The sequence below is a fragment of the Streptomyces lasiicapitis genome (assembly GCF_014646335.1).
GTDB lineage: Bacteria > Actinomycetota > Actinomycetes > Streptomycetales > Streptomycetaceae > Streptomyces > Streptomyces lasiicapitis.
Genome location: NZ_BMNG01000007.1, coordinates 366,894 through 465,300, shown reverse-complemented (window position 1 = coordinate 465,300; position 98,407 = coordinate 366,894). Strand labels below are relative to the sequence as shown.

Here is a 98,407-nt window from a genome sequence, read left to right as displayed (position 1 = left end):
CACAACCACCAGAGAACCCGCTCTGACCTGCCTGAACGCAGCCTTCTGCAACAGGCTTTAGCGTCACGGCTTGAGCGCGAGGCCCCCGTGCTCACCGATGGCCACCGGGGCGGGGGACTTGGGGTCCGGGCGCCAGAAGGGGACGGAGACGACGCCGGGGTCGAGGAGTTCCAGGCCGTCGAAGAAGGCCTCGATCTGGTCGACGGGACGCAGGAAGTAGGGGACGGCGCCGGTTTCGTTGTACGCGTCCTGGGCCTGTTCGTAGTCGGCGTCGACGCCCCGTGAACCGTCGTTGATGGAGAGGTAGCTGCCGGAGGGCAGTCCGTCGAGGAGGCGGGCGACGATGGTGCGCGCCTGCTCGTAGTCGGCGACGTGGCCCAGGATGTTGCTGAGGATCAGGGCGGTGGGGCGCGTGAAGTCGAGCGTGTCGGCCGCGGCCGCCAGGATGCGGTCGGGGTCGGCGAGATCGGCGTCCACGTAGGCCGTCGCACCCTGAGCGGTGGAGGTGAGCAGGGCGCGGGCGTGCGCGAGGACCATCGGGTCGTGGTCGACGTAGACGATCCTGGTCTCGGGGGCGAGCCGCTGGGCGACCTCGTGGGTGTTGTCCACGGTCGGCAGGCCGGTGCCGATGTCGAGGAACTGCCGGATGCCCGCCTCCTCGACCAGGTACGTGATGTTGCGGCGCAGGAAGGCGCGGCTGCTGCGGGCGATGGTGACGATGCCGGGGTAGACGGCGCTGTAGGCGTTGCCGGCCGCCTCGTCGACGGGGTAGTTGTCCTTCCCGCCCAGCCAGTAGTTCCAGATCCGGGCCGAGTGCGGCACCGACGTGTCGATGTGCTGCCGCGCCGCTGATCCGGGCGTCGTCGCGGGGTCGGTCATGGGCACCGTCCGTCTTCTACCGAGGCGTGAACTGTTTCACCGCACAAGGTACGTCCCAACGATCCGCACGGGGACACCGGTTCACGTGGACAAGCGAGCCGCCGGGCCTCAGCTCACCGCAACAGCGGTGCTCGCGCCTTCCAGGCCCCGCTCGCCGGCCCCGGGTGCGCTCGATTCGCGTACCACCAGCTCCGGTGCGAGCCGTATCGCCCGCTGCGGGCCCTCGGAGCCCGGGGAGGCCAGGCGCCGGTTCAGCAACTGCGTGGCCTCCGCGGCCAGTTCGGCCACCGGCTGGCGGACGGTCGTGATGCCCGGCGCGGAGAGCGCCGCCATCGGGATGTCGTCGAAGCCGGTGACGGCCACGTCGCCGGGCACGTCCGCGCCGAGCTGCTGCAGGCGCTGCAGCGCGCCGACCGCGATGAGGTCGTTGGCGCACACCAGCGCGTCGGGCCGGGCGTCCCACACCAGGTCGACGGCCGCGCGGCCCCACTCCACGGAGAAGTCGCCGAGCGCGATCCGCCCCGGAGCGGCCGCGTCCAGAGCGCCCGAACCGGCCGCGTACGCCGCGCGCCGCTCGGCCGCCGCCGACGCCGTTCCGTCGGCGCCGAGGAAGCAGACACGGCGCCGGCCCGTGGCGGCCAGATGATCGAGTACGAGGGCCATGCCCGCGGAGTTGTCGACGGCCACGGAGTCCGCGATGCCCGGTCCGCAGCCCCGGTCCATCAGGACCAGCGGCACCCGGGCGGCGGCCGCGGCCACCGCGTCGCGGCTGCGGCGCTCGTCGGCCGGGATGACGAGGAGGGCGTCCACGCGCCGGCTCAGCAGATCGTCGATGTACTCGGCCTCGGCCACCGGGTCGTCGTCGCAGTCGGCGAGCAGCACGGCGCGGCCCTCGGCGTGCAGGGCGTGGGTCAGCTCGCGCACGAGCGCCGGGTAGAAGGGGTTGGTGATCTGCGGCAGGACCAGGCCGACGGTGCCGGTGGCGCGGCTGCGCAGGGCGCGGGCCGCGTGATTGGGCCGATAGCCGAGTCTCTCGGCGGCCTCGCGGACGCGGCGGGCGGTCTCGGCGCCGACGGGGCGGGTCCCGGCGAGGACCCGGGAGACGGTGGCGACGGAGCAGCCGGAGGCCCGGGCCACGTCCCGCAGTGTCACGTCAGCCACGCCTGTGCCCACCCCTCCGGTGAATTTCGGCAAACGTTATCAACGGCCGTCCGTCACGACCAGAGTCCCTTTCGCGGCGAAGATCACAGCTTTGCCGCCCGGGGCGTGGCGCAGGTCATTGACAGAATTCCTCCTCCTGCACAAAGTCTTCGGAGAACGTTTTCCCGAGCGCCGCCCCGCCGCGGCAGCTCAGCCGAACAAAGAGGTTCCGCCGATGGCCAGAAAGATCATCCTCGACTGCGACCCGGGACATGACGACGCGATCGCCATGCTCCTCGCGCACGGCAATCCCGACGTCGAGCTGGTCGCGGTCACCACGGTCGTCGGCAACCAGACCCTGGAGAAGGTCACCCGCAACGCGCTCTCCGTGGCCCGCATCGCGGACATCACCGGCGTCCCCTTCGCCGCAGGCTGCCCCCGCCCCCTGGTGCGCACCGTCGAGACGGCCCCCGAGATCCACGGCGAGAGCGGCATCGACGGCCCCGTCATGCCCGAGCCCACCCTGGAGCTCGACCCCCGCCACGCCGTCGACCTCATCATCGACACCGTGATGGCGCACGAGCCCGGCGAGATCACCCTCGTGCCCACCGCGGGCCTGACGAACATCGCCCTCGCCGTCCGCAAGGAGCCCCGCATCGCCGAGCGCGTCCGCGAGGTCGTCCTCATGGGCGGCGGCTACCACACGGGCAACTGGAGCGCGGTCGCCGAGTTCAACATCAAGATCGACCCCGAGGCCGCACACATCGTCTTCAACGCGGGCTGGCCCGTCACCATGGTCGGCCTCGACCTGACGCACCAGGCCCTCGCGACCCCCGAGGTCGTCGAGCGCATCGCGAAGGTCGGCACCAAGCCCGCCGTCTTCGTCAACGAGCTCCTGGACTTCTTCGGCGCCATGTACCTGAAGAACCAGGGCTTCGAGGCCCCGCCCGTGCACGACCCGTGCGCGGTCGCGTACGTCATCGACCCGAGCGTCATGACCGTACGCAAGGCCCCCGTGGACATCGAGCTCACCGGCACCCTCACCCTCGGCATGACCGTCGCGGACTTCCGCGCGCCCGCCCCCGCCGACTGCCGCACCCAGGTCGCCGTCGACCTGGACCACGAGCGGTTCTGGGATCTGGTCGTGGACGCCCTCGAGCGGATCGGCGACGTACGCGCGTGAACACCTCCGTCACCGAAACCGCAACCCCGGCCGCCACCCCAGGCGGCCGCCCCGTGCGCGTATGGGTCCTGGTCACCGCGCTGCTCGCGGCCTGTTTCGCCTTCCAGCTCAACGCGAGCATGCTCAGCCCCGCCCTGAAGAGCGTCGAGGACTCCCTCGGGGCCACCTCCTCCGAGATCGGCCTGACCCAGACGGCCTTCTTCACCTCCGCCGCCCTCTTCTCGCTGTTCCTGCCGCGCCTCGGCGACCTCATCGGCCGCCGCCGTGTGCTCGCCGCGATGATGGCGATGATGGCCGTCGGCTGCGTCGTGGCCGCGCTCGCGACGAGCGTGCCCATGCTGTTCGCCGGCCGCGTCATCCAGGGCGTGTCCGGGCCGACCGTGCCGCTCTGCCTGATCATGCTGCGCAACGAGGTCCACGAGCCGAAGCGGTACGGCACGCTCCTCGGCGTCATCACCGCCGTCAACGGCGGCATCGCAGGCGTCGACTCCATCGCGGGCGGCTCCCTCGCCGACAACTACGGCTTCCAGTCCGTGTTCTGGGTCATGGCCGTCGTGGCCGGACTCGCCATGGTCCTGGTCGCCACGCTCACCCCGGAGTCCACCGCCCGCGTCACCGGCTCCGAGCGGCGCATGGACTGGCCCGGCGTGGCCCTCCTGGTCGTCTCCGTCGGCGCGGCCCTCATCGGCCTCAACGAGGCCGGGAAGCTCGGCGCCGCGAACTGGCCGCTGGTCGCCGGGCTCGCCGTCGTCGCCGCGCTCGCCTTCGCCGCGTTCTGGCGCGCCGAGGACCGCAGCCGCCACCCCCTCGTCGCCACCCGGCACCTGCGCCGGCGCTCCACCTGGGCCCTGTTGCTGACCACCGTCCTGACGATGACGGGCGTGTTCGCCGTCATGAACGGCATGATCCCCGCGTTCGCCCAGAACGCGGACGCCGGATTCGGGATGAGCGCCGAGGAGTCGGCCTGGTGGACCCTCACTCCGTACGCCCTCGCGGGTCTGGCCATGGGCCCCATCGCCGGACGCCTCGCCGCCACCCACGGCTACGGCCGCATCCTGCGCCTCGGCCTCATCGGCTCCGCCGGAACCGTCGCCCTGATGCTCTTCACCCTCCAGGCCGACTCCCGCCCGCTCCTGCTCGTCTCGTCGGTCCTCATCGGCGTGACGTACGCGGGCGTCGGCAACATCGTCCTCAACGGCCTCGGCATCGTCCTCTCCCCGAAGGAGAACCCCGGCTTCCTGCCGGGCCTGAACGCCGGCGCCTTCAACCTGGGCGCGGGCCTGAGCTTCGCGCTCCTGTACGCCGTCCAGACCGCCGTCGAACCGGCCGACAAGACCTCGGCCGCGGGCTACTCGGCGGGCATGATCGCCGGTGTCGTCCTGATCGCGGCGGCGTTCCTCACGTCCTTCCTCATCCCGAAGCCGGTGGAGGCGGAGGCACACGAGTAGGTCCCCAGCGAGGGGCCGGTCCCCGTGTCGTGGGCGCTCACCCGTTGCTGCGGGTGAGCGCCCACGTGTACGCGGACTCGATGCCGCCGTGACGCGACCGCGTGCTCAGCCGTCCTCGCCGGGCGGTGTACCGCAGCCGGGGCCGCCCGGCCCGCCGAACTGCACCGAGCTGAAGAAGTCCCGGTAGGTGGGGTAGAAGTTGCCCTTGCCCGTCGGGCCGGAAGAGGTCACGGCCGTACAGCCGGTGTAGTGGAGCCCTGACCAGAGGTAGATGGTCCAGGGCGTCCGGTTCCAGTCCGACTTGGCCCGGTCGTTCATGCCGACCGTCGTGAGATCCGGGTGGTCTCCCCGGAGGGCGACCATGTCCCCGTTCCCGTCGAGGGCCGAGAACATGCAGTAGTGGCCGTCGGGGCAGCGGTCATACCCATCGGCGGCGTGGGCGGTGGAGACCGGTGCGAGGGTGGCGGCCGCGGCGGCCACGGCCACGAACAGCGCAGAGAGCCTCATCCGCGTCCTCTGCGTTCTCTGTGTTCTCTGTGTTGTGTGAGTCTTCCTCTTCTCAACTGCGACGACCTTGCGCATACCGATCCCCCTTGCCGTCCGGGCCCGTGAGCCCGTCCGTGATGCCGCGGCCCCCCTGATCGGCGGCGCGCGGGCTGTGACGCATTCCAGGCTTGCTGATCTGTCCGGCGAGCCGCCATCCCTCACATGAGGGGCGCACGGGAGTGACTGGACGGTCCCCGAGGGCGCCGTGGTCACCGTTTCGGCGTACGCGCGCTCCAGCCGACCACCATGGCCGCCACCGCGACGACCGGCACGAGCAGCAGCGCCGTCCCGCTCCCTTCCGCCGCCGCGACCCACGCGAACACCGCCGCCCCGAGCGCCCCGCCCGCCAGGTCCACGCTGTTCAGCCACGCCATGGTCTCGGTGACACGCCCCTCCGGCGCGAGATCCCCACCCGTCGTACGCAGCGCCGCGAAGGCGGACCCGATGCTGAGCCCGGCCACCGGGCAGACCAGCAGCACGACCCACGGCGACAGCCGCACCGCGCACGCCAGCGCAGCCGCCCCGGCCGCGAACACGCAGAGCAGTACGGGGATTCGCCGTCCCCGGCCCGACAGAGCGGCGGGCACGGACACGGCTCCCAGCGCGAGACTGCCGAGGACGCTGCCCATGGACAGCGCTCCGAGCAGCCATCCGGACAGGGCGACCGCGCCGTGCTCCTGCGCGTACTTCGGCAGCACCACATCTACGCCGGTCACGGCGCAGACGAACAAGGCGTCTGCCGCAAGCAGTTGGCGCAGTGGTGCGTTCCGCAATGGCTGGAGGCCGTGCCCTTGCCCGCGCTGGCGCTCGACCGGGTGCGGCGTGGTCGGAAGGACGACCAGCAGCCAGACTGCCCCCGCCGTCAGCGACGCGACCGCCAGGAGCGGAGCGAGCGGGGAGACCGACACGCTGAGCCAGCCCGCGAGAGCGGGACCGATGACCAGGGCGGCACCCGTCATCGCCGAGTCGAGTGCCATCGCCGGGCCCAGGGTGCGTTCACCGGCCGCTTGGTGCCAGACGGAGCGCATCATGACCGCGGCCGGCGGGGACGTCGCTCCCATCACCGCTGCGAGCGTGAGCAGTGGGAGGGGCGGGCCGTCTCCGCGTACGACGACGAGGAGGAGCGCGATGGCCGTCACGTACCCGGCGAGACAGCCCAGCAGCACCGGACGGCGAGGGTATCGGTCGACCAGCCGTCCTCGCAGCGGAGCCGTCGCCCCTTGGCCGATGGCCGCGCAGCTCACCGCCAACCCCGCCGTGCCGAAGGAGTGGTGACGGCTGATCAGGAGCAGCAGGCTCAGGCCGACCATGCCGGGAGCCAGTTTCGAGGCCATCCCGGTGAGGGCGATGGGCCAGAAGCCGGGCACGGCCCGGAGTGCGCGATAGCCGGACGGCGGCGGCCGCCGGCAGCCTCCGGACCCGACCCCGGATCCAGACCCGACCCCGACCCCGGATCCAGACCCGGACCCGACCCCGGACCTGGATCCAGACCCGGACGCGGTCCCGGCCTCGTCCCTGGCCCCGGTTCCGGGCAGCTCGCCGGAACGGGCGCTCACCGGGCGGTGCGCAGAGCAGCAACGCACCAGTTGAGGACCGGCGCCAGGCTGTCCGGCGGCGGCCAGCCGTTGACCACGGCGAGCAGTTCCAGGTACCGGTCGCGCCGCGCGTCGTTCATGGCTTCCAGGCGGGACAGCAGCCGTCGGCGCAGTTCGTCGGCGGGGAGTCGACGGCCGAGGATGCGGGTGTAGTGGGCGGTGAGGTCGGCGACGACCGGTTCGGCCTCGGGCGATGACGGGTCGGTGCCCGCCGCGAGGGCGGGGGTGACGCGGGCGCGGAGTGCCTCGGCGAGGACGCGGGGGAGTCCGGTCGCGTCGTCCGGGGCCCGGTCGGCCGCGATGTCGTGGGCCATCCCGTGCAGGCTGCCGCGGAAGCCGGGGTCCTGGAACAGCCCGGCCAACTCCACCCACGCCTCGATCTGTTCGGGCTCCGGGTCGGCGGGCAGCTCGGGCGTCATCGACCGCATGACGCCCGCGAACGCGGGGTGGTCGTGCAGCCCGTCGAAGACGGCGGCGAGGAAGTCGTCGATGACGCGGCACCGCTCCGCCGCGGAGAGCTTCGCGAGCCGGTGCACCAGGTCGAGGTCCTCGGGGGCCGAGCCGCGCCGGGCCGCCACCGTCAGGACCGCGCGCCGCAGTTGGAGGGCGCGGATCTGTACGTCAAGGGCCTCGGCGTGCGCCGCCGTCACCTCGGCGAGCGAGAGCTCCCGGTCCACCACCCCGCGGATCGTGTCCAGGTCCAGTCCCAGATCACGCAGCGTCCGCACCAGTTCGAGCCGCGCCACCGCCTCCGTGCCGTATCGCCGGTAGCCGACCGGGCTGCGCTCCGTCGGCTCGACGATGCCCCGGTCCGAGTAGAACCGGATCGTCTTGACTGTCAGCCCGGTGCGTCGGGCCAGTTCACCGATCGCGTACAGCGGTTCGTCGTTCATGGGCCCCACCCTCTTGTCTCCCCTTACGGGAGACTCAAGCGCAGCCGGTCACACTCCGGGAGGCGACACGTCGGATGTCGCCCGTAGCCGGAATTCGGCGATGAGGTACCGCTCCCTCGATGTCACGGTGACGCTCACGAGGTCGCCGTCGGCGAAGCACACCGGGTGGACGTGGATCCACCAGATGCTGTTGTGGTGCTCGTAGCCCACCCACAGAGGCCTGTTGTCCTGTATCGCGGCGGAGACCGTGGCGACCGCCTGCTGGTGGGCGGGGGTCCCGGCGCCACTGGCCGCCGCCTGCTCCTCGTCGGCCTGGGCCCGTTCCCTCGCGGCCTGTGCGAGCTTGGCCTCGAGTTGGCGTGTCGTCTGGAGGCGTTCCCGGCGCGGCTTCCACGTATAGACGTATCCGCCGTAGAGGAAGCCGGACACGACGAATGTGCCGAGCCCGGCTGCCGTGATCAGCGCGGACGTTCCCGCCGACTGGCCGGTCTCGCGGCCCGAGGCGATGAGGATGAGCGTGATCAGTCCGCCGAGTACGAGCAGTACGACGGTCAGCAAGGCAAGGACCTGGCCGCCGGTCAGGCTTCGGGAGATCACTTCGTCGCCAGGGAGTACGCGGGGTGTCGGGCGCGGGGAGGGCGCGAGTCGCGTGGGCGGGTGGTGTGGCGGTGCCGACGCCTCGGCTTCACGGGGTGGGCTCGCGAGGGCGTCGCGGGTCACCGCGTCGGGGTCGACCACCGTCGCGACCTCAGCGTCGACCGCCGTCGCACCGCGAGCGGTCCCGGCCGCGGGCCCCGCCTCGGGCGGCGCGTCCCGCGGAACAGGCAGCTCCGCGATCCGCTCCCGCACCGCGCCCGCGCTCGGCGGCCTGTCCCCAGGCTGCTTGGCGAGGAGATCGAGGAGCAGGGAGTCCCACGCGGGAGGGAGCCCTAGGCGCCGCGCACTCGGGCGTGCGGGCGCGTCTTCGAGATGCTGCCGCAGCACCCGCTGCCAGGGCCCCTCGGCGAAGGGAGGCCGACCGACCAGCGTCGCGTACAGCAGACAGCCCAAGGAGTAGAGATCACTGCGCGCGTCGAGCGACTTGGCTCCACCTGCCTGCTCCGGGGACATGTAGGCGAGGGTGCCCAGTACATGACCGGTGCCGGTGAGAGTCGTCAGGTCGATGCCGTCGGCGTCGAGCCGCGCGATGCCGAAGTCCAGTACGGTCGCGTGCCCGTCGGGACCGATCATGACGTTCGCGGGTTTCAGGTCCCGGTGCACGATGCCCGCGGCGTGCATGGTGGAAAGGGCCTCGCAGATCTCGCCGCCCCACCGGGCGATCTCCGCGAGCGTGGGTCTGCGCGCGGTGAGTAGACGGCTCAGCGGCTCGCCGGGTATCTCGTCCATGACGAGGTACAACAGCGGGCGGCCGTCGACCACCGCCTCGCCGGAGTCGTGCACCTCGACGATGTGGGGACTGCTCAGCAGGGACGCGACCCTGAACTCGCGGCGGAACCTGCGGGCGAGCTCCGAGGTCTCCGCCCCGCCGTGGCCGACCACCGTCTTCACCGCGACGACGCGCTGCCGCACCTGGTCCGTGGCCCGCCATACGGTGCCCATGCCCCCGGAACCGAGCGGTTCCCGCAGCTGATAGCGCCCGCCGAGCACCACGCCTCGCATCCCAACCCCCCATGTGCGGCGGCCCGTTGGCCGGTCGCCGGGCAATTCTCGGTCGAACACGCCAGGTCCGCCAGCGCTCTCGCCGGGTGTGCGGGCCTCGTGGGCGTACGTCGGCCGATTTGACCTCGAGTGCACTTCAAGTTGCAGGATCGGGTCACGTCCTGCGAAAGGGGAATGGGTATGACGTCGTACCGCTCACCACTGGACCCCTACGGGGCGCTTTGGGCAGCCGACCGCGACGAGGCGGACGGGAGGGATGAGGCGGACGGGAGGGACGAGCTGCCGGTGGTGCCGGGCGACCCGTCCGGCCGGGAGGCGATGCGCCGCGGTCTCGCGCTCGTACGGGCCTACGCGCGCGGGGACGCCGCAGCGGTCGCCGCCGCCCTCGACGGGGCCGAACACGCCGTGGCCCGCCAACTCCCTTCCGTCACGGGGGACATCCTGCGTCTGGTCGTCGGCATCGTGATGTCGGGCCCACGCACTCTCACCCCCGCGGACGTGGTGCGCGCGGCCGACACCATCGCCGCCGCCGGGCCGCCCCACCACGAACTCGCCGTGACCCAGGCCGTACGGGCCTGGGCCGACGGGGACGACATGCACCTGCGCACCTCGTGGCGGGACGGTGCGGCGGCCGCGCACGGCGCCGCGGTGCTGGCGGCCGCGCTGGCCGTGCGGGCGTGGGGGAGGGACCCGTTCCTCGGCCTCCTCGACACGTTCGACGAGGTGGTCGACGCCTGCCGCTAGATGCCATCGCCTGCCGGCGAAGGGGGAGGGCGGGGACGGCGGGCTACGCCGCGTCCGGCTTGCGTACCAGCACCAGGTGATAGTTCACATGGTCCCGGCAGAACTCGCGGTACGGACCCATCAGCGGATCCGTGGCGGCCAGCGCCTCCTTGCCGAACCGCTCCTCGATCTCCGCCCGCCGATCCGCGTACAGCACAGCCATCAGCTCGGAGCTCAGCACCGCGTTGGCCGTCATGTCCTGCGCCCGCGCCATCCGGAAACCGGCCTCCTCGACCTCGCCGACGAGCGTGCTGAAGGACCGCAGCGGCGGGCAGGTCCACAGCTTCGTGAACGCCGCCGTCTCCTCCTCGGTGGGCGTGCCGCGCACCGTGAACTCGGTGAACAGCAGGTGCCCGCCGGGCTTGAGCACCCGCAGCGCCTCGCGCAGCCCCTGCGGCCGGTCGGACAGATGGGGGAGGCAGTCGATCGACCAAGCGGCGTCGAACGCGGCGTCGGGATGGCCGAGTTCCATGGCGTTTCCGTACGCGAAGTCCACGCGCTCGCCGGCCGGATGGCCGCCGCGCCGTTCCTCGCACCGGGCGAGCTGCGCCTTGCTGACCGTGATGCCGGTGACCCGGCTGCCGGTGCGCTCCGCGAGGCGCAGCGCGGGGCCGCCGGTGCCGCAGCCGATGTCCAGGACGTGGGAGCCCGGTTGGGGACGGAGCGTATCGACGAAGAAGTCGGTCTGCCGGTCCTGCGCGAGATCGGCGAGACCGACGAGCGTGGTGACGGGGGTGCGCGCGTCGTGCGGGACCAGCATGCCGATGTGCACGGCCGCGGACCCGAGCGTCATGGCCAGAAGATCGCCGAACTGGTCGTACATCGCCCCGACTTCCTCGGGCGTGGGAGCCGAAGTGCCGTGCACGGGTTGCTCGTTGGTTGCCAAGGGGTGTCTCCTCCCGAACAGATTCGACAGATTGGGCTGTGCGTTGGATCAGGTGGTGTTCATCCACCACCAATCCACTCCTCATCCATTGCACCTGCCACAGCCGCTCCCGTGACGACGGAGTCAAGCCACGCGCAGCACCGCCCCGGCGTTCAGTACGCTGGCTGACTCCCGGGCCCCTTGAGGGGCAGCCCGTACACAGCCAAAGCGGATTGGCGAAGCGCGTGTTCAGACGCAAGCAGCCCGCCCAGAACCCCGACATCGCGAAGCACATGAGGGGTCTCTTCGCGGCCATGTCCCCGGCGGAGCGCGGCGATCCGCAGCTCATGGCCAAGAAGTACGGCCAGTACTTCTACGGCGGCGCCCTGGCCCATCGGCTGGCGCGCAGCCAGAAGCGGTCGCGGGCGCACTTCCACATCGGATTCGAAGCGGCCGACGGCGACTTCGCGACCCTCACCAAACGAAGCGCGCTCGTCGCCGAGACCCTGTTGCTGTCGCACCGCGGGACGGGGAGCTGCCACAGCATCTTTCCGCGGCGAACGACGAGCACGACGAACTATCCGGTGGGGGCGAACCCGTCGCTCAGCGGCCTCGCCCTGTCCACGCGCGAAAGCACGTCCGCCGTCTACATGACGTGCCGCGACCTGAACGCCCTGGGGCAGTGGATCACCGATGCGGAACCCCTGCTCAAGTCCGGCCTCGCCTGGTACATGCCCGACTACTGGGTCGACGGCGAGAGCACCATCAGCCCCCGAGGCCCGGGGGCGAGTTCGGTACGCACGATCCGCCGCGACGAGAGCCATGACATTCCCTCGTACCTCGACTTCCTGGTCCAGGACGGAAAGGTCGTCGGCGAGTTCGACGCCTCGCCCGTCGCGAGCCAGGTCGTGCGGCCCGTCCTGCGGATCGATCTGCCGTTCGTCGACGGCGTGACGCTGCGCGACTTCAGCGAGATCACGGTGCAGGAGTTCGCTTCGTACGCCCAGCTCCGTCTCTTCCTGCGGGACGCGTTCCTGGGCCTCGACGACGCCCTGAACGCGGAGCAGTCGGAACGCGAGATGGTCAGGATCGGGCAGCGGATCGAGAGCGAGATCCGGGGCGTCCAGTCGCAGCTGACGGCCGCACGGCGCAAGCGGGCGGTGGCCGTCACCGGCGCCACGATCGGCACCGTCGGCGCCACCCTCGTGGCGGTGTACGGCCCCGCCTTCAACGAAGCGCTCGCCGTGCTCGGCGTCGCGGGCGCCGGCGGGGTGTGGGGCGTCGTACAGGCCATGGCGGACGGCGGTCCGCGGGCGCTGCGCGACAGCCAGTGGTACTACGTCTGGGCGCTGGCCAAGAAGAGCAACACGTACGGTTTGTGACCAATGGTGGAGGTCGCCGGGGCCTGGAGGAAATCGGTGCTCGCGGGCGCCGCCGCATGATTTACGATTGTCCGGCTTCTGTCACGGTGCTGCGTCACCTGATGGCTCATTTGTTCTCTCGCGTCGTCCTCGTGCTAGGAATACGGGGCGCGCCGCGGGGACGTGGATCGTCCGGTGTGAACGCGTCGCGCTGTGCTGTCAGTCGGGCCCACAAGGGGCCACAGGGGGAAGAGGTAAAACCGTAGTGAACCGCATGCGCACGTCCGCCGCTGTCCTGGCCACGGCCGGGGCGATCACCGCCGCTCAGCTCGGAGTGGCTGCTTCCGCATCCGCGTCGTCCGCGGCACCGTCGGCTTCGTCCGCGTCGAAGGTCGCGCCGCGCAGCGCCGGCTGCCCCATCGACATCGTCTACACGTCGAGGTTCTACATCGGCTCGGGCGGCTGGGTGACGGGCAACGGCCTGTACTTCGGCCTGAAGAACAAGAGCACCAAGAGCTTCAAGAACGTCAAGTTCACGGTCACCAACGTCAAGAACGTTCGCTTCGGCACCGCCAAGGCGAAGGGCGGCAAGGTCACCCACAAGACGTCGAAGACCGTCACCGTCTACAAGAAGACGCTCAAGAAGAAGGCCAGCCTCGGCGTGCAGGTGCGCTCGCGGCTGCTCAACAAGAACTCCTACAAGGTCAAGTTCAGCGTCCGCGGCAACGGCTGGAACTGCGCCGTGAACCAGGGCACGTGGGGCAGGTAAACCACCGGCGCCACATGAGGTCCGGGAAGTAGCACCGGCCTCAGGATGACGCCGCGGAGCCCGGTCGACTTCGGTCGACCGGGCTCCGGTCGTTTTCGGGATGACGAGGCAGGAGCGACAGCGTGTACGTGACGGAGACCGACCTGCGGCTGGACGACGGGCGTCAGGTGCACCTCTACGACACCGGGGCCGCGGGCGCCGACCCCCGCCGCACCGTCATCTGGCACCACGGCACCCCGAACATCGGCCTGCCACCCGGGCCCCTGTTCCCGGCCGCGTCCCGGCTCGGCGTCCGCTGGGTGTCGTACGACCGTCCCGGATACGGCGGTTCGAGCCCGGTGCCGGGCCGGGACGTGGCGTCGGCGGCCGCCGACGTGCGCGCCGTCGCCGACGCGCTCGGCATCGACAGCTTCGCGGTCATGGGCCATTCCGGAGGAGGCCCGCACACCCTCGCGTGCGGTGCGCTGCTGGCGGACCGGGTCCGCTGCGTGGTCGGCGTGGCGGGTCTCGCTCCGTACGGCGCCGGGGGCCCTGCGGACTGGTGCGCGGGCATGTCGGACTCCGGCGTGGCATCGCTGCGCGCGGCTGTGGCGGGTCGCGCCGCGAAGGAGGCGCACGAGGCGGCCGCAGAGTACGACCCGGAGATGTTCGCGCCGGCCGACCACGCGGCGCTCGCCGCCGAGTGGTCGTGGTTCGAGAAGGTGGTCGGCCCGGCCGTGGTGTCCGGCCCCGCCGGACTGATCGACGACGACCTGGCGTACGTCGCCCCCTGGGGATTCGACCCGCTGCATGTCACCGCCCCCGTCCTCATCCTGCACGGCGGCGCGGACCGGGTGGCCCCGAGCGCCCACGGCCAGTGGCTCGCGCACCGCTGCCCGGCGGCGGAACTGTGGCTGAAGCCGGCGGACGGGCACATCTCCGTCCTCAACTCGGGTACGGCCGCCCTGGAGTGGCTGGTGGAGCACTGCTGACCAAGGGCGCCGCCGGGGCGGACGCCCTGGAGGGGGACGCGGCGTAACTCATGATCTTGCCCCGCGTTGGTCCGCTCGGGTCGGCCGAACCAGAGGGAGTCGGCCGACCGTAGGGATCCGAACCGTCAGCCTTCATCGCCTCGCCGCGGGGCCGTGAAGCACGCTCGAAGGAGTGCTCGCCATGTACACCATCACCAAGAAGCTCGCCGCCGGAATCGGAGCCTTGGCCGCCGCCCTGGGCTGCGTCGTCGTCGCGGGCCCCCCGGCCGCGGCCTCCGGCAAGTGGTGCAACCACTCCGTCTGTATCGAGACGTACGACAACGGCACCTACCTCGGCCGGGTCGAGGTGTCCGTCACCAACACCAACCAGCCGAACCGCATCTCCGCCCGGGTGTGGACCACCAACGGCTGGAGCGCCAACACCAAGGTGGAGGACGTCGCCAAGTTCCGCACGTACCGCGACCAGGCGTACCCGCAGCGGCACTTCCCGGCGGGCACCCGGCTCTGCGCCGAGGGCTTCCGCGGCGGCGCGAGCGTGGGCCTGCCCTGCGTGACCCTCACCAACTAGCGACGGTCGCCGACCGGGCACGCCCACCGACTGAGCACGCTCGCCGACTGAGCCCGGCCGTCTCCCCGGCCGGGCTCAGTCGCCCGCGCTGTCCTGAAGGAACCGCTCCACTTCGCTGGCGACCCCGGTCCTGGCCGTCGAAGCGCGGCCGCCGGTGCGCGTGGAGGCCTCGTGGACGCCGAGGCCGCCGGTCCACACGTATCCGAACGCGGGCTCGTCGTCGATCTGCGGGCCGATCTGGATGTCGAGCTGCTTGAGTTTGGCGGCGGGCGCGGCCGCGTAGAGCGTGGCCGTCACACGGCGCTGCGGATACAGGTTGAAGTCGCGGATCACGGCGCCGCCGAACTCGTCGACGAAGGCGCCGTGCCCGTCCCGGCCCACGCGCACGTCGTAGTGGCGGGGGTGGTCGTACAGATCGATGTTGAAGAACGTGGAACCGCGGTTGTCGAAGGTGACGTCGAAGGCGACATACGTCAGCCCCTTGGCGTCCTCGTCGCGCCCGCGCTGTGGTGTGGCCCTGCGGAGGTGGTGCAGGCGGACACGCAGCCCGGCCCATTCCTTGGATTGATACTCCTGCCAGTCCCCTACGACGTTTGGTATGTCCATCATTCCCACCTTTCCAGGCGTAAGCCTAGGAGGAACGGGGAGCGTGGGAGCCGGTTCCGGGGGGTGATGACGACCACGCCTCTGCTGACGGCCACGTGTCCGCGCTTCCGCTGACGGCCGCGCGTGCGCGCCGCAGCCGTCGGCCACGCGTCCGCCGGGCGCGGGAGGGGCGGCCGGCGGCGCGGGGCCGTCGGCCGCCCCCCTCTCACCGAGGCCTCACTTCCTGATCAGCGTGCAGACGGCCTTCGCGGTCTTGCGCGGGTCGCTCTCCGACCGGGCGGTGAGCGTGACCCGGTTGTGGCGCTCGGCGCCCGGCCGCGCGGTCACGGCGACGTCGACCTCGACGGAGTCGCCCGCCCTCGCGGTGGCGAGCCGGTTGGGCAGCCAGGCGTTCCAGCCGCGGCCGGAGGCCTTGGCCGACAGGCGGTAGACGTCGGAGGACAGGTACCGGTCCACGTTCTCCGGGTGACCGGGCTGCTGCGGCGGCGCGGCGCGCCCGGTGTTGTCCAGGTCGAAGGTGCACTGCGCCCGGCGCGAGGGATCGCCCTTGGCGTAGCCGCGGCTCAGGTGCGCTCCGCGGCGCTGCGGGCCCGCGCCGTCCAGGGACTTCACGGCGACGGTGTACGAAAGGACGCCGGAGCGGGTGCGGCGCAGGTCCAGTACGTAGAAGTGCAGCCGGTTGGCGCGGTCGACGTACTCGTACTCGCTGCCGGAGTCCGCCCCCGCGTGCAGCAGCGCGTCGCTGAGCTGACGGTAGTCGCCCATGGTGATCTTCTGCGGGGTGCCGTCGGGGCGCTTGTAGTCGACCATGTCGATGTCTTCGGGGTGGGAGTCGACGACCCAGGCGAACGGGGCCCGGTCCTCGTTCTTGGTCTTGCTGAGCAGCACGCCGTTGTCGGGCGTGAAGGAGTCCATGCCCATGCGGTCGACGACCTCGACGGTGTAGTTGTCGTAGCCGCCGCCGTCGCACAGCGGGTCCTTGGCCGTGTCGCAGAAGGGGGACAGATCGCGGCCCATGGCGATGTTGACGCCGCTGAGGCCCTTGTCGCCGGGCGGCGCCGAGCGCGCGGTGACGCGGGCGACGACCGTGCCGGAGTCCTTGAGCGCGTCACGGTCGAGCCGGAGCACGTTCTTCTCGTCGACGATGCCGAGCTTCAGCTTGTCGCGCAGGACGTGCTGGGAGCCCATCGAGGCCCCGTTGGTGGCCGGGATGTGCCAGCGGGTGTGCGGGCCGCCCGGGCCGTTGAACGAACCGCGCGACAGCATGCTCCAGATCCCGGTGTAGGCGCGGCGCAGAGGTGTGCCGTACGGATTGTTGTAGTTGTCGGCGATGCCCAGGATGTGGCTGAGCTCGTGGGCGTACACGCCCATGCCGGAGCTCTCGGCCTGGGTGGAGGAACCGTTCGAGGCGTTCGGCCAGATGCGGGCGGCGGCGGCCCACGAAGTCCACGGCACGTAGCGGGTGTTGGCGGAGTTGCCGCCCGTGGCGATGGGCGCGGGCGGGCCCCACTTCGTCGGTACGTCCTGCGGCGAGGCGAACTTCATCTGCCCGAACTCCTGCCACACGGACGACTCGTCCTGTCCGGCCGTGAGATAGAAGATGAAGTCGTACTTCGCGGTCTCACCCTCGCCGACGTCCGCGACCCAGGCGGCCTTGCCGTCGGTGCGGATGTTCTTCCCGCAGGTGCTGCCGCTCGGGCACGCTCCCGGGTTCATCTGCGGCTCGATGCCGTACTGGAACGACTTGTGCGGCATGCGGTACACGCCGAAGGAGGTCAGGTCGACGCCGATGCGGCCGCCGGAGTCCTCCATCCAGTACTCGTTGATGGTGTGGCCGCGGTTGAGCGCCCCGGGCTTGTTGAGGAAGTCCCGGTAGAACGCGGGCAGTTGACTGCGCGGCACATCCGAGGCGCCGACCTGCGGATTCCCGAACAGACTCGACCCGGCCGGCTTGCTGGCCGTGAACTCCTCATCGGGGTAGTCGAGCAGGACCAGGGCGCCCTTGAACGTCCGCTTCGTCGGCTCCAGCTCGGGATCGGCCCAGTCGGTCCCCGGCACGGACCGGTAGTCGGCCCACGTCATGTCGTCGGGGTTCTGCCAGCGCTGCGGGTCGATGGGCCGCACGAGGGGCGGCCGGTCGGTGGGTTCGGGGGCCGCCTGTGCGGGGCCGACGGCGAGCGGGGAGAGGAGGAGACCCAGAAGCGCGGCGAGGAGGCCTGCGCGGCGGGCACGTTGGACGCTTCGCGTGCGCTGGTGGGGTTGGCGGGCTTGGGTGTGAGGCGTTCTGGCGCGGCGTATGGGTGTACGGCGGAGGAACAAGGCTCACCTCTTGCCTGAAGGGTGTGGACAAGAACATGACAAGCCGGTCAGCGGTACTTTCCGCCCGGGGCCGCTGGGGAGTCAACAGGCTTTCGGGTCGGGTTTGGCTGGTGAGGCGTACAAGGGCCGCGTCCTGGCGCGGAAATTCACGCGCACCGGCACCGCCACCGGCACTACCGTCCAGGGATGCCTGATGCGGACGGATACTTCGGAGAAGACATCGCGGCGACCTACGACGAGTCGTCGCCGGACATGTTCCGGCCCGAGGCCGTGGACCCGGTGGTCGATCTGCTCGCCGAACTGGCGGGTGACGGCGCGGCGTTGGAGTTCGGTGTCGGCACGGGCCGGATCGCGCTGCCGCTTGCCGCCCGTGGCGTTCCGGTGCACGGCATCGAGATGTCCCGGGCCATGGCGGACCGTCTGCGGGACAAGCCCGGCGGTGACTCCGTCGACGTCACCATCGGCGACTTCGCCACGACCCGCGTGCCGGGCACCTTCGCGGTCGCCTACCTCGTCTTCAACACCATCAACAACCTCACGACGCAGGACGCCCAGGTGGCCTGCTTCCGCAACGCCGCCGAGCATCTGCGCCCGGGCGGCACCTTCGTCGTCGAGGTGGGCGTGCCAGACCTGCGCCGCCTGCCGCCCGGCCAGACCGCCGTGCCGTTCCGCATCGGCCCGACACAGTGGGCCTTCGACACGTACGACGTGGCGACCCAGGCCATGAGCTCCCACTACGTCACCATCACCGACGGCAAGGCCGCGCACTCGTCCATTCCGTTCCGGTACGTATGGCCGGCCGAGCTGGATCTGATGGCGCGGCTCGCCGGGATGCGGCTGCGCGACCGGTGGGGGGAGTGGTCACGCACGCCGTTCACCGGCGAGAGCACGAAGCATGTGTCGGTGTGGGAGAAGGTGGCGGGCTGACGCGGGGGAGTGGCGTTTGGTAGGCCCTGGGGCGGTCGGCGGTCGGCGGTCGGTGGTGGCCGGTTGGCGCTTAGCGCGAGGCCAGCAGTGCCCCCGCCGCCCGGCCGAAGACCCAGGAGGCCACCCGCGCCAGCACCGGGTCCAGGAACCGGGGAAGCCCACGCACCCGTAGCTCCTCGCGCCAGATCACGCGCGAGCCCCCGCCCTGCCCGTGCACCTCGATCTCCGCCCACCCCGTCACCACCGAGCCCCGCTTGACCAGACGGCACAGCCCGGCCCGCCCCTCCGCCTCCGGAGGCCGCCAGACGGTCACCTCCATCGGGTCGTCGAACGCGAGCCGCCCGATCCCGGAGCGTGCCGTGAACACGGTGCCCTCGCCGTACGGCGGGCCCCCGGCAACGGTGACCCGCGTCAGCGGCACCACCTGGCCGTGCCGCTGCCAGTCCGTCAGGCGCCGCCACGCCTCGTCCGGAGCGAGCGGGGTAGCGCGTTCGACGCGGAAGAGGGCCATGTGGCGATCGTATGCAGGCAAGGTCGGATGGCCATGCACGGCGCCTTGGATGTCACGGGGCGCGGCGGGCGCCCCGTGACGCGGAACAGGACGGGCGGCTGCTCCGCCGACGTGAGCAGCCGTCCGCCCGCCGCACCGCCTGAGGGGGGAGGCGGTACGGGCGCCCGTGCCTGGCAGCGGGGGCTCCGCTCCTCGCTGCCGGCGCCCACCACGCTCCCGGCCCCCGGGCGGCTGCCTCAGCGTGGCGAACGGCCGGGTGTCCCGGCATCCGTAACCTGCCGGGATCGGTATACGTAGCGTCGGCGCCGGGTGGGGAGTGCGGGGGCGCGCGGCGGAACGTCGGGGGGGTGGGCTACGTACGTACGCCGCCCCCGCCACCCACGGAGCGTCAGCCCGCAGCTGGCCCGGAGGCCCCAGCCTTCCAGCACCCTGGGAGCCTCAGCCCTCCCGCACCCCGGGAGCCTCAGTCCTCCAACACCCCGGGAATTTCCGCCCGCGACCGCAGCCTGAGCTTCGTGAGGATGTGCTCGACATGCGTGTCCGCGGTCCGCTTGGAGATCACGAGGCGTTCGGCGACCTCGCGGTTGGAGAGGCCGCGGGCCACCAGCTCGGCGACCTCGCGTTCGCGCGGGGTGAGGGAGTCGGCCGGGCGCCCCTGACGCGCGCCGGGTACGAGGCGGGCAGACGGCGGCACGTCCGCGTCCGCGCGCACCGCCTCCAGGATCTCCGTCCCCGTCATCCGTGCCCCCACCCCGTGCCAGCGCTCGAACGCCGTGGCGCCGAGCGCCTCCCGTACGGTCCGCTGCGCCGACTCCTGCTGCTCCAGGAGCGAGGGCAGCATCGCCACCGGGTCGCCGTTGAGGCGGCGGGCGCCCTCCGCGTACCCGAGGAGCCACGCCGCCCGGGAATACCGTTCCTGCCGTCCCGCGTACCAGGAGAGCCCCAGGCAGCACAGCGCCGCCACCAGGACGTCGCCGACCTCGCTCGCCGCGTCGAGGGCGCGCCGCAGCGGCGGAGCGCTGTCCTCGTGCCGACCCGCGAGCCACAGGATTATGCCCTGCACCATCAGCGTGGTGGCGTAGAACTGGCGGTCCCCGGTGTCCTTGAGGTGGGCGAGTCCGGTCTCGCAGAGGTCGAGGGCCCCGTCGGTGTCGCCGAACACGGCCCGCACCAGGGCGCCTTCGCAGTGCATCACGCTGATGCCCAGCGGATCACCGGCCGCCATGATGCCCTGCCGCCCCCGCTCCAGGCGGGCGAGACCCTCCTCCACCTCGCCGCCGAGCGCGCGCATCGCGCCGAGATACGGCTCGGCGAACAGCAGCACGCGCTCCTCGCCGCACCGCTCGGCCACCTCACGCGCTTCCTCGAAGCGGCCCGGCGCCACTGCCAGATCACCGCCCCACACGGCGAGCACCCCGCCGAGCAGCAGCCCCCAGGCCCGCTCCCAGCAGTCCTCGGGCACTTGGGCGAGCCCTTTGTCGATCCAGTACTGCCCCTCCGACAGCGTCCCCGCGGCTCGCCAGAACGACGCCAACTGGGCGGCCAGCCACAGCCCTTCGCGCGCGCGGCCGGGAGTGGCGTACGCGTAGCCCAAGGCGGCCCGCATGTCCGCGGCCTCGGCGCGCGCCGTCCGGTAGAGACCGACCTGCGCCTCGGTCAACAGCTCGTCCCACAGGCGCTGGCCCAGGCGGCGGTAGTACGCGAAGTGCGCCTCCCGCACGGATGCCGCGTGGTCCGTCCCCGCCAACTGCTCGGCGCCGTACGCGCGGAGGGTGTCGAGGAGCCGGTAGCGCCCCGCACCCCCGCTGAGGTGCTGCACCACCGACTTGTCGACGAGCCCGACCAGCGTCTCCAGGACGTCCTCGGGCGCCAGTTCACCGCCCGCGCACACCTCCTCCGCCGTGCCCAGCTCGAAGGATCCGGCGAACACCGAAAGCCGCAGCCACAGTTCGCGCTCTTTGGGTACGCACAGTTCGTACGACCAGTCGATGGTCGTACGCAGCGTCTGATGCCGTGCGAGAGCGGTGCGCCGACCGCCGGTCAGCACGCCGAAGCGCTGGTCGAGGCGGGCGACCAGGTGGGACAGCGGCACGGCCCGCAGCCGCACCGCCGCGAGTTCCAGGGCGAGCGGGATTCCGTCCAAGCGGCCGACGAGGGCGCTCAGTTGGGCCCGGTTGTCCTCGTCGGCCGCGAAACCCGGTGCCACGGCGATGGCGCGCTGCACGAACAGCTCGACGGCGTCCTCGGCCGCGAGCGGCGCGATCACCAGGCACTGCTCGCCGGGGACGTCGAGCGGCTGCCTGCTGGTGGCGAGCACGCACGCGTCCGCGGCCTCCCGCAACAGGACGTCGCACAGCATCGCGCACGCGTCCACGAGGTGCTCGCAGGTGTCCAGGACGATCAGCAGCCGCCGTCCCCGCAGGTGGGCGACCACCGCGTCGAGCGGTTCCATGCCCGGCTGTTCGGGCAGTTCGAGGACGGCGGCGAGCGTCGCGGGCACCAGCTCCGGATCCCGCAGCGCCGACAGCTCCGCGAGCCACACCCCGTCGGGGAACCGCTCCCCGAGCCCGCCGGCCGCCCGCAGCGCCGTACGGCTCTTGCCCACACCGCCGGGTCCCACCAGGGTGACCAGTGGCGCCTGTGTGAACGCCTCCTGGACCAGGGCGATTTCCGCGTCCCGCCCGACGAAGCTGGTCCGTTCGACGGGCAACTGCCCGCCGCGTCGCTGCCCGAACCCGAATCCCATGCCGCCCGCCCCCGTGCCTGTCATCCAGTGCCCCGACCGCTGCCCGGCCACACACCTTCGAGTCAGAGCGTAGGTGCACGGATGCGCTGTGTTAACGGGATCGCGCGCCTTGCCCGCCGCGGACCTCGGCGCGTACGCCTCGTCAGTACAGCAATTAGAGTGAAACGGTGACCTCGCTGCCGAAGGACCCGACGACACCGCTCGGTGAGGACGACCGCGACGAGGCCGTGCGGCGGCTGCGGGAGGCCTACGCCGAAGGGCACCTCGCGCACGAGGAGATGGACGACCGCCTCGGCCAGGTGCTGACCGCCAAGACCCACGGGGAACTCGCGCCGCTCCTCGCCTCGCTCCCGCCGGAGAAGGAGGGCGCCACGTCCACGATCGGCGCCCTCAGCGGACGGATCCGGCGGCGCGGCGAGTGGCGGGTCCCGCGCACCCTCAAGGTCCAGTCCGCGATGGGACGGGTGCATCTGGACCTGTCCCGGGCGATCATCGAGCACCCGGTGGTCGACATCGAACTGCACCTCGGCACCGGCAGATCCAAGATCACGGTGCCGCACGACGCGATCGTCGACTTCGAGGGCGTGCAGGCCGTGTGGAAGGAGACGCTCGACAAGAGCGGGCGGCCCTCCCGTCCCGGCGGGCCGAAGATCCGGATCTCCGGGGCCATGGGGATGGGCCGGTTGACGATCCGGCGCGCGAGGCGTTGACGAGGCCGCAGGTCGTGCGCGCGCACTGAGCGGCAGGGGCCGCAGGGCACACGGGGGTTAGCCCTACCTGGAGCCAGGTGGGTACCGGGATCGTGCCGGGCGGGCGCATCCGGAAATGCTGGGAACCACCAGGGGCACGGCATATGCCACTGGATTCCCGACGATTCCGTAGGAGTTCGCACGTGCGTGAGCAGGCGTCGCAGAAATTTCAGTCCTCAGGTCGGCGGCGGGGCGGTCGGCGCGCAGTGGTGCCGGCCGCGGTCGCGGTGGCCGTGGGCGTCATGACGATGGGCGCCCTCGCACCGCCCGCGGCCTTCGCCGCCGAGCGGCCGGACACCGTCCGGCAGGGTCTGGACGCGCTGGTGCAGTCCGACGGCGTGCCCGCCGCACTCGCCAGCGTCAGCGACAGCGAAGGCCGCACCCGTACCTACACCGCGGGTGTCGCCGACCTCGCCACCGGCGCGAAGGTGCCCAGGGACGGACAGGTGCGGATCGGCAGCAACACCAAGACGTTCACCGCGGTGGTCATGCTGCAACTGGTCGGTGAGGGCAAGGTCCGACTCGATGCCCCGGTGGAGACGTATCTGCGGGGCCTCGTCCGCGGGGACGGGATCGACGGGCGCGACATCAAGGTCCGTCAGCTCCTGCAGCACACCAGCGGGCTGCCCAACTACGTGAAGTACCTTGCCGACGAACCCCGGTACTACTCCCCGCGCGACCTCCTCGACGCGGCGCTCCAGCACAAGGCGGACTTCGCGCCCGGGAAGAAGTGGGAGTACAGCAACACCAACTACGTGCTCGCCGGCATGATCATCGAGAAGGTCACAGGACACTCCGTGGCCGAGGAGATCGACCGGCGCATCATCAAGCGCGCCGGGCTGCGCCACACCTACTTCCCCGCCCCCGGGGACGTGACCATCAGGGAACCCCACCCCAAGGGCTACGACCGGGACGCCGCGGGTGCCCCGCTCGACGTCACGGAGTTCGACCCCTCATGGGGCTGGGCGGCAGGCCAGATGATCTCCACCAACTCCGACCTCAACCGGTTCTACGGCGCGCTCCTGCACGGCGACCTCCTCCGGCCCGCCCAGCTCGCCGAGATGCGCAAGACCGTCCCGGCCGGCGCGCCCTTCGCCGAAGGCGCCCGCTATGGACTGGGCCTGGTGAGCACCCCGCTGTCGTGCGGGGGTGTCTACTGGGGCCACGGCGGCAGCACCACGGGCTACGAGACCCGGGGCGGGGTCACCATCGAGGGCCGTACCGCCAACGTCGCGGTGACGACCCAGCCGGCCGACGGGGCCGTCATGAAGCACGTCGAGCGTGTCGTGGACACGGCCTTGTGCCGCTGACGGCCGAGTCGGCCGGCCAGTTCCTAGAAGCGGGTGTCGTCCACCACGGGGACCGCGGGCGCGGTCGACCCGGGGCGGGCGCCGCCCGCGTCGGCCGAGCGGAACTTCGAGGCCGCCGGGGGCTTGGTGCCGCAGACCGCGGGCTCCAGGGTGTTGGTGAGACCCTGTGTCACCGAAGTGTTGTTGGAGGCGTTGGCGAAGACGACGACCGTCCGCTTGCCGTCGCGGGTGGCGAAGGACTGCGTCTGGTAGCCCTGCACGATGCCGCCGTGGCCGTACACCTTGCCGCAGGACAGCTTGATCTCGCGCAGGCCGAGGCCGTAGGAGACGTTCGCCGTGGGCGTGGGCTGCGTGCTCGTCATCTGCCGCAGCGACTCGTCGGAGACGAGCCCGCCGGAGCTGCCGGCCATGAGCGCCGCGAGGAAGCGGTCGAGGTCGGCGGCGGAGGAGATGACGGCGCCCGCGCTGCCCACCCAGGAGCCGTTCTGCTCGGTGGAGTCGAGCAGCGGCTTGGTGCGGTCGTCGTTCGTCAGGTAGCCGGTGACGTGCGCCCCGGCGATCGTCTTCTTGGGGACCACGTAGGACGTCTTGCGCAGGTTGAGCGGCTTGATGATCTGCGTGCTCAGGTTCTTCGCGTACGACTTGCCGGTGATGTTCTCGACGGCCATGCCCAGGAGGGCGTAGTTGGTGTTCGAGTACGAGTAGCGCGAGCCCGGCGTGAACTGCTGGCCGTGCTTCACGGACAGCGCGACGAGCTCGGCGGGCGTGTAGACGGTGTTGCGGATGCGCTTCTCGAAGGCGGCGGTGGTCTCTTCGCCGGCCTGCTCGAGGAGGTCGTTGGTGTGGTCGTAGACACCGGAGCGGTGCTGGAGCACCTGACGGCCGGTCATGTCCCAGCCGGTCGGCAGGGTGCCCGCGGGGAGGTACTCGCGCAGCGGCTTGTCCAGGTCGATGCGGCCCTGCTCCGCGAGACGCAGAACCAGGACAGAAGTGAACATCTTGGTGTTGCTGCCGACGCGGAAGCGCCAGCCGGCGTTCATCGGTGTGCCGCCGAGGTCGGACTTGCCGACGGCGATCTTCTGGTCGCCCGTGGAGTCGCCGCCGTGGTTGCGGACCACCGCGAACGCGCCGGGCGCGCCCGCGGCGACCGTCTTGTCCAGCGCCGCGCGCACGGCCGCGGGGTCGGCCGACGTGGTCTTGGCCGGCTCGGCCACCGCGTGCGTCGCCCCCACCGCGGCGAACACCACACTGCTGACGACCACGGTCGCCGAACGCACGAACCCGGATCTCGCCATAGGGAATTTCCCCCAACTTGCTAGTGCCTCATGGGTCACGGGCCCTGGTCTCCCGGCCCGTTTGGTCGTGATCGTATCGGGCGTGCGACCTACCGGGGTACGGGGCAGCTGCGGGACAATGACGTGCCCCAACGCCTTTGCGAAGTGCCCCTACTGACTGCCGTCGACTGTCATTCACTGCCCGATGAACGCCCTCCCTCCTCCCACCCCGGAGAGACCCTTGAGCGCTTCACGTCGTCGTACGCAGCACCGGATGGACCCGGCCGGGGGTTGCCCGCACGCGGACAACGCCCGACTTCTCGCCGAGAACGCCGTGGCCGAGGTCGTGCTCCCCGGGGATGTGCGGGGCATGGCGGTGCTGGGGCACGAGGCGCTGAAGGAGTTCCTGGCCCACCCGGATGTCGCCAAGGACGCCGAGCACTTCACCGCGCTGCGGGAGGGTGGGATACCCGACGGCTGGCCACTGCGGACATTTGCCACCGTACGCGGCATGACGACAGCCGACGCCGACGACCACCGGCGGCTGCGGTCGCTGGTGAGCAAGGCGTTCTCCGCGCGCCGGGTGGAGGCTCTGCGCCCGCGCGTCGAGGCGCTGACCGCCGAGCTCCTGGACGACCTCGCCGCTGCGGCAGCGGCAGGCGACGGAATCGCCGACCTGCGCACGCACTTCGCGCTCCCGCTGCCGATGCGGGTGATCTGCGAACTGCTCGGGGTGGACGAGGTGCACCAGGATCGCCTGCACCATCTCTCCAACCGGGTGGTGAGTACGTCGATTGGGCCCGAGGAGGCGGTGGCCGCCAACCGTGAGATGGCGGAGGTGCTGGCCGCCGTGACCGCCGGCCGAGCCGAGCGCCCCGGTGACGACCTGACCAGCGCGCTGATCGCGGCCCGCGAGGAGGACGGCGACCGGCTCGACCCGCAGGAGCTGATCGGCACCCTGATCCTGATGGTCATCGCGGGCCACGAGACCACCCTCAACCTGATCACCAACGCGGTGCGCGCCCTGTGCGCCCACCGCGACCAGCTCGACCTGGTCCGCTCCGGCAAGGCCGACTGGCCGGACGTGGTGGAGGAGACCCTGCGCTGGGACAGCCCGGTCAGCTACTTCCCGTTCCGCTACCCGACCCGCGACCTCACCCTGGACGGCACGCGCATCCCCAAGGGCACCCCGGTACTCGCCGGCTACTCCGCGGCCGGCCGCGACCTGGCGGCGTACGGCCCCGACGCGACCCTCTTCCGTGTCACCAGGCAGGCCCGCAACCTCTCGCTCGGTCACGGCGCCCACTACTGCCTGGGCGCACCCCTGGCCCGCATGGAGGCGACGATCGCCCTGGACCGCCTGTTCACCCGCTTCCCCGCCCTCGACCTCGCGGTTCCCGAAGCCGAACTACCACGCCACGCAAGCTTCGTGGGCAACAGCGTGGGGAGGCTGCCGGTGCGGCTGACGGGGTGAGAGCCAGGTGCCCTAGGCTCGCGGTGTGCAGTGGCAGCAGGTCCTCGCATTCATGCTCGCCGTCACTCCTCTCACGCTCATTCCGGGTACGAGCTTCACCCTCGTCACCCAGAAGGTGATCGCCGGTTCGCGGCGTGATGGCGTGCTCGTCGCATGCGGCACGGTGTGCGGTTTGCTGGTGCACGCGACGTTCGCCGTGCTCGGCCTGTCGGCCCTGGTCATGACGTCGGCCCGGACGCTGACCGTGGTGAAGATCCTCGGTGCCGCCTATCTCATCTGGTTGGGCGTCGCTACATGGTGCTCGGCACGGCGGAGCCCCGAATCGACGCACCGGGGGAGACGGCGAAGCCTCGAACCGGCATGCCGGGGGAGGCGACGCATGCCGTGGGCCGAGCTCGGAGGATTCGGACAGGGCCTGTGGTCCAACGTCCTCAATCCGAGGGCCTCGTCGGTCTATCTGACGCTCGTGCCGCATTTCCTCGCCCCGAGCCACCCCGTCGCCCCACAGATCGCGGCGCTCGCGGTCGCGCACGTCGTCATCGTCCTCGTGTGGCTGCTGCTCTGGGCGTCGGTGGTGGCCGCGGCACGCGAGATGCTGGACACATCCTGGTTCCGGCGGGGGATCAGTCGGCTGGCGGGAGCTGTGCTGATCGCCCTGGGGGTTCGCACCGCAACAGCCAGGTAGCCAAGTGCGGTTGGCGTTGCTCAGAGGGTTCCCGTCGACGGCACGCGCGTGGCCGCGCCCCCTTGCGTCAGGAGCTGCCCATGTAGTCCGCTGAGCCGCATGGGGAAGAGGAGCATTGCCACACTGACCGCCGCGCTCGTCGCGGGATCGCTTCTGACGGGTGTGCCGAATCCGGGGGCGGTGGCCGCCGAGCGCGGCACCGACCCGTCGGCGCCGTCGGCCGGGTCGTCACCGGGGCTGGGGGTCGACCTCGACACGGTGACGATTCCGGAGTTGCAGGCGCGTATGGGCAGGGGTTCGCTGACCTCGGCGGCGCTGACGAGGGCCTATCTGGGGCGGATCAAGAACGTCGATCCCAAGATTCACTCGGTGCTCCGCACCAGTCCGACCGCGCTGCGGCAGGCGGCCGCCAGCGATGCCCGGCACCGGCGCGGTGAGACTCTCGGGCCGCTGGACGGCATTCCCGTCCTGCTCAAGGACAACGTGAACACCCGCGACATGTCGACCACGGCAGGGTCGCTCGCGCTGGCCGGGAGCCCGCCGGACACCGACGCCGTGCTCGTGACCCGGCTGCGGAAGGCGGGCGCGGTGATCCTAGGCAAGACCAACCTGTCCGAGTGGGCCAACTTCCGCGCGGCGAAGCCGACATCGGGCTGGTCCGCGGTGGGCGGGCAGACCAACAACCCCTACGTCCTCGACCGGAACCCGTGCGGCTCCTCCTCCGGCTCGGCCGCCGCGCTCGCCGCGTCCCTTTCGCAGGTGGCGATCGGCACCGAGACGGACGGCTCCATCGTGTGCCCGGCCGGGATGAACGGCATCGTCGGCCACAAGCCCAGCCTCGGACTGGTCAGCCAGTCGGGCGTGGTGCCGATCTCCGCCGAGCAGGACACGGCCGGGCCCATGGCGCGCAACGTGATCGACACCGCGCTCACGCTGGCGGTGCTCAGTGGGGGCGGGGGCGACAGTGCGCGCGGTGGCGCGGCGGGCGGCCTTGGCGACCTCCAGGGGGCCAAAGGCGCCGCAACCAGCCTCCGCGGCAAGCGAATCGGCCTCTGGCGCCTCCCCTCCCTCGGCCCGGACGTCGACGCGGTGATGACCCGTACCGCGAACAAGCTGCGCAAGTCCGGAGCCGTGGTCGTCGAAGTGACGCCCCCGTACCAGGCACGCCTCGCCGAGCTCGAATTCCCCGCGCTCCTGAGCGAGTTCCACCGCGACATCGACGCCTACCTCGGTACGCGCAAGGGGCCCAAGGACCTCGCCGGGCTGATCGAGTTCAACCGCACCCACCCCGCGGAGCAGACCTGCTTCGCCGGTCAGGAACTGTTCGAGCAGGCCCTCGCCGCGCCGCCCACCACCGACCCCAAGTACCGTGCGATGCGGGCCGAGTTGAAGGACCTCTCCCAGCGTTCCCTCGACGAGACCCTGGCCGCGCACGACCTCGACGCCATCGCCGCGCCGACGAACCCGCCCGCCTGGACCACCGACTGCGCCCGCGGCGACAACGACGTCATCCCGTCCTCCACTCCCGCGGCCGTCGCCGGTTACCCGTCCCTCTCGGTGCCCGCCGGGACCGTGAACGAACTGCCGGTCGGCCTGCTGCTCATGTCCGGTGACCACCAGGACGGCAAGCTGCTGTCGCTGGGGGCGGCGGTGGAGCACCGGCTGAAGGCCTGGCGAGCACCGCGCTACCTGCCGACGGTGGGGTCGTCCGCCACGTCACGGTGAACTCCGTGACATCCCGGTGAGTACGAGTACCGGAGAACTCCGAGACATCCCGGCGAACGCGGACCGGCGAACGGGACCGGTGAACGGGGAACAGTGAACCCGGACTTGCCCCGCGCGACCCCCTCGTAGCCGGGATCATCGGGATGATCCGGACGCGACAGGTCCAGACCCTTGCGCGGTTGACGCGCCCATGCCACGTTCCTTTCCGGTACGTCCCACGCGTACCGCGGTACGTCACACGTCACCGTCAAAGGAGCCCCCCACATGAGACGCACGACCTGTGCGCGTCTGGGCCTGTCCGCCCTCCTCGTCACCGGATCCCTCGCCCTCGGCGCCACCCCCGCCGGCGCGCAGAGCGAACCGACCGCCTCCCCCTCCTCGTCGGCCTCCCGCGTCAACGCCCTCGCCGCCCAAGTGGAGCGGCAGTTGGGCGACGACAGCGCGGGCACCTACCTCGACCGGAAAACCGGCAACCTGGTCGTCACCGTCACCAGCGACGCCGCCGCCGACCGCGTCCGCGCCAACGGCGCCACCCCCAAGCGGGTGCAGCGCAGCGCGGCCCAACTCGACTCCGCCATGGACGCGTTGGAGTCCCGCGCCCGGATAACCGGCACGTCCTGGGGCGTCGACCCGCGGACCAACCAGATAGCCGTGCAGGCCGACCAGTCGGTCTCGGCCCGTGAGCTCGCCCGGCTGCGCGCCGTCGCCGACTCCCTCGACGGCGCCGTACGCGTCAGCCGCGTCCCCGGCACCTTCAAGCGCGAGGTCGCGGGCGGCGACGCCATCTACGGCGGCGGCTCACGCTGCTCGGCCGCCTTCAACGTCTCCAAGGGCACCACCAAGTACTTCGTCACGGCGGGCCACTGCACCAACATCAGCGCCAACTGGTCCGCCACGTCCGGCGGCGCGGCCGTGGGCGTGCGCGAGGGAACCAGCTTCCCGACCAACGACTACGGCATCGTCCGCTACACCAACGGCTCCTCTCCCGCCGGTAACGTCAATCTCTACAACGGCAGTTACCAGGAGATCTCCTCCGCCGCCGACGCCGTCGTCGGTCAGGCCATCAAGAAGAGCGGCTCCACCACCAAGGTGACGAGCGGCTCCGTGACGGCCGTCAACGTCACCGTCAACTACGGCGACGGCCCCGTCCACGGCATGGTCCGCACCACCGCCTGCTCCGCGGGCGGCGACAGCGGCGGCGCCCACTTCGCCGGCACGGTCGCCCTCGGCATCCACTCCGGCAGCTCGGGCTGCACGGGCACCAACGGCTCCGCGATCCACCAGCCGGTACGGGAGGCGCTCGCCGCGTACGGCGTCAGCGTGTACTGACCCGCGTACGGCAGCCGGCCACGGGTCGGCTGCCGTACCTCCGGACAGGCCCGGTGCTACGCCCCCGACCGCCCCGTCCATGCCAGCAACTCATCAACGCCCCACGCCGTCACCACCCGCTCCACAGGCACACCGCACTCCTCGGCGCGGGCGCAGCCGATGAGCTGCCAGTCGAGCTGGCCGGGCGCGTGGGCGTCGGTGTCGATCGCGAAGAGGACGCCTGCCTCGACGGCGCGGCGCAGCAGGCGCCGTGGCGGGTCCTTGCGCTCGGGTCTGCTGTTGATCTCCACGGCGGTGCCGGACTCCGCGCAGGCCGCGAACACCGCGTCGGCGTCGAAGGCGGACTCGGGCCGGCCGGGCCCGCGGTTCTCCGACTTTCCTCGCCCACCCGGCCCGCTCCTCCCCACGACGAGCCGCCCGGTGCAGTGGCCGAGGACGTCCGCGTGCGGGTTGCGCACGGCCTTCACCATGCGGCGCGTCATCGCGGGCGCGTCCATGCGGAGCTTGGAGTGGACCGAGACCACCACGACATCGAGCAGGGCGAGGAGTTCGGGCTCCTGGTCGAGGCCGCCGTCGGGCAGGATGTCGCACTCGATGCCGGTGAGCAGCCGGAACGGCGCCCAGGTCTCGTTGAGTTCGGCCACCACGCGCACCTGTTCCCGCAGCCTGTCCGGCGAGAGGCCGCGGGCGATCGTAAGGCGGGGCGAGTGATCGGTGAGCACCGCCCACTCGTGGCCGAGCGCGGCGGCGGCCCGGCCCATCTCCTCGATGGGGCTGCCGCCGTCGGACCAGTCGGAGTGCAGATGGCAGTCCCCGCGCAGCAGGGAGCGCATGTGGGCACCGCCGGACACCAGCGGCCCCTGGGACTCCTCCTCCAAGTGCGCGAGATATCCCGGCACTTCACCGTCGAGTGCCTCGCGCACCACCTGCCCCGTCTTCGGCCCGATGCCCTTGATCTTCTCAAGGCCGCCCGTCCGCACCCGCTCGGCAAGCTCGTCCGCGGACAGCGCCTCGACGACGGCCGCTGCGGTACGGAAGGCCCGTACGCGGTACGTGGGCTCCTGGGCGCGCTCCAGCAGGAAGGCGATGCGGTTCAGCGCCTCGACGGGCTCCATGCCTCCTGCCACCTTCCCTGCCCGGGGTCTCCCCACCTTTCCCTGCCTGGGTCTCCCCGCCCTGGGCCGCTCACGCCCCGTGCCACACAGTGGTCACGTCGCAGAACTCCTTGATGCCGTGGCCGGACAGCTCACGCCCGTATCCCGAGCGCTTGACGCCGCCGAAGGGGAACGCCGCGTGCGAGGCGGTCATCCCGTTGAAGTAGACGCCGCCCGCCTGCAGATCACGTACGAAACGCTCTACCTCGGCGTCGTCCCTGGTCCACACACTGGAACTCAGCCCGAACGACGTGTCGTTGGCGACGGCCACCGCCTCGTCCAGATCCGCCACCCGGTAGACCGTGGCCACCGGACCGAAGGTCTCCTCAAGATGGATGCGCATCGCACGGGTGATGCCCGTCAGAACCGTCGGCTCGTAGAAGAAGCCCCGATCGAGGCCCTTGGGCCGCTGCCCGCCGCACACGGCGGTCGCGCCCTGGCGCACGGCGTCGTCGACGAGCTCCTCCAGGTCCGCGCGGCCCTGTTCACTGGCGAGCGGGCCCACATCGGTGCCCTCGTCCAGTGGATCACCGACGGTCAACTCCCGCATGCCCGTGGCGAACCCGGAAAGGAAGGCGTCGTACACCTCGCTGTGCACGATGAACCGCTTGGCGGCGATGCAGGACTGGCCCGCGTTCTGCACCCGCGCCGTGACGGCGGTACGCGCCGCCGCTGCCACGTCGGCCGACGGCATCACGACGAACGGGTCGCTGCCGCCCAGCTCCAGGACGGTCTTCTTGATCTCGTCACCCGCGATCGCGGCCACCGAGCGGCCCGCGCCCTCGCTGCCGGTGAGCGTGGCGGCGGCGACCCGCGGGTCGCGCAGGATCCCCTCGACGGCACCGGAGCCGACGAGCAGCGTCTGGAAGCAGCCCTCGTCGAATCCCGCGCGCCGGAAGAGGTCCTCCAGATACAGGGCGGTCTGCGGCACGTTCGACGCGTGCTTGAGCAGCCCGACATTGCCCGCCATCAGCGCGGGCGCGGCGAACCGCACCACTTGCCAGAGCGGGAAGTTCCACGGCATCACGGCGAGGACGACGCCGACGGGCCGGTAGCGGACGAAGACGCGGCTCGCACCGGAGTCGCGTACGTCGCCCTCGTCGGGGTGCTCGTCCGCGAGCAGCTCCTCGGCGTGGTCGGCGTACCAGCGCATCGTCCTGGCACACTTGCCGGCCTCCGCGTGGGCCGCCGCGAGCGGCTTGCCCATCTCGGTGGTGATGGTCCGCGCGACGTCGGCCGCGTCCTCGTCGAGCAGGTCGGCCGCGCGGCGCAGCAGCACGGCGCGCTCGGCGAAGGACGTGCGGCGGTGGCGGTCGAAGGCCGCCGTGGCGCGGGCGAGCCGCGCCTCGATCTCCTGCGGGCCGAGCGCCTCGAAGGTCCGCTCCGTCTCGCCGGTCGCCGGATTCACGGTCGCGATGGGCATGCCCGGGGCCTCCTTGTACGCCTCGTACGCCGCAGCGCCCTCTATGTATCCCTCCACCGACCTTGTCGCGCCGCCCGCCGTGGCGCAAGGCGGGAGTATGGGGAGGCGGCCCGTGGTAGCTTCCGTATACAAGGTGTATGCGGGTCTTCAGGGGGTTGCCGTGGTGTCCGGTCGGGAGAAGGCCTACGCGTATCTCAAGGACACGGTGCTCACCGATCCGGCGATGCAGGGCGAGTATCTCTCCGAGCAGGACATCGCCAACCGGATCGGGGTCTCCCGCACGCCGATCCGCGAGGCGCTGCTCCTCCTCGCCGCCGAGGACCTGGTCGAGCTGGTGCCCAAGCGAGGGGCGCGGGTGGCGCCCCTCATGGGCCGGGAGATCGCCGAGCTGATGGAGCTGCGCGGCATCGTCGAGCGGTACGCCGCGCAACAGGTCGTCGCGGCGGACCGGACGCCGGTGCGGGAACTGGCCGATCTCCTTGAGCAGCAGCGCGGTCTCAGCGGCCCCGACCAGGCCAAGGAATTCATCGCCGTGGACCACCTCTTCCACAAGACCCTGGTCTCCGCCGTCGGCAACGCCCTGCTCGACCGCCACTACGACGGACTGCGCAGCCGCCAGGTCCGGGCGGGCGTCGTGGCGCTGTTCAACGCGGAGGGCCGGCAGTCCGCGGTGATCGACGAACACGGGGCGATCCTGGACGCCCTCGCGGCCGGGGACGCCGCGGCGGCGTGCGAGGCGATCGACCATCACTTGGAGTCGACGCTGAAGGTTCTGCTGGCGGGCTAGCGGCTTTCCTGCTTCACCACAGCTCCGGACGCCGGTTGGCGAGTACGGACGTCTTCGCGCGCACGTGTGCGACCTCGTCGGTGTCCAGGTCGGCGACCAACAGGCCCGGTTCCGCGTCGAGTCGGTGGCGTACGGTCCCGTCCGGGCCGACGACGCGGCTGTGTCCGATGCCGGTGGGTGCCGGACCCTGGACGTGGCTTCCCGTCGTGCTCGGGTCGGCCTGGCCGACGGCCGCCACCCAGAGCGTGGAGTCGAGGGCACGGGCCCGCACCAGCAGGTCCCACTGGTCGAGCTTGCCGGGACCGGCGCCCCAGGAGGCCGCGAGCAGAGTCGCCGCCGCACCGGCGTCCGCGTGGGCCCGGAACAGCTCGGGGAAACGTACGTCGTAGCAGGTAGCGAGGCCCAGGCGGACGCCGTCCACGTCGATGGTGACGGCCTTCGAACCGGCGGCGACGCTGTCGGACTCGGCGTAACCGAAGGCGTCGTAGAGATGGATCTTGTCGTACGACGCCTCGACGCCGTCACCGGTGGCGAGCAGGGTGTTGGCCACCCGGCCCCCGGGAGCCGGGGTGAACATGCCCGCCACGATCACCGTTCCCGTGGCCCTGGCGATGTCCCGCACGCCGTTGGCCCACGGCCCGTCCAGCGGCTCGGCGAGGGGCGCGAGGTCGGTGCCGAAGCAGGCCATGGCGGCTTCGGGGAACACGACGACCCGGGCACCGGCGTCGGCGCCGCGTGCCGCCCACTCCTCGATGAGCCGCAGGTTCTTCTCGGGGCCGGGACCGGTGGTGAGCTGGCTGAGGGCGATGCGCACGGTGGGTTCTCTCCTCTGGCGGGGGGACGGTGTTCGTGGTCGGTGCGGGCGTACGGCTACGAGGCCGTGTCGTCGTACGAGGTCATCTCGGCGTACGAGGTCATCTCACGTCGGCCGGGGACACGGCCGCCTCCGAGGGCTGTGCGTGCACGTGGGACGAGGCCGGACCCTGCTCCTGCGGGGCACCCGCAGCCAGCGCCGCGTCCTCTTCCGCCGCATCCGCCGCGTCCCTCCCCAGCCACACACCGACGACGGTGATCACCGAGGCGAGCGCGATGTAGAGGGCCAGCGGCACCCAACTGTCGTACGCACTCAGCAGTGCCGTGAACAGCAGCGGAGCGACGGCGCCGCCGATGAGGCCGGCGAGGGTGTAGGCCAGGGATGAGCCGGTGTAGCGCAGCCGGGGCGAGAACTGTTCGGCGATGAAGGCGGCCTGCGGCCCGTACATGAGGGAGTGGATGGCCAGACCCACGACGACACCGAGGACGAGCGGGACCCACCCGCCGCCGTCGACCATGAGGAAGAACAGGAACGGCCACAGGCCCGCGGCCACGGCGGACCAGCCGTACAGGGCACGCCGGTTGACCCGGTCCGAGACCGCGCCCGCCAGGGGGATGAGCACCACCTGGAGGGAGGAGCCGATGAGCACGGCCGCCAGGGCGGAGCCCCGCGACATGTCCAGTTCCTCGGTGGCGTACGTGAGGACGAAGACGGTGAACATCGCGTACAGCACGTCCGGGCCGACGCGGCAGAGGATGGCGGCGACCAGGGCGCGGGGCCGGGTGGTGAAGACCTCGCGGATGGGGGCCTCGGGCCGGGACTGCTCGGCCTCCATCGCCTTGAACACCGGAGTCTCCTCCAGCTTCGCGCGGATCCACAGCCCGAAGCCCACGAGCACCCCGGACAGCAGGAACGCCACGCGCCAGCCCCAGGACAGGAACTGGTCCTCGCTGAGCAGCGCGCCCAGGACGGCGAGCACACCGTTGGCCAGCAGGTTGCCCGCGGGCGGGCCCACCTGCGCGGCGGAGGCGTAGAAACCGCGCCGGCGCGGATCGCCGAACTCGCTGGAGAGCAGGACGGCGCCGCCCCACTCGCCGCCGACCCCGACGCCCTGCGCGAACCGCAGCAGGACCAGGGCGATGGGGGCGGCGACACCGACCGTGCCGTACGTGGGCAGCACGCCGATGACGAACGTGGCCGCGCCGATGAGCACCAGCGTGGCGATGAGGACCTTCTTGCGGCCGATCACATCCCCGAGGCGGCCGAAGACGAAGCCGCCGAGCGGCCGCGAGATATAGCCGACCGCGTAGGTGGAGAACGCGAGGAGCGTGCCGGTGAGAGGGTCTTCCGAGGGGAAGAACAGATCACCGAAGACCAGTGCCGCGGCGGCGGAGTAGACGGCGAAGTCGTACCACTCCAGCGCGGTGCCGGTGAGGCTGGCGACGAAGGCCCGCCGGACCCCGGAGCGCGGGCCGGCCCCACCAGGGCCGTCCTTCGGGTTGTCGTGCATGGAGCGCATCCTTGCGTTCGGAAACATCGACCTCCAGGGCATACTTCTTGTATACAGGTCGTATGCGCAAGCCCCGCGGCAGAAGTTTGACCGCGCGGAACCGCAGTCTCCTTTCCGTACCGCCGCCCTTGGAGCGCCCATGGCCACGCTGACCTTCGAACTGCCCGACGGAACCCGCCGCGACGTCGAGGTGGTGCAGGTCCTCAACGCCGGGTACGCCGGCCGCAGCCAGGACGACGTCGCCGCCCACGTCGCCGAGCTCGCCGCCCTCGGCGTCCCCGCCCCCTCCGTGACCCCGGCCCTCTACCCCGTGTCCCCCTACCTCGCCCAGCAGACCGACCGCGTCGCCGCCCAGCACGCCCGCACGTCCGGCGAGGCCGAGTGGGCACTGGTCGTGGCCGCCGACGGCGAACTCCTGCTCACCGCCGCCTGCGACCACACCGACCGGGACCTGGAGGTGCACGGCGTGGCCTGGAGCAAGAACGCGGGCCCCGACGTCCTGGCCCGCCGCGCCTGGCGCCTGTCCGACGTGGAGGACCGCCTCGACGCACTCACCCTGCGCGCCTGGGTCACCCACGAGGGCACGGAGACGCAGATCCAGAGCGGAACACTCGCCGAACTCCTGACCCCGGGCTACTGGGTGGACGTCCTGCGCTCCCGCGAGGCCCTGCTCCCCGGCACGGTCCTCATCTCCGGCACCATCCCCATGACGGAGGGCGTCGACCAGTTCGCCGAGGGCTGGCGCGTGGAGCTCACCGACCCCGCGACCGCGGACACGATCCACCTCGCGTACGAGGTCCGGCCGATGCCGGAGCCCATCGGCTGAATGCGTAAAGTGGCCGTCTTCGCACTGGAACGGACGAGATGAGGGCAGGTTGATGGGCCGCATGGGACGGACGGGCGTCGTCGCTGAATCGTTGGACGAGTTCGTCACCCGGCTCGCGGCCGGTCCTGTCGGGCCTGCCGTTCCCGATGGTTCGGTCCGGCCGGAGCGGGCGGACGGAGGCAGCGACGGCTCACCGGCGGGCGGTGCCGGCTCGTCGATGCCGTCGTGGCTCGCCCAGGTCGCCGCCGCGCTGTACTGCGGGCAGGGCGGCGACGCGGCGAATGTCTGGGCACGGCAGATGTATGACGGGCTGGTGCGGCTCGGCGGGCAGGTGCCCATCGACGTGGTCCACGACTGGCATGTGCGCACGGTCGCCCCGATGTTGGTGCAGACGAGCGTGCGACGCGGCTTGGACGGGGCCGCGCAGGAAGCCGCGCGGCGGCTGCACGAGAAGGCGCTTGAGGGGGAGCGCGTCGAGGAGCGGGCGTGGCGCGAAGCGCTGGGAGCCGCGTTGGGCGAGCTCTACCGATACGCGTACGCCTACGCAGACGCCTACACCACGGCCTCCGTCAACGCGCGCGCTTACGCCATGGACAACGACTACGGCGAGGAGAAGGCCGCCGAGTTCGCCACCATGTACGCCAAGCTCAACACCGACGCCAACGCCCGCTCCTACGCGGACGCCAACGCCCTGGCGAACGCACGGGCGCTGGCGGCCGCGTTCGCCGCGGGCGACGAGCAGGCCTTCGCCGAGGCGTATCCCTTCGCGTATGCCCATGCCTGTGCGCTCGCCCATGCGCAGCCGAACGAGGGGCAGGCCCAAGAGCAGGACGCGCAGGAGACCCGGGACGGCGCGGACGTCCGCGCCGAGCAGTACCGCTCAGCGTGCGGACGGCTCGGCCAAGGGCTTGCCGAGAGCGTGGGCCGGGCCGCGGGCTAGGAGTCGGCCTCGGCCGGATGCACCCCGGCCGAGGCCGACCGGTTCGGCTCAGGCCGTGGGCCGGTGACCCCGGATGGCGACGCGCTGGCCGTAGCGCGAGTGCGGGAAGTAGTCCCAGATCGCGTGGTGCTGGACGCAGCGGTTGTCCCAGAACACCAGGGTGTTGGGTGTCCAGCGGACCCGGCAGTGCAGCAGGGCCGTGTTGGTGATGTGCTTGACCAACATGTCAATGACCGCCCGGCTCTCGCCCTTCGACAACTGCTCGATGTGCGAGACGTACACGCCGTTGATGTAGAGGAGCTTGCGGCCCGTGTCGGGGTGGCGGGCGATCACCGGGTGCGCATGCACGGGCACGTCGTACTCGGGCGGCGGGGTCTTCCCCTCCCAGGCGAGCAGGCCGTCGTGGACCGCGGTCATGGGGTCCAGGAGTTCCTTCATCGCGGGCGAGAGCATCTCGTAGGCCAGATGCATGTTGGCGAACATGGTGTCGCCGCCGCAGCCGGGCTCCGGGGTGCGGGTGATGTACAGCATCGAGCCGAGCGACGGCCTCAGGTCGGCGGTGCCGTCGGCGTGCCAGCCGTGTCCGGCGACCGCGCGCGAGTTCTTGTCGGCGCTGATGTCGAGGATGTGCGGGTCGGAACCCTCGACGGGCAGTGTCACCGGGTGCAGTTCGCCGAAGCAGCCGGCGACCCGCTTGTGGTCCTCGCCGGTCAGCGTCTGATCGCGGAAGACCAGCACGTGGTGGCGGAGGAAGGCGCGTTTGACCTCGGCCACCTGGTCGTCGGTGAGTTCCTTGGCAAGGTCGAGGCCGGACACCTCGGCGCCGATGACGGGGGTCAGCGGCTCGACGGTGATGGTGTCGTAGACCTCCGGCGGCCTCGTGGTCACCTGCTCGATGGCGTCCAGCGCGAACTGTTCCATTCCATCCTCCTGACAGTCTTGGTGGTAAGTGGCGGTGAGTAAGTGGCGGTAGGCCAAGGAGCCTTGGAAGTGTGCGGTGTTCAGCGTCTTTTGAGGTTCACAGGCCCAGAGCCAGGAGTTCGGCCAGGATCAGGCGGCCGAAGGCCAGGTTGCCGTGGATCGTGTCGGTGGCCTCGCTGAACTCGGGGCGCTGGAAGCCCTCCCCGTCGGTGACGCGGGCGCGCAGATCCACGACTTCCACGCCGAGTTCCAGCAGGGCGCGGCGCGTCACGTCCTGCGCCGCCATGAACACCACGGGGTCCGACATGCCGGGCACTCGCTGCGGCGGCATCACCGAGACCACCCGCAGGCCCAGCGCGCGGGCGTGCCCGTAGAACGCCAGGGCGTCGCGGACCGTCGCACGGACGAGATCGTCGAACAGGCGGCTGGCCAGGAAACCGGGTGCGAAGCCGCCGCCGGGCACCCGGTAGATGTCCCAGTTCGCCGTCGTGGCGATGAAGTGGGAGCTGAAGCCGAAGGTGCACACCAGGGGCGCGGCGAGCCCACCGAGCCCATCGACGCCCAACTCCTCAAGGAATCCGCGGTAGAGGGCGTCCGTCTCCGGTTTGCGGAAGGCGACGTCGTTCTCGCGTACGTCGAAGAACTCGGCGTTGAACTCGCGCCCGGCGCCGACCGGGCCTCCGGAGAACGGAATTCCGGCCGCCTTCGCCGCCCGCCCGATCGGGCCCGCGTGCGAGTCGCCGAGCAGCAGGAACCGGGCGGCGGCCGACCCGGCCGCGGGGTCAGCGGGGGCTGTAGTAGTCGAGTACGGCGTCATCGCACCAGAAGTCCTCTCCAGGGGTGGGCTCGGCGGGGCGGGCGGCATCCGGGTGCGACGCGGCCGGGCGACCGGCGAGGGCGTCGAAGAACTGGCCCATGACGAAGTCGACGCCGTCCGGCGAGACCGTGCGCAGGTTCGGCTCGAAGAACTCCGCCTTGAAGGGGAAGCCGGTGACGATCTCGTACGCCGGGAAATAGTCGACGTGATCCAGCTCGTGAGCCAACTGCCCGGCCACCGCCCGCAGAACGGACTTCGAGTAGGTGGTGGCCGTGAGCACATGGCCGCCGGTAGCCGTCGCGGTGAGCGGCACCGGCGAGACGGTCAGCAGCACCCGCAGACCCGGATTGGCGGAGCGCGCGAGCTCGATGGCGGCCGACAGGTCGCGATACACCTCGGCGAAGGTGAAGTTGTGGAACGCGTGCCGCTCGGCGTCGTACGTGCCACGCACCGTCCCGGGGCAGACGGGGTAGACGGCGCCGTGCGCGCGGCCGTGCCAGGCTTCGGTCAGGCCCAGGGTGAACACGAGGCAGTCCGCCTCGGCGACGGCGCCGCGGATCGCTGCCAGAGTCCCCTCACGCGCTTGTGTCACCTCTTCCGGCGACGCGTGCCCGTCGGGTTCGACGGACGGGCGGAACGGGTCGAACCAGCGGCCGTCCTCGCGCCACACCTCCTCGGGCGGGGCGCTGTCACCCGACGCCCAGGACAGCCACTGCCGCAGGGCCGCGGCCGTGTAGACGTTGCCGGTACGGAACGAGAACACGCCGTAGTGCCGGTCCCGCCGCTCGGCCTCCGTCAGGCCCGGCGGGGCCGGTTCGGCGTCGCGCCAGTTCATGCCGCGCTCAAGGAGGGTGCGGCCGATGTGGCGGGCGAAGCACGACCCGGCGGTCAGGATCACGTCGTCCTGCCCGACGGCGAACTTGGGGGTCCACAGGCCGCCGATGGCCCGCAGGTCGGGATCGGCCACCGCGGTGCGCCAGAAGGCACGCGGCGGCAGTGATTGATAGGGGGTCATGCGGGGCCTCGGCTCGTCGTGCGATGGGGCAGGGGATCGGGAAGGGATTCTGCGTCGACGGCGTCGGCCACCGCCCGTACCTGTGGCTGTCGGACGATGCCGTAATGCGTGGTGTCGAGCACGTCGCAGGACCGGAGCCCGGGCAACTGCGCCTGCCACAGGCGCTGTTGGGCCTCCGGCGGGCCCAGAGCCGGCAGCCCGTCGACCGGTTCGCCCGCGAGCCAGACGCGCGTGGGCGTGACGGTGAGCGGGGGGAGCTCGTGCCGCGCCAGACCCGCCACGTTGGCCCGGCAGCAGCGGGCCAGGCGCTCGGCGTACGCCGTCGCCTCCGCGCTCACCGGCGCCCCGGCGGTGCTCTGGCTCAACTCGTGCTCGAAGACCGCCTCGAACTGCGTCTCGTCGTACGCCTGGAAGTGCCGCGCGGCGTCCGGAGGCGGCGGGTCGAGCAGATACAGCCCGTCGGCGGGACGGCCGGACGCCTCCGCCTCGGCGGCCATGGCGTGTGCCACCCAGGCGCCGAACGACCAGCCCGCGAGCCGCCATCGCCACTCGGCGTGCGGGAAGCGCGCTTGCAACGCCGCGTGATAGTGCCGGGCCCGCTCGGCGATCGACCAGGGAGGCAGGTCGGTCCGCCGCAGTGCGGGGTCGGCGATCAGACAGGCCGTCAGGTGCGGGGCGAGGGCGGTCACCAGGGCGCGATAGGCCTGGATGTCGCCGCCGACCGGATGGATCAGGCACACCAGGTCCCGGCCCGTGCCCTCCTGCCAGACCTCCACGACGACCGGTTCCGCGGCGGGGAGGCCACCGGGCGCGGCCTCGGCGATGTGCGCCACGATCTCGTCCACGCTGACCTGGTGGCTCAGCCGGGACAGGTCCAGGGCGACGCCGAAGTGCTCCTCCACCGTGGCGATCAGGTCGAGCAGGGTCAGGGAGTCGGCACCGTGGTCGTACAACGACGCTTGCGGGGCGAGTTCGTCGAGACCCAGCAGGCCGCACAGGGTGTCGGTGAGCCGGGACGTGACCGTGGCGGTCGGCGCAGTGCCGTCCTGGCGTTCGTCCCGCGAGGTTCCTCGCAGGCCCTGTGCCGCGTCCGCCGGTGCCGCGTAGAACGCGCGCGCCCGCTCGATGTCCGTGGTGGAGACGAGCAGGTGGGGCAATTGGAGCCGCAGCGCCCGCGCGAAAAGCCGCTGGCCCTCCTTCTCCGCCAGGCCGACCGCGAGGTGGGCCTGGTGCCGTGCGTCCGATCGGAGGGCGTCGCGGGCCATGCCGACCTCGCTCCAGATGTCCCAGTTGATGCCGATGCGTGCCGTGGTCTCGGCGGCTCCGGAGCGGTGGCGGGCGAAGGCGTCAAGGAGACCACTCGCGGCGGCGTAGTCGAACTGACCGATGCCGCCGAACAGCGCCGACATCGACGAGCAGTACACGGCGAAGTCCGGCTGGAAGCGTTCGATCAGCCGCTCCGTCAGCAGCGCGCCCTGCAGCTTGGCCGCCATCGCCTGCCGCATCGCGGCACCGTCACGGCGCGTGATCAGCCCTCCGCTCGCCTCACCTGCGGCGTGCACCACGCCGTCGACCCGCCCGGCGTGCCGCTGGATCCGGGCCAGGACCGTCTCAAGCGGCTCCGCGGCCAGGTCGGCCTCGATCAGCTCGACACGGTCCGCCCACTGAGCCAGGTCCGTCGGCAGTCGTCGACGGCGGGCCAGCAGGACGACCCGGCAGTCGGACTGCGCGAGCAGCCAGGCGGCCAGGGCGCAGCCGATGCCGCCGGTGCCGCCGAGGATCACGTACGTGCCGGGCTCGCTCGAGAACACGTCGTGTGCTGGTACGTCGGATATCAGCACGCCGGGTTCTGTCACCTCGGGTGCGGGCACCGGAAGCAGCGCCTGCCGCCACCAATAGCCCTGCCGCAGCGCGAGCCGCCGGGGGAGTGCCACCGAGGCGTCGGCCTCGGCCAGCAGGCCCCCGAGGGCGGCGGCCCAGTCGGCCGGGTCTCCGGTGGGCAGGTCAAGCCAGCGATCGTCGGCGGAACACTCCTGCCGCACCACTTCCGCGGCGCCCGCGAGCAGCCCCAACTCCGGTCGCCGCACGTCGCCTTCGACCGGCTGGGTGCCGTACGACAGCCACCAGGGCCGCAGTCGCACCGACTCGGGCAGGGCGTCGGCTGCCTGCATCAGGGCCGCCGGAGTGTCCAGGCAGGCCCACTGTGCGCGAGTGAGGGCGTCCTCGCCGACCGGTCCGGCCACCGCGAGCGGAAGCGCGTGCAGCCAGTCGATGCCCGCCCGGCCCCCGTCGGCCAGTGCGCCCAGGAGCTGCCGTAGCGATGCCGGGTCGGCGGGATCCACTTCATAGACGTCCTCGGCGAGCCGGGCGAACGCCGTGGCGGCGCTGACCCGCACCACCCGCTCGTACCCTGCTTCGAGGGTGCGCAGCGCCTCGGGCGCCAACGGCGTGGCGGTCATGGCCACCAGCAGTCCGGACGCGTGCGGTCCGGGAGAGGTGCGGGCGCGGCTCAGCCTTACCCAGTGCGGCTGATGCAGCCAGCCGGCTTCGGGGAGACGTTGAGGCCAGTCGGACTCCGGCAGTTCCTGCGGCAGCCCGTCACCTTCCCGCTCGTTGCGACCCAGGCTCGTGGGCGCGGCGCGCCGGAAGTCGTACTTGGTGAGGTCGAACGCCGGTGGCGGGAAATCCCAGGGGGCTTGAGCCGGTCCCTGCGGCCAACGGACTGCCCGCCCGCGCATCCAGGCCTCGGCCAGCTCGGCGGGCGTGTGGTCCTCGGCGGCGCAGGTGTCGTCGTGGGGCGTCACCTCGGAGCCGGACACGGTACGCAGCCAGGCCACGGCGGCCTCGACGTCAGCGTGGACCGCCGCCGCCCGTCGGCGGAGCGAAGGCCGTCCGGCTTGCAGGTGACGCAGGACCTGACCGTACGCCTCGGGCCGGTCGGCGAGGTAGTCGGCGATGCGGGCGGCGTCCGCGCGCAGTCCCGAAGCGCCGCTGCTGGACAGCACCAGACAAGGGACGGAGGGGAGTCGGTGGGGTGGTTCCGCGGACTCCTGCGGCCGGTCCGCCCCGTACGTCTCGGCTGCTTCCAGCACCAGATGGGCGTTGGTGCCGCCGATGCCGAAGCTGCTCACGGCAGCCACGCGCGGCCGCCGGGCGGGCCAGAGGCGCGCCTCGGTCGGGATGTAGAACGGCGCCATGTCAGAACCGAGTCGGGGATTGAGCCGGTGGAAGTCGACGTTGGGCGGGATCACGCCGTGGTGCACCGCCAGGGCCGCCCGGATGAGACCGACCACGCCCGCCGCGGCGCCCAGGTGCCCGATCTGGCTCTTCACCGACGCCAGCGCACAACGTCCGGAGCCGCCCGGGCCGTCGGGCCCGGAGTCGGCAGGGTCGGAGCCGGATCCGTCCAGCCCGAAGGCCTGCCGCAGCGCTCCGACCTCGACCGGGTCCCCGAGCCTCGTACCGGTCCCGTGCGCCTCGACGTACCCGAGATCGGCACCGGAGTGCCCGCTGCGCCGCAGCGCGGCACGGATCACCTCGCGCTGACCGGCCAAGGACGGCGCGCTGTAACTGAGCTTGCCGGAGCCGTCGTTGTTGAGGGCCGAGCCGGTGACCACCGCGTACACGGTGTCGCCGTCGCGCCGCGCACGGGACAGCGGCTTGAGGACGACCACGCCGACGCCGCTCGCGCCGATGGTGCCGTCGGCGTCGTCGCTGAAGGGGCGGCAGTGCCCGTCCTTGGAGAAGATGTGCTGCGGGCGGTACGTGTAGCCGTCGGTCAGCAGCGTGTCGACGAGCACCCCGCCTGCGAGCATCACGTCGGCGTCGCCCTGGCGCAGCAGGCCTGCCGCGACGTGCACGGCCACGAGCGAACTGGCGCACGCCGCCTGGACGGTGAAGGCCGGGCCCGACAGGTCGAGGTGGTAGGCCACCTTGGTGGTGAGGAAGTCCTTGTCGTGGTGGATCGCCATCTGGAAGCTGTCAGGCAGCTCCGCCGGGTCGGCCTCGGCGAGCAGGGACTGGAAGTAGGTGTTCTCGCCGCAACCGGCGACCAGGCCGACGCGCTGGGCGGCCGGGTCGGCGATGCCGGCGTGGGCCATCGCCTGCACCGAACTCATCAGCAGATGCCGCTGCTGCGGGTCCATCAGACGGGCTTCCTGACGGCTGATGCCGAAGTGCTCCGGGTCGAAGGACAGGAGCTCCGACATCTGGCTGCGGGCGCCGACGAGGCCGTCGGACGCGTCGAAGTGCTCGATGCCGCGGGCGCCGGTGCGTACCAGCTCCCAGAACGCGGCGAGGTCGTCGGCGCCGGGCAGACGCACGGCCATGCCGATGACGGCGATGGGCTCGTCGGCGGGGGCTAGGGGGACCGGGGTGCCCGTGTCGGGCGCGTCCGGCTGCGGTCCGGCGTCCAGGAACGCGGCGAGCCGCCGCACGGTCACGTGCTCGAACAAGTCTGGGATCGTGAACGGCAGGTCGGGCTCGGCGGCGCAGCGCAGGTGGAAGCGCATCAGGTCGAGGCTGGAGGCACCGGCGTCGAAGAAGCGCTGCTCGGGGTCGACGGGACGCCCGACCACCTGCTCGAAGAGTTCGCTGAGCCGGGACTCACGCGGGGTCAGGACCGGCCCGGTGGCGGCGTGCGACGGCCGCAGCTCCTCGCCGGGCGCGGTGAGCGCCGCCCGCCGGTCCAGCTTCCCGCTCGGCGTGAGCGGCAGCCTCTCCAGGCGCCGGAAGCGGTCGATCCGTACGTACGGCGGCAGCAGGGGCGCCAGATGACGGGCCAGGTCCTCCGGGGTGGGCAATGCCGAGCGGGTCCGCACCGGTGCCACGGCTGAACCCGCTGCCGGCCCGGCGTCCCCGTCACGGAGTTGTACGCAGGCGACCAGCCGTTCGCCGTCCTGGACGGCCACCGCGTTGACGACCTCCGGATGCCGCAGCAGCGCCGCCTCGACCTGCCCGAGCTCCAGGCGGTGGCCGCTCAACTTGATCTGCTGGTCGTCGCGGCCCAGGTAGTGCAGCAGACCGTCCCGGTCGAAGCGGGCCAGGTCACCGCTGCGGTAGAAGGTGCCGTGACCGGGCAGATCGATGAAGCGTTCCTTGTTGAGCGCGGCGTCGCCCAGGTAGCAGGGTGCTGCCATCGACCCGCCGATGAGCAGCCGACCGGGGCTCCCCGGTGGTACGGCTTCGTCGGCGTCGTCGACGACCCGCAGCCAGGCCCCCGTGACCGGGCGACCGATGGCCGGACGCTCCGGCCAGGCCGCGGGGTCGCCCTCCAGACACAGGCTGCACACCACGTGTGTCTCGGTCGGCCCGTAGTGGTTGAAAAGACGTGTCCCCGGCATCCCGGCGAACCAGCTTCTGATGGCGTCCGTGCACAGCAACTGCTCGCCCGCGGTGATCACTTCGCGCAGCCGCGAAGGGTGGCGGCCGAGGCGGACGCCGTGTTCGGCGAGGACCTGCAGGGCCACGTACGGCAGGAAGAGGCGCTCGACCCCCGCCGCTTCGAGCTGATCGAGGAGCGCCGGGGCGTCCTGGCGCAGGCTCGGGTGTACGAGGTGCAGCAGACCGCCCCCGCACAGCGTGCCGAAGATCTCCTGGAAGGAGACGTCGAAGGACAGCATGGAGAACTGCTGGGTGACCGCCGCTGCCGCGAGACCGCCGGACTCGCGCTGCCACTGGAACAGATTGCACAGCGTGCGGTCGGGTACCTGCACGCCTTTGGGGGTGCCGGTGGAGCCGGACGTGAACAGGATGTACAGCGGACGCCGTCCGTCGTACGGCGGCACCGGGACGTCGTTCTCCGGAGCCGTGGGCGGATGGGCGGTGAGCGTGACGCGGTGGCGCGGCAGCGTCTCCGGGTCCGGGGCGAACGCGTCGAGCGTGCCCGCGTCGTCCGGCGGGACCAGGACGCACAGCGGCTCGACCTGGTCCAGGATCTGCCGCAGCAGGGCGGGCGGATAGGACGGGTCGAGGGGCACGACGGTCAGGTGCAGCCTGGCCAGCGCGAGCAGCGCCACCACGTGCTCGATCGAGGGCTGGAAGTACAGGGCGACGTGGCAGGGACCGCTGCTTTCCGGCGGCAGCGGATGGTCGCGGCGCAGCTCGGCAGCCAACGCGGCGGCATGCCCGTCGAGTTCGGCGTAGGTCAGCGTGCGATGCCCGGCTGTCAGCGCCGGGGCGTCCGGTGTGCGGCCGACCTGGCGGGCGAAGCCCTCGGCGATGGTCGTGAAGGCCAGGGGCGCCGTGGCGGCGCGGCCGGGCTCGGGCAGCGAGCGGCGATAGGGCGTCACCAACTCGGTCAGGGTGGGATCGGTGCCGTCGGCCAGCAGGTCGAGACCCCGGCGGAACAGGCCGTCCAACGCCGCCATCTCGTCGACGCCGAAGTACCGCGCGTCGTACTCCCACAGGCAGTCGACACCGGCGCCGTGCTCCACCACCGACAGGGTCAGCGGACACTTCGCCTCGGCCGGCGCCGGCCACTCGGGACGGGCCTTGCAGCCGGGCAGTGAGAGCGCGCCGAAGTCGGTGTTCTCCAGGACGAAGAGAAAGTCGAACGGCGCCCGCCCGGCCCATGACCTCTGGTCGGCCAGGACATCGGCGAGGGCGACGTCCTGCCGGTCGAGCACCGGCTGGACGGTGGCGGCGTGCTGCCGCAGTTGGGTACGCAGCCCTTCGCGAGGAGAGAGGTCCAGCGGCAGCAGCACCGTGTTCGCGAACATGCCGACGCCGGACTCGAACTCCTGCACCGGCCGACCCGCGACCGGCCCGGCGATCCGAGGCCGGGTGCGCCCCGTCGCCCCGTACAGGCTGAAGGAGAAGACGCTCAGAAGGAGCTGGAAACGGGTGAGGCCGAGTTCGGCGCAGAGCCGGTCGAGCGTGGCACGGCGGCTCGCGTCGAGCGACGTGCGCAGCAGTCGGCCGTCGGCCCGGCTCGCGGGGCGGACGGGCTCCAGCGGGGCGGTGTCCATTGTCAACGAGCCGTAATGCTCTTGCAGTTGAGCCCGTTGAACGCGATACGTGTCGCTGGTGTGCCATGCGGTCTGCCAGGCCGCGTAGTCGAGCGGAGTCGGAACCGAAGGCAACTCGGCTTCTCCCTCCAGCCCGCTGCCCGCCGAGAGCTCTCCCTGGCGTGTGCCACCCACCGAGGCCGCGTACTCCGCCGACAGCTCACCGAACAGCACACTCAGCGACCAGCCGTCGACCGCGATGTGGTGCAGAAGCAGCAGGAGTTCGCCGCCGCCCGGGCGCGGCAGCCAGCACGCCCGGAAGAGCCGGGGCGTCGCCAGGTCGAAGGGGGCGGCAAAGAATTCCTCGGTGAACGCGCGGCGGCCGTCCTCATCGCGCAGTGCGGCTTCCGTGGGCATGGACCACGGGTCGTACGCGTCGCCGACCACCTGCCGCAGCCCATCAGACGTGGCCTCGAAGGCGGTACGCAGCGCCGGGTGCCGCACCACGAGACGGCACAAGGCGTGCCGCAGCGCGGCCGTGCTGACCTCGCCGTCCAGACGGAAGACCAACGGGACGTTGTACGCGCGCGAGCCCGGGTGCTGCTCCTGGAGCAACCACAGCCGCTGCTGCTCGGACGTGGCCGACGCGGCGCGTGCACCGGTGGGGGCGGCCACCGGCGGATAGGGCACGGCGTCCTCGGCGCGGCCCGACTCGATCGCGTCGGCCAGCTCGGCGAAGTCCCCGCGGAGGACCAGGGCTTGGGGCAGCTCGCGGCCCCAGCGGCGCCGGACCTCGAAGCGCAACCGCAGCGCCTTGAGCGAGTCTCCGCCGCTCGCCACCCATCGGTCACCGAGGCGGAGGTCGGTGACCCCCAGGACCTGGCTCGCCAGATCGAGCACCTGGCGCTGCCACGGCGTGACGGATACGTCCTGCGGGCGGTCGGTGTCGGCTCGGGTCCAGGGGGCGTCGTCGCGGCACAGCAGTGCCGACTTGTCGACCTTGCCGTTGGAGTTGAGCGGCAACTCCGCCACCCGGTAGGTGCGGTGGGGCCGCATGTACGCGGGCAGAGCGGCGGTCAGATGCCGGTCGAAGTCTTCGTACGACAGCTCCGCGCCGGGCACGAGATAGGCCAGGAGCTCGTTGACACCGTTGTCGTCGTGGCGCGTGCAGACGTACACCTGGCGCACCGCGGGGTGGGCCGCGATCTGACGCTCCAGCTCGCCCGGTTCGACGCGGAAGCCGCGGACCTTGACCTGGCGGTCGGCGCGCTCGACGTACTCGACGAGGCCTTCGGCGCCGACGCGCACGAGGTCACCGGTGCGGTAGTGACGGCCGTGCCCGCCGTCGTGCCAGGGAAGGGCGACGAAGCGGCGCTCGGTCTCTTCCTGCAGGTCGCGGTACCCAGCCGCCAACGCCTCGCCCGACAAGTACAGTTCGGCCACTTCTCCGGGCGCGGCCGGACGGCTTCCGTCGACGACCGGCAGCGCCTCGGTGCCGGGCAGTGGGCGCCCGATCGGGATCACGTCGCCGTCGAAGTCACGGGGGATGGGGTGGCAGAGGGCGAATGTGGTGGCCTCGGTGGGGCCGTAGACGTTGTGGAGGCGGGTGGGGCTTGCGGGATTGTCCCGGTACCACCGGCGGATCAGACGGGCGTTGAGCTGCTCGCCGCCCACCAGGACCTGGCCGATGCCGGAGAAGCAGTGCGGCACCTTGTCGACGATCGCGTTGAACAGCGCCACGGTGATGAACAGGACGTCGACGCGCAGGCGTTCCAGCTCGGCGGCCAGGACGTCGGGAGTCTGCACCGTCTCGTCGCGAAGGATCACACAGCGGCCGCCCGTGAGGAGCGGCACCCACACCTCGAAGCTGATCGCGTCGAAGGCGGGGTTGGACAGACAGGCGAAGCGCGCGCCTTCGACCGGCCGGAGGTAGCCGGGGCGCGCCAGGCGCAGGATCCCGGCGTCCCGCACCTCGACGCCCTTGGGGCGGCCGGTGCTGCCCGAGGTGTAGAAGACGAAGGAGACGTCCTGGCTGTTCGGAGCGGCGGGTTCCTGGGAGCCCTCGCCGCCGTCCGCGGAGAGCAGCGAGTCCACGGCGAGCGGCCGAACTCCCTGGGGCAGGCCGACAGGCGCCTCCGTCCCGTGCACCACGGCGACACTGCTCGAGTCCGTGAGGATGTGGTCCCGACGCTCGGGCGGGCTCTGGGCGTCGAGCGGCACCACCACCGCGCCGAGGCGCAGGAGTCCGAGCATGGCGCAGACGAGCTGCCAGGAGCGCGGCAGACAGACCGCGACCGCCTGACCCGGGCGTATGCCGTGATGGCGCAGGGCCGCGGCGACGGCCGCGCTCGCGGTGTCGAGGTCGGCGTAGGTGAGGGTGCGCTCGCCGTCGACGACGGCGATGGCGGCGGGGTGGCGGCGGGCGCCGGCCAGGACGGCTCGGGCGAGGCCGGTCTCGGCGAGGTGCGGTACGGCGTCGGCTCCTTGCGAGGGCCGGGGCGGGACCGGAGACTGTGGTGCGGTGTTCATCACGACTCCCGCGCCGGCACGATCGGCGCCTGCGGCGCGACGTCCTGCGTCAGGCCGGCCCCGGTGAACGGGCGGGACCGGGTGAGGCGGTCGAGCTCGGACTCGATGGTCGCGGCGACCCGCGGCACCTCCGCGGACTCCAGCATCTCCCAGTGATCGCAGTCGACGGGCTCCACCAGGAAGTCGCCGTCGGCGCGGCGGCGCCAGAAGTCCCGTAGCTCTTGCAGGAGATCGTCCGGCACGTCCTTGACGGCCTGCATGAACACCGTCCGGACGGGCGACGACCGCGGCACATGGTCGCGCGTGGTGCTCCGGTTGTGGTTGTAGATGTGGAAGTACTGCTCGATCTGCCGGTCCTCGATGCCCGGGTACATGCCGTTGAACTTCACGAGCTTGTCGCGGAACTCCGCCATGTCCGCCGGCGCGACGCTCGCGCGCCGCTCGGCGTCGTCCGTGCCCGGCGTGTCGAGCAGTACCACACTCACGTCGGTGCGCCCGGCCAGGGCCAGGCGGCGGCCCATCTCGTGGGCGACCAGGCCGCCGTAGGAGAGACCGGTGAGGATCAGCGGCGCGTCGGGGAGCGGCTCGATGAGTTCCAGGTACGCGGCGGCCATGGCCTCCACCGTGGGCAGGAACGACTCTCCGGGGTTGACGCCGGGGGACTGGATTCCGTGGACGCCCACGGACTCCGGCAGCGCCTTGGCCAGCGACAGGTAGCAGAAGGCGGTGCCGCCCGCCGGGTGCACGCAGACCACCTGGGCGCGGCCGTCGCCCGCGCGCAGCTCGAGGAGGTTGCTCGGCGGGGCTCCCGAGTCGCCACGGCGCAGCCGTCCGCCCAGCTCCTCGATCGTCGGATGGCGCACGACGTCACGGATCAGCAGGGTCTCGCCGAACGCCTCGCGGACGGCGTGGGCCAGCTTGATGGCGGAGATCGACGTGCCGCCGATGTCGAAGAAGCTGTCGCGGATGCCGATCTCGGACCGGACGAGCAGCCGCTGCCATATCTGGTAGAGGGTCAGCTCGATGTGGTCGCGCGGGCTGGCCAGGTTGACCTGGGCCGGACGGTCCGCGCGGGCCCGCTCGAGGAGTGCCGCGCGGTCGAGCTTGCCGTTGGACGTCTGCGGCAACTGCGGCAGTTCGACGAACAGGGCCGGGATCATATGGGCCGGAAGCCGACGCGCGAGGGCGGCCCGCCACTCGGCCACCGGCCTCGGCGCCGCGTCGCCCACGGCCACGGCGGCGACCAACTGCGGTTCACCGGCGCCGTCGCGATCGGCGACGACCGCGGCTTCCGTCACACCGGGCTGGTCGAGCAGCGTCGCCTCGATCTCGCCCAGTTCGATGCGGAAGCCGCGCAGCTTGACCTGGTGGTCGCGACGGCCGACGTACAGCAGATCGCCGCCCGGAAGCCAGCGGGCCACGTCCCCGCTGCGGTACATCCGTCCGCCGGGAACGAAGGGATCGGCGACGAACCGCTCGGAGGTCAGGCCGGGGCGGCCCAGATAGCCGCGGGCCAGACCGGCGCCGGCGAGGTACAGCTCGCCCGCCACACCGATGGGTGCCGGCCGCAGCCGCTCGTCGAGCACGTAGGCCCGCGTGTTGGCCACAGGCGGGCCGATCGGCGCCTGGCGCGCGAGCGGACGCGGATCGAGATACGCGGTGCAGTACAGCGCCGTCTCGGTGGGGCCGTAGCCGTTGAGGACGCGCAGGCCCGGCAGCACCTGCTCCAGCCGGTGCAGGCCGTCCTCCGGCAACGGTTCGAGGCCCGTGACGATGTACCTCAAGGACAGCCCGGCCAGGCGCTCCTCGGGGTCCTCACAGATCCACTTGACGTACGCGGGCGGCAGCAGCACCTCCACGATGCGGTGCTCGCGCAGCCAGCCCATCAGCGCCTCGGGGTCGTCACGCACGTCCCCCGGCACCAACCGCAGAATGCCGCCGCTGGTCAGAGGCAGCATCAGCTCCTGGAGCGAGGCGTCGAAGGCGAAGCTCGGCCACATCGCCGACACCTGGCCGGGTGTCGCCCCGAACTGCGACAGCCAGTAGTCGAGGAGGTTCAGGATGCCGCGGTGGGTAGCGGCGACCCCCTTGGGGCGGCCGGTCGAGCCCGAGGTGTAGATCACGTACGCCAGGCCACTCGGCCGGAAGCCGCGGGCGGGTGGGTCCTCGCACCACCCTTCGGCCTCGACAGCGGTCAGTGGCAGCCAGTCGTCGTCCGGCGGCACGGCATCATTGCTCAGCACCAGCACGGCGTCGGCGTCCGCCGCCATGCCCGTCAGCCGCTCCGCGGGCAGCGAGGGATCGAGCGGAAGGTAGGCCGCACCCGCCTTGAGGACGCCGAGGATGCCCACCACCAGATCCACGGAGAGATGAGTGTGCAGACCCACCACCTGCTCGGCGCGCACACCACGGGAAAGCAGGGCCTGCGCCAGGCGGTTGGCGCGCCGGTCCAAGGTGGCGTAGTCGAGCCTTTCGCCCTCGTGGATGACGGCGATCTGGCCGGGACGCTTACGTACCTGGGCCTCGAAGCGCTCGACGAGACCGGAAGGGGGCGTGTGCGTGAGGTCTGGGACGGCGAGGGGTGTGGCCGTTCCGGGGCGCGCCGGGTTGTTGAAGTCCGCGAGCACCTGTCGACGCTCCCGCTCGTCGAGCAGCGTCAGCTCTGCCACCGGGCGGTGGTCTGCCTGGACCATCTGCTCCAGCACATGACGCAGCCGTCGGCCGTACCGCTCGGCCGTATCGGCGTCGAGGAGGGCCGTGGCGTAGTCCAGGCTCCCGGTGATGCGGCCGTTCTTCTCCGTCAGGGACAGGGCCAGGTCGAACCTGGCGACGGAGTGCGCCGACTCCAGCGGCGTCGCCTCGATCCCCGGCAGCGCCATCTCGTTCTCCTCGCCGCTCTGCCAGGCGAACATCACCTGGAAAAGCGGCGGGTGGGCGAGGCTGCGGGTGGGCTTGACCAGGTCGATGACCTGCTCGAAGGGCAGCTCCTGGTGCCGCAGCGCGGACTGCGTCACCTGTTGCACGTGCTTGAGCAGTTCGGTCACCGTCGGCCCCGTGGAGAAATCGATCCGCAGCGCCAGGGTGTTGACGAAGAACCCGATCAGGCCCTCGAAGTCGGCGCGGGGGCGATCGGCCGCGGGCGTGCCGATCACCACGTCGGACTGCTCCGCGAGCCGCGCGAGAACCAGCGCCCACCCGGCGAGGACGGTCATGGACAAGGAGCAGCCGTTGCGTCTGCCGAGGTCCTGCAGCGCGGCGGTCAACTCCTCGTCGAGGCAGAGCGACATCTGCCCGCCGCGATAGTCCTGCTCGGCCGGGCGGGGCCGGTCCGTCGGCAACTCGAGGACCGTCGGGGCGCCCGCCAGGGCCTCCTGCCAGTACGTGCGCTGCTCGTCCGCGGCCCCTTCGGACAGCCACTGCTGCTGCCACGCCGCGTAGTCGGCGTACTGCACGGGCAGTGGCAGGAGCGGGTCGGGTGCGCCGTCGCGGAACGCGGCGTACAGGGCACTGAGCTCCCGCGTCAGAATCTCCACCGACCATCCGTCCGACACGATGTGGTGCATCGTCAGCAGGAGGACGTGCCGGTCGGCGCCGAGCGTCACCAGGCGGCTGCGCAGCAACGGGCCGCGCGCCAGGTCGAACGGCGCGGTGGCCTCCTCCCGCCGCAGCAGCGCGAGCCGGTCTTCGGCGCGGGGGACGCCCGCCAGATCCTCATAGGTGAGAGGGAAGCCGACGTCGGCCGGATCGATCTCCTGGAACACCGCGCCCGCCACGGTGACAATGCGCGTGCGCAGCACCTCGTGACGGGCCACCAGAGCGTCGAGCGCTCGACGCAGTGCCGTGCGGTCGAGAGTGCCGCGGAGTTCCACGGCCAGGGGTATGTGGTACGCGTCGCTCGCGCCCCGCATGTGCGACAGGAACCACAGCCGCTGCTGGCCGTGTGAGGCCGCCAGGGGGAGGGTGCGATCCGCGTGCGGGATGGCGGTCTGCTTCCGCGTCGCGCTCGGTCGCCGCTCGGAAGGAGAACGATGGGCACCTTGATTCGCGGACAAAGCTGACTCTTCCACTCTTGGGGCTAATTCACAGAGGTGACTGGAATGGGTCGCGGGATTTCGCTCAGCGGGGTCGGCCGAGTCCCGGAGGAGTTCCGAAATGCAATCGATGAGCTGGCAACTCGAGTGAGGACATATCGAGAAACGGTGTAAGGATCCAAGGGCGTGCGCACCAGGGAACATGCGCCATGCACGGAATGGTCGGATTCGCCGACGAAAGCTCTCGGCATGCCATGTGACCTGCTGTAGAGCGTTAATACCTCCGAGTAGTGCCTGAATACGTCCCCACAGCAGAGGGGAACCGTCGCCCTGTGAACGCAAGGTGGCAGTCGCATCGTCGACAGATGGCGACTTTCAGAGGTGATGATTGATCAGGCCGTCCGAGTCTGTCAATGCCCGGTTGATCGCGCTCTCTGGGACTGCGCCGTAAACTCGCTGATCCGGCGCGGACTTCATGAAGTGGTCATGAGGAACGTCATAAATTTCCGCCGAGGTATTGCCTGTTGCGGCCGATGCCGCCCCCGGTAGTCGACCGTTACCCTGCGCGAGTCGCTGCGCCGGCTGTTTGAGACGCTCTGTGCCATGTTCCAGACGATTCTGCGTACCGAACGGGCCCGGCTGGTCCCGCTGTCCGACGAGCATCGCGAGTATCAGGTCGAGCTCGACGCCGACCCTGAGGTGATGCGTTACCTGGGCGGCACCCGCACCCGTGAACAGGTGGAGAAGAAGCACCGCGAGACGCTCGCGGAAGCAAACCAGATCCCCGGTCTGGGGTACTGGGCGGGATTCGCCGAGGGGGACTTCGTCGGCTACTGGATCCTGCGGGCGCCGGACTCTGACGGCCAGGAGCCAGTGGAAGAGCAGGCCGAGCTGGGGTTCCGGCTTCTGCGGCGTTTCTGGCGCAAGGGACTCGCCGGCGAGGGGTCGCGTGAGTTGATTCGGCACGGGTTCGAAGACCTCGGGCTGACCCGGATCTTTGCCAGGGCGTCGGCGGCCAATACCGCCTCCCGGGCGACGATGACCGCTGTCGGATTGCAGTGCGTCCGTGAATTCCACGCAGACCCCAGCTACTTCCCGCCGGGCACCGACCTCCGGGCGGTCGAGTACGCGATCACCCGAGAGCAGTGGGGTGGCCGACAGTGAGTCAGGTGGAGCCGACCGGTGCGGGGACGCCAGCGGGTGACCGTTCGCCGGGCACAGGAGTGACCCGTCACGGCACAGGGGTGATCGCCGAAAGCCCTAATACCGGTATTTAGGGCAATCGCGTACGCATGGTGCTACGGTCCGTTGCGATTCGGCAGCCATGGCGCCGCCGCAGAGCGGCCATGGAACCGTGTAGCAGCCCACAGAACCGTGGAGAGGTGTGCGTGAAGGTCGTCTGCGTCGGAGGCGGGCCCGCCGGCCTGTATCTCTCCATCCTGTTGAAGCGGCAGGACCCGTCCGCCGAGATCACCGTGTACGAACGCAATCCCGAGGGCTCGACGTACGGCTGGGGCGTCACGTACTGGCGCGGGCTCCTCGACAAGCTGCGCGCGCACGACCCCGAGTCGGCGCGCGCAGTCGAGGAGCACTCGGTCCGCTGGAGCGACGGCGTCGCCCATGTGCGGGACGGTGCACGTGACCTGACGACACGTCATCAGGGCGACGAGGGGTTCGGCATCGGGCGCCACCGGCTCCTGGAGATCCTCGCGGGTCGGGCCAGGGACCTCGGCGTACGCCTTGAGTTCGCCCACGAGATGACCTCGGACGAACTGCCCGGCGACGCCGACCTCGTGGTCGCGGGCGACGGACTGCACAGCGGCCTGCGCACCCGCGACGCCGACCACTTCGGCACCGACGTCAAGGCCGGGCGCAACCACTACATCTGGCTCGGCACCACGAAGGTCTTCGACGCCTTCACCTTCTCCTTCGTGGAGACCGAGCACGGCTGGGTCTGGTGCTACGCGTACGGCTACGGCGCCGAGGGCAGCACCTGCGTGATCGAGTGCGCCCCCGAGACCTGGGCGGGCCTCGGGCTCGACCGCGCCGGTGAGGCGGACGGGCTCGCCGTGCTCGAGAAGCTCTTCGCCGACCTGCTCGACGGCCACCGCCTCATCGGCCGCCCCGCCGGCGACGGCAGGCCCCAGTGGCTGACCTTCCGCACCCTCACCAACCGGCGCTGGTTCCGCGACAACGTCGTCCTGCTCGGCGATGCCGCCCACACCACGCACTACTCCATCGGCGCGGGCACCACCCTGGCCCTGGAGGACGCCATCGTGCTCGCGGGCGCGCTGCGCGAGCACACGGACCTGCCGCTCGCCCTCGCCGCGTACGAACAGGAGCGGAAGTCCGCCCTCCTGTCGATCCAGAGCGCGGCCCGCTTCAGCGCTCAGTGGTACGAGCACCTGCCCCGCTACATCCAGCTGCCCCCGCACCGCATGTTCGCCCTCCTGGGCCAGCGCCACTCACCCTTGCTGCCGCACGTCCCGCCCCACCTCTACTACGGCCTCGACAGGGCCGTCGGCCGCCTCAACGCCCTGCGCCGCCTCAAGCGCTGGCTGGGCCCGAAGCTCGCACGGGCCGTCCACGCGCGGGCGTTGGCGCCCAGGTAGATGGAGCGCACCAAGGCGCCCGGGTCGGCCTATGCCGTCGTCAGGGGCGACGAGGTGGCCCATCGGCGCACCTGGGGGAGTGACGGGAACGGGGCCCCGATCACGTCCCGAACGCCCAACCAGACCAGCGGCATCTCCGAACGCGAGGGTCTTGAGCGGTCCGACCGCGGGGACAACGAGCCGGGCGGTGTCGAGCGCAGGGCGCGGAGCCTGGTCGGGGTTCCCCTGAGCGGGCCGCCGGGGGAGCGGCACCGCTACAGCGCCGCGGCTTAGCAGCCGGCCACCGCTACTACTTCGGCAGTCCCCAGCGCTACGGCCCCGCCTTCGACACCTCCGGCGTCCCCTACGGCTACCTCGGCGCGTCCCTGGAGGACATGAGCCGCTTGGCCGCCGTCCAACTGGGCGCGAAACAGGACGTGCTGTCCCAGAAGGCGATCCGTCAGACGCACACCGGAACCGTGCCGGTGCACGACAAGCAGCGGTACGGCTTCGCCTGGCGTGACGACTCCTTCGGCGACCTGGACGCCCGCGTGGTCTGGGCCGGCGGTGCGACGCCCGCCTATCAGGCCATCGTCGTGCTCGCTCCCGAGAAGCGGTTCGCCGTCGTCGTGCAGCAGAACATCTACGGCACCCAGAACGACGACGTCTTCGTGTCCACGGGTCTGGGCGCCCTGCGCATCCTCCTCGGCGCCGAGCCCGAACCGGGTGCCACCGCCGCGTGGTTCGGGCAGTCCCTCGCGACACTCGTGGCCGTCGCCGCGCTGCTGGGAGCGGCCTTGGCGTGGTCGGTCTTCCGGCTCGTACGTCCCCGCGCAGGCCGGACGCGGAGTCGGCGCCGGGCGCTGGTGGGCGGGGTGCTCGCCGTGACGGGAAGCCTGTCGCTGGCCGCCGCGGCGTACTTCCTGGCCCCGGAGCTGATGGGCGCCGGCCTCCGCCAAGTGCGCCTCTTCGCTCCCGACTTGGGGCAGTTGCTGGTCGGGGTGACCGCGCTGGCTTGTGCGCTGGCGGTGGTGCGGGCTGCGGTCACCGTCCGCGGGCTGAAGGCCTTGCCGCGAGGCGGCGGCGGAGGGGCGGCGGTCAGGAAGCCGGTGCGAGTGCGCGCAGCAGCATCGGCAGGGACCGGTGGAACTCCCTTGCCCAGTACGGCGGAGAGTGCGTACCCGCGTAGAAGTGGGTGGTCACCGGGACGCCGGTCGAGCGCAGGCGGTCGGCGAGCGCCCGGGACTGGCGCGCCATGAGTGTCTCGGTAGGGGAGACGGCGTCCTCGGGGAAGGGGTCCGCGGGATCCTCGAGGCCAGGGATCACCGGGTCGGGCTCCACACCGGGCGGGTCCAGCGGGCCCGCGGTGCCGTCACCGGCGGACAGGTGCACGGGGACTCCGCGCAGGCGGTCGGCGAGGTAATAGGGGTCGTGGGCCCGCCAGTTGGCGCGGTCGATGACCGGATCGCCCCACAGTGCCCGCCAGTCGAGCCCCAGGTACGTCATCCCCGCCTTGATCGCGTGCGGGTGACGCGAAGGGTGCACGAAGCCGCTGTAGCTCGCGACGGCGCGGAACAGTCCGGGGTGACGCGCCGCGTACGACAGGGCACCGAACCCGCCCTGCGACTCGCCCGCGGCCGCGCGACGCGTCCCGGCGCCGTAGCCGCGCTCCAGAAGGGGACGCACCTCGTCCAGGTGGAAGGTCTCGACGGCGGGCGGGCCGCCCCCGCCGCCGTTGAACCAGTCGGTGTAGAAGCCGAACAGCGGCATCTCGGGCATGACGACCAGGACGTCGCGCAGGTGGGGCAGCTCCTGGATACGGGAGGCGTAGTCCTCCGTCCAGGCCTTGTGGTTGCCGTCGCCGCCGACCAGGAGATACAGCACGGGCCAGCGGTCCTGGGGCTGCCGCCGCTCCCAGCCCTCCGGGGTGAGCAGCCGGACCTTCGCGTCGCGTCCCAGCGCGGGCGAGGACACCGTCAGATCGCGCAGGCGCGGGCCGAGCTGCCGCTCCGCGATCACGCGGGCGCCGTCCGGCGCGGCCTTGAGCGTGCTCGCGGGCGCCTCCTCGGCGGCGGCCGGACCACCGGCACCGGCTTTTCCCGGCAGGAGCAGGACGATGAGGGGCAACAGGGCGAGCAGGGACCGGAGATGAGACTTCTTGCGCATGAGCGTGCCCTTTCGGCGGCGGGAGGGGTGAGGAGGAGGAACGTCAGGTGTCCCTGCGTCGCAGCACGCCCGCAGCCGTGAGCAGCAGCACCGCGGTGTACCCGGCGACCAGCCACAACGACGGCCACGGGCCGAGGCTGCCGACGGCATCAGCGGTGGCGTCCGAGGTCTGCGTCAGCTTCTCCAGCGCCGCGGTCGGCGAGACCCCCGCGACCCAGCGCCGGGCGTCGCCGAAGAGCGGCCCGAAGAGCGAGGGCAGCAGAAGCAGCCCGATGACGGTCGTGACGGCACCCGCCGAGTGGCGTACGAGCGTGCCGACCGCGAGACCGAGCAGACCCGCCACGGCGAAACAGCCCGCGACACCGAACAGCGCCGGAAACGGCTCGCCCTGGGCGTACTTGCCGGACGGCAGCAACGCGTCACCGAGCAGAAAGGCGACCGTGCAGGAGAGCAGACCCACCGCGTACATCACGCTCGCGATCAGCGTCGCCTTCGCGCCGAGGACGGTCGCGCGGCGCGGGTTGGCCGTGAAGGTCGTGCGCAGGGTGCCGCTACCGTACTCGCCGGTGACGAGCAGCGCGCCGACCACGGCCGCCAGCATCTGGGCGACGACGGACAGAGTGAGGCTGCCGCCGAGCACGGTGTCGTCCGCCCGCAGGCTTCCGGTCGCGGCCACGAACACCGCGCCCACGACCGGGGCGAGGGCGGTCGCGAGCGTCGTCCAGACCGTGGAGCGGACGCTGCGGAACTTGATCCATTCGTACGTGAACGCCTGCGGGTAGCCCGCGCGGGCAGGGGTGGGCGTGGTCATCGCCGGGCCTCCTCGGGGTGCTGTGCGGCGGCCCGGTACTCGGTCGCGTCCTGGGACAGGGCCGTGTAGACCTCCTCCAACGAGGAGCGGGCGGGGGTGAGTTCGTGGATCGCGAGGCCGTGGTCGCGGGCGAGGTCGCCGATGACGGCGGGGTCCGGGCCCTCGACGCGCAGGGCGCCGGTCGCGGCGAGGGCGACGGTGGCGCCCCTGGCCTCAAGGAGGGCACGCAGGCGCTCGGGCCGCGGGGAGCGGACGAGCGTATGGGCGCGGGAGTTGGCGGTGATGAAGTCGTGCGTCGTGGTGTCCGCGATGAGCCGTCCGCGGCCGATCACGATGAGGTGCTCGGCGGTCAGCTCCATCTCGCTCATCAAGTGGCTGGAGAGGAAGACGGTGCGGCCTTCGGCGGCGAGGGATCTCATCAGGTCGCGGATCCAGCGGATGCCCTCGGTGTCCAGGCCGTTGACCGGCTCGTCGAGGATCAGCACCTCGGGGTCGCCGATCAGCGCGGCCGCGATGCCCAGGCGCTGGCCCATGCCGAGCGAGAAGCCCTTGGCGCGGCGCCGGGCCGTGGCGGGCGGCAGGCCGACCAGGTCAAGGACCTCTTCGACACGGCGGCGCGGGATGTTGTTGCTCGCCGCGAGCCCGGCCAGGTGCTGGTACGCGGAGCGGCCGCCGTGCACACCCTTGGCGTCCAGGAGCGAACCGACCGCGCGCAGGGGCGCGGCGAGGTCGGCGTAGCGCCGGCCGCCGATGGTCACCCGGCCCGAACTGGGGGCGTCCAGGCCGAGGATCAGCCGCATGGTGGTGGACTTGCCCGCCCCGTTGGGGCCGAGGAAGCCGGTCACGCGGCCCGGCCGCACGGCGAAGGTGAGACGGTCCACGGCGGTCTTGTCGCCGTACCGCTTGGTGAGTTCCGTTGCCTCGATCATGCCCTCGACGCTAGGGAGAACGGGGCCGGGCGACATCCGCCGCCGGGAGTCGGGCGCTACTCCCGCGGGAGCAGTCGTACGTCCTCCGGGCGCCCCCGCACGACGACCTGGCTCAGCGCTCCCCGGCCCTGACGAGACCCGTCTCGTATGCGAGGACCACCAACTGGGCCCTGTCGCGCGCGCCCAGCTTCGTCATCGCGCGGCTGACGTGCGTCTTGGCGGTCAGCGGGCTCATGATCAGCGCCTTGCCGATCTCCTCGTTGCTGAGCCCGGCCGCGACCAGCGCCATCACCTCGCGTTCGCGGTCGGTGAGAGCCGCGAGACGCTCGGCGCCGGCCGCCTCGGGCGCCTTGAGGCGGGCGAACTCCTCCACCACGGAGCGGGTGACCGCGGGGGCGAGCAGGCTCTGTCCGGCCGCGACGGTGCGGACCGCCGCGCGCAGGTCGTCGGGCTCGATGTCCTTGAGGAGGAAGCCCGCGGCGCCGTGTCGCAGCGCCTCGAAGACGTAGGCGTCGACCTGGTACGTGGTGAGCATGAGCACGCGCACGCCGTCGAGGGTCCGGTCGGCGGCGATGCGGCGGGTGGCCTCGATGCCGTCGACGCCGGGCATGCGGATGTCCATGAGGACGACGTCGGGCCTGGTGGTGCGCACCGCCTCGACGGCCCGTTCCCCGTCGGGCGCCTCGGCGACCACCACCAGGTCGTCGGTGAGGTCGAGCAGGGCGCGGAAGCCCGCGCGGACGACGGTCTGGTCGTCGGCGAGCACCACTCGCACGGTCACGGCCGTTCTCCGTCCATGTGTCGCTCCCGTGGTGGGGCGGTGTCTCCGACCGGGAGCGGCGGCGTGCCCGCGCCGGGTGCCGCTCCGGCCGTGTCGCGGACCGGGAGGGCGGCCCGGACCCGGAAACCGCCTCCGGCCACCGGCCCGCACTTCACCGTGCCGCCGACCGCGGTCGCCCGCTCGCGCATCCCGATCAGCCCGAAGCCGCCCGGCGCGACCACGGACGGCGCGCCGTCGTCGACGACTTCCACCACGAGGCGGCCGTCCCGGACTTCCACGGAGACAGCCGCGTGCCGGGCCCCGGAGTGCTTCACGACATTGGTCAGCGCCTCCTGCACGATGCGGTACGCGGCCAACTCGGCCATCGGCGCGAGCTGTCCGGCCACCCCCTCCTGCTGCCGCAGGGCCACCCGCACCCCGCTCCCCTCGAACCGCCCGACCAGCTCGGGGAGCCGGTCGAGTCCTGGCGCGGGCGCCGCGGACTCGCCGTCCGGCTCCCGCAGCACGGTCACCGTGGCCCGCAGCTCCCGCACGGCCTGCTTGCCCGAAAGCCGTACCTGGCGCATGGCCCCGCGCGCCATTTCGGGCCGGGCGTCGAACGCGTCCAGGGCCACCCCGGCCTGCACGGTCATCGCGGCCACCGTGTGCGCCACGATGTCGTGCAGCTCGCGCGCGATCCGAACCCGCTCCTCGTGCACCCGGCGCTCCGCCTCCCGCTCCCGGTCGGCCTCGGCACGGGCCGCGCGGGCAGCGTACGCGTCCAGCAACTCCCGTCGCGTACGCACCACTTCACCCAGAAGCAGCGGGACCAGCGGCCAGAGCATCTCAAGGAGGGGCAGCCCCTGCGGGTTCACGACGTCCCGGCCCACGATCAGCGCCACCACGCCGGAGGCGAGGGCCACGACGAGCCCCGTCCACACCGTGCGCCGCCGGTCGCCGAGGGCCGCCACCGTGTACAGCGCGACGATGAACGGCAGGTTCAGCAGCTCCCCGATGTGTCCGTACAACGCCCAGCCCGCACACGCCGCCCCGGTCACCGCGGCGACGGGCACAGGCCACCGGCGCCGCCACGCCAGCGCGGCCAGGGAGACCACGAGGAGCAGCCAGGTGAACCAGTCGGCCTGCCGGTACGCGGGATCGTTGACCGCCACGTCCGACGTCGTGAACACCCCGACCACCGCCACCACCAGCAGGTCCGTGGCGAGTGGCGGCAGCGCCCTGACCCTGGCGATGAGCGGGGCGAAGGTCGTCACGTGTCTCACGGTAGGGGGCGGGCGGAGGACGCGCATACGCCCGCTGGAGTAGCGAGAGCCCGTCCCTTCGGCCGGTGTGGCGGTCCGGCACCGGACCGCCACACCGGCCGTGGGCCGACTCAGGCAGCCCCGACGCCCCCGGTGCACGCCGCCCCGGGCTCGGGTGTCTGCGCGCCCTGGACGTACTTGTCCAGGAACTGGTCCACCCGCGGGTCGGACGCCTTGGTGACGGAGAGCTGGCGTCCCCACGCGGTGAGCGTGATGGCGCCCTTCTGCTCCTTGACCGGGCTCATCAGCGTGTACGGCGTCCCGCTGACCTTGCCGCTCAGGCGCTTGATGTCAGCGGCCGCGGCCTTGTCGTTGTACGTGATCCAGACGGCGCCGTGTTCGAGGGAGTGCACGGCGTTCTCCTTGCCGACCGGCTTGTCGTACACGTTGCCCTGGCAGTTGGCCCAGGCCTGTGCGTGGTCGCCGCCGACCGCTGGGGTCATGGGGTAGTCGACGGTCTTGTCCACGTGATTGCGGCCGAGCTTCTTGGCGTCCCAGATCTTCTCGCCTCTGACCGGGTCCGATGCCGCGGCGTCCTGCTTCTCCTGCTTGTCGTTGTACGCCACCAGCGCGTACGAGCCGTAGCCCACGAGGCCCGCGACCACGGCGACGCTCAGCGTGATGGTGAAGACGCGGTTGCGGCGGTCGCGTGCCTGCTCGGCGCGGCGCATCTCCTGGATGCGGGCCTTGCGTTCGGCGGCGGTCGCGGCGTTTGTGCCCTTCTTGGAACTCGTGCCCTTCTTGGGAGTGGAGGGGCGCGAGGACTTGGTGGATCTGCCGGACTTGCCGGACTTGGAAGTGCTCATGGTGGTGATGTCCTTGTCCCCGCCGTGCACGGGGCGCGGCGGTGGTCGCAGGAGGGATGGGAGGCGGTGCGCGCGCCGGTTCTCGAACTTCTCGGACTTCTCGGACGCGCGGGGCCGCTCTCAGGTCCGCTGCACCTGGAGGACGTGGAGGTCGGGGGCGTGCTTACGCGTGGGGCAGCGGGGCGTCGGCCACGCGGTGGGGGTGTGCCGGGGGCGTACGGACTGCTTGTCGGCGAGGAGGGCCGGGGGCTCGGGTGCCGGGAGCGTGAGCGCCGCTTGGTGCGTGCTGGCGGCGCAGCGTTCGCTGGGCGGGCAGTCGTGGGTGAGGGCAGGGGGCTTTGCTGGCGCCAGAGTTGGAGACGGTGAGTGCGACAGCGGGAGCGCCGGTGTTGCCTCGGAGTTCGCGATGTCCGTCATGTACGAGGACGACGCCGGCCCGTCGGCGCCGTCGTCCTCGTGGTGTGTCAGAGACCCGAAGCACACGCACAGCACGGCCAGGACCGAGGCCAGGGCGCAGGCGAGCACGGCACAGCGACGGACGGCCTGTCCCGTGCCGCCCCGCGTGTCCCGCATGCCTATGGCCATGGCCGCAGATAGTACGTCCACCTCGTGACCGCCACAGCTCCGGTGTGCCCCTGGCCTGTCCACCGAGGCTGAGCAGGCTTCGTAGAGTGGGGCATGCCGAGCCCATGTCCGTGCCCATGCCCCAGCCAGGAGAAGCGCCGTGAGTGAATTCGAGGCGATCGACGCGTTGCTCGCGGCCGCGCCCGACGCCACCCCGCTGCCGCCCGCCGAGCGGCGCCGAGAGCTGCGTGACGTGCTGGGCCTGTCGCGGGCACAGGTGGCTCGCGCCATGGGGGTGAGTTCGTCGACGCTCGCGGCGTGGGAGGCGGGTCGCGATCCCAGCGGGGAACTGCGCAGCCGGTACGTGTACTTCCTGCGGCAGGCGGAGGAGAAGCACCGCGCGAACGCTGCGGAGGTCCCGGTGGCGCCGCCGTCGGCGCAGCCCGAGCCCGCCCTCGACACCGACGACCAGTCCGAACTCGCCGAACCCCGCCCCTGCGTACTGTGCGGACAGCCCGCACACCACCAGGTCGAGGGCTACCCGCAGCACCTGGACCCCGCCGAGTGCGCCGCCCCCGCACCGCAACAGCCCGCCGCTCCCGCAAGCCCCGCACCCCGCCCGGAAGCCACTCCCGCCACGCCAGCCACCCCCACCACCCCGCAACGCCTGGTCCGCAGCCCCGGCCGAGGTATGAAGGTCGTGCCCGTAGGACGCCGCGCGCAAGCCGCCTCCCAAATGCCCGACCTGATCGGTGACGCCGTCGCCGCGGCACTCGCCGAACACGCAGGAGACGTGGACGCCGCCACCGCCGCGCTGCTGAAGCGCGCGATCCCGGACGCCATGGCGCTGCTCGACGAGACCCGCAAGGGCGCCCGCTACGACGTCGTGGCCCACCCCTGGGTGCCCGACATCCTGCGCAAGCAGACGGCCCGGGGCGCCGACCGCATCTGGGAGGCGCGCCCCAAGTGGACCCGCGGCGAGCTGCCGCCCGGCGCCCACGAGGTGACCGCGCTCGACATCAACGGCGCCTACCTCTCCGCCCTCAAGACCCACCTGCCGATCGGCCAGCTCGAGCACTCCACCGGCTTCGACCACGACAACCGCCGCGCAGGCGTCCACCTGATCACCCCGCCCGACTGGCACCACGACGAGGTCCTGCCCAACCCCCTGGGCAACCGCGACGAACCGGGCCCCCTGTGGGTCACCGAACCCACCCTCCGCCTGCTGCTGCGCCTGTCAGGACCGAAGTACGGGCTGTGCGAGGCGCCGGAGATCCACGAGTCGTTCACCTCCGGCGCCACGGAGAACCTCCTGGAGAAGTTCCGTATCGCGCTGAAGGACGCCCGTGACCAGGCGATCGCCGCGGACGACGAGGTGACGCTGGAGTACGTCAAGGCGATGTACTCGAAGTTCGTCTCCACGATGGGGGAGTCGAACTACAACCGCGAGCTCTACCGCCCCGACTGGATGCACCTCATCCGCTCCCAGGCCTTCTCCAACCTCTGGATGAAGGCGTTCAAGGCGTACGACGAGGGCCTCACCGTCGTCCGCGCGATGGGCACTGACGAACTGCACGTCATCGGCGACTGGCGGGCCGTTTTCCCGGAGGGGCGCGGGGTGACCGAGGTGAAGCTCAAGGACACGTACACCGTCGGCGAGCCCCACAGAATGCCGGAAGGCGAGAGGCCGTAAGCCGGAGGTCAGATGTCCTCGGGCCGGATGCGGCCGCGCCAGGCCCCCGACTCCCGCGCACGGCCCTCGATGTACTCCTTGAACCGCCGCATGTCGCCCTTCACCCGGCGGTCGATGATGCCGACCGTCTCGGCGGCCTTCTCCGCCAAGCCCTCGCTCTCGACCTCCATCACGAGCTCCACCCGGGTGCGGGACGCGTCCAGGGACTGGAAGCGGACCATGCCCATCTGCTTGATGTCGCCGCTGGTCGTACGCCAGGCGATGCGTTCGTCCGGGAGCTGGTCGACGATCTCGGTGTCGAACTCCCTGCGCGCCCCGGCGACCTTGGTGATCCAGTGGTTGCGCCGGTCGTCGAGCTGGACGACTTCCTCCACCCCCTCCATGAAGCGCGGGAACTCCTCGAACTGTGTCCACTGGTTGTAGGCAGTGCGAGCGGGAACCTCGACGTCCACCGTCTCCGTGACCGTGCTCATCAGCGTGCCTCCTCTTGGTCCGCGCACGCGGACCTGGTCTGTTCGTCGTGCTTGGGCGTCGTGCCTGCGTGGCACAGCGCCCGGGTACCCGCGAGAGCGGAAGAACACCCCCGCCGTCGCCCTCGGTGTGAATCGAGGAGTGAGGACGCCCGGAAACGGGATGCGGCCCGCCATCGACGGATGGCGGGCCGCATCACCGGACTTCAGCAGTGCACCGGTCGGACGTGCACGGAGTCGCTCAGGTGCGGAACTTGAAGGTCGCGCAGTGCTTCCAGTTGCTGTCGTCGTCGGTGGACTTGCCCTTGACGAGGGAGATGACGATCTTGTTCGTCTTGCCCTCCGGGCGGTCCAGGTCCCAGGTGAAGGACTTGCCGGCCCCTCGCAGTACCTCGTACATGGCGAAGCCGCCCGGGCCGGTCAGGTTGATGAAGACCGTGCGCCCGTCCGCCTTGCGGTCCTTCACATACAGGAAGTCACCCTTGGAGGTGTACTTCGCGTATCCGCCCGCGCAGCCCTTCGCGGCATCGGCGTGGGCCGCGGGCGCGACGAGGATGCTGGCCGCGAAGAAGGTGGCGACGCCGGCCGGCACCAGGGTGGCCGCACGGCGCATGGGTATGAGCTTCAAGTCTTTTCCCCTAGAAGGTTGTTCGACGTGCTGTCGCTGTCCGCCGGGCCCGGGCGGAGCTGCTCCGGGAGGGCGGCGCACGAGAGAGCCCGGGGCTGTGGAACCGCCTCCGGGCATCTGAGAACTCTAGTGGTGACGTGGCGCCTCGGCGTGGACGGGCCGTGTAGGCGATGCGGAGCGTCCGTGCAGGTCAGGCCTTCGCTGACCGCGTCCGGCCAGGGGTACGGGAGCATGCTTGCCGTGACTACAGGGACAGACCGGGCGCGCGGGGCGCGTAGGTGTCGTACGCGCCGCGTGGGCAGGGCGGGAGCGGGCGTGGTGCTGGCGGTCCTGACCGCTCTGGCGGCGGTCGGCTGCGGCGGTTCGGACGAGTCGGACGGGAAGGCGGCGTCGGGCAAGCGCGGGTCGAAGTCCAGTGCCGCGCAGTCCTCGGGGAGTCCGTCGGCGTCCGCGAAGCCCTCGGTGTCGGCGGCGGACGGGGACGACGTCGGCGCCTGTGCGGACGGCGACTGCGAGGTCGCGGTCTCCGATCCGGTGACGGTCCGCTTCAAGGGCCCCCGCGGTCAGGCCACGCTGACGGTGACCGAGGTCGGCCCGAACAAGGTCGAGTACGCGGTGAAGTCGGGCAGCGGCCGGTCCAAGGGCGGGGCCAGTGGTCCCGGGCAGGGCTGCATCACCGTGCTCCGCAGCAACGGCAGCGGTAACTCCTGCGGCGGCGTGGGGGACGGCCGGCCGAGCGCTCAGCCCGACGCCGTCGTGATCCAGATGGCGGGCGGGCAGGACGGCACGGCCATCCTCCACATCGTGTCGAACTGACGGCACGTCATCGGGCCGGACCGACGGCACGCCATCGAGTCGGGCTGACGGCGCATCATCGCGGCGCGGCGACCAGTGCGCGCCTCATTTCTCCTTGCGCCGCAACAGCAGCCACAGTGCGGTGACACCCGCGGCGGTGGCCAGCAGCAGGACGCGGTTGTTGCGCGCCGCCTCGGCGCCCCGGCCCGCCTGCTGCTTCAGCAGTTCAGGCGTCTGTTCCTGGATCATGTCGCCGACCTGGCCGGCCATCGCCTTGGCCTGTTCCGTGGTGTGGGCGGCCCTGGCCTTCACGTCGTGCGTCCGCTGGGTCATGGTTCAGCACTCCTTCGAGTCGGGTGAACTGGTGCGATGCGGCCTCCCGTACGGGATTCTCACCAGCGGTACCAACGCCCCCTGCGCCCGCCGTGTCCGGCCGGGCGTACGACGAAGCCGAGCAGCCACGCCACGATGAGGACGGCTGCCACCAACCACAGGAACTTGACGGCGAAACCCGCGCCGAACAGCACGAGTGCGAGCAGTAGAACGATCAGCAACGGAACCATGTCTATCAACCTCCGCCACCCCGAGTGCCCCCGAGCGGCGGCTTCACACCGGCCGGGCCCTGATCCCCTTCGCGAGACGCGCCCACGCGTCCTGGTCGTAAGGGCAGCGAGGCCGCAGGTTGACGCGCTCGCTCAGGAGCGTGCGCGCCAGGTCGTGGCGCCCGGCGTGCAGCGCCGACTCGACCAGGGTTTTCTGTACGGCGTCCCGCTGGGCGTGGCTGCCGCCGAAGGTGTGCACGCGGTGCCGCAGCGGAAGCAGCAGGTCGACGGCGTCGGCGTAGCGCCCCTGCCCGTACGCCACGAGGGCCCGGCACACCGGAAGCCCGATCTCCGCGGTCATCGGTACGTTGGAAAGGCCCGGGCGGCCGGACCCGGCGTCCCGCAGCCACGCCTCCCGGTCGCGGATGAGCTGTTCGGCGTCGGCCAGGCGGCCGGCCCCGACGTGGGCCATGACGGCGTGGACGTCGTTGAAGGCGTAGTAGGCGCCGTCGCCCCGCCGCGCCCAGGCGTCGGCGAGGGTCGCCCAGCGGTCGCCGGTGTCGGTGCCCGCGAGGTACAGCCGCCACAGCAGGGACGCGGCGTCGAGCAGCTCCATCGCCGCCCCGCCCGAACCGTCGCGGTGCACGGCGGAGTCGTAGACCGCGAGCACCTTGTCCGTGCGGCCCGTCTCGAGGACGTACAGGGCGTAGTGCCACCAGTTGTGCACGTTCAGGTAGTTGCCGGACGACCAGTCGTCCGCGCGGGCGTCGAGATAGCGGATGCCGTCCTCGTACCGCCCCTGCATCTCATAGGCGTGTACGACGGCGTGGATGCCCCAGACGTCGCGCGCGTTGCGGCCCACGGCGTCCAGGCCGGCGCGCTCGGCGAGCGTGTAGTGCCCGGCCTCCTCCAGACCGAACGCGTACATGCCCTGGAGCAGGCCGAAGTGCGGATCGTCCGTGTCCCAGGCGGACAGGGCGCCGCCGACGCGGTCGCGCAGCAGCACGGCGTTGCCCGTGAAGAAGTCGATCTGGTGGCCGACCGCGAGGGCGAGGGCGTCCCTCGGGTGGGCCACGACGAGCTCGGCGAGGACGCGGCCGGCCGCGTGCATGTCGCCGTCGAGCCACAGCGAAGCGGCCTCGACATGCATGCGCTCACGCGGCGTCAGGTCGGCGGCGTGCACGTCCGCGCGGTACATCTCGAACGCGGTGGCCGCCTCGGCCGCGTCCCGCTCCTCCGTGCCCAGCAGGCCGAGGTACGCCGCGAAGACGTTCCCCATGGCGGAGCGGGGCGAGGTGTCGAGCACCGCCCCGGCCTCCGCCACGACCTCCTCGCGGAAGTAGAGCAGGTGTTCCAGCGCCTGCTCGTAGTGCCGCACGGCGTCGGCGTCGGTGTGTGTCATCGTGTGCGCGTGCCGGTCCGTGACCACTGTGTCCTCCCGACGGGTCGCCTCGTGCCGCAGTGATCTCTGCCCCGTGGCGGGAGACCGGACACCACGGCGACCCGGACGGGGTCAGCCCTGCGGGACTTCCACGACCTGGTCGCCGTCGGGCACGTCCCGCACGGTCACCGACGCCGTCGGCACACCGAGCCCGCCCGCCACGGCGGACGTCAGCCCGGCGAAGTCCTGGCCCTCGGGCACGGGCACCTGCTCGCCCTCGCCGTAGCTCTCGATCGCCTTGGTGAAGTAGCCGGGATGCCAGGCGCCGACCGCGCCCTTCACGTCCACGGCCGTCACCGTGCGATCCCCGACCAGGCTCTTGATCCGGCCGAGGATCTGGTCGGAGCGCAGCTCGCCCGGCACCTGGAAGAGGCTCGCGTGCGCGGCCACGGCTCCGCCGGAGCGCAGGTGCACGGTGACGGTCAGGCAGCTGGTGACGCTGGGGTAGCGGATGACGCCGCCCGGTGCTGCCTCCTTGACCTGACCCTCCGTCACCACGGTTTCCGTTACGGGCAGTTGCTGCCGCACGGACGGGGCGACCCGCTCGGCCGCGGGAGCCGCGGAGGCCGTGGCGGGAGCGGCGAGGCAGGCGACGAGGGCCGCCCCGGCCGCCAGGGTCAGATGCGTACGCATGGACAAGAAGAGCTCCTAGCTCAGAGGTCAGCGTCAATCGACGTCAAAGGGAGCAACTCTATGTCGTGCTTCTATGTCGTGCTCCACCACCGCCTCGCCCCGGACGTGTCCCGCAGCGCGTTCGTCGCGCAGTGCACCTCGCCGCCGGCCCGGTGAGCCCAGGCGAAGTTCTCCACCCAGTGCACCCGCACCCCGCCCCCGGCGAGCGCCTTCTCGGTCGCGGCGCGGAACAGGTCGCGGCCGCGCAGGCGAGGGCCGTGGGGATCGGGTGCGGCGTAGTCCCGACTGGTCAGGGACAGGCCGTTGGCGATGCTGGGGGAGAGGGCGACCGCGCCCTTGGGGATGTCCGGGCGGACGGTGGCCATCGCGTACAGGACGGGCACGCGCACCAGCTCGCTGCGGTGCAGGCCGGTCTCCTTCAGCAGGACGCGGATCTGGCCGTCGATGTGGCGCGCGGCCTTCTCGTTGTCGGCGTGGAAGCCGTCGTTGTCGAGGAGTTCGTCGACGGTGGGCTTGTCCGGCAGGGTCGTGGCGGCGAACATCCGCTGCCCGCCCTCGCCCGCACGCTGAGTACGCCGCAGCAGCTCCACGGCCTGGCGGGGGTCGGCGACGGCGAGGGTCCAGCCCCGCTCGTTGTCGGCCCGCACCACGTGCACCGTCTCGTCCACGTGCCCGACGAGCAACCAGGACGTGTCGATGGTGAGGGAGGGCTGCCGGCCCTGGGCCTCGATCATCTTCACGAAGGACGCGTCGGGCTGCCGCTGCGGGTCGGTGCCGTACAGCACCCGACCCTGCGGATGACCGGCGTACGGCGGCAGCGACTCGAAGTTGCCGGTGGCGTTCTGCAGGTCAAGGCCGTTCGGCTCGCGGCCGGGTGTGAACTGCTGCACCACGCCGACGTCCGGACCACGGAAGTCACGGAACAGCAGGCGGGCGGAGCGGCTCAACGTGGTCTTCCCACCCTCGGGCGCCGTCCACCGCATCGGCGTACGCAACATGACGCGCATGGTGTGCACCCGGCCGCCGGGCGCGGGCACGCTCGCCACCGTGGGCTCCACCATGTCCTGCCGCCAGATGTCGCGCCACCACTGCTGGGTACCGGCTGTGAAGGTCACGTCGCGGCTGGTCAGGCCTGCGGCTCGCGCCGCCTCGCGCAGCGAGGAGGCGAACGGCCGCCACTCGCGCGGCTTGTGGCCGTTGCCGCCGCCTCCCGGCCCGGGGATGGCGTCGCTATCGGGGCCGGGCTTGGCGGCGAAGACGCTCTGCGCGCGCTGGAGGTCGTTCTGGAACAGCACGGGAGCCACCTTGAGCCGTACGCGATCGACGGCATCTGAGGCGGTGCGTCCCTCGCCGCCGCGCACCGTGAGGGTCACGTCGACCTCGCCGTTCCAGCGCCGCGGGTCCCGTACGATGTCGCGTCCCTCCAGGGCGAGTTCGACCCCCGCACGCAGTTCGCGCGCGGTGAGGGGACCGCGCAGCACACGCAGCTTTCCGTCGCGCTTGACGAACAGCCGGACGTACGGCCGCTGCGCCGCGGGCACCTCGACGTGGCCCGTGGCCGTGTCGCCCACCGCCGTCGGCGGAATGCGCAACGGCGCCAGATCGGCCGTGTCCCGCGGCCCGTTGACCCGCTCGTCCGCCGCGTCGTTGCAGGCCGCGAGGCGGGTGTCGACGGCCGGATCGGCGCGGTCCAGGTCGCCGGGGCGCATCCGGCAGCGGCGGGAGTCGTCGTCGACGTTCGCGAGGAACACCGCCCCGCGCCCCGGCCGCCAGGCGTCCTCGCCGGCCTCGTCGGAGGCACCTGTGACGTCCACGCGGCCGTCCTGGTTGACGTCGGCGCTCAGGTCCGCGTGCGGCGGCTGGTCCCGGGCAGTGGCCGGGGGACCGGCGAGGGCGGTGGCGGCGAGGAGGGTGACGGTGGCGGCGGCCGCGGTCCGCAGCGTGTGGGATTTCATGGGAGTCGATGGACTCGATGCCTTGGGCACAGGGCCTCCTTGAGGCGGGCGCAAGCAGGTGCGGGGAATGTCCGCTTCCATTTTCGTCCGCCTCAAGGGGGGCTACATCCTGCGGTGTGCGGAAGCCGCCACTACATCGGTCGGGCTACCGCCTTGCCGCCCCGTCCTCCTTGGGGTGTGTTCAGGGGTACGACACGACCTTTGACGGAATGGTGTCGGTGCCCGACGTCGGCGCACCCGTGTCGTTGATGACACGCTCGTACTGCCCCTTGCCGCCCAGCGAGACGACCAGCAGATGGTGGAACTTCACGCCGGGCTTCGTGGGCGCGGCGAAGCCGTGGTGCTGGACGATGCCGGGGTCGACGTTGTAGTAGCAGTAGCTCCCGACGCCCCACGCCTCGTGCGTGTTCACGGAGTCGGCGACCAGGTAGGCCGCGTAGCCCTTGATGTCGCCGTTCTGGATGGCGGCCTGGTTGGGGGCGTCGTACGCCTTCTCGTTCTGGTAGAAGATGGTGCGCCCGCGCTCGCCGTACCACTGCACGTCGTACTTGTTGAAGTGCTCCACGAACAGGCCCGTGGCCAGGACGTCGGAGCCGTTGACGCGGACGCCGTAGTCGGCGCGGTTGGTCTCCCAGCCGACGCCGTCGCCGTGGTCGGCGCGCCAGACCCAGGTGTGGTCGACGATGGTGTGACGGCTGTTGACGACCATGCTGGTGGTGGCCTTGCCGGGGCCCGCGCCGCCGATGCGGATGAACACGTCCTGGACGGTGACGGGGTTGGCGGAGTGGTCGGCGGAGGCGCCCTGCGGGCCGACTTCGAGGAGCGTGGGGGAGTTGACGGGGCCGGCGTCGATGAGGAATCCGGCCAGGCGCACCCCGTCGACGTCGGCGACCTTCATGGCGGTGACGCCGTTGTCGGGAATGAGGGTGGCGTACCCGAGACCGAGGACGACGGCGTCGGCCCGCCGCACCTCCACCGTCCGGTCGAGGTGGTAGATCCCGGGGGTGAGCAGCAGGTGCAGCCCTTCCTCCAGCGCCTGGTTGAGGGTCGCCGCCGACACGCCTGGCCGGGCGACGTAGAACCGTGACAACGGCACCGAGGTGCCGCGCGGCGTGCCGTTGCCCCAGGACACCCCGCGGGCGTTGGTGCGCAGCTCAGGCAGGAAGACCTTGTACTCGGCGCCGTCCACGTACAGGAAGGGCTTCTCGCGGGAGAGGGGAGTGGTCTGGAGCGTGGTGTACGGCGGGTCGGGGAAGCTCTGCGCGGGCGCGCCCTCGACACCGGAGAACACCATGTTCCACACGGCGTTGCGCCAGCCGCCGACCGAACTGTCGCGCGTGTACCACTGCTGCTGGGAGTACGGTCCGACCTCGCCGTCGATGCGGCTGTCCGCGATGTAGCCGCCGCTCGCCCAGCCGTACCCGGTGGGCGCGAGGTTGAGCCCGCCGCGGATGTGCATGCGCCGGAACGGCGCGGCCTGCGAGACGGCCCACCGGTTCGTGCCGTTGACCGGTATCAGCGCCAGGTTCTCGGCGGACCGCCAGAAGTTCTGGGTGGCATTGCCGTCGAACCAGCCCGCGTCGACGGTGACATCGCCGTTGAAGGTCGTGTCGTCGGGGGACAGCCCCAGACCGGCGATGGAGGTATAGAACCCGATCTGCGCGTTGAGGCCCTGATACGTGCCGGGCTTGAACAGGAGCGCGTAGCGCCCGGTGCCGAACTGCGCCCTCTCCTGCTTCTTGAAGATCTCGTCCAGCTTGGCCTGGATGCCGCCGGTGGAGGGCTCGAAGACGATGACGTTGGGGCCGAGGTCGCCGCCGCCGGGGAGGCGGGGCGCCTTCTTGGCGGGCGGGGCGGGTGCTGCCGCCGGTTCCGCCTGGGCCGCTCCGGCTGCGGCGGCCGGACCCGCCACGGCGAGCAGCGCGGGCACGGATGCGGCGGCGGCGCCCAGGACGGTGCGGCGGGAGGCGGGGGTGGGAGGCGTGGGGGAAGGAGGCATGGTGGGGGCACTCTCCTGGTTCGGTGGTTCAGGAAATGAACACATGAGGGGTTGGGAGCGCTCTCTGCCGTTGCATGCTTCATCCGCGTGAATCCGGCGTCAAGAGAAGCGACCGGAGTTCCGTGAAAACTTGAACGAGCGAAGGCCTGTGTCAGGGCGCTGAGTTGAGTCCTCTGTCAAACGCTCTGGACGGCGGTGCCGGTGCCTTCGAGTGCGGTGACTTCGTCGGCGGGTGCGGTGGTGTCGGTGACGAGGGCGTGCAGGAGGGTGGAGGGGCCGACGTAGGCGTAGGCGGTGTGGCCGAGTTTGCTGCCGTCGGCGGCGACGATCACTCGGCGGGCGGAGGCGATGCCCGCCTTCTTCACCGCGGCGTCGTCGAGGTCGTAGGCGGTCAGGCCGTCGGCCGCGGTCAGCCCGCAGCAGCCGATGACAGCGGTGTCGAAGCGCACGGCTGCCAGGGAGGCCAGGGTGAGAGGGCCGGTGAGGGCGCCTTCGGCGGCGCGGGGCCGGCCGCCGGGCACCATCAGCGTGGCCGGACCGGGTGTCTCACCGAGCAGGTGGATGGCCTGCAGGGACAGGGGCATCACGGTGACGGCCCGCTCGCGCAGGAGGCGGGCGACTTCCAGGCAGGTGGTGCCGCTGTCCAGCAGCACGCTCTCGCCGTCGGCGATGCGTGCGGAGACCTCGGCCGCGATCCGCTGTTTGGCGGCGACCGCCTCGTGGGCGCGCAACGCGAAGGGAGGCTCCTCGCCCCTGAGCAGCAGGGTGCGCGCCCCGCCGCGGACGCGTTCAAGGACGCCTTGAGCGGCCAGGGTGTCGAGGTCGCGCCGGATGGTCATCTCCGAGGCGCCGGTCAGCTCCGCGAGCTCGTGGACCGTGGCGCCGCCCGAGTCCCTGACGACCTTCGTGATCAGCCGGTGCCGGTCTGCATTGCTCATACCGCGATTGAACACCACCGAGTATCAAGCATGCATGATGTTCATTCTCGAGACTTTCGAACAGTAAATATGTTCGTTACGGTGGGCGGCATGGAACGTTCGCTTCGAGCCGCCCGCGTGGCGACGTATGTCTACTTCGTCCTGTGCGGCACCTTGATGGGCACCTGGGTGGTGCACATCCCCGCCATCGAGGAACGCGTGGGCATCAGCCACGCCTCGCTCGGCGGCCTGCTGGTGCTGCTCGGGCTCGGGGCCTTCATCGGAATGCGGGTGGCCGGCCCCCTCACCGACCGCCTCGGCGCCCGCGTCGTGGTCCCCGCCGGCGGCATACTGTGCGGCGCGGCCCTGATCCTGCCCGGCCTCGCCCGGGATCCGTGGACCCTGGCCGGCGCCCTGCTGGTCTTCGGGTTCTGCAACGGCTGCCTGGACGTGAGCATGAACGCCCACGCCGTGCACGTGGAAAAGGCGTACGGCCGGCCCGTCATGTCGGGTTTCCACGCCACGTTCTCCGTCGGAGGTGTCCTCGCCGCGCTCGCCGGAGCGGGCGCCGCGAGCGCCGGCCTGAACCCGGCCGCGGGCATGGCCGCCATGGGAGCCATGGGCATCGTGATCGCCCTCGGATCGGCGCGTGCCCTGCTGCCCACCGCTCCCGCTGTCGAGAGCCCCGGATCCGGCTCCCCGGAGAAGGCCGAGGCGTCACCGGCCGATACCCGCCGCAGTGCCAAGGGACGCGTCTGGCTCCTCGCCGTCCTGGCGCTCATGGTCATGCTGTGCGAGGGCGCCGCCAACGACTGGAGTGCCCTGCACTTGAAGGACGTCCTCGGTGCGCCCGCCGGCACGGCCGCCTTCGCGTACGGCACTTTCGCCGCGGCCATGACCATCGGCCGGCTGCTCGCGGACCGCTTCGTCGCACGGTTCGGTTCCGCGGCGATCCTGCGCCACGGCGCGGCCACCGCAGCTGTCGGCATCACACTCGTGGCCCTCGGCCCGTGGATGTGGGCCGCTTTCACCGGCTGGGCACTGTTCGGGCTTGGCCTGTCCGGCTGTGTCCCGCAGCTGTTCAGCGCTGCCGGGCACGCCGACCCCGCTGCGGCCGGTGCCAACGTCTCCCGCGTCGCCGGACTCGGCTACGTCGGCATGCTCGCCGGCCCCGCCGTCATCGGCTGGCTGACCCACCTCGTCGCCCTCAACCACGCCTTCGTCCTGCTGACTCTGCTGTGTGTGACCACCGCTGTCGCCGCCGGTGTCCTGCGCACCGGATCCGTCCGCACCCGCGAGAGCGAGATGGCGTCCAGCGGCCACTGACCGCTTGTGCGGCACGGTCCCTGACCCCCGTGCCGCACAAGCCCTCAACTCCCCGGCCACCAGGGGCCGGAGAGGGAAACCCCCAGCCGACCGAAGGAGCCCCCCGATGCCCGAGCCCCACGCATTGCCCGCCCGCGGCCGTGTCGGTGTCATGCTGCCTCGCGATCTTCCCGTCGGCGACGTGCTGCCCTACGCGCGGCGAGCCGAAGCACTGGGGTTCGACCAGATCTGGGTGGTGGAGGACCTCGGCTGGCGCGGCGGCATCGCACAGGCCGCCACCGTCCTGGCCGGCACCACGAACATCACCGTCGGCATCGGCATCCTGCCCGCCGGCGCCCGCAACGTGTCCTTCGCCGCGATGGAACTGGCCACCCTCGCCCAGCTCCACCCCGGCCGCCTCATCGCCGGCATCGGTCACGGCATGCCCGACTGGATGCGCCAGGCCGGATCCTGGCCGGCCAGCCCCCTGACGCTGCTCAAGGAGTACACGACCGCGCTGCGCCTGCTTCTCGCCGGTAGGCCCGGCCCCGCCAACGGCCGCTTCGTGCGCTGTGAAGGCGTCGTCCTCACCGAGACCCCCGACATCGTCCCTCCGGTCGTCCTGGGCGTCCGCGGCCCCAGATCACAGGAAGCCGCGGGCGAGGTCGCCGACGGACTCCTCCTGGCCGAGCCCGCGGCCCCCTCCTACATCACCGCCTCCTTGCACCACCTGGGCCCCGCCGCCTCCGCGAACCGTCCAGAGATCGTCACCTACGACGCCGCAGCCGTCGATGACAACGAGGAAGCCGCCCTCGCCCGCGTCCGCGCCGGCCTGGAGGCGATCGGCGAGCCGGGCTGGGCCGCACACATCGACCCGCTGCCCTTCGCCACCGAACTGCGCGCACACCGCGCCGCCTGCCCCGACGCCCGGCACTTCGCCCAGACCATGCCCGACGCCTGGGTCCGCGAACTGAGCATCGCCGGCACCCCCGATCAGGCACGTGACGCGATCAACGCCCGCCATGCAGCCGGCGCGACCAGCGTCGTCCTCGCCCCGGCGGGCCCCGACGCCCTGGCCGCACTCGGCTCGATCGCCCGCGCCCTGCCCCACAAGCCCTGAACCGAACACTCCGAGATACCAAAGGAACCGACCATCATGTCCACCGACCGCCGCATCGTGCTCTTCGACCTCTTCGGGGTCATAGCCCGCCACCAACGCCCGGGCGCACTGGAGAAGATGGCCGCTCGCTGCCACTCCTCCCTCGACGCCTTCACCACGGCCTACTGGACCCACCGCCCGCCCTACGACGCCGGCCGGCACACCGCATCCGTGTACTGGACAGAAGTACTGAACACGCTGTCCTGCCCCGCCGACGCCGACGCGATCGAGGAACTGCGGCTCACCGACATCGACAGCTGGTCCCGCGTCGACGACGGCATGGTCACCTACGTGCAGTCCCTGCGAGACCGCGCCGAGGTCGCCTTGCTCTCCAACATCCCCGCCGACCACGCGGACGTCTTCCTCGCCGCCCAACCCTGGCTGCACGGCCTCGACCACGTCGCCTTCTCCGGAAAGATCAAAGCAGCCAAGCCCGACCCGGCCGCCTTCCAGCACTGTGTCATCGCCCTGCAGGCCGCACCCGCCGACTTCCTCTTCGTCGACGACCGCGAGGAAAACGTCCGCGCGGCTCAGGCCGTCGGCATGAACGGCCACTTCTTCACCGGACAGAACGAACTCTCAGCCGTCATCGACGCGTGGCTGCCGACCCGAGGTTCGCCGCCGTCAGCGAGCGAACTTCTCGATGGCCGCCGGCGTGACGGGGGTGAAGAAGTTGACGAGGTTGCCGTCGGGGTCGCGGAGCAGGAGTGACCGGTTGCCCCAGGGCATCGTGGTGGGCTCGGTCACGAAGTCGGCGACGAATTCGGCAAGGTTCCGGTATACGCCGTCCACGTCGGCGACGAGGAACTCGATGATCACGGTGCTGTTGTCGGCCGGACGGGCGGAGCCGGGCGCGAACAGTGCCACGGTGCGGGTGCTGCCGATCGCGAGGGTCGCGCCGGCGGTCTGTATCTCGGCGAAGTCCTCGGTGGACCAGTCCGCCCGCACTCCGGTGGCTCGCTCGTAGAAGTCCACGAGGCGCGCGATGTCGCCGGTGATGATCCGGATCGAAACGAAGTCCATGGCGCTCTCCTCGGGTTGGTGAAGCCGTTGCACCTCGGACGCTAAAGCAAATAGTGGACAGAATCGGTCCGGTATCAACGCTAAGGTCTTGGCCATGGCTCGACCTACCAGCCGTGTCCTCACCCTCCTGGAACTCCTTCAGTCGGGCGGTATCAGAACGGTGGCCGAACTCGCCGACCGGCTCGGCGTCGACGGGCGCACCGTGCGGCGGTACGTGGCCCACCTGGTCGACCTCGACATTCCCGTCGAGGCGGTCCGTGGCCGCTATGGCGGGTACCGGCTCGCCCCCGGGTATCGCCTGCCCCCGCTCATGCTCAACGACGACGAGGCGCTCGCCGTGCTGCTCGGCCTCGTCGCCGGCCGCAGGACGGGGTTGCTGACGGCGACTGAGACCGCGGGCGAGACGGCAGCGGCCAAGATCCGCCGGGCACTGCCCGAGCGCCTGGCCCGTCGGCTCGACGCCGTCATGGAATCCCTCGCCTTCACGGCTCCGCCCGGCGAGTCGGCCACCCCGGAGACAGGGGTCCTGCTCGCCATCGCCGATGCGGTACGCCAACGCCGCCCGATCTCGATCAGGTACACCACCCGCGACGGCCGACGAAGCACACGCACGCTGCACCCGTACGGGATCGTCACCCATGCGGGCCGGTGGTACGTCACGGGCACCGATCCCGGGATCGGCCACGACCGGACCTTCCGGCTCGATCGCATCGCGGACGCGAGGACGCTGCCGGGCTCCTTCGAGCCGCCCGCTGGACTCGATCCGGTTCAGCGCGTCCTGTCAGGGCTCGCCAAGGCGGCGTACCGGTACGAGGTGACCCTGCGGATCCACGGGACGGTCGAACAGATCCGCACCCGACTCCCCGCCAGCGTCGCGAGCGTGGAGGCGCCCGCGCCCGCGGAAGGAACAGATCCGGACACAGCGCGTTGGCTCCACGTCGAATTGAGAGCAGAGCGGCTCGACTGGCTGCCTCCCGTACTCGCCTCACTCGACCTGCCGTTCGTCATCGAGCGACCGGACGAACTCCGAGACCTCGTCATCGCACTCGCCGACCGGCTCGCCACCTCCGCCCGCCAAGCCTGACGTCGTCAACTGCTGCGGGGTGCCTGACGGTGCAGACCAGTTAGTCGCTTGGGTATGCCCGAAGCTGCAAGTGCACACTGCAACGTTGATCCAAAACCCGGCGAACTCGGCGCCCACGCCGCCGAGTTCGGCGGAACAACCTCTTGCGTGGGCAACGATTCCTCTGTCACATTCGCCCCAGCCGAACATGGCATGCACGCGCCATAGCTCAACCCGCCTGTCGTGCGTGCGCCCCGACCGCATACCTATGCGGTCAAGTCCCCATGAAGTCCTTATGAAGGACGCTCCAACCCCCACACAATGGAGACGAACGTGCGAATATCCAGACTCGTCCCCGCGCTCGCGGCCACCGCCATCGCCGTCCTCGGGCTCGCCCCCACGGCATCGGCGCAGACGGCACCCAGCGCGAACGCCCCCGCCGTCGCGACGGGCACCTCCGCCCATCCGATCATCGGCGGCGGCTACGCCAGCAACGCCCCCTGGGCGGCCCGGCTCTTCTCCAACGGCCGCCAGACCTGCAGCGCCACGATCATCGCCCCGACCTGGATCCTCACCGCGAAGCACTGCGTCAGCGGCGGCGGCCTCTCGTTCCGCATCGGCAGCCTCGACCAGACCACGGGCGGCACCACGGCCAACGCCGTCAGCGTCCACAACAACGCGAGCTCCGACCTGTCCCTGGTCAAGCTCGACCGCTCCGTGTCGGCCACCTACGCCCGCCTCGGCCAGCCGGGTTCCGTGACGGTGGGCCAGACCGTGCAGGTGTACGGCTGGGGCGCGACGTCCCAGTGCGGCTCCGAGATCAACTGCCAGTCCCGGCTCCTGAAGGTCGCCGACGTCGTCGTCACCGGCGGCTGCCGCGACGCCTACCAGGGCCAGGCCATCTGCGCCCGGCGCGGCAACGGCATCACCGCGGGCGGCGACTCGGGCGGCCCGATGATGGCGAACGGCATCCAGGTCGGCGTCGCGTCCACCAGCGACCGCCAGACCACGACGGCCTACACGAACCTGACGGCGTACCGCTCCTGGATCCAGAGCGTGGCCGGAGTCTGAGTTCGAGTTCCAAGTGTTGAGTTCGAAGTCCGAGTGACGCCGGGCCCGCGGCCGTTGACGCCGCGGGCCCGGTCCCCGTCCCGCAGCACCCCAGAGACCGGAGCCCCTCACGTTGCGTCCCCGCCCGCGTGTCCTGACCGCCGCAGCCTTCGCCCTCACCATGGCCGTCGGCTTCGTCCCCGCCGCCGACGCGCGGCAATCGGCGGGCGGGGAGGTGCGGCAGCCGGCGCGTGGGGCAGCAACTAGCGCTTCGGGGTACGAGAAGTCAGCCCCGCCGGACACGGACGGCACCCCCGCCTCGTACGCGAACGGCACCCCCTCCTCGTACGCCGACGTCCTCGACCTCCAAGGCGTGCCGGCCTCCGCCGACCCCGGCGAGTTCAACCCGCTCAACGTCTTCGCCGACCGCGGCGCCTGGCACGCCTACGCGCTGCCGTCGGCGAGCGACCCGTCGACGTACGGGGGCTTCACCGGCCCGCTGCACATCGCCCAGGAATACCCCTGGTGGCTGAGCAAGTCCTTCAGCCGGATCCGGCTCACCGAGGCGGGCAAGGCACTGGACCTCGCCGCCCGAGGCACCCCACGCCTCACCTCACTGCCCGGACTGCTGCGCCAGACGTACCGCCTCGACGGCCTCCGCCTCACCCTGGAACTGCGCTTCGCCACCGACCGAACCGCCCTGGTCAGGGCCCGGATCCAGAACACCGGCCGGGCGCCGCGCACCCTCGCCGCCGACTGGACCGGCACGTTGCTGCGCCCCGAGGCGCCGCCCCAACGCGACGCGCCCGCCCTGACGGCCACGCCCAGAGGTGTCGCCGTCGGCTTCGCCCGGGTCCGGGAGAAGTGGGACTACCTCACCGACGGCACCGAGCGCTTCGAGGTCACCCACCGTGCCCCCGTCCGCACGACCGTCACGGGTGACACCTACCGCAGCGAACTCGCCGCCCCTCTCTCCCTCGCGCCCGGCGCCGCCCGCACCCTGGACTGGGCCGAGAGCTACACCTTCACCCCGGCCGAGCGGGCGCGCGAGGCCGCCTCCGTGCGCCGCGTCCTCGCCCGCCCCGCCACCACCGCCGCGTCCGGCGACGCGCGCTGGCGTGGCTACGTCGCCGGGGTCACCCGCGGCGTCCCGGCCGACCGTCGCCGCCTGGCCGTGAAGTCGCTGGAGACCCTGGTCACCAACTGGCGTTCCGCCGCAGGTCGGATCAGGCACGACGCGATCAGCCCGTCCCTCTCGTACAAATGGTTCGCCGGCGGTGTCTGGGCCTGGGACACCTGGAAGCAGGCCGTCGGCACGGCCCGCTTCGCCCCTCGGCTCGCGCAGTCCCAGATCCGCGCCATGTTCGACCACCAGATCCGGCCCACCTCGGCGACCCGGCCTCAGGACGCCGGGATGATCCCCGACGCCGTCTTCTACAACGACCCGTCCGACGGCGGAGGCAACTGGAACGAACGCAACAGCAAGCCGCCGCTGGCCGCGTGGGCGGTGTGGGAGGTCTACCGGCACAGCGGTGACCGGGCGTTCCTGCGCGAGATGTATCCGAAGCTGGCCGCGTACCAGGCCTGGTGGTACCGCAACCGTGATCACGACCGCGACGGGCTCGCCGAGTACGGCGCGACGGTCGACCCAGCCAACGACAGCACGGAGCAGCGGCGGCTCGCCGCGGCCTGGGAGAGCGGCATGGACAACGCGCCGCGCTTCGACGCCGCCCTCGGGACGTCCGTCGTCGCCAACCACGACGCCACCGGCACGGTGACCGGCTACTCGCTCACCCAGGAGTCCGTCGACCTCAACGCCTACCTCGCCGCCGACCAGGGCCATCTCGCGTCCATCGCGGGCGAGTTGAAGGACACCGCGGGGGAGCGGCGCTGGCGCGGCAGAGCGGCCGCCACGCATCGGGCGGTGCGGACGCGGATGTACGACCCGAAGGACGGCTGGTTCCACGACACGGCCCTCGACAGCGGCGAGCCGCTCACCGCGCGGGGCCGGGGCATCGAGGGCGCGATCCCCCTCTGGACCGGCACGGCAACGCCCGCGCAGGCGGCCGCCGTACGCGACAGACTGACGGACCCGAACGAGTTCGCCACCCCCGTGCCCTTCTCGACCGTCGCCCGTAGCTCGCCCTACTTCGCCCCGCAGCGCTACTGGCGCGGCCCGGTCTGGCTCGACCAGGCGTACTTCGCGCAGGCGGGACTACGGCGGTACGGCTACGCGGCGCAGGCCCGCGCCCTGACGGACCGGCTCCTCACCACCGCACACGGACTGTCGTCCCGCAGCCCGGTGATGGAGAACTACGACCCCTTGACCGGCGCACCCCTGAACTCACCCAACTTCAGCTGGTCGGCGGCGGTGCTGCTGCCGATGCTGAGCCGGCGCTGAGGGGGCCGCTTCACGGGCTCCATGCGTGGGCGTACCCCTCGCGCAGGGGCCCGCCGAGCAGCCCCAGCACTTCCTCGACCGCGGCCGTCAACGGACCGGGGTCGGCCCGCTCGGCCACGGCCAACTGGCCGTCCAGCAGCGCCTTCCCGCGCACCGGATCCGCGTCGAGCAGTCTGCGCGGAAGCCATTTGCCGATGCCCGTCCAGGCGTTGTGGTGGGCGGTGAGCAGATGGACGGCTTTGCTCAAGGCGTGGTCGGCGAGGGCCAGTTGTTCGTAGCGGTCGCTCGCGGGCGTGTCGATGAGGTCGTCCATGAAGCAGGTGAGGACGTAACGTCCGTGTTCCCGCTCGGCCTCGGTGAGCGGTGGGGGCCCGGAGGCGAGCACCTCACGGGCCAGTTGCCGCGTGCGGGCCACATGCCCGAACGGGTCGGTGAGGGGCACGCCCTGGTCGTACAGGAAGAGGACGGTGCCGCGGCGTCGTGCTCTGTCCCACGCGAAGAACTCCGGTACGCCCGCGAGGGTGTTGAGGAACAGCTCGGCGAGGCGGCCGCCGTGGCGGACCACCTCCCGTCGGCTGGTGTCCGAGCCCGAGTCCGAGTCCGGCAGGAGGATGGCCACGTCGAGATCGCTGGTCGGGGTGGCGCGGCCGTGGGCGGCGGAGCCGCCGAGGAGGGCGCCGAGGGCGTGCGGGAAGCGCGCCTGGACCAGTCGTAAGGCCTCGGCTTGAGGCGTCTCATGATCATTCATGGACGTTCATCGTGCCAGGAACAACGCCTCCGCGTCGGCGATCGCCTGGGCCAGGGCATCGGGCCGCGGTCGCAGCCCCGCCAGCACGTCATCGACACCGCGCAGCCCCGCCTGCCGCAGGAGCCGCTTCTCGTTGGTGACCCATTCGCCGCGGGCGGCCAGTACGGCGTGCGCGGTCTGCAGGGCGGCGGTGGCGATGGCGCCCGCGGTCTCGGTGGCCTGGCCACGTGGTGCGTACGAGGACTTGGCGTACTGCAGGGTCATGGCCGCGCGGTCCCGCCACATGGGCGGCGCGGCCTCGCGCAGGGCCTGCGGGTACTCGGGCCGGGGCAGGGTGCCGCGCAGCACGTGGTTGACGGCGAGTTCGCCCACTACCAGGTAGCTGGGGATGCCGGCGAGGTGGAACATCAACGGCTCCCAGCGGAAGCGGCCTTGCCGCGCTTCGGCCAGTTCGTGTTCGACCACGTCGAGGTCGCGATAGTGCACGTCGACGCTGCGGCCGTCGATGGTGAACCAGCCGCCACCGTTGAACACTCCACCGCCCCAGCCGCCGATCTCGGACACTTCCCCGTCCCAGCCGAGCGCCCGCAGGTCGTCCGGGTCGAACGCGCCCCGGTAGTACAGCGCCAAGTCCCAGTCACTGTCGGGGGTATGAGTTCCCTGGGCGCGTGAGCCGCCGAGGGTGATGGCGCGCACGGAGGGAAGGGCGGCGAGGCGGTCGGCGACACGGTCGAGGAACAGGTCGTCGTCGGTCATCGATGTGGTTCCGATCGTCGTGAAGCGGATGAAGTGGATGATGAGCAGCCGGTGTTGTTGGTGCCGTCGGCGCTGCGGGCACACCTTCTGAACGCCGGAGCGGGGGCTCGGACGGCGTCAGGTGGACAGGTGTGCCTGGATCATCACTTCATGGGGTCGACCATATCGTCGCCGCTCGCGGGCAGTTGAACGGGGAGGCTGCTGCTGCCGACGTCACCGCACATCCAACCGCCCTGACCACAACCCGGGCGAACCTTCCTGGCCGGAGTGCTTCCTCTCGCGCAGAGTCTCGATTTCCGCGGCCAGCACAGCCAGGTCGCGCACATGCGTGTAGTACTTGGCCGCGTACTCGCCGTCGATCGCCGGGAGAACCTTCTCGAACACGGTCGTCAGCCGGATCAAGCCTTTGCCGCGCTGTTCGTCCAGCGGGCCGTTGAGGACGCCCAGGGCGTAGCCATAAGCGTCCGCACCAAGCATCACCATGTCCTGGTCCTCGATGTCCAGGCCGCGAAAGCCCGGCGGAAACGGCATGGCCATGTGCTCGGCCATCATCTGCGAGAGTACGTCCAGCTTCTCTTGGATCATGCGGGAGATCCTGCCGGAGCACTCCCGGCGAACCAATTCGCGCCCCTGAGATCTTCACCCGTGCTCGCCTCGTCCGGTACGGTCGCCGAGATCGTTTTCACTGCTGGGAGCCCATGAGGTTCGCGTGTGGCCTCGCCGGCAGTGCCGAGGATGAGAGCAGGTTTCTTATGGCATGCCGTATCAGTGAGCTCGTGCTCGGTTGCCGCGACCCCGAGCTGCTGGCTCGGTTCTGGTGCGAGGTCCTGGACTTCGTCGTGCTCGATCGCGAGGACGACGGCACGCTGGAGATCGGGCCGCGCGAAGGGTTCGGTGGTCCGCAGCCGACGATCATCCTCAGCTACCGGGATGAGCCGGAGAAGGGGAAGTCCCGGCTGCACATCGACGTCAACGCCACGGACCGCGACCAGGACGCCGAGCTCGAGCGGCTTCTGCAACTCGGTGCGCGCCCGGCCGACATCGGCCAGACGGGGGAGGAGCAGTGGCACGTCCTGACCGACCCCGAAGGCAATGAGTTCTGCCTGCTCAAGACCCGCCTCAACCCGCTTTGAGCAAGTGAGGGAGTGGCGGCGTCATCAACGACTTGCACCTGACCTCGCTTTGAGGGCAGGCCGTAGGCCGTGGATCGGCCATCACATGCGGACCGGCCGAGGGCAGGAGAAATGGTTCGCGATGCGAGTGGAGCGGATGGCAGGGTGCGACGCATGGCATCCCAGTACCAGATTCGCGCAGACTACGACGCTGACACGATCGTGGTCTACCAGGCATACGCGCCTGCCATAGCCGACGCGGCGCTGAGAGCGGGCCGCTTCGTTGCGCCGTTCTCATTCCACAGGATGACATGGATCAAGCCCTCATTCCTGTGGCTGATGCACCGCAGCAACTGGGCCCGCAAACCCGGTCAAGAACGTGTTCTCGCAGTGCGGATAACCCGGCAGGGCTGGGAGGACGCTCTGTCCCAGGCTGTGCTCACGACCGCGGATCCGGCAGCTGTGGCCCAGGCAGCCGTACATGTCCAGTGGGACCCAGAACGCTCGTTGCGCGGAGCGGCACTGAATCACTACAGCATCCAGGTCGGCATCGGCCGCCGTCTGATCCGCGCATTCAACGACGACTGGATCGTCAGCCTCACCGACCTCACCCCCCAGGTCCGCAAGGCCGCGACAATGACACAAACCGGGCACGCGACCAAAGCCAAGCGGCTATTCCCCGCAGAGCGGGTGTATCCACTGCCGCGGACGCTGGAAGGCCTCCTTTCCTCGGGTGGATGACGACCGGCTGGCGAGGGGAGGAGTTGCCTGCGGTGCCGCGGCCCCGGGCCGACCCCGTCGTCCAGTACGACACCCATCCGACGGAGTGCCGCCGGTCCACGGCACCGACCGACACCTGCCCGAGGACCGCGCCGTCGACACGAGTACGCACCCGGCGAGTCTTCCCCGACGTGAGCCGCGCTGTCATTCCCTTTCCGCGGCCCCCCGTCGGGTGCGGTCCGGAGTCAGCGGTTCAGTGCTGATAGCTGGCGTGCGTCGTGTACCCGGTGGCGCCGCCGCCCTGGTACCACGTGTCCGGGTCGGCGGTCTCCAGCGGCAGCCCTGTGCGGAAGCGTTCGACCAGGTCGGGGTTGGCGATGTAGGCGCGGCCGTAGCTGATGAGGTCGGCGCCCTGGGTGAGCCAGTGTTCGCCCTGGTCCTGGTCGCCCTCCTTCGGGGCGATCTGGCCGCCGGGGTTGATGATGTAGGCGCCCGGCCAGGCCTTGCGCAGGGCGATGAGGGTGTCCTCCTCGGTGGTGACGAGGACGTGGAGGTAGGCGAGCCCGAGGGGGGCCAGGGCCTCGACGAGGGCGGTGTAGTGCTCGGGGACGTCGTCCTCGGCGATGTCCCAGACGTGGCCGCCGGGGGAGAGGCGGATGCCGACGCGGTCGGCCCCGATGGCGTCGGCTGCCGCCTCGGCGGCTTCGACGGCGAAGCGGATGCGGCCGGTGACGGATCCTCCGTACGCGTCGGTGCGCTGGTTGGTGTTGGAGGAGAGGAACTGATTGATGAGGTAGCCGTTGGCCCCGTGGAGCTCGACGCCGTCGAACCCGGCGTCGACGGCGCGTCGGGCGGCGTCGGCGAAGACCTGCACCTCGCCCCTGACTTCGGCGGTGGACAGGGCACGCGGGACCGGGGCGGGCCGACGGCCGCGGGGGCCGGTGAACAGCGGGGCTTCCAGGGCGATCGCGGAGGGCGCGACGGGGTGCTGACCGGCGACGTCGGGGTGGCCGACGCGGCCGCCGTGCATGAGCTGGGCGAAGATGCGGCCGCCGTTGGTGTGGACGGCGGCGGTCACCGGCCGCCACGCGGCGACTTGTTCGTCGGTGTGCAGACCGGGGGTGTTCGGGTTGGACTGACCGATCAGGCTGGGCTGGATCCCCTCGCTGACGATGAGTCCGGCGGTGGCCCGCTGCGCGTAGTACGTCCCCGCGCTCGCGCCGGGCATGCCGTCGTCGGACGCGCGGGCGCGCGTCATGGGCGCCATGACGATGCGGTTCGGGAGCGTGAGGTTTCCGAGCCGGTAGCTGTCGAACAGGCTGGTCACAGTGGTGTCCTTCGCGTTGTGCCGAACGAGTGCGGTGGTTCGTCAACCACGCTAAAACCTGACGTTGACGTCAGAGGCAAGTGTTTCCGCTGACGCGCTTCACGCCGCCCGCGCTCACGTACCGCTGATCCTCAGCGAGACCCACAACGCGAGCGTCGAGACGAACAGCGCGAGGGGGACGGTGAGGACGCCGAGGAGCGTGAACTCCTTGAGCTGGACGTCGTGTTCATGGTGGTGGGTGATGCGCCGCCACAAGAGCGTGGCCAGGGATCCCGCGTACGTGAGGTTCGGGCCGATGTTCACGCCGAGGAGGACGGCGAGGACGGCACCCGGCCCGGACGGGGCCGCCAGCGGGGCGAGGGCGAGTACCGCCGGCAGATTGTTGATCAGGTTCGCGAGGACGGCGGCGAGTGCGGCGGTGCCGAGGAGGGCGGGCAGCGAGGAGCCGTCGGGCAGGGCATGGCCGAGGGCGTCGCCGAGTCCGTTGTCGAGTACGCCTCGTACGACGATGCCGAGGCACAGGACGAAGGCCAGGAACGGCAGGGACGCCGAGCGCGCGATCGCGGCCGGGGTGGTGTGGCGCCGGGCGAGGGCGCGGCCGGCCATGACCGCGGCGCCCGCCGCCGCGGCCCACGCCGGGTCGACGCCGACCGCGGACGCCACGGCGAACCCGACGAGCGTCCCGGCGACGGTCACCAGCGCGAACAGGGGCAACTGCGCGGGTTCCCGGGCGCCGTCGTCCTCGGTGGGCGCGTCGAGGTCGGCGGCGAAGAAGCGCCGGAACACGACGTACTCGACGGCGATGGCGGCCACCCACGGCAGCAGCATCAGCAGCGCGAAGCGGGTGAAGGTAAGGCCGGTGGCGGTGAAGGCGAGCAGGTTCGTCAGGTTCGACACCGGCAGGAGTAGGGACGCCGTGTTCGAGAGGTGCGCGCACGCGTAGGCGTGCGGCTTCGCGGGCGTACCCATGCGGGTGGCCGTGGCGAACACGACGGGCGTCAGCAGGACCACCGTGGCATCGAGACTGAGCGCGGCGGTGACCACCGAGGCGAGCGCGAAGACCGCCCCCAGCAGCCGTCGCGGCCGGTGCCGCGCCCAACTCGCCATCCAGGTCCCGCATGCCCGGAAGAGCCCCTCGTCGTCGCAGAGTTTCGCGAGTACGAGGACGGCGGCGAGGAAGCCGATCACCGGCCCGAGCCGGGTGGCCTCCTCGCTCACGTCGTCCAGCGGGATCGCCCCTGTGACGATCACGAGACCGGCGGCGGGCACCGCGAAGACCGCCTCCGGCCACCCGAAGGGGCGGACGACGGCACACACAAGGATCACGACCAGTGCCGCGACGGACAGGGACTCGAGGAGCATGACCTCGATCATTCATGCCGCGCGTCCGGGCCGGACCACCGCCCCGCCGACCCGTCGTCGGTGGGTATGGCGATGGCCACTGTGGCGACAGTGATCCGTGTGGTGAGGCGCGCGACGGGGGAGGAGGCACCATGGGGACACTCGCCGAAGGCGAAAGCAACGGCGACAGCCAAAGCAACGGCAAACGCGATGGCAAAGGCGCGAGCTCGATCCAAGCGTCAACCGGCAGCTAGGAGGCGTGACCATGACGATCCCTGGCCCCGAGCCACGGGCGGACGACGGTGTGGGTGCCATCACGGCGGCGGGCGGGCTGCACACGTACCAGTTGCGATTACACGCCGAGTACGGCCCCGTCGTGCGGTTCCAACTGCCCGGCGCCGGAACAGCCGTATCGGTCGCCGACCCCGTGCTGCTGGAAGCGACCGCACACATCAACAAACGACCGGAGCGCCTCTTCGAGTTCCTGGCCCCGCTCTGCGAGGCAGGCAACCTCCAGGTGATCCCGGCCGACGAGCACACGCCGTTGCGTCGGCTGCTGCTTTCGGTCCTCGCCGGGCGCCCGTCCCACGAACGGCACTTCGCCCGGTTCACCGAGCTGACAACGGAGCTCGCGGACGACTGGGCCGCGCGGTCCGCGCGGACCGACGGCGATCCCGTCGAACTGCAGAAGGACCTCACCGCCCTCACCCTGCGGATGATCAGCGAATACGCCCTCGGAGGCGACAGCGAGGCCACGGACCCGGACCGGGTCGTCGCCGCCTTCGAAGAGGTCCTCACCGAATACCTGGGACGGCTCTATGAAGTACCGGTCCCGGGTACGCAGGACGAGCGCGCCCGGCGCGCGGGCGAGGCCCTGGCCTACCTGCGCGCGACGGTCGACCGGGTGGTCGCGGCGCACCGTTCCGGCGGCCGTACGGACAAGAGCGACCTGATCGGGGCGCTCGTCGAGGCCGGTGAGAGCCCCGCGCGGATCCGCGACACCGTCATGGTGACGATGCTGGCCGCCCACCACACCACCGGCGTGGCCGTCTCCTGGACGCTGCACCTCCTGGCCCGCCACCCCGAGGCGGCCGCCCGCGTCGCCGACGAACTGGACGGCGTTCTCGGTGACCGCGCGGCCCCCGAGTACGCCGACCTGCGGCGACTCACGTACCTGGAAATGGCCCTCAAGGAGTCCATGCGGCTGTACCCGCCCGGTCCGTACGGCGCCCGCGAGACGACCGAGACCCTCGTCCTCGGCGACCACGAGATCCCGGCCGGGACGACGATCTTCTACCCGTTCTGGGCCGTCCACATGAACCCCGAGTACTGGCCGGAGCCGGAGAAGTTCGAGCCCGAGCGATTCTCCCCGGAGGAGATCGCCAAGCGCCCGAAGCTCGCCTACATCCCCTTCGGCCTCGGTCCCCGGAGCTGCGAGGGCGCTGTCCTGGCCATGGTCGAGGCCGAACTGATCCTGGCCGTCCTGCTCAAGCGCTTCCGGATCCGGCCCGCGCCGGGACACGAGACGGTGACCCCGATCGAACGGTTCGTGCTGTGGGCGGCCGACGACATCCACATGCTCGTGAGCCCCCGTCCCCGTACAGAACCGTGCCCCCGCCTGCCGCACCCGGCCGCCCCGGACGGCTGACGCACCTGACTCGCCGCCCCGGGCGCGGGCCGATGTCAGTGCCTTCTGCGAGCGTGAGTACATGACCACCACCGTGGAAGCCGCCCCCGGGGACCTGGTCGCAGTCCTGCGCGTGCCGGTGTGGAACACCCTGTCCGCGCGCGCCGGAAGCCTGCGCCGCGCCCTGCCGCCCCGCCCCGACGCCCCCGCCGCGCGCTTCGCGTGGCTGCGCGCCCTCACCCCCGACCAGGCGCGCGATGCCGCCCTCCTGGACCATCTCGACGCCCTGTGCGACCACCTCGCGGGCCACCCGGCCCTCGGCTACGCCCCGGACGACCCGCTGCCGGAAGCAGCCCTGGAGGCCGCGGAGGGCTTCAACCCACAACTCACCACATTGATCACGCGCTATCGGACGGCCCGTGCTGCCTCGACCAGCGAGCCGCAGCCCCGACGCCCAGCGCTGCGAGCGCGAAACCCAGCGCGGCCGGATTGACGTAACCGGGAGCGGCGTCGGTCGCGTAGCTGCCGCCGTCACTCGTCTCGCAGACGAAGCGGAGCGGCACATAGTCGACCGTGTAGTCGATGATGCCGGCGGTCGCCTCCCGCTCCTGCCAGCCCGGTGTACGACAGGACCGGATCGGTGCCGAGTCGGTGCCGCCGTCCTCCGCCTCGACGACCGCGCCGGTCACGCCGAGCAGGCCCCAGATGTACGTGGCGGCCGCCGCCGCGCAGAGGAGGGCGGCACAGCTCCGGAGCCATGTCTCCCGGTCGGCCTGACGGAGGCCGATCCTGCCCAGCGTGCCGCAGCCGTAGCCGACGAAACCGAAGACGGCGATCAGGCCGATCAGAACCAGCGGCACGAGGAGGAGGAAATGGTCCATCCGCCGAGTCAAGCAGTGCAGATCGTGACCGCTGTGGCGGAGCCCACGATTCCTGCAACAGGTGCGTCACGGCACGTGCGGGACGGGCGGCACCGCCTCATCGACGCGGCCCGCGCGCTAGCGTAGGGCCGCATGATCGTATGGCTCAACGGCACCCACGGCGCGGGCAAGACGACGACCGGCGCGCTCGTGCAGCAACTGATCCCGGATTCACGGGTGTTCGACGCCGAGAAGGTCGGCGAGACACTCATGGACATCACGCCGGGGCTGCCCTGGACGGGCAACTTCCAGGACTGGCCGCCGTGGCGGCCGCTCGTCGTCGAGACCGCCCGCCGCGTACTCGACTACACCGGCGGCACTCTGGTGATGCCCATGACCGTCCTGGTCGAGGAGTACTGGCGCGAGATCAGCGAGGGTCTCGCCCAACATGCTGTCCCCGTACGGCACTTCGTGCTCCACGCCGACCAGGACACCCTCCGTAGCCGCATCGAGGGGGACACCGTTCTCGGCCCCTCTCCGTTCCGTCTCCAATACCTCAAGCCGTACGCCGAGGCGGCCCGCACATGGCTGCACGGCGCGGCCGAGGTCGTCGACACCACGCGTCTCACACCCGCCCAGGCCGCCCAGCACATCGCAGAGGCCGTCAAGAGTTGAGGTCCTGACATGGCCAGCAAGTTCACCGAGCTCGCGATCGACTGCGCCGATCCCCACGCTCTCGCCCGGTTCTGGTGCGCGGTCCTTGTGTACGAGGTGCAGGACGAGGAAGACGGACTTGTCACCATCGGCTCGCCTGCCGTGCCTGAAGGCAGGAGCCGACCCGGCCCGGTGCCGCCGACGTTGACCTTCGCGCGTGTGCCCGAGGGCAAGACCGTCAAGAACAGGCTCCACCTGGACGTCAACCCGACCGACAGGGAGCGGGACGAAGAGGTTCGCCGCCTGCTCGACCTGGGAGCCCGGCACGCCGACGTCGGCCAGAGCGGCGACGAGAGCTGGGTCACGCTCGCCGACCCGGAGGGGAACGAGTTCTGCGTCCTCGCGAGCCGCCACCCCTGAGCGGCACACCTGTGGTCCGGCGCACGTACCCGACCGGATCGGGCACAGGATGTCGGGTCCGGCAGGGTGCCCGCTGCCTAGCGTGGTGATCGCGAAAGAGGAAGGGGACCGGGAAAGAGGAAAGGGAGCGGGAATGCTGGAGCGTCTCAACCAGGCCCTGGAGCACATCGAGCGCCGCCTCGACCAGAGCATCGACGTGGCCGACCTCGCGCGCGTCGCGGCCACCTCGGAGTACCACCTGCGCCGGATGTTCTCCGCGCTCGCGGGCATGCCGCTGTCGGAGTACGTCCGGCGCCGCCGGCTGACCGTGGCGGGTGCCGAGGTGCTGGCGGGGAACGAGTCGCTCCTGGAGATCGCGGTGCGTTACGGCTACGGCTCGGGCGAGGCGTTCGCGCGGGCGTTCCGTGCCATGCACGGGGTCGGCCCCGGCGAGGCCCGGCGCGACGGCTCCGCACTCGTCTCCCAGCCCCGGTTGACCTTCCGCCTCACCGTCGAAGGGAGCAGCAGCATGCGCTATCGCGTAGTGGACAGGCCGGACTTCAGCGTCGTCGGCTTCAAGACCCGGGTGCCACTGGTGCACAGGGGGCCGAACCAGGCGATCATCGACTTCGTCCGCGGGATCGATCCGCGGGCCCTGGAGAGCCTGGAGAAGCTGTCGGACCAGGCGCCGCAAGGAGTGCTCGCGGTCTGCGACGACCTGGACCCGAGCCGCGCCGAAGGCACGGAGCTCGACTACTACCAGGGGGTGATCACGTCGGCGGACGCCCCCGAAGGCACCGCGGTGCTGCCTGTCCCGGCCGGTTCCTGGGCGGTGTTCACCACCTCCGGGCCGGCCCCGCAGGCCATCCAGGAGTTGTGGCGGGACGTGTTCACGGAGTGGTTCCCGTCCAACCCGTACCGCAGCCGCCCCGGCCCGGAGATCCTGCGCACCCGCCTGTCGGACGACAGGACCGAGGCCGACGCCGAACTGTGGCTTCCGGTGGAGCGGGAACAGGGCTGAAGCGGACGACGCGGCCCCACGTCGGGGTTCCGACTCCTACGTCGGGGCCCCGTCGACCGCCTCGTAGCAGGATTCGATCAGGTCACGCAGCGCCGCCCGCGGCGGACCGCTGCGCACCGCGAGGTAGGTCCGCATGACGGGCTCCGGGTCGCTCAGGGGGCGGAACACCACGCCGGGAACGGGGAGTTGATCGGCGTGCGGGGCGTAGAAGACCGTCCAGGACGGTCTGCCGTGGCCGATGGCGGCGAGGGTGTCCTGGTCGTTGGTGAACTCCGGGCCCAGGACGGGCGTGTACCCGGCGGCCCGGCAGGACACCATCACCAGGTCGTGCAGCGCTGGGTTGCGGGAGCGGGCGGCGAGCCGCAGCGGCAGGTCCGCGAGCCGGGCCAGCTCGACGGTCTGCCGCGCGGCGAGCTCGTGGCCCGCGGGCAGCGCCGCCACCAGCGGGTCCTGCCACAGCGGCAGGAACTCAAGGCCGGGTTCGGTACGTTCGCCGCGCAGCAGAGCCGCGTCCAGGTCACCGGACCGCACCTGCGCCAGACGTTCCTCGGTGCTGCTGGTGACGAGCTCCAACTGGGCGTGGCCGGTGCGCCTGGTGAAGGCCGTGAGTACGGAGTCCAGCCGGGCGCCGAGGCCGGAGCTGGTGCCGAGACGTACCGTCGCGGACTGTTCGGCGCGCAGTTCGTCGACGGCCTCCCGGGCGCGCGCCTGGAGGGCGAGCATCTCCCTGGCGTACGGCAGGAGGCGGTGGCCGGCCTCGGTGAGGCGGACGACGCGGGTGGAGCGGGTGAACAGCTCGGCGTCCAGCTCGCGTTCGAGCCGACGGAGCTGCTGGCTGACCGCGGACTGCACGATGTGCAGCCGCTCGGCGGCACGGCCGAAGTGCAACTCCTCCGCCACCGTGAGGAAGTAGCGCAGCTGACGCAGCTCCATGGTCCCGGGTCTTCCTGTCCGCTTCCTGCTCCTGCCCGCTGTGACAGGCATTGATCGCCCTGTCCGCCGTGGCGGGCATTGATCACCGTTCGCGATCAGTGTAGACGCGGATCGATCATTGGTCGGCGGCGGTGATCACGGTTGGCTGGAGGCATCACGAACCGCGCGGTCCGCAAGGCCCACGAGGCGGAAGGAAGCCGTCATGCCCTACCTGGACGTCAACGACACCACCCTCTACTACGAGGACGAGGGGACCGGCCCGGCGCTGCTGTTCCTGCACGGCTGGGGGACCAGCGGCCGGACCTGGGGCGCCCAACTGCCCGACTTCACCCGGGACCACCGGGTCGTCACCGTCGACTGGCGGGGCTGCGGGCGCTCGTCCCGGCCCGTCCTCGGCAACACCCTCGCCGGGGTGGTGGACGACCTGGTGGCGCTGATCGACGTACTGCGCCTCGACCGGCCGGTGGTCGTCGGCTCGTCGATCGGCGCGATCTTCGGCACCGAACTGGCGCTGCGGAGGCCCGAGTTGCTGGGCGGCTTGATCCCGGTGGACGGGACGGCGTACTGGGCGTCGACGGGGCTGCCGCTGGCCGAGCTGGCCGACGACCTGCACCGCGATCGGGCCGGGACGCTCGCCGGATGGGTGCCGCAGTGGTACGCACCCGGCACCTCGCCCGCACTGATCGACTGGACGGTCCGCCAGATCCTCGACTCCGGCGTCCACATCGACCAGCACTTCCGCTCCCTCGGCCAGTACGACCCACGGCCGGACCTCCCTGGACTGCGCGTGCCGGTCCACTACCTGCACGGTGAGCTGGACACCGAGATCCCCCTGGAAGTGTCCCGGACCTGCGCCGCGCTCACACCCGGCGCCGAGGTCGACGTCATCGCCGGCGCCGGACACCTCCCGCACCAGGAACGCCCCGTCGAGTTCAACACCGCGCTGCGCGCGGCGCTGGCCCGCATGGCCCCGTACGCCCACGCCGCCACATGACCCGCCGCTGAAGGAGCGCCCACCTCAGTCATCGGCCTTCCTCGACGCGGTGGACGAGCGCCGCGATGCGTGTAGCGACCTCGGGCCACAACTCCCTGGGCAGGTGGTGGCCCATCCCTTCCAGGATCACGAGTTCGGCGCCGGGGACGGCGGCCGCGGTGGCCCGGCCGCCACCGACGTCGCACACGATGTCGGAGTCGCCGTGCAGCACCAGCGTGGGCACCCGCAGCGAGCGCAGCCGTGCGGTGCGGTCGCCCGTCGCCACGACCGCGAGGCCCTGCCGCTGGATGCCGAGGGCGTCGTACCCCCGGTCGAAGATCCGTCCGGCCCGCTCGGCCGTGGTGGCCGCGTCGAACTCGTACCCCGGGGAAGCGGCGAGGCGCAGCGCGCGCGTCTGCCAGTCGACGAACGCCTCCCGCTCGTCGGGCGGTCCTCCCAGGTCGGCGAACACCGAGAAATCGGCCTCGCCGACACCGGGCTCCCCGGTCGTGGACATCATCGACGTCAGCGAGCGCACCCGGTCCGGATGTTCGACGGCGACCAACTGCGCGATCATCCCGCCCATGGACGAGCCGACGAGGTGCACGTCGGTGAGACCGAGCGCGTCGAGCAGGCCGACGGTGTCGGCCGCCATGTCGGAGAGCGTGTACGAGGCCGTGGAGAGGTCACCGGCCAGGGCCGCCGCGAAATCCGGCACGGGCGCGTCGGGGAAGTGCGTCGACCGACCGCTGTCGCGCGTGTCGAAGCGGACCACGTGCAGGCCGTGGCCCACCAACGCTTCGCAGAACCCCTCCGGCCAATTGATCATTTGCGCGCCCGCTCCCATGATCAGGAGGACCGGCGGAGCATCGGGCGCACCGAAACGTTCGTAGGCGATCTCGATCCCGGACGGGCCGACAAGTCGCGCTTTCAGTTCAGCCATGCCCAAAACGCTAGCGGCTTCAGGACAGTTGAAGATCGCGCTGCGGACTGACGTTTTTCCCTTGCCCCGCGAGTTACGGTGGAAATGGCCAGGGGGACACGGCGGCCGACTGTCACGCTGCGGCTTTGTTGATGTCCTTGGTTTCCAGGTGGGAGACGGGTGCCCCGTCCGTGGCGACGTTGATCATCGCGCGGCCCAGCTGTTCGGTGGTGGTGACCTGCTCCGGCGCCAGACGGCGGATGACGGGGAAGAGGGGCACGGCCACGACGTACAGGGCGCGGTAGAGACGGGTCTTGGACCTGATGCCGTGCAGCGGCTGGATGTAGCCCGGACGGAAGAGATAGGTGTTCATCGGCAGGGCGAGCAGGTCGTTCTCCGTCCTGCCCTTGACGCGGGCCCACATGACCCGGCCCTTCTCCGTGCTGTCGGTGCCACGCCCGGACACGTAGACGAAGGTCAGGCCGGGGTTCCAGGCGGACAGGGCGCGCGCCACCGTCAGGGTGAGGTCGTAGGTGACGCGGCGGTAGTCGTCCTCCGTCATGCGGAACGAGGAGACGCCGAGGTTGAAGAAGCAGGCGTCGTAGCCGGACATCTGCTCCTGGGTGTCGTCCCGCGCCATCAGTTCGGCCAGGTCCCGGTGGACGAGCTGCTTCAGCTTCGGGTGCTCCGCGTCGATCCGGGTCCGGCCGACCACCAGGACGTCCGTGACGGCCGGGTCGCGCAGGCACTCCCGCAGGACGCCCTGGCCGACCATGCCGGTCGCGCCGAAAATGATCGCCTTCATGCGTGTGCCTCATGCCTCTCGTCTGCGTGGCGTGGCCGGCCGGGTCCCGGTCGTGGCGGATCCGGCGGGCCGTGAGTGGGGATGCTATGCCCGGGCGCCCCGGATCCGATCATGCCGCCGTTCCCCGACCCGGTCCGACCGCTCGGGCGTACGATCGCGTACGTGACCAGCAGACCCGACCCGGAGCAGCGGCTGCGTGACCTCGCCAGGCTGCGCCGCGTCCGCGACCGGATCGACCGTGAGTACGCGCAGCCGCTGGACGTCGAGGCGCTCGCCCGCGGCGCGAACATGTCGGCCGGGCACCTCAGCCGCGAGTTCCGGGCCGCGTACGGCGAGTCGCCGTACAGCTACCTCATGACGCGGCGCATCGAGCGCGCGATGACGCTGCTGCGCCGCGGCGACCTCAGCGTCACGGAGGTCTGTTTCGAGGTCGGCTGCTCGTCCCTGGGGACCTTCAGCACCCGCTTCACCGAGCTCGTCGGCATGCCCCCCAGCGCCTACCGGCGCCAGGCGGCGAGCGCGACCGCGGGCATCCCGGCCTGCGTCGCGAAGCAGGTGACCAGACCGGTCAGGAATCAAGAAGCACGGTCCCAGAGCCGCGATTAGCGTGACGGACATGGACATCACACTGCACGCGAGCTTCCTGCCGCACAACGACCCGGAGGCCGCCCTGGCCTTCTACCGCGACGCCCTCGGCTTCGAGGTCCGCAACGACGTCGGGTACGAGGGGATGCGCTGGATCACGGTCGGCCCCGTCGACCAGCCCGGCACCTCCCTCGTCCTGACGCCCCCCGGCGCCGACCCCGGCATCACCGACGACGAGCGCCGCGTCATCGCCGAAATGATGGCCAAGGGCACCTACGGCGGCACGGTCCTGGCCACCGCCGACGTCGACGCCACCTTCGAGACGCTCCAGGCCGCCGACGTCGTCGAGGTCGTCCAGGAGCCGACCGACCAGCCGTACGGCGTTCGCGACTGCGCAGTCCGCGACCCCTCGGGCAACATGATCCGCATCCAGCAGGTGAAGTGAGCCGTTCGGCTGAAATCTGCCGCCAGGCGAATGCCGGACGCACCGCGCGAAGCTGGTGCAGAATCCAGCCAGCCACCGATCCAGCCACTCAGCCAGGCGACGGCGGCGGAGCCGCCCCGGAGACGGG

Annotated in this window: 85 protein-coding genes and 1 pseudogene; 38 read left to right on the top strand and 48 right to left on the bottom strand. The window is 71.3% G+C overall.

Going from position 1 to position 98,407, the window contains the following annotated elements; genetic code table 11:
• Positions 1–63: 63 nt before the first annotated feature.
• Positions 64–879, bottom strand: coding sequence for an SAM-dependent methyltransferase (locus tag IEY91_RS18360; RefSeq protein ID WP_164327541.1), 816 nt, complete (start codon positions 877–879; stop codon positions 64–66).
• A gap of 108 nt (positions 880–987) precedes the next feature.
• Positions 988–2,040: a LacI family DNA-binding transcriptional regulator gene (locus tag IEY91_RS18355; protein ID WP_189174812.1), complete on the bottom strand. Its 1,053-nt coding sequence runs from the start codon at positions 2,038–2,040 to the stop codon at positions 988–990.
• A 214-nt stretch (positions 2,041–2,254) separates the two neighbouring features.
• On the opposite strand from IEY91_RS18355, the gene uriH reads away from it, so the two are divergent.
• Together uriH and uriT are read left to right on the top strand one after the other, a co-directional pair.
• A complete protein-coding gene (uriH, locus tag IEY91_RS18350) occupies positions 2,255–3,202 on the top strand; it encodes a uridine-preferring nucleoside hydrolase UriH (protein WP_164327543.1) in 948 nt (315 codons plus the stop codon).
• Positions 3,199–4,650 (top strand): uridine transporter UriT, encoded by a 1,452-nt coding sequence (uriT, locus tag IEY91_RS18345; protein WP_189174811.1) that lies wholly within the window; start codon positions 3,199–3,201, stop codon positions 4,648–4,650. The genes uriH and uriT overlap by 4 nt, the downstream gene beginning before the upstream one ends.
• A gap of 105 nt (positions 4,651–4,755) precedes the next feature.
• Here uriT and IEY91_RS18340 read toward each other — a convergent pair whose 3' ends face one another.
• From IEY91_RS18340 to IEY91_RS18325, 4 genes are all read right to left on the bottom strand, one after another.
• The gene (locus tag IEY91_RS18340; protein ID WP_229697058.1) at positions 4,756–5,157 is read right to left on the bottom strand and encodes a peptidase inhibitor family I36 protein; all 402 of its coding nucleotides are present in this window, start codon (positions 5,155–5,157) and stop codon (positions 4,756–4,758) included.
• Between the two features lie 248 nt (positions 5,158–5,405).
• Complete coding sequence (locus IEY91_RS18335) at positions 5,406–6,563, bottom strand: MFS transporter (protein ID WP_229697057.1); 1,158 nt, start codon at positions 6,561–6,563, stop codon at positions 5,406–5,408.
• A 185-nt stretch (positions 6,564–6,748) separates the two neighbouring features.
• Complete coding sequence (locus IEY91_RS18330; protein WP_189174810.1) at positions 6,749–7,684, bottom strand: helix-turn-helix domain-containing protein; 936 nt, start codon at positions 7,682–7,684, stop codon at positions 6,749–6,751.
• 48 nt (positions 7,685–7,732) lie between these two features.
• Entirely contained in the window at positions 7,733–9,343 is a 1,611-nt protein-coding gene (locus tag IEY91_RS18325; protein WP_189174809.1) for a serine/threonine-protein kinase, read from the bottom strand.
• 180 nt (positions 9,344–9,523) lie between these two features.
• On the opposite strand from IEY91_RS18325, the gene IEY91_RS18320 reads away from it, so the two are divergent.
• Positions 9,524–10,087, top strand: coding sequence for a hypothetical protein (locus IEY91_RS18320; RefSeq protein WP_164327548.1), 564 nt, complete (start codon positions 9,524–9,526; stop codon positions 10,085–10,087).
• Between the two features lie 43 nt (positions 10,088–10,130).
• On the opposite strand, the gene IEY91_RS18315 is transcribed toward IEY91_RS18320, so the two are convergent.
• The gene (locus IEY91_RS18315; protein ID WP_189174808.1) at positions 10,131–11,012 is read right to left on the bottom strand and encodes an SAM-dependent methyltransferase; all 882 of its coding nucleotides are present in this window, start codon (positions 11,010–11,012) and stop codon (positions 10,131–10,133) included.
• 224 nt (positions 11,013–11,236) lie between these two features.
• Between IEY91_RS18315 and IEY91_RS18310 the strand changes: the two genes are divergently transcribed.
• The 4 genes from IEY91_RS18310 (at position 11,237) to IEY91_RS18295 (ending at position 14,660) form a co-directional block, all read left to right on the top strand.
• Positions 11,237–12,373, top strand: coding sequence for a hypothetical protein (locus tag IEY91_RS18310; RefSeq protein ID WP_189174807.1), 1,137 nt, complete (start codon positions 11,237–11,239; stop codon positions 12,371–12,373).
• Between the two features lie 253 nt (positions 12,374–12,626).
• On the top strand, positions 12,627–13,121 hold the full coding sequence (locus tag IEY91_RS18305) for a hypothetical protein (RefSeq protein ID WP_229697056.1): 495 nt from the start codon (positions 12,627–12,629) through the stop codon (positions 13,119–13,121).
• Positions 13,122–13,243: 122 nt separating this feature from the next.
• Positions 13,244–14,092 carry an alpha/beta fold hydrolase gene (locus IEY91_RS18300; RefSeq protein WP_189174806.1) on the top strand — a complete coding sequence of 283 codons (849 nt, stop codon included), beginning with the start codon at positions 13,244–13,246 and terminating at the stop codon, positions 14,090–14,092.
• 181 nt (positions 14,093–14,273) lie between these two features.
• Entirely contained in the window at positions 14,274–14,660 is a 387-nt protein-coding gene (locus IEY91_RS18295; RefSeq protein ID WP_189174805.1) for a hypothetical protein, read from the top strand.
• Positions 14,661–14,735: 75 nt separating this feature from the next.
• Here the strand turns inward: IEY91_RS18295 and IEY91_RS18290 are convergent, their stop codons facing one another.
• Positions 14,736–15,269 (bottom strand): hypothetical protein, encoded by a 534-nt coding sequence (locus IEY91_RS18290; RefSeq protein WP_189174804.1) that lies wholly within the window; start codon positions 15,267–15,269, stop codon positions 14,736–14,738.
• A gap of 213 nt (positions 15,270–15,482) precedes the next feature.
• A complete protein-coding gene (locus IEY91_RS18285; RefSeq protein ID WP_229697055.1) occupies positions 15,483–17,390 on the bottom strand; it encodes a M6 family metalloprotease domain-containing protein in 1,908 nt (635 codons plus the stop codon).
• A gap of 381 nt (positions 17,391–17,771) precedes the next feature.
• Here IEY91_RS18285 and IEY91_RS18280 point away from each other — a divergent pair, with 381 nt between their 5' ends.
• Positions 17,772–18,512: a class I SAM-dependent DNA methyltransferase gene (locus tag IEY91_RS18280; RefSeq protein WP_189174803.1), complete on the top strand. Its 741-nt coding sequence runs from the start codon at positions 17,772–17,774 to the stop codon at positions 18,510–18,512.
• 70 nt (positions 18,513–18,582) lie between these two features.
• On the opposite strand, the gene IEY91_RS18275 is transcribed toward IEY91_RS18280, so the two are convergent.
• Both IEY91_RS18275 and IEY91_RS18270 read right to left on the bottom strand, forming a co-directional pair.
• Positions 18,583–19,023: an SRPBCC family protein gene (locus IEY91_RS18275; protein WP_189174802.1), complete on the bottom strand. Its 441-nt coding sequence runs from the start codon at positions 19,021–19,023 to the stop codon at positions 18,583–18,585.
• Positions 19,024–19,486: 463 nt separating this feature from the next.
• Positions 19,487–21,769 (bottom strand): LuxR C-terminal-related transcriptional regulator, encoded by a 2,283-nt coding sequence (locus IEY91_RS18270; protein ID WP_189174842.1) that lies wholly within the window; start codon positions 21,767–21,769, stop codon positions 19,487–19,489.
• 167 nt (positions 21,770–21,936) lie between these two features.
• Here IEY91_RS18270 and IEY91_RS18265 point away from each other — a divergent pair, with 167 nt between their 5' ends.
• Entirely contained in the window at positions 21,937–22,479 is a 543-nt protein-coding gene (locus IEY91_RS18265; protein WP_189174801.1) for a DUF1707 SHOCT-like domain-containing protein, read from the top strand.
• A gap of 182 nt (positions 22,480–22,661) precedes the next feature.
• Positions 22,662–23,828 (top strand): serine hydrolase domain-containing protein, encoded by a 1,167-nt coding sequence (locus tag IEY91_RS18260; protein ID WP_373287972.1) that lies wholly within the window; start codon positions 22,662–22,664, stop codon positions 23,826–23,828.
• A 23-nt stretch (positions 23,829–23,851) separates the two neighbouring features.
• On the opposite strand, the gene IEY91_RS18255 is transcribed toward IEY91_RS18260, so the two are convergent.
• Entirely contained in the window at positions 23,852–25,123 is a 1,272-nt protein-coding gene (locus tag IEY91_RS18255; RefSeq protein WP_189174799.1) for a serine hydrolase domain-containing protein, read from the bottom strand.
• 253 nt (positions 25,124–25,376) lie between these two features.
• Here IEY91_RS18255 and IEY91_RS18250 point away from each other — a divergent pair, with 253 nt between their 5' ends.
• The 4 genes from IEY91_RS18250 to IEY91_RS18235 all read left to right on the top strand — a co-directional run bounded on the left by IEY91_RS18250 (position 25,377) and on the right by IEY91_RS18235 (position 30,315).
• The gene (locus IEY91_RS18250) at positions 25,377–26,576 is read left to right on the top strand and encodes a cytochrome P450 family protein (RefSeq protein ID WP_229697064.1); all 1,200 of its coding nucleotides are present in this window, start codon (positions 25,377–25,379) and stop codon (positions 26,574–26,576) included.
• 25 nt (positions 26,577–26,601) lie between these two features.
• A complete protein-coding gene (locus IEY91_RS18245) occupies positions 26,602–27,261 on the top strand; it encodes a LysE family translocator (protein WP_189174797.1) in 660 nt (219 codons plus the stop codon).
• A 99-nt stretch (positions 27,262–27,360) separates the two neighbouring features.
• Positions 27,361–28,986 (top strand): amidase, encoded by a 1,626-nt coding sequence (locus IEY91_RS18240; RefSeq protein WP_189174796.1) that lies wholly within the window; start codon positions 27,361–27,363, stop codon positions 28,984–28,986.
• A 264-nt stretch (positions 28,987–29,250) separates the two neighbouring features.
• Entirely contained in the window at positions 29,251–30,315 is a 1,065-nt protein-coding gene (locus tag IEY91_RS18235) for a S1 family peptidase (RefSeq protein ID WP_189174795.1), read from the top strand.
• 56 nt (positions 30,316–30,371) lie between these two features.
• Here the strand turns inward: IEY91_RS18235 and IEY91_RS18230 are convergent, their stop codons facing one another.
• Together IEY91_RS18230 and IEY91_RS18225 are read right to left on the bottom strand one after the other, a co-directional pair.
• Positions 30,372–31,430, bottom strand: a complete 1,059-nt coding sequence (locus IEY91_RS18230; RefSeq protein WP_189174794.1) for a PHP domain-containing protein — start codon at positions 31,428–31,430, stop codon at positions 30,372–30,374.
• 70 nt (positions 31,431–31,500) lie between these two features.
• Complete coding sequence (locus IEY91_RS18225) at positions 31,501–32,892, bottom strand: NADP-dependent succinic semialdehyde dehydrogenase (protein ID WP_189174793.1); 1,392 nt, start codon at positions 32,890–32,892, stop codon at positions 31,501–31,503.
• Positions 32,893–33,052: 160 nt separating this feature from the next.
• Between IEY91_RS18225 and IEY91_RS18220 the strand changes: the two genes are divergently transcribed.
• A complete protein-coding gene (locus IEY91_RS18220; protein ID WP_189174792.1) occupies positions 33,053–33,679 on the top strand; it encodes a GntR family transcriptional regulator in 627 nt (208 codons plus the stop codon).
• A 13-nt stretch (positions 33,680–33,692) separates the two neighbouring features.
• On the opposite strand, the gene IEY91_RS18215 is transcribed toward IEY91_RS18220, so the two are convergent.
• Positions 33,693–34,493 (bottom strand): carbon-nitrogen hydrolase family protein, encoded by an 801-nt coding sequence (locus tag IEY91_RS18215; RefSeq protein WP_189174791.1) that lies wholly within the window; start codon positions 34,491–34,493, stop codon positions 33,693–33,695.
• A gap of 100 nt (positions 34,494–34,593) precedes the next feature.
• Positions 34,594–36,003 (bottom strand): MFS transporter, encoded by a 1,410-nt coding sequence (locus tag IEY91_RS18210; protein WP_189174790.1) that lies wholly within the window; start codon positions 36,001–36,003, stop codon positions 34,594–34,596.
• A gap of 139 nt (positions 36,004–36,142) precedes the next feature.
• On the opposite strand from IEY91_RS18210, the gene IEY91_RS18205 reads away from it, so the two are divergent.
• Both IEY91_RS18205 and IEY91_RS18200 read left to right on the top strand, forming a co-directional pair.
• A complete protein-coding gene (locus IEY91_RS18205) occupies positions 36,143–36,829 on the top strand; it encodes a DUF2848 domain-containing protein (protein WP_164327567.1) in 687 nt (228 codons plus the stop codon).
• A 61-nt stretch (positions 36,830–36,890) separates the two neighbouring features.
• The gene (locus IEY91_RS18200; RefSeq protein WP_229697054.1) at positions 36,891–37,769 is read left to right on the top strand and encodes a SpcZ; all 879 of its coding nucleotides are present in this window, start codon (positions 36,891–36,893) and stop codon (positions 37,767–37,769) included.
• Positions 37,770–37,817: 48 nt separating this feature from the next.
• Here IEY91_RS18200 and IEY91_RS18195 read toward each other — a convergent pair whose 3' ends face one another.
• The 5 genes from IEY91_RS18195 to IEY91_RS18175 form a co-directional block, all read right to left on the bottom strand.
• Positions 37,818–38,690, bottom strand: coding sequence for a TauD/TfdA dioxygenase family protein (locus IEY91_RS18195; RefSeq protein ID WP_189174788.1), 873 nt, complete (start codon positions 38,688–38,690; stop codon positions 37,818–37,820).
• A 97-nt stretch (positions 38,691–38,787) separates the two neighbouring features.
• Positions 38,788–39,507 (bottom strand): hypothetical protein, encoded by a 720-nt coding sequence (locus tag IEY91_RS18190; protein WP_189174787.1) that lies wholly within the window; start codon positions 39,505–39,507, stop codon positions 38,788–38,790.
• Positions 39,473–40,522 (bottom strand): GSCFA domain-containing protein, encoded by a 1,050-nt coding sequence (locus IEY91_RS18185; protein ID WP_189174786.1) that lies wholly within the window; start codon positions 40,520–40,522, stop codon positions 39,473–39,475. Before IEY91_RS18185 ends, IEY91_RS18190 begins: the two co-directional genes overlap by 35 nt.
• A complete protein-coding gene (locus IEY91_RS18180) occupies positions 40,519–49,998 on the bottom strand; it encodes a non-ribosomal peptide synthetase (protein WP_189174785.1) in 9,480 nt (3,159 codons plus the stop codon). Before IEY91_RS18180 ends, IEY91_RS18185 begins: the two co-directional genes overlap by 4 nt.
• Positions 49,998–54,050, bottom strand: a complete 4,053-nt coding sequence (locus IEY91_RS18175) for a non-ribosomal peptide synthetase (protein ID WP_189174784.1) — start codon at positions 54,048–54,050, stop codon at positions 49,998–50,000. The genes IEY91_RS18180 and IEY91_RS18175 overlap by 1 nt, the downstream gene beginning before the upstream one ends.
• A 582-nt stretch (positions 54,051–54,632) precedes the next feature.
• Here IEY91_RS18175 and IEY91_RS18170 point away from each other — a divergent pair.
• The 3 genes from IEY91_RS18170 to IEY91_RS18160 all read left to right on the top strand — a co-directional run bounded on the left by IEY91_RS18170 (position 54,633) and on the right by IEY91_RS18160 (position 56,914).
• Positions 54,633–55,193 (top strand): GNAT family N-acetyltransferase, encoded by a 561-nt coding sequence (locus IEY91_RS18170; RefSeq protein WP_189174783.1) that lies wholly within the window; start codon positions 54,633–54,635, stop codon positions 55,191–55,193.
• Between the two features lie 218 nt (positions 55,194–55,411).
• Positions 55,412–56,641 carry an FAD-dependent monooxygenase gene (locus tag IEY91_RS18165; RefSeq protein ID WP_189174782.1) on the top strand — a complete coding sequence of 410 codons (1,230 nt, stop codon included), beginning with the start codon at positions 55,412–55,414 and terminating at the stop codon, positions 56,639–56,641.
• Complete coding sequence (locus IEY91_RS18160) at positions 56,642–56,914, top strand: serine hydrolase domain-containing protein (protein WP_189174781.1); 273 nt, start codon at positions 56,642–56,644, stop codon at positions 56,912–56,914.
• A gap of 804 nt (positions 56,915–57,718) precedes the next feature.
• On the opposite strand, the gene IEY91_RS18155 is transcribed toward IEY91_RS18160, so the two are convergent.
• From IEY91_RS18155 to IEY91_RS18125, 7 genes are all read right to left on the bottom strand, one after another.
• Positions 57,719–58,786 (bottom strand): alpha/beta hydrolase, encoded by a 1,068-nt coding sequence (locus IEY91_RS18155; RefSeq protein ID WP_189174780.1) that lies wholly within the window; start codon positions 58,784–58,786, stop codon positions 57,719–57,721.
• 43 nt (positions 58,787–58,829) lie between these two features.
• Positions 58,830–59,597, bottom strand: coding sequence for an ABC transporter permease subunit (locus IEY91_RS18150; RefSeq protein ID WP_189174779.1), 768 nt, complete (start codon positions 59,595–59,597; stop codon positions 58,830–58,832).
• On the bottom strand, positions 59,594–60,526 hold the full coding sequence (locus IEY91_RS18145) for an ATP-binding cassette domain-containing protein (RefSeq protein WP_189174778.1): 933 nt from the start codon (positions 60,524–60,526) through the stop codon (positions 59,594–59,596). The genes IEY91_RS18150 and IEY91_RS18145 overlap by 4 nt, the downstream gene beginning before the upstream one ends.
• A gap of 112 nt (positions 60,527–60,638) precedes the next feature.
• Complete coding sequence (locus IEY91_RS18140) at positions 60,639–61,307, bottom strand: response regulator (protein WP_189174777.1); 669 nt, start codon at positions 61,305–61,307, stop codon at positions 60,639–60,641.
• On the bottom strand, positions 61,304–62,560 hold the full coding sequence (locus tag IEY91_RS18135) for a sensor histidine kinase (RefSeq protein ID WP_189174776.1): 1,257 nt from the start codon (positions 62,558–62,560) through the stop codon (positions 61,304–61,306). The genes IEY91_RS18140 and IEY91_RS18135 overlap by 4 nt, the downstream gene beginning before the upstream one ends.
• Before the next feature lie 119 nt (positions 62,561–62,679).
• A complete protein-coding gene (locus tag IEY91_RS18130; protein ID WP_189174775.1) occupies positions 62,680–63,414 on the bottom strand; it encodes a thioredoxin-like domain-containing protein in 735 nt (244 codons plus the stop codon).
• A gap of 120 nt (positions 63,415–63,534) precedes the next feature.
• Positions 63,535–63,999 carry a hypothetical protein gene (locus tag IEY91_RS18125; protein WP_189174774.1) on the bottom strand — a complete coding sequence of 155 codons (465 nt, stop codon included), beginning with the start codon at positions 63,997–63,999 and terminating at the stop codon, positions 63,535–63,537.
• A gap of 139 nt (positions 64,000–64,138) precedes the next feature.
• Between IEY91_RS18125 and IEY91_RS18120 the strand changes: the two genes are divergently transcribed.
• Complete coding sequence (locus tag IEY91_RS18120; RefSeq protein WP_189174773.1) at positions 64,139–65,671, top strand: helix-turn-helix domain-containing protein; 1,533 nt, start codon at positions 64,139–64,141, stop codon at positions 65,669–65,671.
• A gap of 8 nt (positions 65,672–65,679) precedes the next feature.
• Here the strand turns inward: IEY91_RS18120 and IEY91_RS18115 are convergent, their stop codons facing one another.
• Together IEY91_RS18115 and IEY91_RS18110 are read right to left on the bottom strand one after the other, a co-directional pair.
• Positions 65,680–66,144, bottom strand: coding sequence for an SRPBCC family protein (locus IEY91_RS18115; RefSeq protein ID WP_164327577.1), 465 nt, complete (start codon positions 66,142–66,144; stop codon positions 65,680–65,682).
• 238 nt (positions 66,145–66,382) lie between these two features.
• A complete protein-coding gene (locus IEY91_RS18110; protein ID WP_164327578.1) occupies positions 66,383–66,769 on the bottom strand; it encodes a hypothetical protein in 387 nt (128 codons plus the stop codon).
• Between the two features lie 315 nt (positions 66,770–67,084).
• Here IEY91_RS18110 and IEY91_RS18105 point away from each other — a divergent pair, with 315 nt between their 5' ends.
• Positions 67,085–67,585 (top strand): hypothetical protein, encoded by a 501-nt coding sequence (locus tag IEY91_RS18105; protein WP_229697052.1) that lies wholly within the window; start codon positions 67,085–67,087, stop codon positions 67,583–67,585.
• An 84-nt stretch (positions 67,586–67,669) separates the two neighbouring features.
• Here the strand turns inward: IEY91_RS18105 and IEY91_RS18100 are convergent, their stop codons facing one another.
• The 7 genes from IEY91_RS18100 to IEY91_RS18070 all read right to left on the bottom strand — a co-directional run bounded on the left by IEY91_RS18100 (position 67,670) and on the right by IEY91_RS18070 (position 75,072).
• Positions 67,670–67,897, bottom strand: a complete 228-nt coding sequence (locus IEY91_RS18100) for a hypothetical protein (RefSeq protein ID WP_189174772.1) — start codon at positions 67,895–67,897, stop codon at positions 67,670–67,672.
• A gap of 59 nt (positions 67,898–67,956) precedes the next feature.
• Complete coding sequence (locus tag IEY91_RS18095) at positions 67,957–68,127, bottom strand: hypothetical protein (protein WP_016643903.1); 171 nt, start codon at positions 68,125–68,127, stop codon at positions 67,957–67,959.
• Positions 68,128–68,170: 43 nt separating this feature from the next.
• Complete coding sequence (locus tag IEY91_RS18090; protein WP_229697051.1) at positions 68,171–69,508, bottom strand: tetratricopeptide repeat protein; 1,338 nt, start codon at positions 69,506–69,508, stop codon at positions 68,171–68,173.
• Between the two features lie 111 nt (positions 69,509–69,619).
• Positions 69,620–70,180: a hypothetical protein gene (locus IEY91_RS18085; RefSeq protein WP_189174770.1), complete on the bottom strand. Its 561-nt coding sequence runs from the start codon at positions 70,178–70,180 to the stop codon at positions 69,620–69,622.
• 71 nt (positions 70,181–70,251) lie between these two features.
• On the bottom strand, positions 70,252–72,135 hold the full coding sequence (locus IEY91_RS18080) for a protein-arginine deiminase family protein (RefSeq protein WP_189174769.1): 1,884 nt from the start codon (positions 72,133–72,135) through the stop codon (positions 70,252–70,254).
• Between the two features lie 181 nt (positions 72,136–72,316).
• A complete protein-coding gene (locus IEY91_RS18075; protein ID WP_189174768.1) occupies positions 72,317–74,134 on the bottom strand; it encodes a pectate lyase-like domain-containing protein in 1,818 nt (605 codons plus the stop codon).
• A 176-nt stretch (positions 74,135–74,310) separates the two neighbouring features.
• Positions 74,311–75,072, bottom strand: a complete 762-nt coding sequence (locus IEY91_RS18070; RefSeq protein ID WP_189174767.1) for a DeoR/GlpR family DNA-binding transcription regulator — start codon at positions 75,070–75,072, stop codon at positions 74,311–74,313.
• A gap of 90 nt (positions 75,073–75,162) precedes the next feature.
• Here IEY91_RS18070 and IEY91_RS18065 point away from each other — a divergent pair, with 90 nt between their 5' ends.
• From IEY91_RS18065 to IEY91_RS18055, 3 genes are all read left to right on the top strand, one after another.
• Positions 75,163–76,377 carry an MFS transporter gene (locus IEY91_RS18065; RefSeq protein ID WP_229697050.1) on the top strand — a complete coding sequence of 405 codons (1,215 nt, stop codon included), beginning with the start codon at positions 75,163–75,165 and terminating at the stop codon, positions 76,375–76,377.
• A 106-nt stretch (positions 76,378–76,483) separates the two neighbouring features.
• Positions 76,484–77,476, top strand: a complete 993-nt coding sequence (locus tag IEY91_RS18060) for an LLM class flavin-dependent oxidoreductase (protein WP_189174765.1) — start codon at positions 76,484–76,486, stop codon at positions 77,474–77,476.
• A 36-nt stretch (positions 77,477–77,512) separates the two neighbouring features.
• Complete coding sequence (locus tag IEY91_RS18055) at positions 77,513–78,226, top strand: HAD family hydrolase (protein ID WP_189174764.1); 714 nt, start codon at positions 77,513–77,515, stop codon at positions 78,224–78,226.
• Here IEY91_RS18055 and IEY91_RS18050 read toward each other — a convergent pair.
• On the bottom strand, positions 78,140–78,538 hold the full coding sequence (locus IEY91_RS18050; RefSeq protein WP_189174763.1) for a VOC family protein: 399 nt from the start codon (positions 78,536–78,538) through the stop codon (positions 78,140–78,142). The two genes, IEY91_RS18055 and IEY91_RS18050, sit on opposite strands and share 87 nt — an antisense overlap.
• Positions 78,539–78,632: 94 nt before the next feature.
• Here IEY91_RS18050 and IEY91_RS18045 point away from each other — a divergent pair, with 94 nt between their 5' ends.
• The 3 genes from IEY91_RS18045 (at position 78,633) to IEY91_RS18035 (ending at position 83,052) form a co-directional block, all read left to right on the top strand.
• Entirely contained in the window at positions 78,633–79,622 is a 990-nt protein-coding gene (locus IEY91_RS18045) for a helix-turn-helix transcriptional regulator (RefSeq protein ID WP_189174762.1), read from the top strand.
• A 312-nt stretch (positions 79,623–79,934) separates the two neighbouring features.
• Positions 79,935–80,672, top strand: coding sequence for a S1 family peptidase (locus tag IEY91_RS18040; RefSeq protein ID WP_189174761.1), 738 nt, complete (start codon positions 79,935–79,937; stop codon positions 80,670–80,672).
• A gap of 112 nt (positions 80,673–80,784) precedes the next feature.
• A complete protein-coding gene (locus IEY91_RS18035) occupies positions 80,785–83,052 on the top strand; it encodes an MGH1-like glycoside hydrolase domain-containing protein (RefSeq protein ID WP_229697049.1) in 2,268 nt (755 codons plus the stop codon).
• Positions 83,053–83,062: 10 nt separating this feature from the next.
• On the opposite strand, the gene IEY91_RS18030 is transcribed toward IEY91_RS18035, so the two are convergent.
• The 3 genes from IEY91_RS18030 to IEY91_RS18020 form a co-directional block, all read right to left on the bottom strand.
• A complete protein-coding gene (locus IEY91_RS18030; RefSeq protein ID WP_189174760.1) occupies positions 83,063–83,800 on the bottom strand; it encodes a nucleotidyltransferase domain-containing protein in 738 nt (245 codons plus the stop codon).
• A 6-nt stretch (positions 83,801–83,806) separates the two neighbouring features.
• Complete coding sequence (locus tag IEY91_RS18025) at positions 83,807–84,556, bottom strand: nucleotidyltransferase domain-containing protein (protein ID WP_189174759.1); 750 nt, start codon at positions 84,554–84,556, stop codon at positions 83,807–83,809.
• A gap of 213 nt (positions 84,557–84,769) precedes the next feature.
• Positions 84,770–85,141, bottom strand: a complete 372-nt coding sequence (locus IEY91_RS18020; RefSeq protein ID WP_189174758.1) for a hypothetical protein — start codon at positions 85,139–85,141, stop codon at positions 84,770–84,772.
• Positions 85,142–85,308: 167 nt separating this feature from the next.
• On the opposite strand from IEY91_RS18020, the gene IEY91_RS18015 reads away from it, so the two are divergent.
• Both IEY91_RS18015 and IEY91_RS18010 read left to right on the top strand, forming a co-directional pair.
• Positions 85,309–85,689 (top strand): VOC family protein, encoded by a 381-nt coding sequence (locus tag IEY91_RS18015; protein ID WP_164327595.1) that lies wholly within the window; start codon positions 85,309–85,311, stop codon positions 85,687–85,689.
• A 153-nt stretch (positions 85,690–85,842) separates the two neighbouring features.
• The gene (locus IEY91_RS18010; protein ID WP_164327596.1) at positions 85,843–86,409 is read left to right on the top strand and encodes a DUF4291 domain-containing protein; all 567 of its coding nucleotides are present in this window, start codon (positions 85,843–85,845) and stop codon (positions 86,407–86,409) included.
• A 28-nt stretch (positions 86,410–86,437) separates the two neighbouring features.
• On the opposite strand, the pseudogene IEY91_RS41860 reads toward IEY91_RS18010, so the two are convergent.
• The 3 genes and pseudogenes from IEY91_RS41860 to IEY91_RS18000 all read right to left on the bottom strand — a co-directional run.
• Positions 86,438–86,536 (bottom strand): annotated as a pseudogene (locus tag IEY91_RS41860) (GNAT family N-acetyltransferase); the annotation flags it as partial.
• Between the two features lie 105 nt (positions 86,537–86,641).
• Positions 86,642–87,715, bottom strand: coding sequence for an alkene reductase (locus IEY91_RS18005; RefSeq protein WP_164327598.1), 1,074 nt, complete (start codon positions 87,713–87,715; stop codon positions 86,642–86,644).
• 114 nt (positions 87,716–87,829) lie between these two features.
• Positions 87,830–89,077 (bottom strand): SLC13 family permease, encoded by a 1,248-nt coding sequence (locus IEY91_RS18000; RefSeq protein WP_229697048.1) that lies wholly within the window; start codon positions 89,075–89,077, stop codon positions 87,830–87,832.
• A 244-nt stretch (positions 89,078–89,321) separates the two neighbouring features.
• On the opposite strand from IEY91_RS18000, the gene IEY91_RS17995 reads away from it, so the two are divergent.
• The gene (locus tag IEY91_RS17995; protein ID WP_189174756.1) at positions 89,322–90,704 is read left to right on the top strand and encodes a cytochrome P450; all 1,383 of its coding nucleotides are present in this window, start codon (positions 89,322–89,324) and stop codon (positions 90,702–90,704) included.
• A gap of 61 nt (positions 90,705–90,765) precedes the next feature.
• Positions 90,766–91,176 (top strand): hypothetical protein, encoded by a 411-nt coding sequence (locus IEY91_RS17990; RefSeq protein WP_189174755.1) that lies wholly within the window; start codon positions 90,766–90,768, stop codon positions 91,174–91,176.
• Here the strand turns inward: IEY91_RS17990 and IEY91_RS17985 are convergent.
• On the bottom strand, positions 91,082–91,564 hold the full coding sequence (locus IEY91_RS17985; protein WP_189174754.1) for a hypothetical protein: 483 nt from the start codon (positions 91,562–91,564) through the stop codon (positions 91,082–91,084). The two genes, IEY91_RS17990 and IEY91_RS17985, sit on opposite strands and share 95 nt — an antisense overlap.
• 132 nt (positions 91,565–91,696) lie before the next feature.
• Between IEY91_RS17985 and IEY91_RS17980 the strand changes: the two genes are divergently transcribed.
• The 3 genes from IEY91_RS17980 (at position 91,697) to IEY91_RS17970 (ending at position 93,617) form a co-directional block, all read left to right on the top strand.
• Positions 91,697–92,218, top strand: coding sequence for a P-loop nucleotide/nucleoside kinase family protein (locus IEY91_RS17980; protein ID WP_189174753.1), 522 nt, complete (start codon positions 91,697–91,699; stop codon positions 92,216–92,218).
• Positions 92,219–92,227: 9 nt separating this feature from the next.
• On the top strand, positions 92,228–92,617 hold the full coding sequence (locus tag IEY91_RS17975) for a VOC family protein (protein WP_189174752.1): 390 nt from the start codon (positions 92,228–92,230) through the stop codon (positions 92,615–92,617).
• 133 nt (positions 92,618–92,750) lie between these two features.
• The gene (locus IEY91_RS17970; protein WP_189174751.1) at positions 92,751–93,617 is read left to right on the top strand and encodes an AraC family transcriptional regulator; all 867 of its coding nucleotides are present in this window, start codon (positions 92,751–92,753) and stop codon (positions 93,615–93,617) included.
• 36 nt (positions 93,618–93,653) lie between these two features.
• On the opposite strand, the gene IEY91_RS17965 is transcribed toward IEY91_RS17970, so the two are convergent.
• A complete protein-coding gene (locus IEY91_RS17965; protein ID WP_189174750.1) occupies positions 93,654–94,550 on the bottom strand; it encodes a LysR family transcriptional regulator in 897 nt (298 codons plus the stop codon).
• Between the two features lie 202 nt (positions 94,551–94,752).
• Here IEY91_RS17965 and IEY91_RS17960 point away from each other — a divergent pair, with 202 nt between their 5' ends.
• Complete coding sequence (locus IEY91_RS17960) at positions 94,753–95,544, top strand: alpha/beta fold hydrolase (RefSeq protein WP_189174749.1); 792 nt, start codon at positions 94,753–94,755, stop codon at positions 95,542–95,544.
• A gap of 28 nt (positions 95,545–95,572) precedes the next feature.
• Here the strand turns inward: IEY91_RS17960 and IEY91_RS17955 are convergent, their stop codons facing one another.
• Together IEY91_RS17955 and IEY91_RS17950 are read right to left on the bottom strand one after the other, a co-directional pair.
• Positions 95,573–96,466 carry an alpha/beta fold hydrolase gene (locus IEY91_RS17955; protein ID WP_189174748.1) on the bottom strand — a complete coding sequence of 298 codons (894 nt, stop codon included), beginning with the start codon at positions 96,464–96,466 and terminating at the stop codon, positions 95,573–95,575.
• A 112-nt stretch (positions 96,467–96,578) separates the two neighbouring features.
• The gene (locus IEY91_RS17950; protein ID WP_164327607.1) at positions 96,579–97,250 is read right to left on the bottom strand and encodes a Rossmann-fold NAD(P)-binding domain-containing protein; all 672 of its coding nucleotides are present in this window, start codon (positions 97,248–97,250) and stop codon (positions 96,579–96,581) included.
• Positions 97,251–97,412: 162 nt separating this feature from the next.
• Between IEY91_RS17950 and IEY91_RS17945 the strand changes: the two genes are divergently transcribed.
• The gene (locus IEY91_RS17945) at positions 97,413–97,856 is read left to right on the top strand and encodes a helix-turn-helix transcriptional regulator (RefSeq protein WP_164327608.1); all 444 of its coding nucleotides are present in this window, start codon (positions 97,413–97,415) and stop codon (positions 97,854–97,856) included.
• A 10-nt stretch (positions 97,857–97,866) separates the two neighbouring features.
• Positions 97,867–98,280, top strand: a complete 414-nt coding sequence (locus IEY91_RS17940) for a VOC family protein (protein WP_164327609.1) — start codon at positions 97,867–97,869, stop codon at positions 98,278–98,280.
• The last annotated feature ends 127 nt before the right edge of the window (positions 98,281–98,407 follow it).

Excerpts from the sequence above, each read along its gene's own strand:
- IEY91_RS17965 (WP_189174750.1), bottom strand. The coding sequence starts at position 94,550 with ATGGAGCTGCGTCAGCTGCGCTACTTCCTCACGGTGGCGGAGGAGTTG.
- IEY91_RS18075 (WP_189174768.1), bottom strand. The coding sequence starts at position 74,134 with ATGCCTCCTTCCCCCACGCCTCCCACCCCCGCCTCCCGCCGCACCGTC.
- IEY91_RS18205 (WP_164327567.1), top strand. The coding sequence starts at position 36,143 with ATGGCCACGCTGACCTTCGAACTGCCCGACGGAACCCGCCGCGACGTC.
- IEY91_RS18360 (WP_164327541.1), bottom strand. The coding sequence starts at position 879 with ATGACCGACCCCGCGACGACGCCCGGATCAGCGGCGCGGCAGCACATC.
- IEY91_RS18195 (WP_189174788.1), bottom strand. The coding sequence starts at position 38,690 with ATGGAACAGTTCGCGCTGGACGCCATCGAGCAGGTGACCACGAGGCCG.
- IEY91_RS18200 (WP_229697054.1), top strand. The coding sequence starts at position 36,891 with ATGGGACGGACGGGCGTCGTCGCTGAATCGTTGGACGAGTTCGTCACC.
- IEY91_RS18050 (WP_189174763.1), bottom strand. The coding sequence starts at position 78,538 with ATGGACTTCGTTTCGATCCGGATCATCACCGGCGACATCGCGCGCCTC.
- IEY91_RS18085 (WP_189174770.1), bottom strand. The coding sequence starts at position 70,180 with ATGCGTACGCATCTGACCCTGGCGGCCGGGGCGGCCCTCGTCGCCTGC.
- IEY91_RS17960 (WP_189174749.1), top strand. The coding sequence starts at position 94,753 with ATGCCCTACCTGGACGTCAACGACACCACCCTCTACTACGAGGACGAG.
- IEY91_RS17990 (WP_189174755.1), top strand. The coding sequence starts at position 90,766 with ATGACCACCACCGTGGAAGCCGCCCCCGGGGACCTGGTCGCAGTCCTG.
- IEY91_RS18290 (WP_189174804.1), bottom strand. The coding sequence starts at position 15,269 with ATGATGGACATACCAAACGTCGTAGGGGACTGGCAGGAGTATCAATCC.
- IEY91_RS18295 (WP_189174805.1), top strand. The coding sequence starts at position 14,274 with ATGTACACCATCACCAAGAAGCTCGCCGCCGGAATCGGAGCCTTGGCC.
- IEY91_RS18095 (WP_016643903.1), bottom strand. The coding sequence starts at position 68,127 with ATGGTTCCGTTGCTGATCGTTCTACTGCTCGCACTCGTGCTGTTCGGC.
- IEY91_RS18000 (WP_229697048.1), bottom strand. The coding sequence starts at position 89,077 with ATGCTCCTCGAGTCCCTGTCCGTCGCGGCACTGGTCGTGATCCTTGTG.
- IEY91_RS18020 (WP_189174758.1), bottom strand. The coding sequence starts at position 85,141 with ATGATCCAAGAGAAGCTGGACGTACTCTCGCAGATGATGGCCGAGCAC.
- IEY91_RS18060 (WP_189174765.1), top strand. The coding sequence starts at position 76,484 with ATGCCCGAGCCCCACGCATTGCCCGCCCGCGGCCGTGTCGGTGTCATG.
- IEY91_RS18250 (WP_229697064.1), top strand. The coding sequence starts at position 25,377 with ATGGACCCGGCCGGGGGTTGCCCGCACGCGGACAACGCCCGACTTCTC.
- IEY91_RS18015 (WP_164327595.1), top strand. The coding sequence starts at position 85,309 with ATGGCATGCCGTATCAGTGAGCTCGTGCTCGGTTGCCGCGACCCCGAG.
- IEY91_RS18150 (WP_189174779.1), bottom strand. The coding sequence starts at position 59,597 with ATGACCACGCCCACCCCTGCCCGCGCGGGCTACCCGCAGGCGTTCACG.
- IEY91_RS18210 (WP_189174790.1), bottom strand. The coding sequence starts at position 36,003 with ATGCACGACAACCCGAAGGACGGCCCTGGTGGGGCCGGCCCGCGCTCC.
- IEY91_RS18160 (WP_189174781.1), top strand. The coding sequence starts at position 56,642 with ATGGAGCGCACCAAGGCGCCCGGGTCGGCCTATGCCGTCGTCAGGGGC.
- IEY91_RS18270 (WP_189174842.1), bottom strand. The coding sequence starts at position 21,769 with ATGGGATTCGGGTTCGGGCAGCGACGCGGCGGGCAGTTGCCCGTCGAA.
- IEY91_RS18190 (WP_189174787.1), bottom strand. The coding sequence starts at position 39,507 with ATGACGCCGTACTCGACTACTACAGCCCCCGCTGACCCCGCGGCCGGG.
- IEY91_RS17980 (WP_189174753.1), top strand. The coding sequence starts at position 91,697 with ATGATCGTATGGCTCAACGGCACCCACGGCGCGGGCAAGACGACGACC.
- IEY91_RS18325 (WP_189174809.1), bottom strand. The coding sequence starts at position 9,343 with ATGCGAGGCGTGGTGCTCGGCGGGCGCTATCAGCTGCGGGAACCGCTC.
- IEY91_RS17950 (WP_164327607.1), bottom strand. The coding sequence starts at position 97,250 with ATGAAGGCGATCATTTTCGGCGCGACCGGCATGGTCGGCCAGGGCGTC.
- IEY91_RS18230 (WP_189174794.1), bottom strand. The coding sequence starts at position 31,430 with ATGGAGCCCGTCGAGGCGCTGAACCGCATCGCCTTCCTGCTGGAGCGC.
- IEY91_RS18170 (WP_189174783.1), top strand. The coding sequence starts at position 54,633 with ATGTTCCAGACGATTCTGCGTACCGAACGGGCCCGGCTGGTCCCGCTG.
- IEY91_RS18330 (WP_189174810.1), bottom strand. The coding sequence starts at position 7,684 with ATGAACGACGAACCGCTGTACGCGATCGGTGAACTGGCCCGACGCACC.
- IEY91_RS18305 (WP_229697056.1), top strand. The coding sequence starts at position 12,627 with ATGCGCACGTCCGCCGCTGTCCTGGCCACGGCCGGGGCGATCACCGCC.
- IEY91_RS17985 (WP_189174754.1), bottom strand. The coding sequence starts at position 91,564 with ATGGACCATTTCCTCCTCCTCGTGCCGCTGGTTCTGATCGGCCTGATC.
- IEY91_RS18280 (WP_189174803.1), top strand. The coding sequence starts at position 17,772 with ATGCCTGATGCGGACGGATACTTCGGAGAAGACATCGCGGCGACCTAC.
- IEY91_RS18055 (WP_189174764.1), top strand. The coding sequence starts at position 77,513 with ATGTCCACCGACCGCCGCATCGTGCTCTTCGACCTCTTCGGGGTCATA.
- IEY91_RS18070 (WP_189174767.1), bottom strand. The coding sequence starts at position 75,072 with ATGAGCAATGCAGACCGGCACCGGCTGATCACGAAGGTCGTCAGGGAC.
- IEY91_RS18225 (WP_189174793.1), bottom strand. The coding sequence starts at position 32,892 with ATGCCCATCGCGACCGTGAATCCGGCGACCGGCGAGACGGAGCGGACC.
- IEY91_RS18145 (WP_189174778.1), bottom strand. The coding sequence starts at position 60,526 with ATGATCGAGGCAACGGAACTCACCAAGCGGTACGGCGACAAGACCGCC.
- IEY91_RS18080 (WP_189174769.1), bottom strand. The coding sequence starts at position 72,135 with ATGAAATCCCACACGCTGCGGACCGCGGCCGCCGCCACCGTCACCCTC.
- IEY91_RS17970 (WP_189174751.1), top strand. The coding sequence starts at position 92,751 with ATGCTGGAGCGTCTCAACCAGGCCCTGGAGCACATCGAGCGCCGCCTC.
- IEY91_RS18125 (WP_189174774.1), bottom strand. The coding sequence starts at position 63,999 with ATGGCCATAGGCATGCGGGACACGCGGGGCGGCACGGGACAGGCCGTC.
- uriH (WP_164327543.1), top strand. The coding sequence starts at position 2,255 with ATGGCCAGAAAGATCATCCTCGACTGCGACCCGGGACATGACGACGCG.
- IEY91_RS18240 (WP_189174796.1), top strand. The coding sequence starts at position 27,361 with ATGGGGAAGAGGAGCATTGCCACACTGACCGCCGCGCTCGTCGCGGGA.
- IEY91_RS18320 (WP_164327548.1), top strand. The coding sequence starts at position 9,524 with ATGACGTCGTACCGCTCACCACTGGACCCCTACGGGGCGCTTTGGGCA.
- IEY91_RS18155 (WP_189174780.1), bottom strand. The coding sequence starts at position 58,786 with ATGCGCAAGAAGTCTCATCTCCGGTCCCTGCTCGCCCTGTTGCCCCTC.
- IEY91_RS18010 (WP_164327596.1), top strand. The coding sequence starts at position 85,843 with ATGGCATCCCAGTACCAGATTCGCGCAGACTACGACGCTGACACGATC.
- IEY91_RS18235 (WP_189174795.1), top strand. The coding sequence starts at position 29,251 with ATGAGACGCACGACCTGTGCGCGTCTGGGCCTGTCCGCCCTCCTCGTC.
- IEY91_RS18115 (WP_164327577.1), bottom strand. The coding sequence starts at position 66,144 with ATGAGCACGGTCACGGAGACGGTGGACGTCGAGGTTCCCGCTCGCACT.
- IEY91_RS17955 (WP_189174748.1), bottom strand. The coding sequence starts at position 96,466 with ATGGCTGAACTGAAAGCGCGACTTGTCGGCCCGTCCGGGATCGAGATC.
- IEY91_RS18130 (WP_189174775.1), bottom strand. The coding sequence starts at position 63,414 with ATGAGCACTTCCAAGTCCGGCAAGTCCGGCAGATCCACCAAGTCCTCG.
- IEY91_RS17975 (WP_189174752.1), top strand. The coding sequence starts at position 92,228 with ATGGCCAGCAAGTTCACCGAGCTCGCGATCGACTGCGCCGATCCCCAC.
- IEY91_RS17995 (WP_189174756.1), top strand. The coding sequence starts at position 89,322 with ATGACGATCCCTGGCCCCGAGCCACGGGCGGACGACGGTGTGGGTGCC.
- IEY91_RS18045 (WP_189174762.1), top strand. The coding sequence starts at position 78,633 with ATGGCTCGACCTACCAGCCGTGTCCTCACCCTCCTGGAACTCCTTCAG.
- IEY91_RS17940 (WP_164327609.1), top strand. The coding sequence starts at position 97,867 with ATGGACATCACACTGCACGCGAGCTTCCTGCCGCACAACGACCCGGAG.
- IEY91_RS18065 (WP_229697050.1), top strand. The coding sequence starts at position 75,163 with ATGGAACGTTCGCTTCGAGCCGCCCGCGTGGCGACGTATGTCTACTTC.
- IEY91_RS18090 (WP_229697051.1), bottom strand. The coding sequence starts at position 69,508 with ATGACACACACCGACGCCGACGCCGTGCGGCACTACGAGCAGGCGCTG.
- IEY91_RS18180 (WP_189174785.1), bottom strand. The coding sequence starts at position 49,998 with ATGAACACCGCACCACAGTCTCCGGTCCCGCCCCGGCCCTCGCAAGGA.
- IEY91_RS18025 (WP_189174759.1), bottom strand. The coding sequence starts at position 84,556 with ATGACCGACGACGACCTGTTCCTCGACCGTGTCGCCGACCGCCTCGCC.
- IEY91_RS18185 (WP_189174786.1), bottom strand. The coding sequence starts at position 40,522 with ATGACCCCCTATCAATCACTGCCGCCGCGTGCCTTCTGGCGCACCGCG.
- IEY91_RS18030 (WP_189174760.1), bottom strand. The coding sequence starts at position 83,800 with ATGAATGATCATGAGACGCCTCAAGCCGAGGCCTTACGACTGGTCCAG.
- IEY91_RS18255 (WP_189174799.1), bottom strand. The coding sequence starts at position 25,123 with ATGGCGAGATCCGGGTTCGTGCGTTCGGCGACCGTGGTCGTCAGCAGT.
- IEY91_RS18275 (WP_189174802.1), bottom strand. The coding sequence starts at position 19,023 with ATGGCCCTCTTCCGCGTCGAACGCGCTACCCCGCTCGCTCCGGACGAG.
- IEY91_RS18100 (WP_189174772.1), bottom strand. The coding sequence starts at position 67,897 with ATGACCCAGCGGACGCACGACGTGAAGGCCAGGGCCGCCCACACCACG.
- IEY91_RS18340 (WP_229697058.1), bottom strand. The coding sequence starts at position 5,157 with ATGAGGCTCTCTGCGCTGTTCGTGGCCGTGGCCGCCGCGGCCGCCACC.